Below are 115,343 nucleotides of genomic sequence, written 5' to 3'. Positions count from 1 at the left end.
GCGGCGGCATATCTGCAATGGTACGCCGAGGAGGCCAATCGGATTTACGGCGAGACGATCTCGGCGCCGTCGACGGACCGCCGCATGCTGGTGATCAAGCAGCCGATCGGCGTTGTCGGCACGATCACGCCGTGGAATTTCCCCGCCTCGATGGTGGCGCGCAAGATCTCGCCGGCGCTGGCGGCGGGCTGTGCCATCGTGCTGAAGCCGGCCGAGCAGACGCCGCTTGTCGCAGGCGCCATGTTCGCGCTCGCCGCCGAGGCCGGCTTTCCCGACGGTGTCGTGAACCTCATCTATGCCTCGGAGGGCGCGGCGGTGGGGCGCGAACTCTGCCACAATCCCAAAGTGCGCAAGATCAGCTTTACCGGTTCGACCGAGGTCGGACGCGTGCTCATGCGCCAGTGTTCGGACCAGATCAAGAAGGTCAGCCTTGAGCTGGGCGGCAATGCGCCTTTCATCGTCTTCGACGATGCCGACATCGATGCCGCCGTAGACGGGGCGATCCAGGCGAAGTTCCGCAATGCCGGCCAGACCTGCGTTTCGGCGAACCGCCTTTACGTGCAATCGGGCGTCCATGACGAGTTCGTCGACAAGTTCGTCGAGCGGGTTCGCGAGCTTCAGGTCGGTGACGGTTTCGATCCGGGCGTCGCCATCGGCCCGCTGATCGACACGCATGCGCTCGCCAAGATCGAATCCCACATCGCCGATGCCGTGGGGAAAGGCGGCGCGATCCGGTGCGGCGGAGGCCGGATTGGGGCGGACGGCACGTTTTTCCAGCCGACGGTCCTTACCGACATCTCCAGCGCGATGACGGTGGCGCAGGAGGAGACATTTGGGCCATTGGCTCCGGTCATCCGCTTCGAGGATGCCGATCAGGTCGTGCGTGAGGCCAACGACACGATCTATGGCCTCGCCGCCTATTTCTATGCCTCCAACCTGAAGCGTGTCTGGCGCGTGGCCGAGGCCCTGGAATACGGCATGGTCGGCATCAATACCGGACGCATGTCGTCGGAAGCCGCGCCGTTCGGCGGGGTCAAGCAGTCCGGCATCGGGCGGGAGGGTTCCCGCCATGGTCTCGAGGATTACCTTGAGATGAAGTATCTCTGCATGGGCGGCATCTGAGGCATAAAGACCGGGGCCGCCTTTGCGGTAGGTACTCCGGCCGGAATTATCGCTCAAGCAGGTTGTTGGGTCCTGCTGGCGCCCGCTCAATTATTGAAATGGGACAACTGAAAGCCGGTATCGTCCTGCAACTCGGACAGCCCTTCCTCGGCCGAGCGGAACATGTCTTCGAAAGCCAGCTCGTGCTCGAAGACGACGCCGCCGACGCGGATGGCAAGCACGTCCTTATCGCCTTTCGGCGCGAAATAGATTTGCCCAACCGCCTGGCGGATGCGCTTACCGACCTCCTTGGCGTCCTGTTCGCTCGCGCCGGGAAGGAAGACGCCGAACAGCGCGGTTCCGATGCGGCCGATTAGATCCTCCTTGCGCACCGAGGACCGGATGGCCGAGGCGATGAGCCGCAAGGCTTCGTCGCCCCATTCGAGACCGAAGCGCAGGTTGATTGCTGAAAGATGTTCCGGGTGGATGACGAGAAAGGCGCCCGAACGCGGGCCAGACGGCCTCGCCGCCCGCCTGTCGACCATTGAGGTGAACACCGCCCCGTTGAGGCAGCCGGTCAGCTGGTCGTAGGTGCCGGACCTGGTGAGTTCCTGCCGGTAGCGGCGGATCTCGACCTGTCTCCAGCCGAGCAGGGCAAAAAGCGGCAGGCCGATGATGATGGGCAGAAGCGTCGCTGTGATGACGCTACGGCCGTACGGTGTCAGCCCGTCGATGAACAGGAGCAGATAGTTCAGGCCGAGCGACAGGGCCAGGCAGCAGGCGGTGCCCAGCAGGGACAGCCAGACGACATGCTTCCATGCCTCTGTCGGTGCGGTCTGTGTTTCCATGCTCACTGGCCAATCTCCTATCTGGACGCATTGGCATAAAGGACTTCGGTTACGATTTCGGTTTCAGGGAAGCTTACAATTTGATGGAAGTCGGCATCTTTCTCCGTGGGCAGCGCCGGAAATGCTGCGGCCTGCTACTCGCTTCAATGATCTGATTCGGTCGCTGAAACAGGTCGGCATTTGGTAGTATCGCTGAGCTTTTTAAACCATTCCGTTTTTACGCAATGCCGAACGGAAAGCCGTTACGCGCTTCTCCCTGGAATGCTCTATTGCGGTGGGCCGAAGATGCCCATTTCGGCGCCCCTGGCGGCAGCCTCGGCCTTGCCGTAGATGCCCGAGGGCGATGCCATTGCCCAGCCGTTGCCAACAAGCCAGGCGCCGACATCCTGCTTGCCGAGCATGCAGGGCGCGGCGACGCCGAAACGGTCGACATCGGGCGGCAGCACGCATTTGAGCGCCCGGCCGCGCAGCCAGGCGTTGAAGGCGGCGCGGGCACGCTGCCCGCAGGGCCAGACGGCATCGCCGAACGCGCAGGTTCTGTCGGGATCGACGTCGATGGTCCCGCTGATGACGACCCGGCGCCCCATGGCTTCGAAGATCGCCGACGAGGTGGCGACCGGGCGATAAAGCAGCGTCTCGCGCCAGTCCTGCGGCATCGGCGTCTGCGGCGGCGATGCCAGCCCAAGCTCGCCGAGCGGAGGGCGGGGCTCGATGCGCTCGACCCCCGCCACGTCGAGCGGCGGCGGCGCGATTAGGTCCTCGGCGATCCGGCGCGCCGGCTGGCCTGGCCGCGCGTCATGAATGGCGAGGCTAGCGGCGGGCCGTGCTTCCGCCGCGTTCTGGGCCGGCGGATAGGAGGGGAGCTCTCCCGGCAGCCAGCGACTGGACGCGGCAATCAGCAGCGCGCCGGCGACCAGCCCGAGGCTGCCCAGCGCCATGGCAAGCCGGCCGGTCGATCTCACCTCGCCCAAAGCGCGCCTCGTCGTTTACCGGATCATACATTAGGCGCTGGCGACATTGCTTGAAAAGCAAGGCGTTGCGTTAAGTCTCGCGCAACCAATGCGGCCTACAGTCAAGCATCGGATGTCGAGGGGATGACATGACGCGCAAGCCGACACTGCTCTTTGCCTTCCCGGCTCTCATGCTGTTCCTGCTGGCGGCGGAGCGAATAGCGACGTTCCTGCTCGGATTCTATCCGGCAAGCCCCGCCATGTGGCGCGTCTGGCTGGAGCTGCGCCCCTTCTCGACGATGTTCTGGCAGCAGGTGGACTTCTATCTCAGCGGCTCGATGGTGCTGAACGCCGCCGTCATCCTCGTCGCGGCGGCCGCCTGCTGGATGGCCTGCCAGGCGAAGAGATCCGCCGGCTTCTTCCTCGCCAATCACGCCGCCCTGCTGTTCGCCGGGCTGATGATCGCGGCAGGCAGCCATTCGGAAACGGCAAGCACGATCGCCTCGTTCACCGCGCCGCGCGGCCTGCAGTTCTCGCTGATGATCGACTTCAGCTGGAAGAACTGCCTGGTGCTGTGCCTCGGCCTGGCGGCCTGCGCCTACTGCCACGTGGCTTTCCTGCGCGACGCAAAGCTGCGCGCGCAAGCTCGCGCCGTCCGCATCCTGGCGCTGCAGCGCGATCTTTAGGCTTTCGGCTTCCTGAAGGAATTTCCGTCCGCCGTCGCCCTGTGCGGCGTCAGTTGATCTTCTTGTAATACACCTTGCCGTCGGCCTGCTGGATGCGCTGATAGGACGGATTGGGTCCAGGCGGCGCGGCCTTCCCCTTGAACGCCGGCGAGGCGCCGGCCGAGTCCGCCTCCGCCACGGTCGTGCCGGCGAAATCGGGCTCGGGCGCGCGAGGCGTCTCGACGTCGGCGGCGACGGGCTGGCCCTGCTCCAGCCGGGCAATATTGCCGTTGATATGGCCGAAGCTTGCCTGCAGCTGCCGGTCCAGCGTCTCGAACCGGCTCTGGAAGCCGTTGTTGACGGTATCGATGCGGGCGCCGATCCGCTGCTCGAACTGGCCGAGCTGGGAGAGCCGCGCCTCCAATGCCCGCAGGTCGTTGACGCCGCGATAGAGATAGACGGCGGCGGTGACGTTGACGACGGTGACGAGCACCGCGCCGACGGCGACGAAGGCGATCGTTCTCGCCCGGCTCGGCTTGCCCGGCGCCTTTTCCTGTTCGCCAAGCTCGATTGCCGGAACGTCCGGCTCGCTGATCATCGTCATTCGACCACCACCTTTGCGCCCACCGCGACGCGTTTGAAAAGATCGATCACATCTGTGTTCGTCAGTCTGAAGCATCCGGACGTGCCGTCGAAGCCGACACCCTTGGGATCGTTGGTGCCATGGATGCGATAGAGCGTGTCGCGGCCGTCGCGCGACAGATAGAGCGCCCTGGCGCCGAGCGGATTATAGGGGCCGGCGGGCACCATCGCCGGCAGTTCAGGCTGGCGCACGCGCATCTCGCTGGGCGGGCGCCATTCCGGCCATTCGGTCTTGGCCGCTATCCTGACCGTGCCGGTCCAGCCGAAGCCGTCGCGGCCGACGCTGATCTGGTAGCGCAGCGCCTGGCCCTTGTTGGTGACCAGATAGAGCGCCTTCTCGTTTTTGCGGATGATGATCGTTCCGGGCTGCTCGCCGGTCTGGAAGGCGACCACCTTGCGCAGGCTGGGGCCCATGGGGGGAAGCGGCGGCAGCCCCGACCCGGCTTCGGCGGAACCGCAGGCCAACGCCAGCACGATGCCAGCCAGGCAGGCGCCGGCAAAGCGCGCAGCAGTCAGGCGCCTAGCGCTGGGCATTGTCCAGCCGCTCCTTGAGCATGCGCTTCAGGTCCTTGTTGAAGCGGGCCCGGCCGTCCACCTCGGAAGGTAGGATGGCGCGATTCAGCGCGTCGGCCAGCAGCGCATTGTCGAGCGCCAGCGACTTGATATGCGGCGCCTTGAAGATCTTCTCCAACTCGCTGCGCGAGAAGTGGTTGCCGAACCATTTGCGCTTGTGCTTGTTGGCGACCAGCGTGATGGAGACGGCGTTCCCGCGCAGCTCGCGGATCTTCTTGTAGAGCCGCTTGCCTTGCCTGAGCGACGCGACGTTGAGCTCGAAGACGATGAAGATCTCGTCGCTCGTCTGCAGCACCGAATTGTGCCACGGCGTCTCAATGTTCGGCAGGTCGATGACGATGTCGTCGAAGCGGTAGGCGACGAGGTCGAGCAGCCGGAAGACGAAATCGGCGCCGTGCGGCTCGAACGGCAGTTGCGGCCGCTCGAAGGAATAGAGCGTCAGGCCGGAAGGCCGCGAAAGCTTGATGACGTCCATCAGCTCGACATCGAGCCGCTCCGGCTGGCCGATGATGCCGGAAAGATCGAACTGGTTGAACTGGTTGAGATAGGCGCCGCAATTGGCGCTCTGGAAGTCGAGATCGACGAGGCAGGTCGAGGCCGCCCGCTCGGAAGACTTCGAGGCCAGATGCTCCGCCGCCGAGATCGCCAGCGTGGTCGCGCCGGCGCCGCCGCTGGCGGCAATGAAGGTGATGATGCGGCTCTTCGTGCCCTGGCTACCGGTGTCGTGGAAGGTGACGGCGTTGAGCAGCTCCTTGGGGTCGAGCGGCTTGTGCAGCCAGTCCGACGCATTCAAGCGCACCAGCACGCGCGTCTGCTCGGATGTCAGCTCGCCCGAGACCGCGATCAGCGGCACGGAAGCCCACTTGGAACGCGCCTCGACGACGCCGGGCTGGCCGAGCAGCTCGCCATTGCCGAGGTCGAGGATGATGATGCCGGGCCGCGTATCGACCGGCGGCCCCTTCAGGAACTCGACCGCCTCCGAAACCCTGACGTCATAGATCGCCAGCGCATCGAGCCGGGTGGTCACATCGTGCCTGAAGTTCGGATCGGAGGAAAACAGGGCAACCTGCTTTCTTTTCGTGGGCAGCACTCTGGTGTCGATGGCGTTCATGGCGATGTACTCTTTAAATCTTCACCCGTTACTGTACTCAGCATGGAAGGCATGGTCATATTGCCGAACCCGAGCAGACCGCCCAGGAAGAAGAACTGGTAGGTCATGTTCTGCAGACTGACGGTGATCGTAGGTATCGGCCCGGCGGCTCGTGTCTGATAGCCAAGCCCGGTGGCGGTATAGCTGATGACCACATTGACCGGTAGCAGAAATGGGTCGAAGTCACACATACCGGGACGACTGCCGGCCACCGGCCCGCATATCCCATCGTCGCCGGCGTAGATTGTGTTGAAATTCGCTGCTGACCACACACCAGCGACACAATACGCGCCTGTGCAGGTACAAGTCGACGTGGCACCGTTGCAAACATAGGCGAAGGAGCCTGCGGCCACTGGCGCTCCTGGTGTAGCCGTTGGGCCAGCCGTCGCAATCTGCGGAGCAATTGGAGTGGAAATAGAGGCCAGCCGCGCGCCGACCTGAACAGCCTTAGTCGCGGCATTCCATTGATAGAGGGCGAACCCGAAATCGACGAAGCCAAGCACCAGCATAAACAGTAGCGTCGAGACGATGGCCATTTCCACCATCGTTGCTCCGTCCTCTGATCTTGCGAAGCGCCTGAACATGGTCAGAACCGGATCAACCGCTCCTCATGGAAACCGCTAAGAGTGATCGTGCCGATATCGATGATAGAGAGCATTCCGACGCCGCTATAGGCAAAGGTCCCCGCTGCCCTTACGATACAGACCTGCGCGGTAGTGGAACGATATTGGACGACACCGGCGACAACAGCATCGTGGCAAGAGCCGCCGTTGGCGATAGTCACCGTCACATTTGCCTTCTGCCAACCAGCAATACGCGGTTTATCAATCAATACATTGACAGCGGCCTTGCCATATACTGCGATGTTTGTAGCGATGTCGGAGCAATTTATCGCTGCAAGGCCCGCGTCGGTATAAAGCTGGCTGTTGCAACGTGCCCCGAATCGGGCCGCGTCGCTAAGGCCAGCCTCCATCAGCAGCTTATCATGGATCAGATTGCCGAATTCGAACACGCCAGCCGACAGAAACAGCATGAAGGGGGCAATAATTGCCATCTCGACGAGCGCAGTGCCGCGCTCATCGCGACGAAAACGGCTGAGGGTGCGGGACAGCAGGTTCGCCATGGCCGTCACCGGTAAAGTTGCGCTTCGTCGCGCAAGAAATTGTCGAGCGTTCCCTGGCCGGCGCCACCGGTTACGTCGACCAGTTCAACCATAACCGATGCATCATCTGACGCTGATGCAACCGGTTCGGTGAGAAAGAAGCTGCCGAAGGCCTCAACCGGCAGATTGGTGCTGTGACCGGACAGGTCGTTGCCCGCCGCTTCGAGTGCGTTGCAATTCAGGATGGCGCCATAGAGAAGACGGCGGTCCACGGACGTGACCGGCGGCTGACATGCGCTAGCCGGCGTGCCGACTTCGCCCCCGGTTGAGGCCGTCCCGACCAGACCTTGTGCTATCTCGTATTTGTAAACGTCATAGCGGGTCGGCTTGGTCGTATCCCAGGAAGACGGATGGCTGGTGGAACCGAAGTTGGTGCTCCAATAGCTCGACAGGTTCCAATCGCCATCGCCCATTCTGCCGCCCATGTAAGGAGTTGTCGCATCGCGCGGCAGTCCCATTGTCCCAGGCTCGGTGAATGAAAGCTGGTTCATGGCAGGACATTGGTTGGCACTGCCTTTGGTCTGCAACGCCCCTTTTCGGACATTCGCCGCCGGCCCGTATTCCGCACTATTAAAATGGCCGTTGGCTCCAATCCCAAACCGGACATTGAAGGCGTCTTGCACCGGGCCGGCGTTCTGCCCGGTCTTCGTTGAAACACTGCCCGATTCATAGCAGCCAATAGGCCTTGACGTGGCGATGGTCTCCGCGAGAGCCTGCGCCCCGTTTCCCACACCCGGGGGAGGCTCCAGGAAACCGAAATTGCCTGGGCCGGCAGCTGCGCCATTTCCGACCTTCCGCAGTTCAATCAAGCGACGGCGAACTGCAGGGTTGGAAACAGCCTGCTGCAGTGTGTAGTTGCCGGCATTGTTCGTGCCATTCGCATCCATCTCATAGGGATTACAGATGAAGACAGGCGTAAAGTTGCAGACACCAGAGGTGAATCCTGCCACGGCGACCGCTCCGACACTGAAGTTGCCGTTCGCTCCGGCCGATATGTAGGAGACCGGGAATATCGCGGCAAAGCCGGTGGGCGCCACCGTCACCTGAATGAAGCGCGTTTCCGCTTCACCAACGGCTCGAGTGGAGTTGGCGAGATAAGTTGCAAGGTTCGCCGCCGTTATCTGGGTGCTGTCCGACGCAGGAATCGCTTTTAGAAAGCACCATGAAATGTTCCCGGCGCTGTTGCAGTTGAGTGTGCCGCCAGGTTCGCCGGACCTCAGCGTGAATCTGCCGTTCGTCCCGGTTGTCGAAAAATTGCTCTCGTTGCTGACCAGCGTCGCCATGGCGCGTTCGGCGCGCACCCACGAGCCACTGGTGCCGTCCAGTTCAGCTGCTCCAGCAAGCGCAAATGCGTCTGCCGCTTTCTGAAGATCGTTATGGAGATTGTTGACTCGGCTCGCATCAATGGCCAGCAAAGAAAAACCGATGATCGCCGGCAACGTGATGCTGACGAGGATAAGCGCTATTCCCCTTTGATCGTGCCAGAACGCGCGAATAATTCGCAACATGGCCCTACCCTTTACCCCTTGGTGCCAGGCTCCTCGTATGCCCGATACAACCGCATCCTTTCGTTCAGTTCACTGCGTGCTCGCACCCGCCGGCCCGACGTTGACCGTCATGTTCGTTGTTGGCGGCGGGGGCGGCGGAACTCTGTATTGTTGGACGACGGCGACGGACCGTGCCCCGTCGCCTTCGATCTTCGTGTTGTTCGAAGCTGGATTGTACGGGTCGACCGTCTGCAGTAGCTGGTTGGCTTTCTGCGAATCGCCCGACGCCAACGTCATGGTGTCGTAATTGTTCAGATAGTCGGCCGCGCAGCCCCCAAGCAGGCTGGAGCTGAGAAGGACGAGCAAGAGCTTATTTCTTGACATAGACCAGCTTGTCCTTCGATTTCACATCCAGCATGTGGCCATAGGGGCCGGTGACGCCGTCGCCGTGCTCATACTTGCGGATCATGTCCTTGTTCACTTCGAGCTGGCCGAGCAGCATAAGTTCCGGGTCGTTGGCGGGCCTCGTCTTGTCGAACGGCGTTGCAAGCTGCTCGCCGGGCTTCACCGGCCGCACGAGATGCGGCGTGACGATGACGACCAGTTCCGTTTCTTCTTTCTGCGTGCTCGAATTGTGGAACAGCGCGCCGATGATTGGCACCTGACCCAGCCAAGGCACCTGCTCCTGCAGCCTGGTATTCTTGCTGGAGAGCAGGCCGCCGACCGCGAAGCTTTGGCCGTCGCGCAGGTCGACCACGGTGGCCAGCTTGCGGTTGGTGAAGATCGGATCGCCGGCGGGCGTGAAGCCGGTCAAGTCGCTGACTTCCGGCGCAAGCTTCATGTGGATCTTGCCGTCGTCGAGCACCACCGGCGTGAAATTGAGGTTGACGCCGAACTGCTTGAATTGGATCTGGACCTCGCCTTGGCTGGTGATGCTCCGGATTGGCACTTCGCCACCGGCATTGAAGCTGGCGGTCTCGCCGGAAACTGTGGTGAGGTTGGGTTCGGCCAGCAGCCGCACCAAGCCCTTCGACTCGAGCGCCTCGATGTACAAATCGACTTTGATGTTGCTGTCGATGACGCGCGTGAGCAGCGCTCCAAAGGGAGAGGCGTTGGACAGGAGACCGCTGAGCAAAGTGCCCGACCCGAGCACTGCACCATCTTTATCAACTGCGGCAATACCGGTTCCGACTTTTGTCGTGCCATCTCTGTTCGTGCTCTTGAATGACACGCCGAGATCGCGGTCGGCGTTGCGCTTAGCTTCCAGGATACGCACCGACAGATTGACCTGCTCGCTATCATCGATGGTCACAGCGTTGATGATGGCGTCGGGGCCATATTGCTGGGTGACTTCCACGATCTGCGCCAGCGTGGCGGCGTCCTTGACGTGGCCGCTCAGTCGAACCTTGCCGTTGATCGAACCGATTTCGATGCGCGCCTTCGGCGCGACCTGGCGGATCGCGGCCGCCATGTCGCTGACATCCTGGCCGACCTCGATCTGGATGGCGCCCAGCGAGCGCTTGTCCTCGGAAAACAGATTGACGGTGGTGGTGCCGAGGCTCTTGCCGATGATATAGAGCGTCTTGTCGGTCATCGGCTGGGCATCGGCGATCTTCTCGTCGCCAACGACGATATCGCCGAGTGTGGAACTGACCTGGATCGTGACGGACTGCGACACCGGCACGAACACGCGGTGTAGGGACGGGCTCGACACGTCGATGAAGCGGTCAGCCGCTGTAGCCGAATGGCTAGAGATCGCCGATACACCAAACAAGGACAGCGCGGCCGCCGCTATTCTGACCCAGAATCCCATCATCACTCGTCTCCCACTGCTGCCAATTGGCAGCCCCTCGTTTGCCGGGCGGTTCTAACGTTGACGCGGCACGTCATACGTTTCGAGCTTTACGCCCCGGAAGACTCCGATTGTAGCGCGGGCCGGCGGCTCCGGCTGCACATATTTGACCACTTCCTTTACGACTTCTTGCACCTGTGGTGCGGGTGCCACAGCAGGCTTCACCTTGCTCAACTGATCGAGCTTGCTCCCCACCTGCTCAACCGCTTGGGCGAGCCCGTTGATCTTGTCGTCGGCGCGCTTTCGCTCTTCGGCGGCGGCAGCCTCAGCGGCCTTCTGCCTGTCAAGTTCCGCCTGCCTTTTGGCGACATCTTCAGGCGTGTCGCCAGTTAGATCAGAGAGCGTGACACGTTCGGTCATTTCACCCTTGCTAGCCGCGGCTTGCCGAAGCGCCAGCGAAAGCTGGCCCGCGCCGGCGGCGAGCGTCAACTTCTGCGCATCCTTGGTGCTGACCTCTACAGTCACCGCCTTCACCACAGTCGGACTGTCCTTGCTCTCGTCGGCAACCTGGTCGATCGCAAGCACCTTCACGCTCTGCAAGAGCACGTCGACGAAGCTCTTATCCGCGCCCTCATTGCTGCGAACATTGCGGGTCAACAATATGTCGACGCGATCTCCCGGAAATACAAAGCCAGCGACACCGAGAACGTCATTGACCCTGATGGAAACGGCTTTCATGCCTTCGCCGAGCACGGCGGAAAGCGTGGCACGCTGACCAGGGCCTGTGATCTTGGTCGCCAGAACCGGTTCGTTGGCGCTGATTGCTTGAAGCGCCTGCCTTGCGCCATTGCCAGCCAGCGCCTCTTTCGTCGTCTTGAATGCTCCGGCCGGTACGGCACCTACCGGCCATGCCATCTCGCGCAGCTTGTCCTCGCTCAAAGTGTCACCGAATTTCAGCGGCACTGCAGCCACTACAATCGTGTCACGAGGAATGTTGCCTGCCTGGGCCATCGCGCTACGCTGGTTGGCGAGCCAAATATTGGCGAGCACAACCGCAAGCACGCCGAACACACCGGCAAGAATGATCATTATGACTGTATTCGCGCGCATGAGCCCAACCCCAAAAAGGCTACAAATCAGCCCCGCCTGTCCGGCAATTGATTCAGGCCCGGCCCCCAAGACCGGGCCTGAAAAGACTGCAAGCGATTAGCTACCGGTGCCGGAGCCGCACGAGCCAGGAACGTTGGCGCTGTTCAGGGCGGTGCAAAGGCCGGTGAAACGACCCGTCACCCACAGGCCGATGCCGATGATGAACAGAATCGCCGATACGGCGATCAGGCCGATCAGAATGGAATATTCGACCATAGCAGCGCCGTTTTCATCGTCGCGGAACTGCCGGGCCATCGTCATGAGCTTCTTCATGCCAATTTCTCCCTTTGGAGGTTTGAACCCGACGAGACGAGCCTAAGGATGAACCCCATACCCAAGCATCCCCCGTCGAATTCAATCCTTGCCCCGCAAAAAAGCCGAGTCAAACGGATTAACAGTCCCTTAACCCTTCAATACTCGAATCGAAGCTCCTTCAATTTTGACAAGAGCTTGATTCGCTTCGTTTTTCAAGTGATCTTAACCATTCATTCACAATTCGGCCACATCCGCGTCCAGAGAGCTGCACATTAGGGGTAGAACATATACGTTTATATCAAATGGGTTATAGGGGCTCTTGCCGGGGGGTGTCGCCAAAGGTCCTAGGACTTTGGTCTGCGAACCAGAGCAGCGCAAAAATAAAACGATTTTTTGAATCTCTATTTTTTAACTATGTCGCAAGTAATATGTCCAGTGTGTCCTCTACGCCGCTTGTGCCCCTCGTGGTTAACGCTTAGTTTCGACGCCAGGGGAAAATTACAAGGGGTTTGCGGCATGTTGGGTCGCTTCATCAAAGGGCCGGGTGACCAGCGCACGCCGCAATCAACGCAGGCGCCCGTGGTGGCCAATGGCGCGGCGGCCGTGCAGCCGGTCCAGACCGAGCAGGCGAGCGACGATTTCCTCTCGCTCAAGGTCGACCTGCATCGTCATCTCATAGACAGGTTCAATCTGACCGCCCTTGAAAATGCTTCCAAGGACGAGATCCTGAATGAAATCCGGCCGATCGTGCGCGAATTCGTGCGCGTCAAAAATATTCCCTTGAACGCGCGCGAGCTCGATCAACTGACCAGCGACACGGCCGATGAGATGCTGGGCCTCGGGCCGATCGAGCCCTTGCTCAAGGATGATTCGATCGCTGATATCCTGATCAACACCCATAAACGGGTGTTTATTGAGCGGCGTGGCGTGATCGAGGAAACCGCGATCCGTTTTCGTGATGAGGCGCATCTGCTGCGCATCGTCAACAAGATCGTGTCGGCTATTGGCCGGCGTGTCGATGAATCCTCGCCGATGGTGGATGCACGGTTGGAGGATGGCTCGCGCGTCAACATCGCGGTAAGGCCGATCTCTGTGGATGGACCACTGGTGTCGATCCGCAAATTCTCCAAGAATCCCTATTCGCTCGAACGCCTGATGGCATTCAACTCGATCCGCCAGCCGATGGTCGAGTTGCTGAGGATCGCGGTGCAGACACGCAAGTCGATCCTGGTTTCGGGCGGCACCGGCAGCGGCAAGACGACTTTGCTCAACGCGCTGTCGAGCTACATCCCGAGCGCGGAGCGCCTGATCACCATCGAGGACGCGGCGGAGCTGCAGTTGCAGCAGCCGCATGTTGGCCGGTTGGAGACCCGTCCGCCAAATGTCGAGGGCAAGGGCGAAGTCCGCCAGCGCGAATTGGTCAAGAACGCGCTGCGCATGCGGCCTGACCGCATCATCGTCGGCGAGGTGCGCGGCGAGGAAGCCTTCGACATGCTGCAGGCCATGAATACCGGCCATGAAGGTTCGATGACGACCATTCACGCCAACACGCCGCGCGATGCCATATCGCGTATGGAGCAGATGGTTGGCATGGCGGGCATGCCGATGACCCATGAATCCATCCGGGCGCAAATCGCCTCGGCCCTCGACATCATCGTGCAGACGCAGCGCCTTTCTGACGGCGGCCGGCGCGTTGTCTCGATCTCGGAGCTTACCGGTATGGAAGGCAATGTCGTCCAGCTCCAGGAAATCTATCATTTCGTTCGGCGCGAAGTTGCTGCTGACGGCACTATAATAGGCGAGTTCCGAGCTACGGGAGTCCGTCCTCGCTTCGCCCAGGAGGCGGCCACTCAGGGGCATCATTTTGCCAAGGACGCCTTCAATCCGCAGGTAGCACTATAATGCTGACCGGACAGACGTTGCTTTATTTCATCTACGTGCTGGCGGCGGCCGCGGTCATCCTTGCGGTCGAGTCGTTCTACGTGTCGTATTCCGCGCGGCGTGTAAGGCTCAACGTTATCAATCGCCGGCTCCAGCGGCTCGGCGAGGAGGGACCGGCGGAACAGACGCTGCAAGGTCTTCTGCGCGAGCGCGGCCTGACCAGCACCGGCGACTACCTTTTCGGAGCGGTAGGCCTGAACAGGCTTTACACGCAATCGGGCACCACTGGGAACCCGATCCTCTTTGCAACGATCTTTCTGCTTGCGGGATTGGTTGTAGGGCTTCTTTTGACACTGCTGTTCGGTCTGCCGATGCTCTTGGGGATCATAGCCTTTTTCGTCATCGGCTTCGTATTGCCCTTGCTGGTTCTGCGGCGAGCCCGCAACAGACGAATCCTCAAATTCGCCCGGCAACTTCCCGACGCCTTGGACATGATCGTGCGCTCGCTGAGGGCCGGCCATCCTGCGTCGGTCGCAATCGGCCTAGTCGCCCGTGAAATGCCTGACCCTTTAGGGACCGAATTCGGCATCGTATCCGACGAGATTACTTTCGGTCTCAGCCTGGAACAGGCAGTGCGAAAGCTGTCGGAGCGGGTCGGCTTCGAGGGATTGCATTTGCTGTCGGTGTCACTATCCATCCAATCCAAAACCGGCGGCAATCTCACCGAAATCCTGGCCAATCTTTCGCGGGTTCTGCGCGAACGGCAGAAACTTAAAATGAAGATCAGAGCGCTGTCGGCTGAAGGTCGAGTATCGGCCTGGATCATATCGATGTTTCCGGTTGTGATGTTCCTGCTCCTTCTGATCACTGCACCCGCCTACTATGGCTCTGTCTGGCACAATCCGCTGATATTGCCTGCGTTCACGATTTTCGGGGTTTGGGCGCTGCTGGGTGACTACATCATGTATCGAATGGTTACCTTCGATATCTAAGAGGGGCGAGCGCAGAATTGTTTGCGAGTGGACTAGATCTGAGTTTGTTGGTTTCCGTTGCGGTCTTTGTGGCCGCGGTCGCCCTTTTCCTTTTCGGGGGGCTGATCCTTCTGCCGGCATTGCAGACACGAAAACTGGTGGCGCAAAGCCTTATTGCCGAGGGCATTGGCGACCGCCGGTCTTTGCTGGGACAGGAGAAACTTGCGAAGATCGCTGCCCAGCGCCCGATCGATGCCTATTTCCGGTCTGTAGAGAAGGAGCGCGGGGAACCAAATGCGCTCGAGGCCAAGCTGTTCCGAGCGGGCTTTTACCAGTCCAGCGCGCCGATAATCTACACCTTGGGTCGCCTAGGCGTCGTATGCCTGGGCTTCCTAGGCTCCTACATGATCTTGTCGTCGATATTGCCGCCGCAATGGCCGCCTTTCATCCCTTACGCCGCTTCCGCTCTATTCGGTCTCGCCTGCCTTGTGATCCCGAGCGTTATGCTCGATCGCTTCGAGAACGCGCAAAAGCAGATCTACCGACGCGGCTTTCCCGATTTCATGGACATGATGATCACTTGCGCCGATGCCGGGATGAGTCTGGAAGCGGCGGTAGAGCGGGTCAGCAACGAACTGGCTGGGACGCATAAATGGCTGGGCATCCAGCTTGCGATCATGAATCTGCAAATGCGCGCCGGCAAGCCGTTGCGGGAGGCATTGCGTGAACTTGCCGACCGCTTGGGGCTAGACGAGGCACGAGCCTTGGCAGTGCTGTTCCGACAGTCGGAAGAACTTGGTACCAGTCTGACCGACGCCTTGAGGGTTTACAGTGACGAGATGCGAAGCCAGCGGATCCTTCACGCCGAGGAACGGGCCAACGCCTTGCCCGTCAAAATGATGATCCCGTTGGGGCTTTGCGTGTTTCCAGTTGTGCTGATGGTGATACTGTTGCCAGTGATCATTCGCATGAAGGGCATTTTCTTCTAAGACGTCATATGATTAGGTTCTGAAACTGAGTCGGAGGGCTCCTTGGGGCATAAGATGACAAGGCCAGTGCGCCTCGCCGCCGCAGCTAGTGTGCTGCTGCTCCTGCTCGCCGGTTGCCAATCGACCGACAGCACGGGCGTCGTGCGCACCAACGAGCCCGCCAAAGGCGACTACACCGCCTTCGGCGATACCTTCGACGGACTGAAGACGGTCAGCGATGTCGACTACTATGCTTCGGACCAGGCGGTCACCGAGGCCAAGACCCAGTTCCGCTCCGAAAATTACGGCAATGCCGGCGCCCTTTTCTACAAGGCCACCCGTCTGGCGCCGAATGACGGCGTCGCCTGGCTGGGCCTTGCCGCTTCCTGCGACCGCATCCGGCGCTTCGACCTTTCCGACCTTGCCTATAGTCGCGCCTACCGGCTGCTCGGCGCGACGCCGGAATATTACAACAATGTCGGCTACTCCTATCTGCTGCGCGGCAAGCTGCAGGAGGCGCGGTCGAATTTCCTCAAGGCCTATGAGCTCGCGCCCAACGATCCGACAGTGGCCAACAATTTGAAGCTGCTATCGTCCAGCGTGCGGAACATAGAGCGGTCATGAGCGTGTTGCTTGCCGCGTCACTGTTGCTCAGGGCGCTGGCTATCCCGGTTCTTGGCAGGATCGCCTGGACCGATTTCACGACGCAGAAGATTGCCAATCGTGACGTGCTGCTGCTGGTATGCCTCGGCCTCGGTTCGCTCCAGCTTGTGTCCGTGCAGACCGGGTCGTGGTGGGATATGGGTCTGAGCGCGATCGGCTGTGTCCTGCTGTTCGTGGCGCTGTTTCCATTTTGGGCTCTGCGGAAGCTCGGCGCCGGCGATGTGAAGCTGATGGCAGCTATGCCGCTTTTGATTGGCGGAAACGGTCTGGTCGTGTTCACGATTTTCCTGCTGGTCTTCGCCCTGGCGACCGCAGCGTTGGTCAAGAACCCTTTTCTCCTGCCGGCGGGCGCATTCCGTGTCTACATTCAGCACATGGACAGGAAAGGCGTCGTGCCGTTCGGCGTGCCGATCTCGGCTGCCGCGATCTGCGCAATCCTGTTCCAGATCTATGGCGGTGTGATGCTGGCCAGCCGCAGCGGAATCCTGCAGCAGCTAGGCTAAATCTGACACTTCTTCATCGGCTCTTTGGCCTCTTCGATATCCGACAACAGCGCCATATCACCATGGTCGCGATGATCGAGAAGTAGCCATCTATGGCATAGTGCCAGCCGAAGTACACTGATCCGAAGAGGATCACGCCTGCATAGGTCCACGCTACGGCACCGACCCATCGATTCAAGCTCGAAAGGAAAAGGGCGTTCAGCACGGCAATAGCGACGTGGAAGCTAGGCATCGCTGAAATGCCTGTCCCTATCGAGGCCGTATGGGTCGTATACGACAAATAAAGATAGTCGGCGATGAGAAGGGTGTCTGGTCCGGCATCGCTCGCCTTAAGCGATCGGATAAGATCTTCGAACATATCCGGATCGAACAGGCGGTCGTAAAAGATCGGCCCGGCCGATGACGCAGCCAATCTTGCTGCCACGCCCAGAACGACCGCACAGGTGATTAGCGACAGGAAATAACCTTGGCGCTTTGATGCGTCGTCGAGCCAGGCCGCGACGACGACGACGGTGGCAAGCACAACGAACCAAAGCTGCGAATACAGGATGTAGAGTGCCCGATCCGCGACGTGTGGAATAGGCAGGGCACGCGCCCACTTCCAGGGATCGCCGAAATGCAAGGCGGCGTCGATCCTTGCCAGGATTTGATCGGCAAAAAACGGCACCATCTGCGAGAATTCGTGCTTGAACGCGGTGAATGCAGCCAGGCAAAGTATGAAAATTCCAAGCGTGATTGTCGCTCCCGGTCCCCGCGACGCCAGTTTGTGCCACAGCCAGCTTGCCGGAGCTCGTGGTTGGCTGATGATTGCAGCTACAACCAGCCCGATCAGTATCAGGAAGGGCAGCAAGAGATAAAGCAGCCTCAACCTGGACGTGCCAAGCGCGGCGAAATAGGTGTCGGGAAACAGGTAGGCCGCTAGCCCGGCATAGCACAGGCAAAAGACCGCGAGCTTCGCGGAGGCTGAAAGCCGGGATCGTTCGGCAGCTATGTCAGGCGCCATTTCCATCGCCGCACCGGCTTCTTCTTGATGACAGGGAGAGGTGGCTGCTCGCCGGACACGGCCGGCCTCGGCGGCTCAAAGACCATGCGTTCGATGAGCGCGACGGCACCAGCTCCCACTGCGCCGACAACAGCCAAGATCAGAAGCTTTCTAAGAAAGTCCAACGAATCCCGCCCGCCCCAGTGAAATTCAAAACCCCGAGGTCTGCTTCTCCACCAGTTTCAGTCTACCCTTTTCCACCTTGAAAAACGGCATCGATCTTTGGCTCGAGCCGTCGGCGCGGAAGCGGAACAGGCCGGTCGAGCCGCGGAAGCCGCTCGCATTTTCCAGCACCTGTTTGGAGAAGCCGCCCGGGCCGACCGAGCTCGCTATTCCCGCCGACAGCGCAACCATGTCATAGGCGTAGGCGACGTTGACGTCCGCCTGGTAATTGTAGGTCGCCTTGAAACGATCGGCGATCGGTCCGGTCTCGCTCTGGTCGAGCGTCGCGATATAGGCGCCCTCATAGAGCGGATCGATCGGACGCTCGAGCCAGCGGTCGGTGCCGATCAGGCTCACGGCCTTGCCCGGAATGCCTTTCGCCTTCAGCGCGCCAAGCACGGCGATCGGGCTGCCGTCGCCGCTGGCGACGACGACGGCGTCGGGCGCCTCGACCAGCGAGCCCATGTCCGACACCACCTTGGCGCCGTCCGACGCCGAATAGGGAAGCGTCACGGCAAGCGTCGCGCCATAGATGCTGAGCGCGTTGGTGACACGCGCCTCGATGGCGTTGGCGCTCGTGCCCGCCGGCACCAGCAGCACGAATTTCTTGGCGCCCTTGCTGGCGCCCGCTGCCGCGCCCGCCGCCGCGCTGTCGGCCTCGCTGAGCCGCACCGAATAGACGCCCGGGCCGCCGGCGAAATTGTCGGCCAGCGCCAGCACCGGCGGCCGCTGCGTGCCGGAAAGCTTGGCAAGCTGCTGCGCGGCGGGAAGCTCGGCCGGCCCGATGACGACCTTCACGCCGCCCGAGGTGATCGCCTTCACCGCCAGGTCCTTGGCGGTGCCGCTGTCGCCGCGCGTGTCCTCGATCGTCAGCGTCACCAGCTTGTCGCCGAGATCGGCCATCGCCAGCCGCGCGGCGTCATACATCTTCCTGCCGTTCTCGCCAGCACTGCCGGGGGCGGAGAGCGGCAGCAGCATGGTGATCTTGGTCGAGCCCGTGCCGAGCGTCTGGCTAGCCTTGGCGGCGGTGCTTGCGGCGGGGCTGGCGGTCTGCTGCGAAGGCGCGGCGGCGGGGCCGCCGGCCTGGCCTGCGGGAGCGGCGATCGCCGAGGGATCGAGCATATCCGACGCGCCGTTCTTCGACTGGCAGCCGGAAACGGCCGCCACAACGACAAATGCGAGCGCCAAGGCTGGCGAGCACCGGCGCCGGAAATGCCACGCGGCGCCAGCATGCGAGGCAACCGACGCAGAGCGCGCGGAGGCGGGCGCCTCCGCCCAGGCTTTCATGGCCATCGTCACAGCCGATCGGCGTTCGCCCGTCAGCTCAGTGCATGTACTCGACCATGCGGTCGTGGAAGCACTCGCACTTGTTGAGGTAGTCCTCGTCCTTGTAGTTGGTCTTGAGATAGCCATAGGCCTTGCCGCAGGCGACCTTGGCTTCCGAAGCCCAGACGAAGGCGGGGCGCGACGAGTTGATCCATTCCGGGCTGTTGGCGACGGCGATGGACTCGTCCATCAGCGTCACCACCCTGTCCTTGAGCTCGACCATGTTGTCGGTCAGCACCAGGTCCGACGTGCCGACGGTGCGGCAATAGCTCACCGCCGGCTCGCCGATGATATCGGCGGCAAAGCCCGTCGATCCGGCGAGCAGCAGCGCTGTGGCCGAAGCCAGAAGTCTTGCGGAATGCTTCATGTTAACCCCTCTCCAAATTCCCCAGTTCATGTTCGCGAATGCATAGCATAGTTCTGCAACCGCGCGCTACGCAGCTGAGCCCACCAAGTTTGCTCCATCGACGCATCGATCACACAGTTTCCGTATGAGTCGGCTGGTTGTGATCATAAAGAATGGTGATCGCAGAACCGACACCAACTCCCGTCAGCGATGCCACCTCGACCATGTTCCCGCCAGCGGCAGTACCATTGTCGTCGACCATCACGTGAGCGGCGCCACCCGAGACGGTAACGTTGACCGAGTCACCTACCTGCGCATCCGTAGTGGGTGCGTTGCCTCCGAGGGATTTGAGCAGGTCTGACAGGTCGATAACATCCTGGCCGGGTGTGTAGTCTGCGATGACGTCGGCCACGTGGACCGTAAGCTTGGACGGATCGATCACAAACGTGTCGTTGCCGGTACCACCGGTCATGTGGTTAAGCCCCAACCCGCCGATCAGGATGTCGTTGCCGGCACCGCCGTCGAGTGTGTCGGCTCCGGCAAATCCTTGCAGGATATCGTTGCCGCCGTTGCCGTTCAGCGTGTCGTCATTGGCCGTGCCCTGCATGGTCTCGGCATCCGCTGTGCCAGTATAGGTAACGCCGTTGACAACGTGAACGTCCAGTTGCTGTGCCGGCGACGTATCGCCGTCAGCGTCCTTCACGATGACATTGAAGGTCAGATCGGCATTTTGGGCCGTCGTCGTGGTGCTGACCAGCCCAATATCGGAGATCTTGAACCCGAGGTCATTGCTGTCGGAACTCAGGTTTTGGAATGTGGTGCTCGCCCCGCCGGCACCGATGGCGCCATTGAGATTGATGGCTGTTCCGGTGATGCCTTCATCGGTCGGAGTGATCTGTGCTCCAACCAGCACGTAATGCTGACCGGCAGCATTGTAGTCATTCGATTCGATGATCAACAGGCCGTCATTGTTGTCGAGCGTTACGCCGGAGTAGATACCGGGACCAGTCCCCGCGCCCTTAAAGATGTCGGAATTCTCGACATACATGGCCTTCGTTGTGTAGGTACCGGCGACCGTGTCATAGAGCTTCAGGATGACGATGAAGTCTTCGGAGTTCCCGATGCCGTCGAACTTCAAGAACATCGAGCTCACCTGGGCATCGGGTGTCAGACCCGTAAATCCAGTCGGGTTCGTGGTGAAGAAGTCCATATCCATGACTTCTCCCTTGCCCATTGTATCGCCGGCAACGCCGTTTGCTGTGCCCGAGATCGACACGTATGACGAACTCTGGGTGAGCAATTCTCCATTCACATAAGTAAGCGAATTGCCGTCAAGCGAACCCGATTGCAGGTTGTCGGGCCCAGTACCAGACCCCGGTTCCGCATAGCCGGTAAACTGGATGAACAGGTTTGGATTGACCTGGGCTACCGCCACATCCGGTTGAGTGTTGTCGACAGTCGAGCTTCCCGGCACGTATCCAACGATAGAAGACGAATTGCTCACCGTGCTGATCGTCACCGCGGAAATCGGATCGGCCAGATCAACAGTATAAGTACCCGCCACCTTGTCGAAGGTGAGGGTGCCTGTTTCCTGGGTGGACACCCCACCCGTGAGATAGCTGAAGCTGACGTTGAAGACAGCCGTCGTCGAGGTCTCCGAAGTCCAAGTCACGGTCGGCGCGGTGATTGCACTCCCCGCCACAGTTCCGGCCAATGTGATGGCAGCAAAATCGGAATTGAGGCTGCTGTACGTCGTATGTCCGTCAGCTCCGATGGAGTAGTCGAACACGCCGGTTCCGCTGACGGTCCCGCTGTTGGCAAAATAGAGATCCGTCTTGTCGAGAACAGTCGGCCCGTCGTCGTCGAAGGTGATCTGGCTCGACACATCGGCCGTGTTGCTGGTCGCCGTGTCGTTGTCGCCGTCCTTGACCGTGACGGTCACGCCGAGGCTGCCGTTGGCCAGGGTCAGGGTCTCGTCGTAGCTGTTGAAGCCGTTGCCGGCCGTCGCTTCGGCCGGATGGTCGAGCGACAGATACTGCTCGACCGTCACAGCGCCGGTTGTCGCATTGATCGAGATCGCAAACGCCGCCTGGCCATTGAACGTGCCGCCGGACACGACGCCGACGACCGCGCCATTGACCAGCTGCAGGCTGATCGCCGAGCCGTCCGTCAGCGTCAGGCCCGAGTTGGCGTTCGTAACCGTCAGCACGTAGACAGTGCTGCCCGAGGCAGCGGCGCCATCCGCGCCGAACAGCGCGTTGACCGTCACCAGCGCTCCGGCGCTCGTTGCCGTGGAGATGTAGCCCGAGCCCGACACATCGGGATCGTTGCCTTTTACGATTGCGCCGGTGTCGATCGTGGCGACACCGCTCGAGGTCGCGGTCTCGTCAAGCGCGACTTTGGTCGCCGGAGCCGCAGTCACCGTCAGCGACGGCACGTCATCGTCGAAGCCGATGTTGCCGCCGAGATCGGTGCTCACCGTCGACGTCGCCGTGTCGTGGTCGCCATCCGTCACCGTCGCTGTCGCCGACAGCGTCACCTTGCCGGCGGCAAGGTCGATGTGGAAGTTGTCGTTGGTGGCATCGACATCCTCGGGCAGGTGGTCGATCTGCTGGGACTGCGTCAGCGTCACCGTGCCGGACGCATCGACGGCGATCCTGAAGATCTCGCCATGCGAGGCCGTCGAGCCGACGATGTCGTTGCCGACCTTGGTCAGCGTGATCGCCTCACCCTGGCTGGTCAGGCCCGAAGTCGCGTCGGCGACGGTCAGCGTGTAGCCGCTGATCACCGTCGTGCCGGCGCCGTCGGCTCCGTAGCTCGGCGTCACCGCCGCCAGGAAGGCGGCCGCGAAGCTCGCGCTCGCCGTGTCGGAGGCGCCGCCGATCGTCTGGGCATCCTGCGTCACCAGCGTCAGGCCGCCGTCCGCGACCGTGCCGACCGTCAGCGACGGCACGTCATCGTCGAAGCCGATGTTGCCGCCGAGATCGGCGCTCACCGTCGACGTCGCCGTGTCGTGGTCGCCATCCGTCACCGTCGCTGTCGCCGACAGCGTCACCTTGCCGGCGGCAAGGTCGATGTGGAAGTTGTCGTTGGTGGCATCGACATCCTCGGGCAGGTGGTCGATCTGCTGGGACTGCGTCAGCGTCACCGTGCCGGACGCATCGACGGCGATCCTGAAGATCTCGCCATGCGAGGCCGTCGAGCCGACGATGTCGTTGCCGACCTTGGTCAGCGTGATCGCCTCACCCTGGCTGGTCAGGCCCGAAGCCGCGTCGGCGACGGTCAGCGTGTAGCCGCTGATCACCGTCGTGCCGGCGCCGTCGGCTCCGTAGCTCGGCGTCACCGCCGCCAGGAAGGCAGCCGCGAAGCTCGCGCTCGCCGTGTCGGAGGCGCCGCCGATCGTCTGGGCATCCTGCGTCACCAGCGTCAGGCCGCCGTCCGCGACCGTGCCGACCGAAGCCGTCGGCGCGTCGTCATTGAAGGTGATGGTCAGCGTGCCCGGTGCCGTCGAGCCGTCGGCATCGGTGATCAGATAGCCGAGGTTGACCGTCGCGTTGTTCTCGTTGTTGGGACCTTGGGCCTGCAGCACGTTGTCGAGCAGCGTCACTGTATAGGCGCCGGTCGCCGGGTTCGTCACATGCACCGAGAACAGATCGCCGCGCGGGCCTGTCGCCGTCAGCGTGTTGGTGCCGGAATCCCAGCTGTAGGTCACGTTCTCCTGGCCGACCGTGCCGTTGGTTCCGTCCAGCGTCGCGAACGAGAAGCCGTTGGCGCCGGCGCCGTCGCCGCCGAGGCTGCCGCCCAGCGTGCCGTTGAAGATCGCTTCGCTGGCGCTCAGCGGAACCTCGCCTGCATTGGCGTCGATGTCGCCTGTCGTGCTCGTCGGATTGCCGCCGGCAAGCCCGTCGTCGTCGACCGCGGCCGAGGCCGTGCCGCTCGTTGGGGTATTTGCGTCCGTCACGACGAAACTGATGCCGGCCGTCGCCGTGTCGCCGTCGCCATCTGTCACCGTGTAGGTTGCGGATGCGGCGCCCGTGCCGACAACAGGAGCGTCGGCGGTGAACGAGTAGCTGCCGTCGGCTTTGACCTTGATGAGGCCGTCGCCGATGTCGACAGTCTGCGAGTAGCCGTCTTGGCCAAAGACCAGCAGCGTGCCGTCGACATGCGTCACCGTGGCGCCGTCGGCGCCGGCGACGAAGTCCAGCGTGCCGGTGATCGTACCGCCTTCGGCGACGTTCTGCGAGGCTTCCGTGCTTGCGGTGGGAGCATCGTCATTGAAGGTGACGGTCAGCGTGCCTGGCGCCGTCGAGCCGTCGGCGTCGGTGATGACATAGCCGAGATCAACCGTGGCGTTGTTCTCATTGTTGGGTCCCTGCGCCTGCAGCACGTTGTCGAGCAGCGTCACCGTATAGGCGCCGGTCGCCGGATCCGTCACATGAACCGTGAACAGGTCCCCGCGCGGGCCTGTTGCCGTCAGTGTGTTGGTGCCGGCGTTCCAGTTGTAGGTGACGTTCTCCTGGCCAACCGTGCCGGAGGTGCCGTTGAGGGTCGCGAACGAGAAACCATTGGCGCCGGCGCCGTCGCCGCCGACGCTACCGCCGAGCGTGCCCGAGAACGTCGTTTCGTTGTTGTCGCCATCGGTATTCGGGACCGCGATGTCGCCCGTCGTGCTCGCCGTATTGCCGCCGGCCAGCCCGTCGTCGTCGACCGCGGCCGACGCCGAGCCTGTGGTCGGATGATTTGCGTCCGTCACCACAAAACTGATGCCGGCCGTTGACGTGTCGCCGTCGCCGTCAGTCACGGTGTAGGTCGCTGATGCCGCGCCCGTGCCGATCACTGGATTCTCGGCGGTGAAGGAGTAGCTGCCGTCGGCCTTGACCTTGATGGAGCCGTCGCCGATGTCGATCGCCTGCGAGTAGCCGTCTTGGCCAAAGACCAGCAGCGTGCCGTCGATATGCGTCACCGTGGCACCGTCGGCGCCGGCGACGAAGTCCAGCGTGCCGGTGATCGTCGCGCCTTCAGCGATGTTCTGCGGGTCTTCCGTGGTTGCCGTCGGTACGTCGTCGACGATTTTGACCGAGAGCGTGCTGTTGGCGCTCTGGCCGTCCAGGTCGGTCAACGTAACGTCGAAATTCTCGAACAGGCTGTTGGTGCCCTGAACAGCGGCATGCGCTTCGTTGTCGACAAGCGTGTAGGTGTAGCTCACCTCGCCGGTGGCGGCGTTGTAGCCGGTCACCGTCAGCGTGTTGCCGAGTGGCGTCGTGATGGAACCGGCAGTGAACGTGCCATTGGTGATGAAGTCGTGTCCGCCGATGTTCAGCGAGGCGATGCCGTCGGGCGAAGAGATAGTGAAGGTGCCGCCCTGGGCGGTGCTTTCCTTCGAAATGTCCGACCCGTCCGATTCGCCAGCGCCGCGGCTGGCCAGCAGGTCGTCCTCATTGACGACGACATCGCCGCCATTGGCTTCCGGGGTCAGGTCGGTGATCACAGGCGTCGAGTTGCCGATCGAGATGGTCAGCGTGGTGTGCGAGGTGTCGCCGTCGCCGTCCTTGATCGTATAGGTGAAGACGTCGTTGACGCCGCCGGGCGTGCCGGCGTCGCGCACATAACTGTAGGTGCCATCCGCGGCCAGCGTCAGCTTGCCGTAGGTGCCCTGGATCTGCACGCCGAGCGTGGCGGCATTGTCGACATCGACATTGGTGTCGCCGGCCGCGACGCCAACCACTGTGGCGCCGTCGGCGCCCTTGGTGTCGGCAACGCCGTCCGTCGTATTGGCGTCGGCGCCATCCGTGCCGCCAACCAGCACATTGCCCGTCGCCGGGCCGAACTGGCCGGCCGCGATGCTGTCGGTATCGGCCACCGCCGTCGGCACGTCGTCGATGATGGCGACGGCAAAAGTGGCGCTAGCCGTATCGCCGTCGGAATCCGTAACCGTGACGCTGAAATTGTCCGGAACCGTATCGTTGGGGTCGAATCCGTTCGTTTGTTCAGGATGGGTGACCGACTCGGTCACCGTGTAATTGTATTCGATAGCACCAGTGATCGGATCGAATGACACGATCGTTATGTAGCCGAACTGGCCCTGGATCTGCTGCCCGACGCCGGTCACGGTGTCGCCGTTGATGACGATCGAGCCGATACCGTCCGGCGCGTCGATGGTGATCGCTCCGATGCTGGACGTTTCCGCGTCGCTCGGCGCGTCACTGCCCGGCGATTGTGAAGGACCGCCGTCGAGGCCGGTTTCGCTGGCCGCCTCGTCCGGGGTCAGCAATGACGTGGCCACCACTGAAACCTGCCTGTCGATTATCGAGGGAAACAGCTCACGGTTCTCCGGCTGGCCGAACTGCAATGCCGTCGGCGGCAGGAGCGACGTCAGGCCGAAGCCGTCGCCGATCCCGCCTGCGGGATGTTCGAAATTTCCGCCGGCGCTGGGCGAGGCATTTCCACCCGCCGAGATCGAGCCATCGGCGCCGAAGGCGACATCGACATGGCTGGCTTCAAGAGCCGCGATCAGGGCAACGCGCGGCACCTCGACATCGCCGATGATGAAGGTAGGCACATTCAGCGCGCCGTCCTTGATGACGATCTCGGATCCGTCGGGCTGCACCAGCACCAGGTTGTGGCCGTCGACCTTGATGTTGTCGATCGAGACATTGGCCGGAAGCTTCACGACATTGCCGGCATCGGCGTGATATTCATGCGGAACATTCGAGGCCGCCGCGTTCGCCGCCGGTGCGGCAGGAGCATTGGAGGCAGGAGCGTTGGCGTCCGCCGCCGGCTTGTCTGCCCCTTGTGCGTTCTGTGCGTTGGCCGCGCCCTGCGCCGGCGCTCCGCTGCCCACATCGACCGGTACAGGTTCGCCTGCCGCGGGTGCCGCCTGGCCACCGGAGGCCTGGGCGACTTGGACACCCGAAATCGGGTGTTCGCCAACAGACGCGTGCTCGTGCCAGGAATTGGAAACGGTGTCGAATTCGATACTGGTTGTCATAGCTCAAGCCCCCTTCGGCGTTTCCCGGAAAGAGACATGCCAGCCTCGAGCTTTGCAACACACCTTCAATCTTTTTCATATACTGGAATATGTAGAGATTTGCATTTTTTACACTTGGTAAATCGCCATGATATACCCGGATATGCATTCCCGGAGGCGGCGTCGGGCTGGTTGGGAAACGCGGCACCGGTCCGATAAACGAAAGTATAAATTTGAATAAAATTTGACACAAAGCAGCATAGATTGATTCGCGTAACTTTACCCACCTTCCTTTCCGATAATTTGAGACAAGATCGGTAGCGTCCACAGTCAAAGGTGGGCGTTATGAAAATACAAAAAGCTGCTTCGGGGACGTCGGGGATCAAGGTTCTGCTGCTGGCAATCGGCCTCGCCGGTCTGCCGAATGCGTCATCCGCCAGCGCGATATCCGTTGGAAATCCCGCCCCCCAGACGGTATCTGCGCCCATCCTTCTCGGCGGTGTTTCGCTGGCCAGATTGCAGCCCTGGCAGCCCATCGCCGCCTACCGGATCACCGGTGTCGTCAGCGCCTATGGAGCCCTCGATGCCCACCCGGCGGCAGGTTCTTCGAACGGAGGGGCCGCCCCCGGCATCGATCCGATCCAGGTTGACCCGATCCAGACTGGGGCGATCATTCCGGGCGTGTTCGGGTCGGTCGCCTTGTCCATGCACAACTTCCCGGTCGCCGCGCGCTGGGCCCCCATTTACAAGGCGATCCTCGACTGCACGCCAGGCAGCGCCTGCGATCGTGAGAACGCGGCTTTTGCCGGGATTGTCGACATCGCCGGCAACAAGGGCTTCCGCGACAAGCTGGCCTTCGTCAACAGCAGCATCAACCGCCTGATCGCCTATCGCAAGGACAGCGTCGTCTACGGCAAGCTCGACTACTGGGCGAAGCCGTCGGAGATCCTCGCGCATCGCGCCGGCGACTGCGAGGATTTCGCCATACTGAAGATGGCGGCGCTGTTGCGCGCCGGGATCCCGGCGCAGAGCATGTCGCTCGTCGTGCTGCAGGATCGCCGCCGGAAATTTTTCCACGCCGTCCTGTCCGTGAGCACGGGAAGCGGCGCCTTCATCCTGGACAGCCTCAGCAACAATGTGGCGATGGACAGCGATCTTCCCGATTACGTCCCGCTCTATTCCTTCAGCACCGATCGCGCCTGGATCCACGGATCGAGGTCCGGCGCGCAGATCGCAGACACCGCCGGCGGTTTCACGACAGTGGCGCCCGGCGAAGGCTCTTCGCCTGGAACGACGATCGCTCCCGCGGGTACCGGCGTCGGTCCGAAATAGGCTGCCTGTCGGTCAGAGCAATTCAAGGAAAGCGCATCGCAGCCGTCCGAAATTGACCGATGCCTTCGTGTCTTCGTCATCCTTGGGCGAAGCGAGCGAAGACCCGAGGATCCATACCGTTACCTCGGCCGAGGACCGCAGCGGAGCAGAATTCTGCACCGTGGCAACACCTTAACGTCACGGCACAGGATCCTGGGGTCTGCGCTGCGTCGCTTCGCTCCTTGCTTCGCCCAGGATTGACCGAAGCGATGGGCATTTCGGCCAATCTCCAAGGCATGCGATCTGCCAACGCAAGCACTATCCGACAGTAAAAATTTTCCGCGCTGGGGAACTACCCGTTGAAGACGAACGCCATCAAGAGTTCCGGCTCTGTAACCGGCGCGCGCACGGCGCTGAGCTGGCCCCGGTAGCGGCGCTCGCCGGCGCCGATGACGAAGCCGGTGGTGACGGGCGTCTCGCCATTGGCGTCGAGCCGGGCGAAAACGTCGGTGACGTTGAGGTCCAGCGCCAGCTTGAGGTCCTGCCTGCCGTCGTCGCCCGGTGCGTTCGGCAGTTGGCGCCTAACCAATTGCTGGAATGGCGCATTGAACGCCAGGATCTTTTTCGACGACGACAGCGCGAAGGCGGGCGAGGGGCAGGCGACCAGGATCGCGGTGATCGTCCGGATCGAGGCGAGCTTGCGCAACTCCATGCTTTCCTCGGCGAGGCTCCGCATGCACGCCACCCGGATCGCCGATGTCAGGTTACCCAGGTCGGGGTGATTCTCGGCGATCTCCTCGACCAGCATGCCGATCGTGCACTTGCGGGTTTCGGCCATCTGCTTCAGCGATGCCCAGAAGGCGCGCTCCAGCCGGATGCCGCGGCGCACGCCGCCGCGCGCCACAACGCGGAACTCCGGGCCGAAATCCTCGGCCGCGAGCGACGGCAGCAGCCGGTCGCGCGCAGTGTCGGGGCGTGCGGCGCTATCGCTCACTCATCGCCTCCTGACGCGCCTTGTTGATGGGCTTCAAAAGATAGTTGAGGATCGTCTTGCGCCCGGTCTTGATATCGACCGAGCAGATCATGCCGGGGATGATGGAATAAGCCTTGCCGTCCCTTGTGAGGGTCGACTTCTCGGTTGCAACCCGCACCTGGTAGTAAGGCTCGCCCGTCTTTTGGTCGACCAGGCTGTCGGCGGTGATGTTCGAGACCTTGCCCTCGATGCCGCCGAAGATCGAGAAATCATAGGCCGTGACCTTGATCAGCGCGTCCTGGTCCGGCTGGATGAAGGCGACGTCGCGCGGCGAGACCCGCGCCTCGACCAGCAGCGTCTCCGATGTCGGCACGATTCCGGCCACGACCGCGCCCGGCTGAACGAAGGCGCCAAGTGTGTTGACGTCGAGCGTGTTGACGATGCCGTCGACGGGCGAGCGGATATCGGTCCGCGCCACCTTGTCGGTGGCGCCGCGGATGGTTTCGTCCACCACCGAGAGGTCCGCCAGCGCCTGCGTCAAGTCGCTCAATGCTTCCTGCTGCAATTGCAGGCCGAGCTCGTCGACCTGAAGCTGCGCCTCGGTGATGGCCGACTTGCTCTTCTTGATCGTCTCGCCGGCAAGGTTGAGCTGTCCGCGAAGGTCGGTCTGCTCCCGCTCGACGCGGATCTGCTCGGTCCTGGCCATCAGGCCCTTCTTGACCATGGGTTCGATCAGCGCCGTTTCCTGGTCGCTGACGGCCAGGCTCTTGGACAGGCGGTCGGAATTGGCGGTTGCCTCGTCCAGCTCGTTCTCGCGCTGATCGAGACGCGACTTCAGCACCGACAGCTTCACCTGGAAGTTGTCCCGGCGCGCAACGAGCAGCTTCTGCTCGTTGTCGCAGATTGCCGGGGCGATCTTCAGGATATCGGCCGGACAGGGGAACGCGCCCTCGAGGGTGCCGCTCTGCTCGAATTTGAGCCTGGCGATGCGCGCCTGCAGCGCCCGCGCCTTGGCCTGCTCCTCGCCCAGGCTCGAGGTGTTGCCTGTGTTGTCGAGGCGGATGATCAGGTCGTTCTTCCTGACGATCTGGCCGATCTTGACCGCGATTTCCTGGACGACGCCGGCTTCGCTCGCTTGGATGATCTGCGTCTTGGAGGCGGGTATGACCTTGCCGTCGCCGCGCGCGATCTCATCGACCTCGGCAAAGGATGCCCAGGCGGTGAAGGCCACGAACAGCGCCCCTATGATATAGACGGACGCCGACGCGAAAAACGGCGGTCGGTCTTCTTTTGCAAACATTCCCCAACGTACCCCGGTCAGGCATTCGCCTTTTGCAATGCCTGGATGACTTGTTCCTTTGCTCCGTCCGCGACCACACGGCCCTGCTCGATGACGATGAGGCGGTCGACGAGCTCCAGCATGCTGTAGCGATGGGTCGACACGATCAGCGTCGTGTTGCGGTCGAACGCCACTTTGAGCTGCCTGATCAACTGCCGTTCCGAGGCGAGGTCCATCGAGCCCGACGGCTCGTCCAGGAAGACGATCTTCGGCTTGGTCAGAAGCAGCCGCGCGATCGCCACCGCCTGCCTCTGGCCGCCCGAGAGATTGGTGCCCCGCTCGCCGACATTCATGTCGTAGCCGCGCGGATGGCGCGAGACGAAGTCATCGACGCCGGCGGCCTTCGCGGCGTCTATGATCTCCTCGTCGGTCGCTTCGGGAGCGGCCATCAAAAGGTTTTCCTTGATAGTGCCCGAAAACAGATCGCCGGCCTGCGCGACGATGCCGACCGCGGTGCGGACTTCCGACGGGTGGTATTGGCGGATGTCGATGCCGTCGAGCAGCAGCTCTCCGGAGGTCGGCAGGTAGAGCCGGCCGATCAGCCGCCCCATCGTGGTCTTGCCGGAACCGATGCGACCGATGATGCCGACACGCTCGCCGGGCCTGACGGCAATGTTGAGCCCGTTCAGAACCTCGTTTTCGGTGCCCGGATAGGCAAAGCCGACATTCTTGAAGAGCATCGCGCCGCTGCGGATCGGCCGGTTGACGAAGCCGACCGTGTCGGGTCGGTCCTCCGGCTGCGACATGATCGTGTTGACGATCCTGAGCGACAGCATGGCTTGCCGGAAGCGGGCAAGCGTGATGGCGATCTGGCCGAGCGGCGCGACCGCCCGGCCCGCCAGCATGACGGTGCCGATGATCGCGCCTGTCGAGACCTGGCCTTCCGAGAAGGCGTAGGCGCCGGCAACCACCAGGGCGACGGTCACGAATTGCTGGATGGCGCCGGTGATGTTGCCGGCGGCGGCCGAAAGCTCCTTGATCTTCTCCGACGTGTTGGCCGCGTTCTTCGAGTGCTCGCCCCATTTGCGCAGCAGATAGGCCTCGGCGCGCAGCGACTTGATCGTCTCCAGCGTGGAGATGGATTCGACCAGAAGGGCCTGGCGCTGGGCCGATTCGTTCATCGAAGCGGCGACCCGCTTGCCGATGCGCCGCTGCGTCACCAGCCCGACGAGGACGGCGATCACGAAGGCCAGAGCCGGTATGACCACCAGCCAGCCGCCAATGGCGTAGATGACCAGCAGGAAAACGAAGACGAAAACGGTGTCGATGAAGACGCTGATGGTGTTCGAGGTGAAGAACTCGCGCACGAACTCATATTGCGTGACGCGATTCGCGTATTCGCCGGTCGACCCCGGCCGCGCCGACAGCGACGAGTTGAGCACTTTCTCGAACAGCAGATAGGAAATCCTCAGATCCGCCTTGCGCCCGGCATAGTCGATGAGCGAGGCGCGGGCCGTTTTCAGCAACAGGTCGAACAGGATGGCCGCGCCGATCCCGAGCGCCAGCACCCAGAGCGTCGATATCGCCTTGTTCGGCAGGATGCGGTCGTAGACGTTCATGGTGAATATCGGCGAGGCGATCGCCAAGAGGTTGATGAAGACGGCCGACAACACGACCTTCGAATATGTGCGCCAGAAAGCCCCCATCGTTCCGGTCAGCCAATGGCGCCTTTCGATCCTCGGCGCCGCGCCGACCGTCATCTCCTCGGCGGTGTTGGCATAGGTGATCGAAAATGAAGCGCCGCCGCTGATGTAGCTCTCGGCAAGCTCAGATTTGCCGATCGTGGTGCGGCCGTTTTCCTGCGGCGCCGTCAGATATTGCCCGGCCTCGATCTCGGCGAGCAGCGCAACCGGCAATTGGCTGACGCGGAACACGATGGCCGGAAGATCGACGCGGCCACGCACGAAATCGCGATGGCTGAACGCCTGGACCTCGAGGCCGATGCGTTCGGCCAGGTGCCTGATGTCGTCCGGCTCGATACGCGTGTCCGAAATCGGCACCCCGGCAAACAGCACGGTCTCCGCGCTCGGCCGGCCGAGATAGGCTGCAATCGCCGAGAAGCAGGCTTTGAAAGCCTCCTTGGGCGAGACGATGTTGGGCTGCTGATTCACGATCCGCCCCGAAGGACCAGAGATCGATGCTTACATCGGCTACTTTTTCCTGACCGGCGCGAGGATGTCGAACGGCAGATCATTCTTCTGCTCCGACGGCGTGCGTGCATAGGTTTCGGTATCGGCGGTCGCCGGCACACCGAATTCCGTTCGCGCGTAGGCCGCGGCTTGCTTGGCCGGCTGGATGTTCAGCGTCTTCAGCAATTCCCCGGTCGCGGCCAGCAGCCGGTATTCGGCAAACAGCGACGCATAGGACGAGGTGTCGGCAAGCGTTGCGGTGTTGAAGCGCGTGTTCTGCGCGTCGAGCACGTCGAGCAGCGAACGCTGTCCGACCTTGAACTGCTCGCGGTAGGACGCAACCAGCTTTTCGCTGGTGGCCGCCTGCAGCCGCAGCGTTTGCGCCAGTTCCGCCTGGCGGAAGCGACGGTCCCACGATGTGCGGACGGCTTCCTCGATCTCGCGCAGCACCTGATGCAGCGCAAGGCGCTGCTCGCTGGTGCGACGGATCTGCTCCTGCTCGTTGGCCTTGTCGATGCCGCCGCGATAGAGGTTCCAGCGCAGCACGACCCGAGCCTGCAGGTCGCTGGTATCGCCGTCGTCGCCGTCGATGTCATATCCGCCCCGGGCGACACCCTCGGCGGTAATCGTGGGGCCGTATTTCGCCCGCGCCGCGTCGACCAGCGACGCTGCGGCGTCGATGTCGCTGTTGGCCATATGGACGCGCGGATTGTTCTGCCTGGCAAGGCCGATCGCGTCATCGAGCGAGCGCGGCAGCGCGCCGGCCACATCGGCTGGCCGCGACGGACTGGTCAGCGGCTTGCCGACATTCTTGAAGAAGCGGATCTTGGCCGCCTCCAGTTCTTCGGTGGCCTCCTGCATCCGCGCCTTGGCGGCATAGAGCCGCTCCTCGGCCTGCTGCCGATCGGCATCGTTGAGCGCGCCGCCCGCGATGCCTTGCTTGATGTCGCCGAGAATCGACTGATGGAAGGCGAGGTTCTTCTTCGCTTCGACGACGATCGAAGCCTGCAGCATATATTCGAGATAGTCCTGGACGACGGAAAGCCCGATGAATTCGGACCGTTCCAGCACCCTGAAGGAAGCTCCGTCGACACGAGAGGCCTGGCGGCTCATTTCGGCCCGCCTTGCCCCGCTGTCATAAAGCGTCTGCGTGACGGTGAGGTCGGCCTCGTTCGGATAGAGGGCGTCGTCCTTCTCGCCGAGCGCGCGCCGGGAAGAATTGTCCAGGCGGCGAACGCCGGTCGATCCTTCCAGGTCTATGCTGGGAAGATAAAGGCCCTTTGCCTGGCGCAGCTCGAATTCGATGGCTTCGCGGTTTTCGATCGCCTGCCCAATCTCAGGATTGGACTCGACGGCGACTGCAATAGCTTCCTTGAGTGTGAGTCCACTGGCGCTTCCGCAAGCCAGCATCGACACCGTGACGGCAAGCGCAACGCGCCAGCCGACGGTCACTTTACCCGTCCTGGTCATTTCTACCCCGTAACTATCCCCGCGCCTCTTTTGTTTTTGTCAGCGCTTATTTGCCCAAGCCTGCCACCAGAGCTTGCAGCGAGTATCTATCAGATTTCTCGGAGATGTGAGCACTTATTGATTTGGAGTGCTCTAAAAGCGAGGATTCCCGGTATTAGGCCCGCGGATGTAGCAAAAATGGCACAGAAACGACGCCTGGTTGGTCCTGGCTGGAGGGCCGTTTGAGTTGCAACCGGCCGCGATCACCATTTTCCTTAGCAAGTCTGCATAAAGGAATCGCCCGAGGCGCCGGTAGCCAACACCACTTTCGCGGTCAGATCGATTCTTGGCGTGAACTGCAGCATCCGCCAGTTCCCCGACACGGTCGCGCCGCGAACACCTGAAAGCTGCCGAACCGCTGCGCGAGATCTGCTCCAGTTCTGCGAGGCACGCGCCGGAAATTGCCGCACTTGGCTGGTTTTGTTGGCAAACGGGGATCGATCCCTGTATTGCGGGCTGAAGCAAAGCATGGACGTTCTTGTATGACAAATGTCGCCCTGACCGGGCTTGCCCGCGATCTCGCCCGGCGCGCCGCCGAGGGCCGTCCCGTGCGCATCGGCGTCATCGGCTCCGGCGAGATGGGCACAGATCTGGTCACACAGGGCATGCTGATGCCGGGCATTTCGGTTGCCGCCATCGCCACGCGCCGCCCGCACACGGCTCGCGATGCGGTCCGCATCGCTTATGGCGACGATGCAATGGCTGCCGAAGCCGAGACCGCCTCCAAGGTCAGCCGGGCGATCGAGGCCGGCAAGATCGCAATCACCTCGAACGAGATGCTGGTCACCAATCCGCTGATCGACGTCGTCATCGATGCGACGGGCAAGCCCGGCGTCGCCGCCGATTTCGACCTGATGGCCATGCAGCATGGCAAGCATCTGGTGATGATGAATGTCGAGGCCGACGTCACCATCGGCTGTTATCTCAAGCAGCAGGCCGATCGGCTCGGCGTCGTCTATTCGGTCGGCGCCGGCGACGAGCCGTCGAGCTGCATGGAACTGATCGAGTTCGCCTCGGCGCTCGGCTACACCATCGTTTCGGCCGGCAAGGGCAAGAACAACCCGCTCAATCACGATGCCGTTCCCGACGACTATCACGAGGAAGCGCTGCGCCGGAACATGAACCCGCGCATGCTGGTCGAGTTCGTCGACGGCTCCAAGACCATGGTCGAGATGTGCGCCATCGCCAACGCCACCGGCCTGGTGCCCGATGTTCCAGGCATGCATGGCCCGAAGGCCGATCGCGACCAGCTCGCCAAGGTGCTCATCCCGCGCGAGCATGGCGGCATCCTGTCGAAGAAGGGTGTCGTCGACTACACGGTGGGCAAGGGCGTGGCACCCGGCGTCTTCGTCATCGTCGAGGCGACGCATCCGCGCGTTATCGAGCGCATGGACGACCTCCATGTCGGCCAAGGCCCGTACTACAGCTTCTTCAGGCCATACCACTTGACGTCACTGGAGGTGCCGCTGACCGCGGCCCGGATCATGCTCTACGGCAGGCCCGACATGGTGCCGCTGCCGAAGCCGGTGGCCGAGGTCTGCGCGGTTGCCAAGCGCGATCTCGCGGCCGGCGAGATCTTCGACGCCATCGGCGAGACCTGCTATCGCTCCTGGACCATGACGGTCGCCGAGGCGCGCGCCAGCCGTACCGTGCCGGTCGGGCTGCTCGAGGGCGGCAAGGTGCTGAAGCCGGTCAGGAAGGGCGAACTGCTGACCGCCGACAACGCCTTGCCTGATCAGACGACCAGGCTGTACGCGTTGCGATGCCTGCAGGACGAAATGTTGTACGGCGCCTCACTCTTCGGGTCATCGAGACCCTAGCCATCTCGTTTCTGGCGAGCGAAAATGCACTTTGGCCTTGGCATGAGAAAATCGGGAACGGCGAGATGGACCTTCGGATCAGCAATCCGCGCGCACGCGAACTGGCGAGACAACTCGCGGAAAAGCGCAAGATTTCGATAGCCGAGGCGGTCATCGAAGCCCTTCAATCCGAATTGCAGCGGGAGAGCGAGAGCTTCCCTCTCGCTAAACGTCTCGCTGCAATCGCCGATGGCTTAGGGGCCAGGGCAGCCAAGAACGGCCGGGCCATGGGTAAGGACGAGATCGACGAAATGTGGGGCATCCGGCCGATTCCGTCTAATCTGGCTTCCCCAGCTCTATCGATCTGAGCCGCGCCGCTTCCACCGCATCGGTCAAAAGCTTGGTCAGCCGGTCTTCGCCCATCAGCACGGCAAGTGCTGCGGCTGTCGTGCCGTTGGGGCTGGTGACCTGCTGGCGCAGGACACCCGGCTCTTCTTCGCTTTCAGCGGCGAGCGAGGCCGCACCATAGACGGTCTGCATGGCGAGCAGCTTGGCGGTCTCGGCAGGCAGGCCGGCCTTCTCGGCAGCAGCTGTCAGCGCCTCGATGAAATGGAAGATATAGGCCGGGCCGGAACCGGAGACGGCAGTCACCGCGTCCATAAGGCTCTCGTCCTCGATCGTCGTCACGACACCGCTCGCCGAGAGCAGCTCGGCGACGAAACGCCTGACGTCGTCGGAGACGAGCGGGTTGGAAAACACCACCATCATGCCCTTGCCGATCGCAGCCGGCGTGTTCGGCATGCAGCGGACAATCGGCGCGAGATCGCCGAGAACGTCTTCGAAGGTGGAGACCGGCGTGCCGGCGGCGATGCTGACGAAGGTGGTCCTGCCGTCGCCGAAGCGCTTATAGCTTGCCGTCACATCGCGGATGACCTGCGGCTTTACGGCGAGGACGACGAGATCGGGCACGGCATCGGCCGGAATGGCGGAAGCGTCGGCGGCGGCGCCGCAGCCCAGCGCTTCGGCGCGCTTGCGCAGCTCGGCATTGGGCTCGACCACGAACACCGCCGATGGCTCGAGCTTGCCGGATTTCAGCCAGCCAGAAAGCATGGCGTAACCCATATTGCCGCAACCGGCGAGAACGAGCCTGATGGTCATCAAAACCTCCGCAAAGACGGCTTTCCTTAAACGGTTGCGCGGTTAGGGAAAAGTCTAGTCTGCGGGAGATCGATCAGCCAGATCAGGCGGGACGGCGAACCGCGAGGGGCCGCAGTACACTTGCCGCAGGCCAAGCAGGCTGAGCACGAAGAGCAGCCAGACGGGGTCGGCGCGGCGGAAGAAGAAGCTTTCGAGAAATCCGTTCAGCGCCGCGAACAGCAATCGCCGAGTAGGTCAGCAGCATCGAAGCGAGATTGAGCAGCAGGAAGTCTATGTTGAGCGACAGCACCAGATCGGGTGTGTCGGGGATCGTGGCCAGCACATAGGTGAGCAGCACTGCCTTCAAGCCAGCGAGCAACCCGAATTGACCGCCCGCACCGCGGTCTGGCCGCGGGCGAACAGATGCTCGGCCTGGTATTCGACCAGATTGCGCAGGCCCGGCACGCAGACCGCCAGCGCTACCAGGGCGCGGCCTCTGCGACATTCTTGCCGAGCGCATTGGGGAAGAAATGCAGCACGATGCCGAGCGACAAGAGCGCCAGCGTCGAGACAAGGAACACGCCGCCTTCGATGCCGCTCTTGATGGCCAGCCGAGACAGGAGTTCGGGTGCCCGCATCATGCGCTGCACCAGCATCATCGAGAAGGTGCGGATCGGGATTGCGTTGAGGTCAACCAGCCGCATGATGATGGCATAAATGCCGGCGAGGTGCGGTCCGCCGATCGACAGCACCAGGAGCTTGTCGAACTCCGTCTGCAGATAGAACAGCACCTCCGACCCCGCCACATAGACGGAATCGGCGAGCCGTCAGAAATAGAGCTCGGTTCGTAGACGCAGCCGCTGGCGCGGGTAGAAAAAGGCGAAGGCGACGATCGGCGAAACGGCATTGGCGCCGATATAGAACCACGACCAGACACCGATGGTGTGTTGCGCGGCCAGTATGAACAGCACTGCGCCGATTGCCCGGAGCGCCGTCGCCAGGATTGCGAGCACGGCGGCGCGCCCAAACTTGCCAAGGCCGTTGTTGACGATCAGCACCACCTCGACCGGCCGCCACAGGAGCGCTTCGGCGAAGACGACCGCGCCAAAGACCGACAGCGGCACCGTGCCGGCGAAGAAGATGAGGTAGATCCCGTAAGAAGCGGCGGCGAGGACCGGCAGCGAGATCACGCCGAGCAGCAGGAAGCCGGCGGTGAAGGTGCCGATCAGGTTCGGGCGGATCGTCGCCGTGCGGTAGAGCGCCGAGATGAAGCCGAAGGCAAGCACGCGCGACAGCATCACGCCCGCCGCCGAGGCCGTGGCGAACATGCCGTATTCGGCGATGGAAAGCGTGTTGGCCAACGCCACGAAATAGGCAAGCGAGAACACCAGCCGCCCGCCGGCGCCGCTGATTGCCGAGAAATAGTCGAAAACCAGCTTCCGGCGCGCGGCCGTGAAATGGCCGATCCGCGCGAGCGTCCGCCTTTGCGGTATGTCGCTGGTCTGGGTCATGTCTTCTGTCAACTTAAGACGGAAAGTTTAACGCGCTGTTCTGGCGGCGGCGCCGGTGCCCGGACGGGATACTGCAATCAGGGCGAGAAACTCTGCTTTTCGAAGCCCAAAATTAACGTTTTATTTTCCATGCCTGTTTAGCGTGATTTAACGATTGGCCGACCGCCGCTCCCAAGCCGTCAAAGAGTAAGTTCTAGGACATGGTCGACAGGGAAAACCGTGACGATTGGAGGCGCGAGCGCTCTTTGCTTGAGCTTGGCCGGGCCGTTCGCGGCGAGGACAGCCCGGACGCATCGCTGGTTTCCATCGGCGACAAGGCCAACCCGTCATGGCGCGAGGACGCCGCGGCGCGCCACCGCGCCGCGCGCTTCGAGCGCGAAGGGCGGTTGAGCCCGCAACCCGCGAACATGGACGAATCCGACCGACCTGAGGTCGCCCCGCTTTCACAAACCGTCCCGGCCGAGCATTACCGGGCCGAGCGCGAAGTCTATCCGCAAATCGAAGAGAGCCGTCCCCCGGACCACTCTTCGCCGGCCGCGTTCGAACCGCGCTATGCCGAACCTCGTCACGCAAGCCGGCCGCCGGCCGGCAACGATCCGGACGCACAGGAATGGAAGCCGCTGATCGACCCGATGCAGGTCATGCGCGGCATCACCCGCTCCAAGGCGCTGATTCTTTCGACAACGATCCTGGGCGCCGCGCTCGTCATCGCCATCGCGCTGTCGACGCCGAAGAAATTTGAGGCCACCACCGAGGTCATCATCGACCCGCGCGACCTCAAGCTTACCGATCGCGACCTGACGCAGAACGTGATTGCCTCGGATGCGACGCTCGCCATAGTCGAGAACCAGGCCCGCATCCTGACCTCGGGCACGGTGCTCAACAAGGTCGTCACGGACCTCAACCTCACCAATGATCCCGAATTCAACGGCCAGGGGCAGGGCGGCTTCGGCCTGATGTCGATGCTCCGCTCGATCCTGTCGCGGCAGGATGCGCAAGGCGGCCCTGCCGACGAGGCGCGCCGGCGTGGGCTGGCGGTCGGCAATCTGGCGGAGGCCCTCGACGTCGAGCGCGGCGGCAAGACCTTCGTTGTTTCGGTTTCCGCCACCACCCAAAATCCCGACAAGTCCGCCTTGATCGCTAACACCATGATCAAGGCCTTCCAGAAGATATCCAGCGAAATCCAATCGAACACCGCGGGCCGCGCCACCGACGAGCTCACGGCAAGGCTCGACGAATTGCGCAAGGGCGTCGAGACGGCCGAGCGCAAGGTGGAGGATTTCAGGGCCACGCATGACCTCGTCGATGCGCAGGGTCATCTGATCAGCGACGACCAGATGCTGAAGCTCAATGAGCAGCTTTCCGTCGCCCGCGCCCGCACGCTGGATCTCAACGCCCGCGCCGCCTCGGCACGCGCGCTGAACGTCAACGCGGTTCTCAACGGCACCTTGCCGGAAGAGATCAACTCCAACACGATGGGCGAGCTGCGCTCGCAATACGCGGCGCTGAAACAGGAAGCGGATCGGGCCGCGATCAAGTTCGGGCCGCGCCATCCGGAGCTGCAGGCGCTCAACGCCCAGCTTTCCGGCGCGCGCGAGCGCATCGGCGCCGAATTGCAGCGCATCGCGTCCTCGCTGCAGGTCGACCTGAAGCGATCCGTGCAGCTCGAGCAGGACCTTGCGTCGCGTCTGGCGCAGGCCAAGGTGCAGAGCGGCGACGTCAACAACGATCTGGTCTCGCTGCGCGAGCTCGAGCGCGAGGCTGCCGCCAAGCGCTCGGTCTACGAGCAGTTCCTGCTGCGCGCCAAGGAGACCGGCGAGCAGAAGGACATCAACACCGCCAACGTCAGCTTGATTTCGGAGGCCTACCCGCCGCTCGAAGCCAAAGGGCCGTCGCGCGCCGTGACGGCGCTGGCCGGCCTGCTTGCCGGCTTTTTCGCCGGCATCGGCCTTGGCGCGCTGCGCGGCGCCTATGCCAGCCTGCGCGAGACGGCGGACACCCGCTCGCACCGCAGGCCCGAAGAGCGTGCACCAGCCTTCGAGGACAGGGCATATCGCGCGCCGCCGAGCCCTCCGCCACCCGCATCCGCGCCGGTTGCAGCGTTCACACCATCGCCTGCCCCCGCCAATGATGCCGGCCGGCCAGGGTTCTTCGGATCACTGGCTTCGTCGTTGCGCAACTTCATGCTGCGCAGGTCGGACGAGCCGATCGATGCCGGCTCGGACCGGTCTGCAAGCGCCAGGAACGCGCCGGTATTGGAGCGTGACTTCGAGACGCAGCCCGCACAAGGTCAGTCCTATTCCTATCGGCTGGACTACCCGCAGCCTCCCGGATCATCCGAGGATGCGTACGCCCCGCCGTCGACCTCTTCCCGCTCGGAACCGCCGGTCGCCGAAGCAGGCCAGTCCTCAGTCGACCAGCAGGGCCAGATCGACGAGATCAGGGCCAGCCTGCGCGAATTCCGCGAGGCGGTGCGCGACCTGACCGAAAGCCGCTCGCGCCGCCGCTATTTCTAAAACGCCCCCTCTTCGATAAAAGCAGCCTTCGATAAAAGCAGCCGGTTTCGGGTTTACGGCATCCGACGACGTTTTGACGGGATTGCCCTGTCGAATTTTCGTGAAAATGCCGCGCTGCATTCGACCGCGCGCGCTCGGCGCCTGGCGGGTCGCGATGCTGGATCGAGGAAATGGGGACCGTGCCTGAGCGCGGCCGCCGAACAGTGTTGAAGGTGATTGATGGCCGAAGTGATCGACGGAAAAAGTGTCGCCGAAGACGTGGTTCAAAAGGTCAAGGCGCTGACCGCCGAGCTGTCGGCCAAGGGCGCGACCCGGCCAGGCCTTGCCGTGGTGATCGTCGGCGAGGATCCGGCAAGCCAGGTCTATGTCGCCTCGAAATCGCGCACGGCCAAGGAATGCGGCTTCCACTCGCTGCAGCACACGCTGCCGGCCGAGACGACTGAAGAAGAATTGCTGAAGATCATCGGCGACCTTAATGCCGATCCGACCGTTCACGGCATCCTGGTGCAGCTGCCGCTTCCGGGTCATGTCAATGCCGGCAAGGTCATCCAGACGATCGCGCCGGAGAAGGACGTCGACGGCTTTCACTTCATCAATGTCGGCAAGCTCGGCACCGGCGAGATGGAGACTGCCTTCGTGCCTTGCACGCCGGCGGGCTCGATGCTGCTGATCGAGCGCGTGCGCGGCAAGGACCTGTCCGGCCTCAACGCCGTCGTCGTCGGCCGCTCCAACATCGTCGGCAAGCCGATGGCCAATCTGCTGCTCGCCGCCAACTGCACGGTCACCATCGCCCATAGCCGCACGAAAGACCTGCCGGCGCTGGCCCGCAGCGCCGATATCCTGGTCGCCGCTGTCGGCCGCCCGGAAATGGTCAAGGGCGATTGGGTCAAGCCCGGCGCGACCGTGATCGATGTCGGCATCAACCGCATCCCCGCCCCGGAGAAGGGCGAAGGCAAGTCGCGGCTGGTCGGCGACGTCGCCTATGCCGAGGCGGCCAAGCTCGCGGGCGCCATCACGCCGGTCCCCGGCGGCGTCGGACCGATGACCATTGCCATGCTGATGGCCAACACTGTAGCTTCCGCCTACCTCGCGGCCGGATTGCAGCGGCCGTCCTTCTGATCAGAAAGCAGCATCCTTGCCGAATCTTACCGCTCCTGTTGAACGGCCGGTCATGGGCGATCCCGTTCAGGGCGGTCGGCAGTTCGGCTTCCTGCTGGTCGACAAATTCTCGATGTTCTCGCTGGCCGCCGCGATCGACTGCTTCCGCTCGGCCAACCGTCTGCTTGGCCGCGACTTTTACGGCTGGACGACGATATCGGCGGATGGCGATGCGGTCATGGCCTCGAACGGCCTGCCGCTCAAGATCGACTATTCCGTCGCCGACATGCCGCCTGTCGACATCCTGTTCGTCTCGGTCGGGCTGACCACCGAATTCCCGGGCAAGAGCAAGGTGCTGGCGGCGCTGCGCAGCTGGGGCCGGCGCGGCAACGCGCTCGGCGCTTTATCGGTCGGCTCCTACCTGCTTGCGGAAGCCGGACAGCTCGACGGCTACCGCTGCACCATCCATTGGGAAAACCGCGCCGGCTTCATGGAGCGCTTCCCTGATATCACCTGCACCGGCAATGTCTTCGAGATCGACCGCAAGCGCTACACCTGCGCCGGCGGCACCACCTCGATCGACCTGATGCTGGAGATTGTGCGCGGCGACTTCGGCTCCAACCTCGCTAATGGCGTCGCCAACCAGTTCCAGCACGAGCGCATCCGCTCGGCCGGCGACCGCCAGCGCGTCGGCCCTGAGCGCGATCTCACGGGCAAGTCCGAGAAGCTCAGACGCATCGTCGAACTGATGGCCGACCATCTCGATGAGCCGCTGTCGGCGGTGCAGCTTGCCAAGTCGGCGGGCCTGTCGGTGCGCCAGGTCGAACGGCTGTTCCTGCGCCACCTCAACGTGACGCCAGGCCGCTACTATATGCGGCTGAGGCTCGAACGGGCGCGCGAATTGCTGCGCCAGACCAACATGCCGATCCTCGACGTGGCCATCGCCACGGGCTTCACCTCGCACTCCTATTTCGCGCAAAGCTACCGGCTGCAATTCGGCCGCCCGCCCTCGGAAGAGCGTCGCACCACCTATTGAGCGGTCCTCGATGTGGCCGCCGCCGGGCTTGTATCCAAAGGCCGCCTCAAATAGCTTTCCCGGCGCGGACAGGGGGCACACTCAGGAGATTTTCATGGCGGGACTGGCACGGAGCGTCGCTGCGGCGATCCTCCTTTTGTCGATGACCACGTTTGGCTTTGCCGCCAACAAGGTCATCATCATTCTCGATGCATCGGGCTCCATGTGGGCCCAGATCGACGGCAAGCCGAAGCTCGAGATCGCGCGCGAATCGCTGCGCACCGTGCTGCAGTCGGTGCCGGCCGACGACGAGATCGGCTTCATGGCCTATGGCCATCGTACCAAGGGCAGTTGCGAGGATATCGAGCTGATCGTGCCGCCGCAGCCGGGTTCGGCAAGCGCGATCTCCACCGCCGCCGACAGCATGAAATTCCTCGGCAAGACGCCGCTTACCGCTGCCGTCAAGCAGGCGGCCGAGGCGCTGAAGTACACCGAGGACAAAGCCACCGTCGTCCTCATCACCGATGGGCTCGAGACCTGCGGCGGCGATCCTTGCGCGCTTGGCAAGGAGCTGAAGGAAACCGGCGTCGACTTCACCGCCGACGTGGTCGGCTTCGGCCTGACCGCCGACGAAGGCAAGCAGATCGCCTGCCTCGCCGAGAACACCGGCGGCAAATACATCCAGGCCTCTGACGAGAAGGCGCTGCAGCAAGCGCTGGTCGAGACCGTGGCGGCGCCGACCCCCGCGCCTGAGCCCGCTCCGGCCCCTGCGCCGGCGCCCGAACCCGCCAAGCCGGAATTCAATTTCATGCCGAGCGTGGTCGTGGCCGAGGGCGGCGATCCGATCACCGATGGCAATGCCTGGGAGATTTATAAAGCCGCGGCCGACGGGACGCGCGGCGATCAGGTCATGACCGAGTATGGCGAGCTCAAGACCAATCTCGAGTCGGGCGACTATGTCGTCGTCGCGCGCGACGACGAGGCAAGGAGCGAGCAGAAGATCAAAATAGAGGCTGGTCAGGTCTCCAAGCCGCTGTTCACGCTGAACGCCGGCACCTTGGTCATCCATCCGCATGCGAGCCAGGGCTCGGAGATCAGCGGCGAGGCGCGCGTCGACTTCGCCTATCCCGGCGGCAGCACCACCCATTATGGCGAAGCCAAAGCCACTGTGCCCGCCGGCCAGCAGAAGGTGACGGTGCAGATCGGCGCCGGCACGGTGACCGAGACCATCCAGCTTGCCGCCGGGCAGACCGTCGAGAAGGACGTCGTCGTCGGCGTCGGCCATGCTGTGCTCAACGCCTACTACACCGCGGGCGGCGACAAAGCCGACAATTCCGGCATCGGCTTCGAGATCGTCAAGGCCAAGAAGAAGATAGACGGCTCGCGCGAGAGCGTCGAGCACTCCTACGGTCCGGATAGCAAGTTCTGGCTGCCGCCGGACGACTATGTGGCGCTCACCACGCTCGATCTCGCTCTCGTCGAGCATCCCTTCAGCATCAAGGCCGGCGACAGCCAGGAGGTGAAGGTGCCGCTCGATGCCGGCGTGCTGGCAATGTCGGCGCCCGGTGCCTATTCGATCGAGGTGTTCTCATCGAAAAAGGACATCGAGGGCAAGAGTAAGTCGCTCGGCCTGAGCTATGGCGACAGCTGGCAACAGACGGTCCCCGCCGGCGACTACGTCGTCGTGCGCCACGCCTCCGACCAGGGCCAGGACAAGGAAATGCCTGTGACGATCAAGGCAGGCGAGAGGACCGAAGTCACCGTGCAATAGGCATCGCAGCGCGCGAACGAACGAAAAAGGGCGGCTCCGGGCCGCCCTTTTTCTCTTTTTCTTGCCCATTGGGGAAGAAGTCAGGCGATTCCGAACGCGGCGGCACCGTGGTCGGCGCGCCCGACCAGTTGCCGGAAGCCGGCAAACAGCTCGCGGCCGAAGCCGAACTCGTTGCCGATGAGATCGGCATCAGCCGTGCGGCGCAGCGCTAATTCCGTGCCCGGCACCAGCACCTCCAGCGTGCCGGCGTCGGCGTCGAGGCGGATGATGTCGCCGTCATGGATCCTGGCGAGCGGTCCGTCCTCGACCGCTTCCGGCGTCACATGGATCGCCGCCGGCACCTTGCCGGAGGCGCCGGACATGCGCCCGTCGGTCACCAGGGCGACGCGCTGGCCGCGGTCCTGCAGGATGCCGAGCACCGTGGTCAGCTTGTGCAGCTCCGGCATGCCGTTGGCCTTCGGCCCCTGGAAGCGGATGACGGCGACGAAGTCGCCGGTGAGCGTGCCGGCCTTGAAGGCGTCGTTCAGCCCCTGCTGGCTGTCGAACACCTTGGCTGGGGCCTCGATGATGCGCCGCTCGGGCTTGACGGCCGAGGTCTTGATGACGGCATGGCCGAGATTGCCGGCAAGCACCTTCAGGCCGCCGGTCGGCTGGAACGCCTTCTTGAACGGCGCCAGCACCTTCTCGTCGCCGCTTTCCAGTGGTGCCGCTTCACGCACGACGCTGCCGTCGGCGCCGAGCCTGGCCTCGACCGCATAGGGCCGCAGGCCTTCGCCCCACACCGTCTGCACGTCCTCATGCAGGATGCCTTCGTCGAGCAGCTCGCGGATCAGGAAGCCAAGCCCGCCGGCTGCGTGGAAATGGTTCACGTCGGCGAGCCCGTTCGGGTAAACGCGCGCCAGCAGCGGCACGGCTTCCGACAGGTCGGAAATATCCTGCCAGGTGAGCGCGATGCCTGCTGCCGCGGCCATCGCGATCAGATGGATGGTGTGGTTGGTCGAGCCGCCGGTGGCGTGCAGGCCGACCACGCCGTTGACGATCGAGCGCTCGTCGATCATGCGCCCGACCGGCGTGTAGGCGTTGCCGAGCGCGGTGATCGCCAGCGCGCGCTTGGCCGCTTCCCTGGTCAGCGCCTCGCGCAATGGCGTGCCGGGGTTGACGAAGGAGGCGCCGGGCGTGTGCAAGCCCATGATCTCCATCAGCATCTGGTTGGAATTGGCGGTGCCGTAGAAGGTGCAGGTGCCCGGGCCGTGATAGGATTTGGACTCGGCCTCCAATAGTTCGGCCCGCCCCACCTTGCCCTCGGCATAGAGTTGGCGAATCTTGGCCTTCTCGTCGTTCGGGATGCCCGTGGTCATCGGTCCTGCCGGGATGAAGACCGCCGGCAGGTGTCCGAAGGTGAGCGCGGCGATCACCAGCCCCGGCACGATCTTGTCGCAGACGCCGAGGAAGACGGCTGCGTCGAACATGTTGTGCGAGAGGCCGATCGCGGCCGCCATGGCGATCACGTCGCGCGAGAACAGCGACAGCTCCATGCCGGGCTGGCCTTGCGTGACGCCGTCGCACATCGCCGGCACCCCGCCGGCGACTTGCGCGATGCCGCCGGCCTCGCGCGCCGCTTCCTTGATCAGCGCCGGAAACGTCTCGAAGGGCTGATGCGCCGACAGCATGTCGTTGTAGGAGGTGATGATGCCGAGGTTCGGCACACGGTCGCCGCCGAGCGCGACCTTCTCCGACGGGCTACAGACGGCAAAGCCGTGCGCGAGATTGCCGCAGGACAGCACCGCGCGGTTGGCGGTGCGGCCGGATGCCTCCGCGATGCGGCCGAGATAGGCTTCGCGGCCGGCTTTCGAGCGCTGGCGGATGCGTTCCGTGATGGCTTCGATGTCGCGTCTGGCTGTCATGGTCGGTCCTTTCGAGCCCCGGAAAATGTCCTCCCACAGCCTCCGGGGCTGTTCCTTGGTGAAATCAGGGTGCCCAGAACACCTCTACCGGTATCGGTGCTGCCTCGAGCACTCTGCGGATGGGCTTCTTGACGCCCGCTCCCATCGCGCCGTCGAAGGCGATGCGCTTGTCGTCTCCTTCGATGTGGAGCGCGATGCACCCGGCGGCAATAATCCGCGCCATCGACAGCGTCAGCCGCGGCTCGCCGCCGCTCGGCGCATGCACCGGCAGCACGATCCGCTGAGAGGACGGGTCGAGCAAAACGGCAAGATTGTCGGCATCGGGAAAAAAGGAGGCCGTGTGGCCGTCGGCGCCCATGCCGAGCACCACCACATCCAGCGGCCAGGCCAATGACTGCAGAGCCTCGCTGTCCGAAGCGGCTGCGCTCTCGATGCTGGCCGCCTCATGGTAAAGCGGCACGAAGCGCGCTGCCGCGGCCTTGTTCTGGAGCAGGTTGGCCGCCACCAGCCCGGCATTCGAGCGCGGCGAGGTGGGTGGCACGAAACGCTCGTCGACCAGCGTTACCGAGACCTTGTCCCAGGCGATTGGGATCAAGGAGAGCGCGGCGAAGAATCTTGCCGGCGTCGTCCCGCCGGATACCGCGAGCAGCGCCGTGCCGCGCTCGGCGATCGCTTTGGTCAACCGGGCGGCGACGTGGCCGGCAAGTGCGGCCGCCAGCTGCTGGCGGTCGGCAAAGCCGTTCCAGGCGTAAGCGGCGTCGCTCAGTTGCTCTCGTGCCATGTCCGTCCGTCACGTTCGATGAGCGCGATGGAGGCCGAAGGCCCCCAGGTGCCGGCCGTGTAGCCCTGCGCTTCCTGCCTGGCGCTTTCCCAGGCGTTCTGGATCGGATCGATCCACTTCCAGGCCGCTTCGACCTCGTCGCGGCGCATGAACAGCGTCTGGTTGCCGCGCACCACATCCATGATCAGCCGCTCATAGGCGTCCGGCGCGCGGCTGTTGAAGGACTGTGCGAAGCTCATGTCGAGCGAGATCTGGCGCAGCCGCATGCCGCCCGGCCCTGGATCCTTGATCATGATGTATTGCTTGACGCCTTCGTCGGGCTGCAGCCGGATGACCAGTTGGTTGGCGAAGATCGGCCCGGCGCTATCGCCGAAGATCGAATAGGGGATCGGCTTGAACTCGATGACTATTTCAGAGACGCGCGTTGCCAGCCGCTTGCCGGTCCGAAGATAGAAGGGAACGCCGGCCCAACGCCAGTTGCCGATCTCGGCCTTGACGGCGACGAAGGTTTCCGTGTCGCTGCTCTTGCCCAACTCCTCGACATAGCCTTTGACGGCTCCGCCGGCGGAAGCACCAGCGCGATACTGGCCGCGCACCGTGTGCTTGGGCGCCTCGTTGCCGTTGATGCGCTTCAATGCCCTCAGCACCTTCAGCTTCTCGTCGCGCACGGCGTCCGCGTCCATCGAAGACGGCGTTTCCATGGCAACCAGGCAAAGCAGCTGCAGGATGTGGTTCTGCACCATGTCGCGCAGCGCGCCTGCCTTGTCATAGTAGGTGACGCGGTCCTCTAGACCCACGGTCTCGGCCACAGTGATCTGCACATGATCGATTTGGGCGGAGTTCCACAACGGCTCGTAGAGCGCATTGGCAAAGCGCAGCGCCATCAGGTTCTGCACCGTTTCCTTGCCGAGATAGTGATCGATGCGGAAGATCTGGCTTTCGTGGAAATCATCGCCCACCGCGTCGTTGAGCGCCTGCGCCGAGGTGAGATCCCGCCCGATCGGCTTCTCCAGCACGATGCGCGAGTTCGGCGTGATCAGCTTGTGCTCTTTGAGCTGGTGCGAGATGTCGCCGAACAGCGCCGGTGCCACTGCGAGGTAGAAGGCGCGGATGCGGTCGCTGTCGCCGACCGCCTTCTTGAGCTTGTCGAAACCCGCGCCGCTGGTCGCATCGGCCGAAACGTAGGAAAGGCGAGCAAGAAACGTGTCCAGCTCCTTGGCGTCGATATCGGCCGGCTTCACATGCCGCGATATCGCCTGCTTGGCGAAGGTCTGGAACTCGGTGTCGGTCATCTTCGCGCGTGACGTGCCGATGATGCGCGTCGGCTCGGAGAACTGGTGGTCGCACTGGCGATAGTAGAGGGAGGGCAGAAGCTTGCGTTCCGACAGGTCGCCGGTGCCGCCGAAGATGATGAAGTCGAATGGGTCGACGGGGATGATCTGGCTGGTCATGGTCAGTCCGGTTTGGTGCCGCTCGCCGGTAGCGGGGCTGATATATTCTAATCGATTTAAATCGTCCAGTGCCATGGTGTCACATCAAAGGACCCAATCGCTGGGAATTGATTGGGTCCTTTGATGTGCCCTTGACACTGGCGCCACCCGGAGGCTTGTCGGCAAGCGATGGCTTCCGGCAGCGTTCGCATCTGCAACATAGAACGTGAATGTGACGAAAGCTAAGGGAAATGGCGGCCGGTGCGGCGGCTGTTCACCTCAAAAAGTCCGGGATGGTCGCAATGAGTGGGAAAACAATGCGTCTTCAAAACAAGGTCGCCATCATCACCGGCGCGGCGTCGGGCTTCGGCGAGGGCATTGCGAAGCGCTTCGCTGAAGAGGGCGCGCGCGTCGTCGTCGCCGACCTCAACGCCAAGGGCGCCGAGCGCGTGGCGGAGCAAATCGGCGGCAGCGCGATCTGGACCCAGACCGACGTCTCGCTGCGCTCCGAATTTGACGAGATGGTCTATGCCGCCAAGAGCGCCTTCGGCCGCGTCGACATCATGGTCAACAATGCCGGTTTCACCCACCGCAACGGCGACATGCTCGGCGTCGACGAGGAAACATTCGACCTGATCACCGCCGTCAACATGAAGGCGATCTATCATGCCGCACTTGCGGTCGTGCCGATCATGGACCGGCAGGGCGGCGGCGTCATCCTGACCACGGCCTCGACGGCCGGCATCAGGCCGCGGCCGGGCCTGACCTGGTACAATGCCTCCAAGGGATGGGCGATCACCGCCACCAAGTCGATGGCGGTCGAGCTCGCGCCAAAAAACATCCGCGTCAATTGCCTCTGCCCGGTCGCGGGCGAAACCGGCATGCTGGAGAAGTTCATGGGCGCCGACACGCCGGAGATCCGCGAGAAGTTCCGCGCCTCGATCCCGCTCGGCCGCCTCTCGACGCCGCTCGACATCGCCAATGCGGCGCTCTGGCTCGCATCGGACGAAGCCGCCTTCATCACCGGCGTGGCGCTAGAGGTCGACGGCGGGCGCTGCATCTGAATTGACGGGCGCGGCGGCTGCGGGGCGCCAACAAAATCGCCTGTATCAGGCGCCGGTCTTGACGTAGCTCTTGTAGACCCAGCCGTGCTTGCCGTTATAGACGATCTCGCACCATTTCTTACAGCTCATCACCTGCACGGATGACTTGGCGGGCAAGGTGATGATGGCAGCGGCGCCCTTCTTCGGGCCGGTGCGCATGGTCACTGCCCTCAGGATGCGTCCATTGGCGCCGGCGCTGACCTTCTGAGGCTTCGGCTTGTCCTGGGCCGCGTCCCCCGTTGCCGCCGGCTGGTCCTCGGGAACCTGCGGCTTCGCGTCCGGTATGGCGGCGGTCTGGGCGCCATCCATCTTGTCGTCCGGCTTTTTCGCATTTGCCGATTGGCCGGCTGCCGGCGGGGGAGCCGCGACCTCGGACAAGGCGGCCGAAGCATCGTTCCCCGACACGGATTCGGCGAAGGCGGCAGCGGCTGGCTTGTCGTTCTGCGTCGGCGGCTTCTCCGCAGCCTGAGTGGATGACGCCTCTGCCGCGGCAGGCGCAGGCTCATCACCCGTGCCGTTCCAACGCGGGTTGTTGGACGCCAGCGCCGGGATGGCGGCTTCGCGGGTGGCGGTGACGGGCGAAACCGCGTCGGCCTTGCGCGCGGCCAGCGGCGCGGCGGCGACACTGACAGCGCTCGCCGCTGCCTGGGCGATTTTCTTCGTCTTGACTGGGATCGCGGGCACGGTCTGCTCCGATTTCGCGATCGCCTGCCGCTCGTTGGCCGGCAGGGCCAGCCAAAGCGCCACCGCCGCCACGCCAAGCAGCGCCGCGGTACCGACGGCCGCGATCACCAGATGCGCGTTCGACCGCAAGCCCTGCCAGAACGAGGGCCGCATGTCATAGCCGAACTGCACTGCAAAGCGCCGTCGTTCCGGCGCACCGAAACTGAAGGGCTCGTACACTCTCACCACCTCCAATAGGTGGGCCGACGTTCTTTCGATCGGTGCCGGAAGTCCGGCGGTGATCGGCATCGGTCCCAAAACATTAGGCGGGCAGGCCCGCAGAAGTCCCCGTTGACAGCCCAGAACCGGCATCTTTTGCCGCTGATTATGGCATCACTGCGCCTTTTTTCGAAATTCTGCGCGTTCGTTAAGGATTCTGCAACGTGACGTAGGGGAACCGGACTTGTCGTATCAACAGCTTCTGCAGAGGTCCGGTTTCAGATCCTGTCACGCAGCGCGAACCAGTTGAGCGCCAGAAAGAGCAGCGGCGTGCGAAGGCGCCGGCCACCGGGGAAGGGCGGAATCTTCAGGTCCTCGATCAGCTTCAGCCGGTCGCGGTTGCCGGCGACCGTCTCGGCATAAAGCTTGCCGAAGAAGTTGGACAGCATGACGCCATGGCCGGAATAGCCGCCTATCGAAATCACCTTCGGCATCACCTCGCGCACGAACGGTTTCCTCGGCACGGTAATGCCGACATAGCCGCCCCAGCCATGCGTGATCTCGACATCCTTGAGGTCCGGATAGAGCTCGGCGATCTGCCGGCGGATGTGGATATGGATGTCCTTCGGATCGTTGACGGCGTAGATCTCGCGGCCGCCGAACAAAAGCCGGCCGTCCTTCGACTTGCGGAAGTAGCGCACGACGAAGCGGGAATCGTCCACCGCCTCGCCGCCAGGCAAAACTTTCGAATCAGGGCCCAGCGGCACGGTAGCGCCGATAAAGGAGCCGATCGGCATGATATGCGCCGCGCTCACCGGCTCCAGATTCCCACCATAGGCATTGACGGCGATGAGACATTTCTCGGCCGATATCGTGCCTTTGGGGGTAGTGACCCTGACCTTGCCGCCGCCGCAAGTGATGCCGGTCGAGGGCGTCCGCTCGAACAGATGCGCGCCGGCCGCGGCAGCCACTTTTGCCGTGCCGATCACCAGCTTCAACGGGTGGATATGCCCGGTGCCGGTGTCGCGCGTGCCGACGAAATAGCGCGTCGAGCCTATCCGTTCGGCGGTCTCGTTGGCATCCATGAACGAGATGTGCGGATAGCCGAAGCGGCTCGCCATGATCTCGGCATGGGCCTTGTAGTCGTCGACATACCGCCTTTTATGCGCCACCGACAGCTGGCCCGGCATGTAGTCGATCTCGATCCGGTTGGCGGCCGCGAAATCGAGAAGATGCGTCTTGGCCTCCTCCGCCAGATCGAACAGCGCCTTGGCGCGAGAGATACCATATTCGGCCTCCAGTTCTTCGGCCCAGGCGCGCTGGCCTGTGCCGAGCTGGCCGCCATTGCGCCCGGATGCGCCGTCGCCAAAACGGTGCGCGTCGATCAGCACGACATTCGTGCCGGCCTTGGCGAGATGCGCCGCCGCCGAAAGGCCGGTGAAGCCACCGCCTATAATGACGACATCGCATTGGCGATCGCCGTCGAGTGCCGGGTACTCAGGCCGAGGGCCGACCGTATCCTCATACCAGGAACGGCCGGGGGAGATGGGGGATTGGTAGGGCATAGGAACGCCAGTGAATGGTGAATAGTGAATGGCTTTGCGAAAGCGCGCTAGCTGCGTTCACCCGTCCAGTATGAAACTACTCCCATTCACCATTCACCATTCACGCGACGAAGTCGCCACTCACACATTCAACAACAAATACTCCCGCTCCCACGGGCTGATCACTTCCATGAAGGTCTCGAACTCGGCCCGTTTGATCGCGGCATAAGTGGCGGCGAAGGACTTGCCGAGGATAGCGCACAGTTCCTTGTCCGCCTCGAACAGGTCGACGGCCTCGAGCAGGCTGCGCGGCAGGTCGATCTCGTCTTCGTTGGCGCTCGTCAGCACCGGCGGCTCCGCCTTGATCTTGTTGTTCATGCCGATCAGCCCGCAGGCAAGTGAGGCGGCGAGCGCCAGATACGGGTTGGCGTCGGAAGACGGGATGCGGTTTTCGACACGCCGCGCCGCCGGATCGGATCGCGGCACGCGGAAGGCCGTCGTGCGGTTGTCATAGCCCCATTTGTTGTTGACCGGCGCCGAGGCCGCCTGGGTCAGCCGGCGGTAGGAATTGACATAGGGCGCCAGCATCACCAGGGCGTTCGGCACATGTTTCTGCATGCCGCCGATGAAATGGAAGAAGTTTTCGGTCTCCGAGCCGTCCTCGGCGGAAAAGATGTTCCTGCCGGTCCTCTTGTTGATGACCGACTGGTGGATATGCATGGCCGAGCCGGGCTGGCCCTGGATGGGCTTGGCCATGAAGGTCGCATAGATTTCGTGCTTCAGCGCCGCTTCGCGGATCGTGCGCTTGAACATGAAGACCTGGTCGGCGAGCTCGATCGGATCGCCGTGGCGCAGGTTGATCTCGAGCTGGCCGGCGCCCTCTTCGTGGATCAGCGTGTCGATCTCCAGGCCCTGCCGCTCCGAGAAATGGTAGATGTCGTCGATCAGCTCGTCGAACTCATTGACGCCGGCGATCGAATAGCCGGCGCCGCCGCCGATCGGCCGCCCCGAGCGTCCGACGGGCGGCGTCAGCGGATAGTCCGGATCGGGGTTCTTGCGCACCAGATAGAATTCGATCTCGGGCGCCACCACGGGCCTCAAGCCGCGGTCGTCATAGGCGGCCAGCACGCGCTTCAGCACATTGCGCGGCGTGAATTCCACCGAGCGGCCGTCCTGGTGGACGAGGTCGCAGATCACCGCGGCCGTCGGGTCTTCTTCCCAGGGCACGACGGTCAGCGTCGAGAGATCGGGCAAAAGCTTCAGGTCGCCGTCGTCCTCCGGATAGTGGAAGCCGTTGCCGTCTTCCGGGTAGCCGCCGGAGATCGTCGTCATGAACACTGCCGAAGGCAGCGCCAGCGATGTGTTGGACGTGAATTTCTTCGACGGCATCATCTTGCCGCGGGCGACGCCGGCCTGGTCCGGCGTGATGCATTCGATGTCCTCGATGCCGCGCCACTCCAGCCAGGCGCTGGCTTCCTTCCAGTTCTTCACACCGCGCTCGTTCTTCAAGAAGGCAGGCTTTCGTGCTCGTCCCCCCCGGCTGGACGGACGGACTTCCTTTTTTTCAGGCGGCATCATTCACCAGATTGTGTTGCGGATTTCGAAGTATAGCCGGGCGCTGCAGGGGAAGGGAAGGGGAGGCCATCTGGCTTCCCCTTTGTGGTCAAGCGGGAACCGTTTCGGCCGCTCGGCCTTCGCCATGCTCACCGGTCGCATCGAGCCAGCGCAAGAGCGCCGCGGCATAGATCTTGCGCCATCCTGTTTGCGGCGTCGTCAAGAACCACGATTGGCGCAGGTCCCAGCTGTCGCCGCACAGATCCCTCAGCCTGGTGTTGATGATGCCTTTGCCGGACAGCGGATAGACCGAAAACTCGGAGAAAAGGATCTCGCCGTTGATTTCATAGAAATCGCAACGCATGTGATCGAAGGGCGCCGTCAGTCTCTCCGCAATCTCTCGCATACGCGCAAATGATTGCGGCAGTTCGATCCGCGCCCATTGCTCCCCGCTGCCGGGCGGCGGCGGCGCATAGTCGCCATCGCGGTCGAAATGACATTTCAGCTCGTTGCCCTGCCCATCACGCCTCGCGGCGTAGACATAGGCCGTCGTGCCGTTCGACACGTGGAATTTGTACTCCAGCGGAACCGGCACGCCGTCCTGGATAAGCATCTCCTCGACGAAGATCATCTTCCGCGCGCCTTTGTAGCCCCATTCGCCGAACTTCCTGCCGTAGCGGCGGCGCATCCAGCGCGAGGTTCGTCTGCGCAATTTCGCCATGTCCACCGCGCCATCGCGGATCATCATATTCCACCGGCATCCGTGATTGGCTTTGACCACGACATTTCCGGACAGCAATGCGGCGGGAATTTGCGTGGCGTCACGCCCGGACCACAGCACTCTTGCGGTTTTCAGTTCCGGGCAGGCCGACAGAGCGTTTTCTTTCGAGGCAAGCTTGTCGCAAGCGGGGCCGAAGGCCGGATTGTGATCGAAAATCTTCCGCCACAGGAACTTGTCGGCGTAGGATGCCGGTCTTGCCGGGTTCGGCAGGAACTTGGCGTGGCTGTAGGTGCGGGCGCTGATCACCGGATGCCGGACCAGGCACCAGGCTCTCGCCAACGCAAGAATGGCCTGGTCGCGCATCCTCAGGGCGGCTACGGTCAGCTTGCTCTCTCCCGCCCGGCGACGTCTCGAAACCGGACAAACACGTCGCGGGTCATGTTTCGCGATACTTTTGTGCAGCCAACGACTTCGAGGCGCGGATCGAGCGTGTCTTCCGCACGCTCCGCCCAAAGCCGCCCCAGCGAATAGGGTTCCCACAGAACCACCTGGACGTCGCGAGGCGCGGTGTCGGCGATGCGCGAAACCACCGCCGCCTTGGGCGAAACCATGCTGGCGACATAAACCACCTGCGCATCGCGATAATCATAGTCGCGTCCGTTGCAAAGCTCGGCATGCATGCGCGAGTAACCGAGCTTGGCTGCCAGCGTGTTCGCCGTCTTGACCGCATCAGGCACGACGTCGAGGCCGATGATTTCGGTAACATTCGTCTGATCGTGAATGCGGAACATGGTGAAGGGCCGGCCGCCGCAGCCGACCATCACGGCGCGCCGGCACCGGCCGAAGTCGGCATGCTCGAACACTTCGTCCAGACGCTTGTAGGCGTCCTTCGACGACATGACGCCGATGCTCGTTCTGTCATCGGCGACCTGATCAAACGAAGTTGGCTCTTTCAGTTCCCGATCCAGCATTTGCCTGATTTCGGCGACATCTTGCGCGTGCACCATTTCGACGAACGCTTGCGTGAGCGTGGCGCGGTGGGCAAACAACTCGGGATGCGTGTCGAGCAGCGCCTCGCCGGCGTCGTGCCCCATGGCGACGCCGATGTCGCGAATGCTGTTTATGAGTTCCGTTGGCGAGCGATCCCGCGAGTTGTCCAGGATGCGCTCGAGATCGTCTTTCCATGATTTCAGCATGCACCCCCGCGCTTTGCCGTCCTTTAGTGCTAGCAGCACAGCGGGAACGCGTCTACATCATCTGTCCACGAGGAAGGACGACGATATGGCGCGTCTGACGACGATCGGCTTCGATGCCGACGACACGCTGTGGCAGAACGAGCAGTTCTTCCGCACGACCGAGAAGCGCTTCGCCGCCTTGCTGGCCGAACACGGAGATCATGAGCATATCGCGGCAAGGCTGCTCGAGGCGGAAAGGCGCAACCTCGCCCTCTACGGCTTCGGCATCAAAGGCTTTACCCTGTCGATGATCGAGACGGCGGTCGCGATCACAAACGGTGAGGTGCCAGGTTCGGTCATCGGCGAAATCCTGGCTGCCGGCCGCGAGATGCTCAGCCACCCGATCGAGCCGCTGCCGCATGCGCGTGAGACGGTCGAAAAGCTCGCGGGTTCCTACCATCTGGTGCTGATCACCAAGGGCGACCTCTTCGACCAGGAGCGCAAGCTGGCGCAGTCGGGAATGGGCGATCTCTTCGATGCCGTCGAGATCGTCAGCGACAAGAGCGCCGCCACCTATGCCCGCATCTTCAGACGCCATGGCGACGGTCCGCAGAACAGCATGATGGTCGGCAACTCGCTCAAGTCGGATGTGGTGCCGGCCATCGAGGCCGGCGGCTGGGGCATCCATGTGCCGCACGAATTGACCTGGGCTGTCGAACATGCCGAGGTGCCTGTTGAGGCGCCGCGTTTCCGGCAGATTGCCGACCTTGGCGAGCTGCCGACCCTGGTCGAGGCGATCGCAAAAACTGGCTGATCGCTGTTTTGGTGTAGCTGCTTTGGTTCAGCCGCGGCCGACCAGGCGTTCGATCACCGGTTGCAGCTTTTCAGGCGTGATCGGCTTGGCGACCACGGCGTCCACCACGCTTGACAGGTCGAGGCTGCCCGGCGTGCCATTCCTGGTTGAGAGCAGGATCACGGAAGGCCGCGCCTTGCCGGAAGCGCGCCGTAGCGCGTCGATGCCGGACAACAGCCTGTCGCAATCCTTGTCGTCCGCTCCGCCGTCCAGGATCACCACGCCGGGGATCAGGCTGGCCAAGGCTTTCTCGCCCGTCTCGGGTGACTCCGAAATCGGCTTCAGCCCGGACTTTTCCACGATCTTCGACACCACGACCCGGTTGATCGACGATTTGCCGACCACAAGCACCCTGGAGAAGTCCGTCGACAGCCGCGCTGCTGCGCCACGCTCCGCCGGTTTTATTGGTTTTCGAGGGTCGTCACGATCGGCGGGGCACATGCTGGGCGGGCGCTCTGGTTCAATGCAGGGTTGAAACCTGAGAGCGCAATTGGCGCGAGATCGCCAGCGGTGTCAAGCAGAAATAGTGGAAAATGAGAATATAGCAAGAATTTCTAAAAACGGCGCAAGTTCTCCCTGTTACCACAGGCGGCATCCGAAAAAATCGAAAGTCTCCCGAACGTATAGCGCACGGGAGACACTCGCGGGAGATTGTTGACGTTACGTCAACTTTGGTTCTGGTGGGTGACGATCACTGGGATCAAAAGATCACCCCAGTTGCCGTCTCCGCCATGGTGCCTGGCGGAGCGCACCAGTTCCACGGACACACCTGCCTCGACCGCCTTCATCACAGACTGGTTGAGCCTGTGCAGGTCGTTGGCAAGCATGCGGATCGTCGCCTGCTGATCGACGCTCATCGCGCTGGACTGTTCTTCGGCCCGTTCCTTGACGCGGCTTATCGATGCCATTGCTCTTCTCCCTGATGTAAGTGCCCTTCGGGCGTTTCCTCTTAATGTTGTCGTCACTCGGCCGCGGGCCTGAACTGGGCGTGCTCGGTCGATTCATGCATGGCGGTGGTGGAGGACCGGCCACCGGTGATCGCCATCGAGACGGCATCGAAATAGCCGGTGCCGACCTCGCGCTGGTGCTTGGTCGCGGTGTAGCCGCGGGCCTCTGCCGCGAACTCGGCTTCCTGCAGTTCCGAATAGGCCGCCATCTGGCGGTCCTTGTAGCCGCGGGCCAGCTCGAACATGCCGAAGTTCAACTGGTGGAAGCCGGCCAGCGTGATGAACTGGAACTTGTAGCCCATGGCGCCGAGTTCCCTCTGGAACTTCGCGATGGTCGCGTCGTCCAGGTTCTTCTTCCAGTTGAACGACGGCGAGCAATTGTAGGCGAGCAGCTTGCCGGGATGATGCTTGCGCACCCCTTCGGCGAACTTCCTTGCCTGCTGAAGATCCGGCTTCGAGGTCTCGCACCAGATCAGGTCCGCATGCGGCGCGTAGGCGACGGCGCGCGCTATGCAGGGCTCGATGCCGTTCCTCACTTGGTAGAAACCTTCGACCGTGCGGCCGGCGTCGTAATCGACGAAAGGCCGGTCGCGCTCGTCGATGTCGGAGGTGAGCAGCTTTGCCGCCTCCGCGTCGGTGCGCGCCACCACCAGCGTCGGCGTGCCCATCACGTCCGCCGCAAGCCGCGCGGCGTTGAGATTGCGGATATGCGCCGCGGTCGGGATCAGCACCTTGCCGCCGAGATGGCCGCACTTCTTCTCCGACGCCAGCTGGTCCTCGTAGTGGACGCCGGCGGCGCCGGCCTCGATGAAGGCCTTCATGATCTCGAAAGCGTTGAGCGGCCCGCCGAAGCCGGCTTCGGCGTCGGCCACGATCGGCGCGAACCATGTCTCGACCGAAAGTCCTTTGCCTTCGGACGTCTCGATCTGGTCGGCGCGCTGCAGCGTGCGGTTGATGCGCTTGACCAGCTCCGGCGCCGCATTGGCCGGATAAAGCGACTGGTCCGGATACATGGCCGACGCGGTGTTCGCGTCGGCCGCGACCTGCCAGCCCGACAGATAGATCGCCTTCAGGCCCGCCCTGACCTGCTGCATGGCCTGGTTGCCGGACATGGCGCCGAGCGCATTGACGAATTCTTCCTCGTGGATGAGCTTCCACAGCCTGCTCGCGCCCATCTCGGCAAGCGTGTGGCGAATCTGGACCGAGCCGCGCAACCGCTTCACATCCTCCGGCGAATAGGGCCGTTCGATGCCGTCGAAACGGCCTTCCGGCGCGGACGGGACGAGGTTGTAAAAATCAGTCATCGGTTGCTCCAGATCGGTTCTGCTTCTTCGGATGGCGCCTTCATGGGTCATTTCGGCGCCGCTGATGTGTGACATCATTTACATTGCGGCGCAAATAGAGCCAGGGAAACCAAGGATTTTCGCAAGAAATAAGAGAAAATCTGTGTTGTGTTTGACAGGCCGACGCTGTAAATTTGTCACGATTGTAAAAGACGGCTGAGCTGCGGCCGCTCGGCTTGGTGTAAAATTTTGTCAAGGATTGCCGATTTGGCCGACCAGAAAATCTTCGCCGGGCCGCGCATCCGCCGGCTTCGCAACGTCAAGGGCCTGACCCAGACGGCGATGGCCGAAGGGCTGGGCATCTCGCCGTCCTACCTCAACCTCATCGAGCGCAACCAGCGGCCGCTGACCGTGCAGCTGATCCTCAGGCTGGCCTCCGTCTACAAGATCGATCCGCATGAGTTGCAGGGCGAGACGAAGGGATCGATCGCGGCGCTGAAGGAAGTGTTCGGCGACCCGCTGCTGTCTGGCGAACTGCCGGGCGACCAGGAGCTGATCGATCTCGCCGAGATTGCTCCGAACGCTTCCGCCGCGATGGTGAAATTGTTCCGCGCCTATCGCGAGCAGGCAGAGCGGCTGTCGGATCTCAATGAGCTCCTGGCGCGGGAGGGCAGGGCGACCGCATTGTCCGGCACGCGCCTGCCGGTCGACGAGGTGCACGAGACCTTCGAGCGTCGGCCGAACCATTTCGCTGCCCTGGAGGAGGAAGCCGAAGCCTTCATCTCGCTGCTCGATCCAGGCGACGACCTGTTCGGCGCGCTGAAGGCCTGGCTGAGGCGTGAGCACGGCATCGTGGCCAAGGTGCTGCCGGTCGCCACCATGCCGAACTGGCGCAGGCGCTACGATCGCCATTCGCAACGCCTGTTCCTGTCCGAGCGGCTCTCCCCCTTCGATCAGCTGCGCGAGGTCGCCATGGAGGCCAGCCTGATGCGCATGACGGTGGCCGTGGCGAGCGAGATCCAGGCGTTGAAGCTAGGCACCGACGAAGCCCGCCGGCTCGCCCGCTTCGAGCTCGGCCGCTACGCAGCGCACGCGCTGATGATGCCCTATCAGGCCTTTCATGCCGCGGCGATCCGCGCCCGCTATGATATCGATGTCTTGCGTTCCCGTTTCGGCGTCTCCTTCGAGCAGGCGGCGAACCGCCTGACCATGCTGCAGCGGCCTGGCGCCTCTGGCGTGCCGTTCTTCATGCTTGAGGTCGACAATGCCGGCAACCGTTTCCGCAAGGCGGGCAGCCTGGGCTATCCTCAAAGCCGTTTCGGCGGCGCCTGCCCGAAGCTTCCTGTGCATGCGGCCTTTTCGCAGCCGGGCCGGATCCTGGTCGAGGCGGTGGAAATGCCCGACGGCGCCGAGTTCCTCTGTATCGCCCGCACGCTCGAAGGGCCGCAAGGCGCCTTCTCCGAGCGGCCGCGGCGCACAGCACTTCTGCTTGGCTGCGACATCGGCTTTCGCGACGAGGTCGTCTACGGCGCGGCGCTGCCCGGACCGTTCGCCGGCAAGGCCGCGCAAGGTACGGCATTCGCAACGCCGGTCGGCCCGGCCTGCAGGCTCTGCGAGCGCGTCGGCTGCCTGGCGCGCGCCGAGCCGCCGGTGACCCGCCCGCTCGGCCTCGACGAGATGGTGACGGGCCTCAGCGCTTTCGATTTCCAGGGATAGTCCCTGCCGCCAGAGCCTGCAGCGTCTCGGCAGGGTGCAAGTCGGCATTGTCCTACATTTCAGCGGATGCTGGATCACGCCTCGCTCCAGCGTTTGCGCTACGCGAATGGGATATAGTCTTGTCGTCCCCGGTGCACCGTGCCGCCCGCAAATCGCTGACAGTCCCGTCCATGACCGATACCGCTTCGCCTCGCGTTGCCTTGCCTGCCGTCTCGCCGCGCGAGGAGCGGATCGGCATGCTGCTGGTCTTCCTGTCGGCGCTGATGTGGAGCTTCGGCGGCACCATCGCCCGCTTCATTCATGCCGGCGATAGCTGGACTGTCGTGTTCTGGCGCTCGCTCTGGGCGGTGGCGTTCCTTATCGCCTTCATGCTCTGGCGCGACGGTTGGCGCGGCACCTTGAAACTCTTCCGCGACATGGGCCTGCCTGGCCTTGGCGTTGCATTCTGCTTTGCCACCGCCTCGACATGCTTCGTCGTGGCGCTCGCCTACACGACGGTCGCCAACATCCTGTTGATGCAGGCCGGCGTTCCGCTGCTGGCGGCCCTGCTCGCCTGGCTGTTGTTTCGCGAACGCGTGAGCCCGGCCACCTGGATCGCCATTGCCGCCGTCATCACGGGCGTCGCCGTCATGGTCTCGGAATCCCTCGGCGGCGTCGTCTCACCGATCGGCGACGGCCTGGCCTTGCTGATCGCCGTGATGTTCTCCTTCGCCACGGTCGTCACCCGGCGCTTCGCCCACGTGCGCATGGTGCCGGCCACCTGCCTCGGTGCCTTGCTTGCCGGCGCGTTCGCCGCCTCGCAGACTTCGGAGTTCGCCGTTTCCGGACGCGACATGGCCTTCCTCTTCGCCTTCGGCGTCCTCAATCTCGGCGTAGGCCTCGCCTTTTTTGCCATGGGAGCGCGGCTCGTTCCGGCGGCCGTTGCGGCGCTGCTCGGCACGTTCGAGCCGATCCTCGGCCCGATCTGGGTCTGGCTGGTCCATGCCGAGGTGCCGTCGGTGCGCACCATCATCGGCGGTGCGGTCGTGGTCACCGCGCTGCTCGTCCATATCGGGTTCGAGTTCAAGCGGCAGACGCGCCCCGAGAGGCCGGGCGTCACCGGCCTGCCGTCCCCCAATTGAAGGCGCGCAAGCTTTGCCATTGACAACCGCGTTGTCGGCCGGGCAGGCTGCGATTACGGCAACAACAAGACAGGCGTATCTTGCCAATTGTTTCTGCCGGCCTGACCGAGGCCGGACCACATCGTCGTATCTCTGCCTACGCCACGGCGAACGCCGTTGACGCCGCTCCGATACCTTACAAGGGTGCGCCGAGGGAGGTCTCTGACCACAACCCGGCAATCGAGCACAGCGCCGGCAGTCGGCGCTTGGCGCCCTCCGGAAAGCTTAATAGCCTGAACAAAACGCCGCCCCGCGCTCACGCCGCGACGGGCCGGCACGGGAACACTCACCAAAGGAGAACATCATGATCCGCAAAGCGCTTTTGCTTTCGGCGACCTCGGCATTGCTGACGCTCTTCACCGCCGGCGGCCACGCCGACGACCGCGTCGTCAACGTCTACAACTGGTCGGATTATATCGACAGCTCGATCATCGACGACTTCACCAAGAAGACCGGCATCAAGGTCGTCTACGACACCTTCGATTCCAACGAGATCCTCGAGACGAAGCTGCTGGCCGGCGGCAGCGGCTACGACGTTGTCGTGCCCAGCGCCAACTTCCTGGCGCGCCAGATCCAGGCCGGCGTGTTCCAGAAGCTCGACAAGTCGAAGCTGCCCAACATCTCCAACATGTGGGATGTCGTTTCCGAGCGCACCGCCAAATACGATCCGAGCAACGAGTACTCGGTCAACTATATGTGGGGCACGGTCGGCCTCGGCTACAACATGAAGAAGGTGCAGGCAGCGCTCGGCACTGACAAGATCGACAGCTGGGATGTGTTCTTCAATCCGGAGAGCCTCGCCAAGTTGAAGGATTGCGGCGTCTATGTGCTGGATTCGCCTGCCGACATCATCCCGGCAGCGCTGAAATATCTCGGGCTCGATCCGAACAGCACCTCGCCCGACGACATCGCCAAGGCCCAGGAGGCGCTGCTGAAGGTCCGGCCCTACATCCGCAAATTCCATTCTTCGGAATACATCAATGCTTTAGCCAACGGCGATATCTGCCTGGCGGTCGGCTGGTCGGGCGACGTCTTCCAGGCGCGCAACCGCGCCGAGGAAGCCAAGCAGGGCGTGGAGATCGGCTATTCGGTGCCGAAGGAAGGCGCCCAGATGTGGTTCGATCAGATGGCGATTCCTGCCGATGCGCCGCATGCCGCCGAAGCGCATGAGTTCATCAACTACATGATGACGCCGGAAGTCATCGCCAAGTCGTCGAACTACGTGCTCTACGCCAACGGCAACAAGGCCTCGCAGCAGTTCGTCGACAAGGCGCTGCTGGAGGACACCGCCGTCTATCCGGACGAGGAGACGACAAAGAAGCTTTATACCGTGCAGCCCTACGATCCCAAGACACAGCGCATCATCACGCGCACCTGGACCAAGATCGTCACCGGCCAATAAGCATCGAGAGGCGAACCCCGGCAGCCAACTGCCGGGGTCGCTTTCTTTTGGTTATCAAGAAGAACCGGAGTGGGGACATGAAATCGCTTGGCAGCATCCGCAGGGATTTCGCGCCATGGACTGATCCGAACGCCAAGCCATATATCCAGTTCGACAAGGTGACCAAGAAGTTCGGCGACTTCACCGCTGTCAACAATCTGTCGCTGACCATTTTCGAGCGCGAGTTCTTCGCGCTGCTTGGCGCCTCGGGCTGCGGCAAGTCGACCTTGCTCAGGATGCTCGCCGGCTTCGAGGAGCCCACCGCGGGGCGCATCCTGCTCGACGGCCAGGATCTGCGCGGCATCCCGCCCTACAGGCGGCCGGTGAACATGATGTTCCAGTCCTACGCGCTGTTCCCGCACATGACGGTGGAGAAGAACATCGCCTTCGGCCTCAAGCAGGAAGGCATGCCCGCGCCCGACATCGAAAAGCGCGTCGCCGAGATGCTGAGGCTGGTCAAGCTCGAGCAGTTCGCCAAGCGCAAGCCGCATCAACTTTCCGGCGGCCAGCGCCAGCGTGTGGCGCTTGCCCGCTCGGTCGCCAAGCGGCCAAAGGTTCTTCTGCTCGACGAGCCGCTCGGCGCGCTCGACAAGAAGCTGCGCGAGGAGACGCAGTTCGAGCTGATGGACCTGCAGCAGGAACTCGGCCTCACTTTCGTGGTCGTCACCCACGACCAGGAGGAAGCCATGACCATGGCCGACCGCATCGCCATCATGGACAAGGGCGAGGTGATGCAGGTGGCGACGCCGGCGGAAATCTATGAGGCTCCGACCTCGCGCTTTGTCGCGCATTTCGTCGGCAATGTGAACCTGTTCGAAGGCAAGGTCGCGGAGCGTTCTGCAAACACGACGCGCATCACCGGCGCGACCGGCGCTGAGATCGTCGTCGACAATGCCGCCAACACCGCCACTGGCGCCGAGATCGTCTTCGCGATCCGGCCGGAGAAGATCAAGGTCTCGTCGAAGAAGCCGGCGGACGCCGTCAACGCGCTGCAAGGGGAGGTCTACGATGTCGCTTATCTCGGCGACATGACTGTCTATCACATCAGGCTGGACGACGGGCAGATGGTGCGGGCAAGCGCGTTGAACGCCTCCCGCGTCACCGAAGACCCACTGACCTGGAACGACCGCGCCTGGGTTTCCTTCCGGCCCGACGCCGGCGTCATTCTGGCAAGGTAGGAGCGGGCTATGACCGACATCGCCGCCGCCGTGTCCCCGTCAGCCGAAACCACCGCATTGCCAAGCAGATTGGCGCAGGGTTTCATCAGCCGCCTCGTCATCATCATTCCCTATCTCTGGCTGCTGTTCTTCTTTCTCGTCCCGTTCATCATCGTCTTCAAGATCTCGCTGTCGCAGACGGCGATCTCGATGCCGCCCTATACGCCCGTGCTCGATTTCGCCGATGGCATTTCCGGGTTCCTCGCGGGATTCCGGGAATTGAACTTCGACAACTACACCTGGCTGACCCAGGACGCGCTCTACTTCAACGCCTATGTGACGAGCGTGATCATCGCGGGCATCTCGACGGTGCTGACGCTGATCGTCGGCTATCCGATCGCCTACGGCATGGCGCGCGCGCCGGCGTCGGTGCGCCCGACCTTGCTGATGCTGGTGATCCTGCCGTTCTGGACCTCGTTCCTGATCCGCGTCTATGCCTGGATCGGTATCCTCAAGCCCGAGGGTCTGCTCAATCAGGTGCTGCTCGCCACCGGCATCATCAGCCAGCCGCTGATCATCCTCAACACCTACACGGCGATCTTCATCGGCATCGTCTATTCCTACCTGCCCTTCATGGTGCTGCCGCTCTATTCGTCGCTCGAGAAGATGGACTATTCGCTGATCGAGGCGGCAAAGGATCTCGGCTGCCCGCCGACCAGCGCTTTCTGGAAGATCACCTTCCCGCTGTCGCTGCCGGGCGTGATCGCCGGCTGCCTGCTGGTGTTCATCCCCGCGGTCGGCGAGTTCGTCATTCCCGACCTGCTCGGCGGCTCGCAGACGCTGATGATCGGCAAGACGTTGTGGAATGAGTTCTTCGCCAATCGCGACTGGCCGGTGTCGTCGGCCGTGGCCGTCATTCTTTTGCTGCTGCTGATCGTGCCGATCATGTTCTTCCAGCGGGCCCAGGCGCGCGCCCAGGAGCAGGACAAATGAACGCCACCTGGAGCCGCTTTAACATCACCTCGATCGTGCTGGGCTTTGCCTTCCTCTATCTGCCGATCGTGCTGCTCATCGTCTTTTCCTTCAACGAATCGAAGCTGGTCACCGTCTGGGGCGGCTTCTCGACCAAATGGTACGTGTCGCTGTTCCACAACCAGGGCTTGATGGACGCCACCTGGGTGACGGCCCGCGTCGGCGTCATCTCGGCCACCGTGGCGACCGTGCTCGGCACGCTGGCGGCGATCACCTTGACCCGCTACACGCGCTTTAAGGGGCGGGTGCTGTTTTCCGGCATGGTCTTTGCGCCGCTGGTCATGCCGGAAGTCATCACCGGCCTGTCGCTGCTGCTGCTCTTCGTTGCCGTCGGGCTCGACCGCGGCTTCTTCACGGTCACGCTCGCCCACATCACCTTCACCATGTGCTTCGTGGCCGTCGTCGTGCAGTCGCGCCTGGTCTCCTTCGACCGCTCGCTGGAGGAAGCCGCCATGGACCTCGGCGCGCCGCCGGTGAAGACTTTCTTCCAGATCACCCTGCCGGTCATCATGCCGGCCATCATCTCCGGCTGGATGCTGGCATTCACGCTCTCGCTCGACGATCTGGTCATCGCCAGCTTCACCTCCGGCCCGGGCGCCACGACGCTGCCGATGAAGATCTACAGCCAGGTGCGCCTCGGCGTGACGCCGGAGATCAACGCCGCCTGCACCATCCTGATCGCCGTGGTCGCGATCGGCGTCATCATTGCCTCGATCGCCAACAAGCGCCGCGAGGTGCAGCGCCAGCGCGACGAGCAGGCGGCGCAGCGCGGATAAGGAACAAAGGACGGGCGCTGCTTGCGCCTCGTTCTTCTTGTGCAATCCCTGTCGGAAAGCCGCTGCGCGCTTTTTGCAGGAAATTGCTTTATTGGCCCGAAACGCCGCGGCTGATCGGCGAGATGAACGGCGTGCTCCAATTGCCGCCGACGAAGAACAACGACTGGTTCGGTGCTGGGGGTGCAGGGTTGGCGGCCTGGCCGTTGTTGGCCAGCTGCTGTTGCGGAGGCTGTCCGTTCGGGATGATGCCGCCGGAGAGCGCCAGCCCGCGCCCGGTATAGGAGGCGATGCCGGAAAGCCAGATCTTGTACTTCTGTGCATTGACCTCGGCCTTGTCCAGCCGCGCCACGCCTTTCGAGATGCTCGCCTTGATCTCGGCGCCGTCGATCGGCAGCGAACCGTCGGCGACGTCGTCGAGGGCGAAGAATCCGCCCTGTTCGTTGCGCTTGAGAAAGGCAGGCAGGTTGAGCCCGTTGAGCGAGCCCGGCCCGAACGTTGCCGAGAAGGATCCGTCGGCGTTCTCGAAGATCGAGTCCCAGGCCTTGCCCGGCCCCTTGAGGATGACCGAGACGGTTCCGGTGCCGGCCGGCACCAGCCGCGTCATCCCCGCCGCGGTGGCGAAGGCGCCGGTGTCGACGTCCGACGCCAAAAGCCGCAATTCGACCTGGGTGCCATCCGGCTTGCGGTCGAAACGCAGGCTGCTCTGGATGTTGCCGTTAAAGGCCGAGGCGTCGGAGATGTCGAAGACGGCAAGCCCGTTCTTGACCTGCGCGGTCGCGGCGACGTCGGCGAGCTGTATCGGGCCGACGCTGGCGTGCGCGGCCGACAACCTAAGATCGAGGTTGATCTTGTCGGCGAAGCTGGTGTCGATCTCGCCGGGGCCTGCTTCGCCGGCGGGAGCGATCGGCGTGAAGGCGGAAAGGAACGATCGCAGATCGAGCGTGTCGAAGGCAAGCGTGCCGGAAATGACGGGCAGGGCCTCGCTGAACGAAAAGTCCAGCGCTCCCATGCCGGGGTTGTTGTCCAGCGCCACTGTCGTGTTCTCGAATTTCGCTCGTCCCGCCGACGCCGTCACCTTGCTCGCGACCGAGACAGATCCGATCGCGGCGCCAGGCGCGATGCCGGCCTGCGACCATTCAAGCAGGCGCCGCAGCGAAGGAGCGGCGAATTTGGCCTGCCCATCCAAATAGGCGTTCTCCGACATGGATGCCACGCCGTCGAAGGAGAGCGTCCCGGGCGCAGCCTTGAAGGCAAGCGTGACGGGCGCGGTGCCTCCGGCAAACAGCACAAGCGGTCTCGCCGAGGAAAAATCGATCTGCACGCTCTCGCCGCGCCAGATACCGGTCGCCGTGAGCGTGGCTTCGCTGTTCATGGCCGCCCAGTTGACCTGGCCGCTGAGGCTGCTCAGGATCTCGATGTCCTTGCCGCCCGCCGTGGTCACGACGCGGCCGTCGCGGAACTCGACGGTGCCGAACGGATCGGAAGGCAGTCTGCCGAGATCGGGCTTTTGCGGGTTCGCGGTGACCACACCGCGCGCCGTGTCGATCGAGCGCGTGATGCGGCCGCCGGTCGGCCGCGGCGGCAGATAGAGGCCGCTCGCCGTGCGCTCGACCCTGATGGTCGGCCGCACCAGCCTTGCCGTCGAGAATTGGACGTCGCCCTGCAAGGCGGCCATGGCGGAGAGGTCTACTTCGACGCGCTCGGCTTCGACCACCGGCGGCGTGTCGGTTTCTGTCCATTGCGACAGCGTCACATCGCTGAGGATTGCCCGGAAGTTCGGCCACACCTCGATGCGCGGCGAACCGTCTATCGTGACCCGGAAGCCGCTCCAGGCGCTCAACTCCCAGGCGATGCGGTCGCGCACGATGCGGGTCGAGGCAATCAGCGGCAGCGCGGCGAGGGCAAGCGCGATGATCAACACTGCGACGCCGATCACCCATACCCCTCGCCGGATCAAAGATGATCGCATTTCGCCCCGTATGTTCCCATTGCCGACAAATCGTCCGACGGGTGTAACCGAGCGCTGACGCTTTTCAAGTCTTTATGGCCCTGCGATGGCGTTTGGGGCGCGTCTTTGCCGGCCATTCCAACAAAATCTTGCTCTGCTGCGTTGCGGTATGCATAAGCGATAGACCCGTCCGGCCCGCAAACGCCACGCCGGTTTTGGGACAACGACGTAGGCGACATCAGGCTTAACTGCCGCAATCGCGACGCGCTTTGGGAGGAACGATGATGGCCGCCGACACCCCCTTATGGACGCCGACGCAGGACCAGATCGCCTCCGCGCCGATGACCGCCTTCATGAAGGCTGCCGCTGCGAAGTCAGGCGAGGCTTTCTCCAGCTACGCCGAGCTCCACCGCTGGTCGATCGACGATCGCGGGGCGTTCTGGAGCCTGGTCTGGGATTTTTGCGGGCTTGTCGGCGACAAGGGCGAGCGGGCTCTGGTCGATGGCGACAAGATGCCGGGCGCGGCCTTCTTTCCGGACGCGAAACTCAATTTCGCCGAGAACCTCCTGAAGAAGACCGGCGGCGGGCTTGCAATCGTCTTTCGCGGCGAGGACAAGGTCGAGCGCCGGCTGTCGTGGAATGAGCTTCATGCGCTCACCTCGCGCCTGCAGCAGCTCTTCCTGTCGCTTGGGGTCAAGCAGGGCGACCGCATCGCCGCCATGATGCCCAACATGCCCGAGACCGTCGCCGCGATGCTTGCTGCGGCCTCGATCGGCGCGGTCTGGTCCTCCTGCTCGCCCGATTTCGGCGAACAGGGCGTGCTCGACCGCTTTGGCCAGATCGAGCCGGTCGTCTTCATCGCGCCCGACGGTTACTGGTACAACGGCAAGGCCATCGAGGTCGCCGACAAGGTCCGGGCGGCGGCCCAGAAGCTCGCGACCGTGCGCAAGGTTCTGATCGTCGATTATTTGGGTACGTCCTCCGATGTCGCCGCCACCATCGACAAGGCAGTGGCGCTGGAAGAAGCACTTTCGCCCTTCGCCGCCAGGACGCTCGCCTTCGAGCGGCTGCCGTTCTCGCACCCGCTCTACATCCTGTTCTCCTCCGGCACGACCGGAATCCCGAAATGCATCGTGCACTCGGCCGGCGGCACGCTGATCCAGCACGTCAAGGAACAGCGGCTGCACGCCGGCCTGCTCGACGGCGACCGCTTCTTCTACTTCACCACCTGCGGCTGGATGATGTGGAACTGGCTAGTCTCGGGCCTCGCCTCGGGGGCGACGCTTCTGCTTTATGACGGCTCGCCCTTCTATCCCGACGGCAATGCGCTGTTCGATTTCGCCGATGCCGAGAAGATGACCTATTTCGGCACCTCGGCGAAATTCATCGATTCCGTGCGCAAGGCAGGGCTGAAGCCCATCAAGAGCCATGACCTCGAAAGCGTGCGCACCATCTCGTCCACCGGTTCGCCGCTGTCGCCGGAGGATTTCCGCTTTGTCTATGACGGCATCAAGAAGGACGTGCATCTGGCCTCGATCTCCGGCGGCACCGATATCGTTTCCTGCTTCGTGCTGGGTGTGCCGACGGAGCCGGTCTGGACGGGAGAGATCCAGGGACCCGGCCTCGGCCTGGCGGTCGATGTCTGGGACGACGACGGCAAGCCGGTGTGGCAGGAGAAGGGCGAGCTCGTCTGCACGAAAGCCTTCCCGTCGATGCCGATCGGCTTCTGGAACGACCCGGAAGGCAAGAAGTATCACGCGGCCTATTTCGAGCGTTTCGACAATATCTGGTGCCATGGCGACTTCGCCGAATGGACGGTCCGTGGCGGCATGATCATCCACGGCCGCTCCGACGCCACGCTCAATCCGGGCGGGGTGAGGATAGGCACGGCCGAGATCTACAACCAGGTCGAGCAGATGCCGGAGATCCTGGAGGCGCTCTGCATCGGCCAGGATTTCGACAATGACGTGCGTGTCGTGCTGTTCGTGCGGCTGGCCGCCGGGGTGAGCCTCGACGAGGATCTGGAAAAGCGCATCCGCGCCCGGATCCGCAGCGGCGCCAGCCCCCGCCATGTGCCGGCCAAGATCGTTGCCGTCACCGACATTCCAAGGACAAAATCCGGCAAGATCACCGAGCTTGCCGTGCGCGACGTGGTCCACGGCCGCGCCGTCAAGAACAAGGAAGCGCTCGCCAATCCCGAGGCGCTGGAGCTGTTCAGGAACCTGCCGGAACTGGCGGATTAGGCCAACCCGGCATGGTTAAGGAATAGTTTCGGCCGAATTTACCTAGATTTCACGAGTGGTACACATTCGTAAATTTTTTCAGGCGCCGGTAAGGACTTGTTAAGGGACGGCGCCGATAGTCGCGTCTAACTTGAGGGAGAAATCCCGTTCCTCGTCCCCTGAGGATCAGATTCGCTCAAGTCCCCGTTGTGACAGCAATCCCATCTTTCAAGGCGTCCACTGGACGCCTTTTTTCTTTTCCGAAGCCGCGAGCGCCGGCCGGAATTATTCGGCCAGCACCCGCGTCGAGGGGAAGGCGATCTCGACCAGCGTGCCTTCGCCGGGCGTCGAGGCGATGGTGAAGCGGGCACGATTGGCCTCCACCATCGCCTTGGTCAGCGGCAGCCCGAGGCCGGTGCCGTCGCCGCGCCCGCGTTTCAGCGCATTGATCTGCTTGAACGGCTTCAGCGCCTGCTCGACCTCAGCCGGGGTCATGCCGATGCCGGTGTCGCGCACGCGCATGACGACGTCGCCGGAGGCCTCGTAGGCGGTGGACACGATCACCTGTCCGCCGGCCTGCGTGTAGCGGATGGCATTGGACAGGATGTTCAGCGCGATCTGGCGCACGCTTCTCAAGTCCGCCACCACTTCCGGCAGCCGTGAGGCGAAGCTCGAGCGGATGATGACGCGCTCACGGTTGGCCTGCGGCTGCATCATCGCCACCGTTTCGGCCAGCGTGTCGTTGAGCGACACGGCCTCGTAGGCCATCTCCTGCTGGCCGGCTTCGATCTTGGAGATGTCGAGCAGGTCGTTGACGAGGTCGAGCACGTGATTGCCGGAGCGGTTGATGTCGCGCAGGTAGTCGCGGTAGCGGTCGTTGGCGACCGGGCCGAACTTCTCGTCCACCATCAGTTCGGAAAAACCGATGATGGCGTTGAGCGGCGTACGGATCTCATGGCTGATGCGGGCGAGGAAATCCGTCTTCTGCGAGGAGGCGCGCTCGGCCACGGCGCGGGCCTGGGTAAGGTCTTCCTCGGCCCGTTTCCACTGCGTGATGTCGCGCACGACGGCACAGAAGCCGCTTTCGTTGGGCAGGCTGCCGATGGTCATGAACAGCGGGATGAAGCGCCCCTGCGCCTCGCGGCCGATGACCTCGCGCCCGTCGTTGAGGACGCTCGCCACACCTGGTTCGGAAAGGCCGGCGAGATAGTCGCGCGCCGCGCGCTGGCTCTCTATGGCGAACAGCGAGGCAAAGGGCTTGCCTGCGATCTCGTCGCTGTCGAAGCCGAACAGCGCCTCCGCCGGCCGGCTGATCGAACGGATATTGCCGTCGCGGCCGATCAGCACCACGCCGTCGGTGGCGGTGTCGATGATGGTGCGCATTTCGGCGATGCGCGACTTCAGCTCGGAAACATCCGGCTGCTGGCTCGGCTCGTCATTCGCGGCGCTGAAATGCGCCGCGGGCGCCTCGTCCTCGCCCGAGCGGCGCACCACCAGCATCAGCGCCTTGCCGCCGCGCCACGGCACGGAACGCAGGAGCGCATCGATCGGGAATTCCTGGCCCTGGCGAGTCTGAAGCTTCAAGGAACGGTCGCTTTCGTCGGCCTCGCCACCGTCGGCGTAATGGTCGGCGAACAGCGCGCCGAGCCCGCCGGCATCGGCGAGGTCTTTCAGCGCGTCGTAGCCGGTGAGCTCGAGGAACGCCTCATTGGCATAATGCAGCACATCGCCGGAATGGATGAGCAGCGGCACAGGCAGCCTGGCGAGGATGGAGGTATCGGGCGCCCTGCCTTCCTCCCCGGTGGAGAAAGCCGACGGCACGAAGCCTTCAAGCTTGAGCGTCGGCGCCTTGAGGCGCGGCCGTTCCGGCGGCGCCGCTTTCGGCTCGGCGGGCTGTCCAGCTTCGGGCAGGGCGCTGTCGGAGCCGGCCCAGTCCTCGCTGTCTTGCGCATCGCGAAAATCGTCGGCGGTCATGCTGTCGTCATCTGCGCCTGCGTCAGCGGCAGGCGCCTCGGCCGGCCGTTCATCCTTCGGCTCGGCCCCCTTATCCGTCGCTTTGGTTTGGCGGGTCTCTGGATGCGGCGCTTGGCTCGCGGCATAGTTGAGCAGCGAACCGGACGCGGGTGGCGTCTCGTCTTCCCCAACGGCCGCCTCGGAAGCGTCGTCGATGCCGTCGAGCCGAGCCAGGTCCTTCTGATCTTCCGCCTCGGTCTCCGCCTCCGCCGTTTCGATGGCCTCGGCCCGCGTTTCGTTATCGTCGCGCGCGGTGGGCCCCTGCCCGGTCCGTTGAGGCGCCGTCAGATCGGATTCGCCGGCCGTCCTCTCGCTGGCCTTCGGTTGCTCGGCTCCGGCACCGGCCTTGTCGGCGGCTGAAGTCGCATCGGCTTGCTTTTCCGTGCTGCCGGCCGGCGGCTCGGCCGGGCTGGAACTGTCCTTCCGCAGCCGCTCGCCGATCTCGCGAAAGGCGCTGCGCTCGAGGATCGACAGGCCCCTCTCGCTTCCTGGCTTATCGCTTCCCGGCTTGCCGGTTCCCGGCTGCTTGTCATTGGCTGGCTGCCTGTGCTCGGCCAGCCGGATCACCTTGTCGGCATAGCGCCGCTCCGGCTTCGGCACGATCGTCAGCGCCGGCACTTCGCCCAGGAACGGGTCGGCAGGCTTCGGTGGCTCGGTCGCCGGTTGCTCGGCTGCAGGTTCGGATTCGGTCGGTGCGGCGCCGTTGGGCACAAGCGCCTTGCCGAGCGCTTCCGGGTCGACAACCGCGTCGGCGCTGCGCGCGACGCCGAAGCCGCGAAATCCCTCGAAGGCGCGGCTGCGGCCATAGACCGGCAGCGCCGCAAGATCGACCGGGATCTTCAGGTCCGTGCCGGCCACCGGCCAAAGCACCGAGCGCCCGGACCAGGTATCGCGCCGTTCGAGCAGGGTGGCGATCTCGCCCGATGCGTCGAGACCGAAAGTGGTGGCGACGTCCCTGAAGCGGCGGCCGATCACATCGGCGGCCGCCTTGCCGACAATGTCGGCGAATTCCGGCGACAGCGCGCTGAACCTGCCTTCGGCATCAGTGCGCCAGACGAAACGCAGCGGCGGCGCCGAACGGTCGATGTTGCGGGCCGCGGTCGGCTCTGCCGCCGCCGTTTCGGCGATATCCTGCCGGCTTTCGGCCGCGGCGTCCGTCGGTTTGGCCTGTGCCGGCGTCTCCGGCCGTCTCACATCGTCGCCGCCGGCGTTGAAATACCAATGGTCATGCTGAGCGGGGCCGGCATCGGCTGCCTGCCTGCCTGCCTCGGCAGCATCCGGTGGATGGTCGGCCCTGGGCGCGGTTTTTTCCGTCGGCTGGGCGCCGTCCGCAGCCGTCGCCGGGACCGTGTCCGCCTTTTCACGCGCTGTCACCGCCGGGGCCCGGGTATCGTTCTCCCGGGCCGGCTCGGCTTCAGCGGCGGTACTCTTGTCTTCGGAGATGGTGGGCGCGCTTTCCGGCGCTGCCGCGCGATCGCCGTCAGGCTGGTCGTCCTGCTGGCCGTCGAGCTGGTCTTCGTCGATCACCACCAGGAGATGGCGCGCGTCGGTCAATCGTGCAAAGCCGGCCGGGTAGGAGGTGCTTGCGCCCGGAACAAGCCGCTTGACGATACGGTCCTCCGCGCTCGCCACGTCCGCGACCAAGGCAGCCAACGTCTCCGGCCTGATGCCGAGCGCCGCAAAACCCTCCGAAGCGGCCTCGACATGGCCTTGGGCGTCGACGAAGGCGATGAAATGTCCGGCCTCGGTGAGGCCGCCGATGGCGCGGCTGGCGATTTCGGCAGCGCTGCGCGAGCCGGTCTGCGCCGCAGGCATCGCCAGCATGATCGCCCTTTCGCCGTCCGGCATCGTCACCGCGCTGGCGAGCAACCCGACGGCGCGGCTCACCATGCCGGTCGCCAGCCTAACAGTGACGGCGCGGTCGGTGCCGATTTCCGGAAAGCCGCTGGTCGCCATGATCTGCCGCCTGGCGATCAGCGGCAGCCGCGCCGAGGCGCCGATGATGGCCTCGATATCCGGATAGCCGAACACCGCAGCACCTGGCCCGTTGGCCCAGATCACCTGCTCGAGGTCGGCCGACAATATGGCCAGCGCGTCGCCGGCGGCGAAGCGCTGGCGCACCGCGTCGAGCACGGCGACGTCGAGGAAGGAGTAGTTTTCAGGCGGCATGCGCTGGCGAACCCTCCGGAATCGGGCGTTTCTGTTAACGCTTTGTTAATAAAAGCGTACGGGGCGAAGGTCCACAAGCCATGCCGTGCAACGACCGAAATCTCTGGGCTCGTGGTTAATGGCAGGGCGATTTTTATGGTGCAGTGCAACAAAGATATTGCAATGCACAAAAAATGCCTTTATATTGCCATCATACATGAACGAGACGGCTTTCTGTCAAAGCCGCTGCCGCTGAAAGGTTGGAAAATGTCTAAGACGACCACCAAGACTTCTGAGACCATCGAGAACGTGGAATTCCCGAGCTTCGACGCCTCCAAGGCCACCGACCAGATCCGCGCCTTCGCCGAAAAGGGCGTTGAGCAGTCGAAAGAGGCCTATGCCAAGCTGAAGACCGGCGCCGAGGAGACCCAGAAGGTTCTGGAGTCGACCTACGAGACCGCCAAGACCGTTTCCGGCGATGTCTCGCTGAAGACCATCGCCATCCTGCGCGCCAATGCCGAGGCCAACTTCTCGCATCTCGAAGCCCTGGTCGGCGCCAAGACGCTGTCGGAAGTCGTCGAGCTGCAGACCGCCTTCCTGCGCAAGGGCGCCGAGATGGCCGTCGAGCAGGCCAAGGACTTTCAGGCCGTCGCTTCCAAGGCGGTCGAGGACGTCTCGAAGCCGGTGAAGACCGCTTTCGAAAAGGCGTTCAAGGACATCAAGGCGGCCTGATATTCAGGCGCAACTCAACGATGCATCAAAACGTCGCATTTCATCAGACAAATAGATGTGCGACGAATTGATCAAACGAATACCCGGAGTGTGAAACCTCCTCCCTTTGCTCTCCGGGGTGACCAGCCAGCTCCTCCTCCCGCTGGCTCGTAACAGGAAAAGGCCGGCACCTCCTCCCGCCGGCCTTTTCTTTTGCCCACTCGGAATTGAGCGGGCTCGCTCATCCGATCTTTGCCTAATCAAAGGCCTTGAATTAGACTCCGATAGCCCGTATTGGACGCATCGCCGATGACAGAGCGGACGCGGAGAATGATTTCTCCTCGGTTTGCGCTCAGGCGGATGTGCCGTTGTAGCTCAGCTGGTTAGAGCGCCGGATTGTGGATCCGGAGGTCGCTGGTTCGATCCCAGCCAACGGTACCATCGGCCGCCAGCGCCTTCCGCCCCGAAACGAGGTTGGTGCCGTGGAGCATTGTTGATCCCTTCCGTCGTGGCGTGTCTGTGGAGACCACACCAAAAGCAGTTGATGCGATCAGTTGGTGAGACAAGCCGTTTGGCGGCTTTCGAGCAACCTCGACAGGCTGCGTTCCATCTATGAATGAGGCGCCGGGACCGACTACTCGCCAGGGTCGAACTCACCTTTGAATAAGACTGTCTCCACTGGCCCATGCGGATTGGCGATCCGGCTCTCCAGGATCTCGATAAGTTTGCGTCCGACACCCGCCATGTCCACGGAATGAACTCCAATCTTCGCCGGCAGGAAGCGTGCCAGCCGCGTGCTGTCACGAGTGACAATGTGGACGTCGCTCCCCGCCTTAAGACCTCTTCTGCCAAGAGCGTGTAACGCCCCTAGAAGGCCCAGTTCGTTGGCGCATGCCAAGCCTGTAGGGGGATCTGACCAAGCCAGTAAGCGATCAAACCAGGCCGCGCTCGATTCCATGGTGAACATGCCATGACCGATCAGCGATTGGTCGATCGGAATACCGGCCTCGGCCATTGCCCTTCCATACCCGGAAAGACGCATGGCACTCGCCTGATCCTCCGGAACGAGAAGTTGCAGCGCAATGCGTCGACAGCCCTTATCCATGAGCCGTCGGGTCGCCTCGTAGGCAATCTGTTCATTGTCGACATCAACATAAGGATACGCGACATCCAGGTCGGTTCTTCCAAACGCGACGAATGGCATGCGTTCATCCAGCAGCAGCTTGACGCGCGGATCAGCCGACACCAGGCGCGTGATGATCAGTCCGTCTGTGCTACGCGCCTGAAGCTGCCGCTGCACACTCTCGATGGGATCGTCATCGGGCGTGGTGGAATAGATCGACAGACTATAACCGGCTTGCCGCGCCGCCAGCGTCATGCCTTCGATTAAAGGGAGCTTCAAAAGATCGGACACATGGTCTCGTGTCTCCATCGGCAGCACTGCCGTCAGCGTCAGCGTTCGACCGGTTTTGAGCGCACGACCATGATGGTTTGGTAAATAGCCGACCCGCTTCGCGGCCTCCTTGACGCGCGCTATGGTCGACGGATGCACTTCCGGCCCATCCTTCAGAGCGCGGGATACCGTGGTCACCGAGAGGGAAAGTTCCGCCGCGATCTGCTTTAGATTGGCCATTGTCGCCCGACTTCATTTGCTAAAGCGCCGGCTGATTTTGCTGAGCGTCATAACCGTTACCGGATTCGACATCACGGTCAATCCAAGCTCCCGCTGGAAGCAGCTTGACTCTAAAGGCATTTGGATGCAATCGTAACGTTACGATTTGAAAAAAATGGCTCGTTTGAGCGATATTTTGATGAATCTTGGGAGGAGAACCTATGTCCTGGCTACGCATTTCCTTAGCAGCATTTGCAATCTCTGCTGCCTTGCCCGTTCATGCTCAAACAGTCACCATCACGACAGCGGGTGGCGATTATGGCAACGCCATGAAGGAAGCCATGTGGGGCCCGGCTGCAAAAGAGCTCGGCTATGATATCCGCGAGGAGACCCTGAGCGACGGCCTGGCTGCCCTGAAGATGCAGGTCACTTCGGGTGCAGTCACGACCGACGTCATTCACCTGGGCTCACCGGAAGGCGCCCAGGCGGCCGCACAATCGCTGCTGGAGCCCCTCGACTACAAGATCATCGATCCCAAATCCGTGCCGGACGGCGCAAAGTCCGACTACTGCTATCCGTTCGATTCCTATGGCACCGTCATGTCGTGGAACACCAAGACCTATGGCGAGAACCCGCCGAAGACCTGGGCGGAATTCTGGGACGTTGCCAAATTCTCGGGCCGTCGCGCGTTGCGCGCCAATGCGCAAGACTCGATCGAGATCGCGCTTCTCTCCGATGGCGTGGCACCGGCGGACGTCTATTCCGTGCTCAGCACGCCGGAAGGGCTAGAGCGCGCCATCAAGCGGCTTGAAGCAATCAAACCAAATGTCGCCGTGTGGTGGACCTCGGGAGCTCAGTCCGCGCAGTTGCTGAAGGACGGCGAGGCGGATTTGGTCATTACCTGGAACGGACGGGCCCAAACCGTGAAAGCAGATGGCGGCGCGGCTGACTACACGTTCAAGGGTTCGGTCATCGGCACGGACTGCCTTGGGGTGCCGAAGGGAGCGCCGAACAAGGAAGCCGCCATGAAGCTCATCGCAGCGATGACGCAGCCCGCGCGCGTTGCGAAGCTGACCGATTTCATTGCCTACGGCCCGGTCAATCCTGCGGCATATGAGGGTGGCCTTATTCCTGAGGACCGTCTGAAGACGCTTGCGACCGCGCCTGAAAATGCTGGCACTTCGGTGTTTTCGAATTCAGAATGGTGGGTCAAAAACGGCGAGGCTGCCCAAAAAGCCTTCGATGAGATGATGGCCCGCTGAGTCTCAGCTGTAAGGCTGGAGCAGATGATGAAGTCGCTCCCGATCACCATCGACAGCGTCAGCAAGGCTTACGGGACCTACGTCGCACTGGATGATGTTTCGCTCGACATTCAAGCTGGCGAATTCCTCACGCTGCTAGGGCCATCGGGATCGGGCAAGACCACGTTACTCATGGCTCTGGCCGGATTTGTCCGGCCGGATTCCGGTAAACTCTTATTGGGCAATCGGGACATCACTCGCCTGGCGCCCAACAAACGGGACATCGGCATAGTATTCCAGAATTACGCCTTGTTTCCCCACATGAATGTCCTGGCCAATGTCACGTATCCGCTGGCGCTGCGCAAGACGCCGAGAGCGGAGGCGCGTCAGCGGGCGCTTGCCACCCTGGCCCGCGTGAAGCTGGATGGTCTGGCGGAGCGCAATGTTGCCGCACTATCCGGCGGCCAGCGCCAACGGGTGGCATTGGCCCGGGCGATCGTCTTCGAACCACGCGTGATGCTGATGGACGAGCCGCTGTCGGCGCTCGACAAGAATCTGCGCGAAACCATGCAGTACGAGATCCGGCGTCTGCACGATGATCTGGGGATCACCACAATCTACGTGACCCATGACCAGCGCGAAGCGCTGATTATGTCTGACCGGATTGCAGTGATGAACTCCGGCCGCATCCAACAGATCGATACGCCGCAGCGGATTTATGATCGTCCATCGACCCGCTTCGTCGCGGAGTTCATGGGCGAGGCTAACATTGTGGCCCCAGGCTCGGCGCGCAGGATCGATGGCGCCGAAGCGTCACGCGAAACTCTGATGATTCGCGCCGAAAGCTTCCATCTTGATGCAAAGCTTGTCGGGCGAGACGGTGTGGCTCTCGAAGGAATGCTACGCGCCAAGGCGTTTCGCGGCGAAAACTGGCTTTTGACGCTGGCGCTTGACAGTGGGCAAGAGGTTCTTGTCTGCATTCCGTCAGCGCTGGCCGGCGGCTGTGCCGAGCTTGCCACCGGTCAGCGGGTGACCGCATATGCACCAGCAGCGAAGGTTCACGCGATACCGGGAGCGACAGCGTGACCGTCACTGTGGATACTGCGCTCGCCGCAGATGCGCGACGCGAGCGGCGGTTCTTCCTTTCGCTTTCGCTCCCGGCGCTTTTCATCGTTGGGCTGGCGGCGATACTGCCCATCCTTTGGATCATCCGGCAATCCTTCCTGACCACCGGGGGTGAGTACACCGTCGGCAATTACCAGAAGGTCCTTTCGAGCGGACTGACATGGTCGGCGCTCGTCACAACCCTTGAACTGTCCCTCGGCACGCTGGCGATCTGCATTCTTCTCGGCACCCCGCTGGCACTCGCTTTGGCCAGCGCCAGACCAAGGGTGGCCAACGTACTGATGGCCTTCGTCATGCTGCCATTGTGGACCGCTATCCTGGTGCGCACTTATGGCTGGCTCGTGCTCTTGCGGCGTGATGGCCTGATCAACGCGGCTTTGACTGGTTCGGGCCTGACAGCGGAGCCTTTGCCGCTGGTCTATAACTTCACGGGAACGCTCATCGGCATGGTTCACTACATGCTGCCGCTCTTTCTGCTGCCCGTTTATGCCGCGATGCGCGATATCGACCCAAACCTCATTCGCGCGGGAGCGAGCATGGGAGCCACACTCGGGCAGGTCATCCGCACCGTCATAATGCCACTTTCGGCGGGCGGCATCTTCTCGGGTTCGATCATCGTTCTCATCTACACGATAGGTTTCTTCATCACGCCGGCGGTGCTTGGCGGCGGCAGGGTAAATCCTCTCTCTACCCGGATCGAGCGTACGCTAACGACCTTTCAGGATTGGGGGTCGGCGAGCGTCTTGGGCATTCTGCTCCTCGTTCTGATGGCGCTGATAGGTGTGATGTTGCTGGCGGCTCGGCGCCTGCTGGCCCAGAACACAGTTGATGCCCCCCATGCTTGAGGCCTATCCGCACAACACACTAGCCCGCATTCTCCTCTGGAGCTTTGCTGCTCTTGCAATGGCATTTCTGATGTTGCCGACGCTCGTGGTGGTGCCGCTGTCCTTCTCGGCGTCGAATCTCCTCGAGTTTCCGCCGAACGCGTACTCGTTGCGTTGGTACGAGAACTTCTTCGGCTCGGCAACGTGGATGGCTGCACTCAGGACGAGCCTGATCCTTGGGACATTGACGGCGCTGATCGCGGTGCCTTTTGCGCTCCTTGCCTGCATCTCAATGAATCGGCTAGGCGGGAAGACCGCAACGACTATCCAGAGCATCTTGCTCACCCCCTCGATCACCCCAGGAATCCTACTTGCGATCGGCCTCTTTTTTGTGCTGGCGGCACAACGTTTAGTCGGAACTTTGTTCGGTGTGCTGGTCGGACATGTAGTGCTGGCCGTTCCGGTGGCGTGCATTGTGTTGTTGCCCGCCTTGGCTCGCTTTGACTGGAACCAGGTTCAGGCGGCTCGTAGCCTCGGTGCGAACTGGGCCAGAGCTATTGGCGGAATAATTGTTCCGCAACTTCAGCTCAGTTTGTTGTCGGCGACATTGATGGCGTTCCTGACGTCGCTCGATGAGTCTGTGATTTCGATCTTCATCTCAAGTGGTCGCAACAGCACGATGCCGAAGCTCATGTTCCTGTCACTGCGCGATCAGATCGATCCGACCATTGCGGCGATCTCGACATTGTGGACCGCTATTGTTGTGGTCGTCGTCTTAATCGTGACCTTACGCCAAAAATCCTGACCGAGACTGGAAACATGCCTACAAATCGTCACGCAGCCGGTGCTCCGGCGGTTCCATCAACGGACATACCTCAGGTAGGATTGGCCATCATCACCGGGTCAGCAAACTGGGGGCTTGCCTTCCCGGAAGATGTCGGATTCGACGGTGTGCGCACGTTGCGGCGCGACATGAGTTTTGAAACGCCTTTCGGTCGCACCGACAACTGGAAGCTGCTCGAGTTCGATGCGTCGATTACCGCCGAAGGTAGAACGAAACGTGCGTTGTGCATGTATTCGCACGGCAATCCCCGCGACCGTATCGACCATTCCTGCCACCGCCGCGCGTTCTGGGTATTGATGAAGGCGGGTGTAAGACAAGTCCTCGCCTGCTCGACCGTTGGCGCCGTCAACAAGGCGATCCAGCCCGGAGACATGGTGGTGACCGCCGATATCATCGAACTCACGCAGACCCCTTTTTCACTGCTTCCCGACCGCCAGAGCTTTGATTGCTCGGGCAAGCAGATCGTATGTCCAAGATGTGCGGCGGTTCTGGTCGAAACGGCCCGCCGTCATTGGCCGGCCGAATGCCGCGTTCATGGCATCGAACAGCAGTTGGTGGCTGCCCATTGTTATGGGCCGCGACTGACAACCCCAGCCGAAGCCTTGGCGTATCGGGGCATGGGGGCAGATGTACTCAACCATTCGATAGCCCCTGAGGCTACCTTGTCGCGCGAAATTGGCGCATGTTTCGTGCCATGCGCGTTCGTAACGGCAGGCTTCAACGACTATATGGACCGAAACCGCCAGAAATTGTTGCAGGAGGACATCTTGCCGACGCTCTCCATGACGGCCTCACTGGTCGCGCTGAAGACCGCCGCACGACTTCCTGCCGACCCCGAATGCTCTTGCCACGGTCTGAAGTCGCCTCAACCTGAAGAGCGTTCCAGCCGGTTCTGAGGCTGCGACTGAGCTTCGTCGCTGCAGCTGGCAGGGAGGTTATGCAACGGGTTTGTGGCGATTCAAATGCGCTGTCGGGACAGAAAAATCAAACAAAAACAAGACAAAAGCCCAGCGAACGGTACCGTCGATTTCCTGGACGGTCACGTCGCTTTGCCGGCCGCGGCGTCCATTCCCATCTCCTCCTCGGAAATGTCGTCGAACGAGGCGTAGTTCATGTTGTAGAGGCGGGCGTAGAGGCCTTTTCGTTGCATCAATTGCTCGTGGTTGCCGCTTTCGACGATCTCGCCGTTCTGCAGCACGATGATGCGGTCGGCGCCGCGGATGGTGGCCAGCCGGTGGGCGATGACCAGGCCGGTCCGGCCTTCCAGCAGTTTTACCAGCGCCTTCTGGATCAGCATCTCGGTGTAGGAATCGATGCTGGCCGTGGCCTCGTCGAGCACAAGGATCCTGGCGTCGGCCACCAGCGCCCGCGCGAAGCTGATCAACTGCCGCTGGCCGAGCGAGAGATTGCCGCCGCGCTGCTCGAGCTCGGTGTCATAGCCGTCAGGCAACTGTTCGATGAAGTCGTGCGCGCCGACAGCCTTCGCGGCGCGGACCACCTGCTCGCGGGTTGCTCCGGTCTTGTGGTAGCGGATGTTCTCCAGCACCGTTCCGGAAAACAGGAACGGCTCCTGCAGGACCATCGCCATCTGTTCGCCGAGCGAATCCTGCGTCAGGTCGCGCACATCGTGCCCGCCGACCAGCACCTGACCCGCCCAAACGTCGTAGAAGCGGTGCGCCAGCGCCATGGAGCTCGACTTGCCCGAGCCGGTCGGGCCGACAAGCGCTACCGTTTCGCCCGGATTGACGCGGAAGCTGACATTCTTCAGCACCGGCTGGTTCTGCCGGTAGCCGAAGGTGACGTTCCTGAACTCGACCGAGCCGTCCATGTCGCGCGACAGCGCCACCGCGCCTTGCCTGTCGGCAACGTCCACCGGCACGTCGAGCACTTCGGAGATGCGCTGTCCCGAGGCCATGGCGCGCTGCATGACGCTGTACTGCATGGTGAGCGAGCGGATCGGATCGAAGAAGCGCTGGATGTAGAACAGGAACGCCACCATGACGCCGACGTCGAGGCCGTGCGACAGCACCATCGAACCGCCGACGACGATGACGGTCGCCATGGCGATACCGGTCAGCGTGTCGACGATCGGCACCATCACCTGCGCGTATTTGGCCGACCTCAGATGGGCATTGAGATTGGCCAGCACCTTCTCGTCATAGAGCTCAAAATTGACGTGCTGGCGCTCGAGGCTTTGCACGGTGCGCACGCCGTGAATGCCTTCGGCCAGCGCCCCGTTGGCGATCGAGTTGGTTTCATGCGCGGCCATGAAGGCGACCTTGGCGCGCGGCAGCCAGAACAGGCGAACGATGAACAGCATAGGCATGGTCGACAGCGTCAGCAGGCCGAGCCGGAAATCGAGCCAGAGCAGCACGCTGACGATGCCCAACAGCAAGACGATGTCGCCCACCGACATGACCGAGGTTTCGAGGAATTCCTGCATCGAATTGACGTCGCCCTGCAGGCGCGACATCAGCCGGCCGACCTCGGTCTTGTCCATGAAGCTCAACGAGACCCGCTGCAGATGGCCGAACATGGCGCGGCGCAGGTCGGAGAGCACATTCTCGGCCACCTTGCCGACGACTCTCTCCTGAACATAGCTGGCCGCGTAGTTCACAAGGATGACTGCCGCGAAAGCAACGGTCGCCCAGGCCATCACCGACCGGTCCAGCCTGCCCGTCGCCATGCCGTGGTCGATGGCATAGCGGATGATCAGCGGGATCGCCAATTGCGTCAGCGTGAACGCCAGCACCGCGGCGACCGAGATGAAAATCCGGGTCCGGTATGGCCGCACGAAACTCCAGATGCGCCGCACGATGCGCCGATCGTAGGCCTTGCCGAAAACCTCTTCCTCATCGCGATGCGAGCCGACGACCGCCTTTGCCGGTCGCCCGCTGGTGTCTTCCTTCTCGTCGTCGCGCGGGTCAGACATCACGCGGCTCCAAGTGCGGCGGGCCTGTCATCGTCGGGCCGCAGCTGCAGGTCGTAGAGCGCGCGGTAGCGTCCGCCCAAGGCCAGCAGCTCCTCATGCGTGCCGCGCTCGACAATCCTGCCGCCCTCCATGAACAGGATCTGGTCGGCATGCATCAGCGAGCTCAGCCGGTGCGAGATAATGAGCGTCACGCGATCCTTGGCGAAGCGCTTCATCGCCGCCCGGATGCGCTGTTCGGTGCCGGCATCGATGGCCGCGGTGGAATCGTCGAAGACCAGCACCGAAGGCCGCAGCATCAGGGTGCGGGCGATGGTCAGGCGCTGCCGCTGGCCGCCGGAGAGCGACGCGCCGCGTTCGCCGACGATCGTGATGTAGCCGGCTGGAAGTCCGATGATGTAGTTGTGCAGCTGGGCATACTCGGCGGCCTGGCCGATGCGGGTCTCGCGCGCCCAGGGGTTGCCGTAGGCAATGTTGTTCTCGATCGAGGTCGTGAACAGGAACGCGTCCTGCTGCACGACGCCCACCGCCTTGCGCAACGATTGCAGCGTGACTTCCCGGATGTCCTGGCCGTCGATGTCGATAGTGCCCGAGCTCACATCGTAGAAACGCGGGATCAAATGCGCGATGGTCGATTTGCCGCTGCCCGGCGCGCCGACAATGCCGATCGTCTGGCCAGGCCTTGCTTCGAAGGAAATGCCGGAAAGCGTTGGCCGGCCGCCTGAACCCGCATAATGGAAGCCGACATTCTCGAAGCGCAGCACGCCTTCGGTGACGACGAGTTCCCTGGCGCCCGGCGCGTCCTTGATGTCGAGCTCGGTGTCGAGCAGCTCGAACAGCCGCGTGCCGCAGGTCGAGGCGCGTGCGAACGAGTTGACCATCAGGCCGAGCTGGCGCACCGGCATCTGCAGGATGGTCATGAAAGTGAGGAACTGTGCCAGGGTTCCGACACTGATTTGACCCGACATCACCTTCTGGCCGCCGAACCAGAGCACGAGGCCCATGGCCGCCAGGAACGAGAAGTTCATGGCGCTGGTGTTGCTGACGCGGATATCGACGCGCTCCTTGGCGAGGTCCAGCGCATCGCGTTTGGCGCGGTCGAATTTCTCCAGCTCATGGCGTTGCGCCGCGAAAGCGCGCACGACGCGGATGCCGCCGAGGTTCTCGTCCATGACCCGGCTCAGCACCGATAGTCGCTGTTGCAGGGTCAGCCAGGTGCTGCGCAGTCTCAACTGGGTGACGGAGGATCGCCAGGCGACGAACGGCACGAAGCTCAGGCTGAGCAGCCCGAGCGCGAGATCCGTGCTGATCAGCAGATAGGCGCCGACGCCGATCAGCACGCCGAGCAGGACCACGCGCAAGACGCCGGTGGAAAAGAACATGCGCACGCCGTCGAGATCGAGCAGTCCGAGCGTGATCAGATCGCCGGTGTGGACCCGGTCGTGGAAGGCAAAGCTCAGGCGCTGGATCTTCTCGTAGAAAGCCAGGCGCAGCTCATAGCCGGTCTGATGGCCGACGGCCTCGCCATAGTAGTTCTGCGCCATGGTGAAGAGGCCGCGCAGCACGCTGACGACCAGCAGCGTCAGGGCGGTGTTCCAAAGCGCGTGCTGCGCGGCAGTGCCGGCACTCTCAGCCATCACGCCTTGCGCCTGATCGATGGCGCGCCCCAGCAAGCGTGGAATGAGAAGCTGCAGCGTCGCGGCAATGAAGGTCGAAACGATGGTGATCGCCACCTGCCAGGGATGGCGCAGTGTCATGCGCATGATACGGAGCAGGGTGCTGAGACCCTTTCCCCAAGAGGCTTCCGCCACGTGGGCAAAGGATTTGCCGCGCTCCGGCGCGCTGCTGTTTGCATCCGTATGCAAAGGGAAATATCCAAACAGATCCGGACATTAGCCCGGACGAATGAAACAGACTCAAGTGTGAGCGGTGCGATGTTACGCGTCTCCCGCTTGAGCGTTCAAGGGCCAATGACGCCATCGCGTCTGTGCCTGACGACGCGACGATGTGTTTGTTGTCCGACGGTTGCCTGCTCCGGCTGACGCGGCGGAAAGTAGCAGGACGGCGAGCGGAGTCGACATTGCGTGGGGATATCACTATATACCGGCGGCTTTCGGTTTCTCGCCCCTATGGCGCGCCTGCGAGATCGCCGTGAATGCGTTGCGTGTTGTGACGGAAATCGGTCTGAAAAGCCGGGAAAAAGCAAGCAGAAACAACAGAGCGGATCTTTGACGGTCCTGGCCAAGCATCATCATCCCCAACGATCTGAACGTGCTCCTCGAACCTTTCCACTCCTTCGGCTGTGCGGACCTGGGCAAGGCATCTTGCCCGTCGAGGCCGACTCGGCTCGAATGGAGCATGCATCCTTTAGCGGGATGGGGGCGTTCATGACTACCAACCGGCATTGCCGCTAGGGAAGAAGCAGTATGAGCGAACACGCGATCGAGTTCTTGCGCGGATGGATCGGCGAGAAGGTCCAATGCCAGCATTCGCCGGCCAAGATCGAGAAGCAGGCCGAAACCCTCGCCAAGGAGTGCTGCGCCAAGGCCGCCGAGGAAGGCATCCTTCTGGAAGACATTCAGGAAGAAGTCGGCGACATCCAGGAGCTGATCGCCTCGCGGCTTGAGGAAGTCGCCGAAGAGAGCGAGCGCGAAACGAAGGCCGACAAGTCGTAGAATATCTGCGCTGGCCGGGCGCGTCTTTTCCCAACTTCGCCCAAGGATGACGATGGTGGGGACGTTTCGGCTAATCGCCAAGGGATGCGACCCACATTCGACCTATCAGAACTTCTGCGCCTCCGAATTAGCCGAACCTATTCTTCAGCCATTCCTTTGGCAGCGCCGGCACGAAATTGCCGTCGCGCCCGGTCATGTCCTCATTGGCGACCAGCGCGTTGAGGATCGCCTCCTCCACTCCTTGCACGACAGCATCGAAGAACGGATCGATATCGACATCCGGGATGAACTCCGCGCGCGCGACACGACCTGAAGCCCCCAGCGCGGCCTCGGGATTGGCGGTCGAGAAGGCGAGAAAAATGTCGCCCGAGCTGTGGTAGCCGTAGCCGCCGGTTATGGCGATGCCGAGCGGCACCCGCCTGGCCAGCCGCTTCATCTGGTGCGGCAGGAACGGCGCGTCGGTGGCGACCACGGCGATGATCGAGCCCTTTTCGGCGCGCGGCGTGGCTTCGCAGATCGCCGGCTCAACCAGCTCCGGTCCGACGCGACGGCCGCGAACGGTGAAATTATGCCGCCTGCCGAAATTGGCCTGCACGAACACGCCGAGCGTGTAGCGGCTGTCCTGCCAATCGACGATGCGCGAGGCGGTGCCGGACCCGGCCTTGAAGCCGAACGAGATCATGCCGGTGCCGCCGCCGACGCTGCCTTCCTCCATGGCGCCGCCGACAGCACTGTCGAGCGCGGCGACGACATGGTCGAAGCTCACATGATGGCCGTTGATGTCGTTGAGGAAGCCGTCATAGGTCTCCGCCGCCACCGGCAGGCCCCAGGCGCTGTCGAGCGCCGCCGGCAGCACTTGGCTCATCCAGCGCAGCGTGCCGTCGCGGGTGAGGCCGCAGGAATGCGTGTTGGTGATGGTGACCGGCAGGTTGAAGGCGCCGGTCTCCTCGATGATGTGCGCGCCGGTCAACTCGCCATTGCCGTTCTGGCTGAACATGCCGGCAAACACCGGCGTTGCAAGCTCGCCTCGCGGCCTGGGCAAGATAGCGGTCACGCCGGTGCGCACCGGGCCGGTGCCGACCTGGAGCGGGCCGTCGCCGGCAATCAGCGTCGTGTAGCCGACCGCAACACCCGGCACGTCGGTGATGGCGTTGAAGCGGCCGGGCGTGCCGTCCAATGCGATGTTGAACGAGCGCAGGCGCGGCTTGCCCGATAGCGTGCGAAGATGTGGGTTGTCGGTGCTCATCCCGTCCTCAGAATAGCGAGCCCTGGTTGCCAGGCTCCTTGGTCTTGGCCGGGTGCTTGGCGGCGAGCTTCGGCCGCGCCCCGCCGCTGGTGGCGATGGCCTCGGCATTGCCGTCGGCGAATTCCAGCTGCAGCGCGGCACCCGGCGCCAGCTCAGCCACCCGCTTGATGACGGCGCCGTCGGCATCCTTGACCAGCGCGAAGCCGCGCGCCAGCACTGCCTTATGCGACAGCGTGGCGAGCAGCCGGTCGGCCTGGGTCAGCGCCGCACGCAGCCTGTCGATCTGCCGCGCCAGCGCCTGGTCCTGCCTTCGTGTCAATCCGGCCAGCGCATCGGCCTGAGCTTTCTGCCGCCTGGCGATCGGTGCCGGCGACAGTCTCGCCGACGTACGCTGAAAGCGCGCTCGCCGCTCACGCACGATGGCGAAGAAGGCGGCGCGTGCGCGGGCAATGTCGCGGCCCGTCAGGGTGCGCGTCTCGTTGAGGCGGCGCGACAAGGTCGCCGGCGTCAGCCGCTGCCCGCCCAGCCTCGCGCGCTTGCGCTCGATGCTCACTGTCAGGCCACGGCTGAGCCGGCTCGTCGCCTCGTCGAAGCGGCGGCGCGGCAGCGCCAGCAACTGGTCGGGCGAGGGGAGCGCGCGCGCCGCGGCGCGCACCGCCTGGCGCTTGCGATCGAGATGCCGCGAGGCGCAGGCATTGAGCCGCGCGCCGAGACTTGCCAGCGTGGCCTCGAGCTCGGCCTTGACCGGCACCGCGATCTCGGCGGCGCCCGTCGGCGTCGGCGCGCGCATGTCGGCGACGAAGTCGATCAGCGTCCAGTCCGTTTCATGGCCGACGGCCGAGATCACCGGAATGCGCGAGGCCGCGACGGCGCGCGCCAGCCCTTCGTCGTTGAAGCCCCAAAGGTCCTCGAGGCTGCCGCCGCCGCGCGCCACAATCAGAAGATCGGGCTGGCGGATGGCGCCGTCCCAGGTAAGCGCGTTGAAGCCGTTGACGGCTGCGGTCACTTCCCTGGCCGTCGTCTCGCCCTGGACCCTCACCGGCCAGACCAGCACAGTGAGCGGAAACCGGTCCTTGATGCGATGGATGATGTCGCGGATCACCGAGCCTGTCGGCGACGTCACGACGCCGATGACCTTCGGCATGAACGGCAGGCGCCGCTTGCGGCCGGAATCGAACAGGCCTTCCGCTTGCAGCCGGCGCTTGCGTTCCTCCAGCAGCGCCATCAGCGCGCCGGCGCCCGCCGGCTCCAGATTGTCGATGACGATCTGGTAGTTGGATTTTCCCGGATAGGTCGTCAGCCTGCCGGTGGCGATTACCTCCATCCCTTCCTCGGGGCGGAATTTCAGGCGGCTCATCGTGGTCTTCCAGACCACGGCGTCGAGCCGCGCGCGGTCGTCCTTCAGGGCGAAATAGGCGTGGCCGGAGGAGTGCGGACCGCGATAGCCGGAAATCTCGCCGCGCACCCGCACATTGCCGAAGGCGTCCTCGACCGTGCGCTTCAGCGCGCCGGAAATCTCGCTCACCGTATATTCGGTGGCGTTGCTGCGTGATTCGGTTCCTGCTTCGCTCATCGCCCGATTGGGGAACGCTTATCGGGCCGCGTCAAGGCAGCAGGTAATCTCGCTAATATTATAACGCGATCTTAAGCCGGATTTGCTTTGAGTTGGCGGCAGTAAATCCGGCCGGGGACGTATGAGCCAACGCACCAACAGCAGCCCATTGACGCACCAGGTCACGCTGACCGTGCTGACGCTTGCCGTCTTCGCGCTGGCCATGGTCGTCGGCTTCGGCTTCTTCGCGGCGGCCCAGACCGACAATGCCTCGCTCGAACGCCAGAAGTTGTTCATCGCCGACGGTCTGAAGGATCGGATTGCGTCTGTTCAACGTGAACAGGAAAGCATTACGGTCTGGGATGACGCGATCATCAATGTGAAGGCCGGTAACCGGACCTGGATTGAGGAGAACCTCAGCGTCTGGATGTACACCTATTATGGTCACAACCGGGTCTACATTCTCGACGCCGCCAATCACCCCATCCACGCCATGAAGGAAGGCAAGGTGGGCGATCCGTCCGCCTATGGCGAGGACGAGCCGGTGGTGCTTCCCGCCATCGAGAAACTGCGCGGCATGCTGGCCCAGCCGCCGAAGGACGATGCTTCGGGCCAGCCGGCCAAGATGGTCGCGCAGGACCTGGTGTCGCTTGGCGGCCAGCCGGCGATCCTGAGCGTCATGCCGCTGTTGCCCAGTTCGGACCGGGTCACCCAGGCGCCCGGCACCGAATATCTGCATGTTTCGGTGGAGTTCATCACCAACGCTGTGATCAACAAGATTGCCGAAAAATACCTGCTCGAGGGCGCGCGCCTTGTGCCGCTGTCGCAGCCGGTCGGCGCCGCGGCGGTTCCGCTGGTCGATTCCCGCGGCGTCATCCTCGGCTATGTCGGCTGGGATCAGGAGCGGCCCGGTCTCACCCTGGTGCGCAAGATGACGCCGGCGCTGGCGATCGCGCTGCTTGTGGCGGCCGGCGTTCTGGCCTTCCTGCTGCGCAGGCTCCGCCGCGCCTCGTCCGCGCTGCAGACCAGCCAGGATGAGGCGCAATATCTCGCCTTCCACGACACGCTCACCGGCCTGCCCAACAGGGCTCTGTTCGAGGACCGTTTGCGGCGCACGCTGTTGTTCGCCAGCCACGACGCGGCGAGGGTGGCGCTGCTTTATCTCGATCTCGACCGGTTCAAGCATGTCAACGACACGCTCGGCCATCCGGCCGGCGACGAGCTTGTCAGGCAGACGGCGGCGCGGCTGAGAAAAACCATCCGCGAGGTCGACACCGTGGCGCGGCTTGGCGGCGACGAATTCGCCGTCATCCTGCTGGACGTCCCAGACATCAGAAGCGCGGAGGATGTCGCCGACCGGCTGCTGCAGAGGCTGTGCGAGCCATTCAAGCTGATCGACGACCAGGTCTTCGTCAGCGCCAGCATCGGCATCGCGCTGTCGGCCGGGCCGGAGACGGACGCGGATGACCTGCTGCGCAAGGCCGACATCGCGCTTTACGAAGCCAAGAAGAACGGCCGCGGCCGTTATCAGGTCTTTGCCGGCGACATGGACGACCTTTTGCTGCGCAAGCGCAAGGTCGAGGCCGAGCTGCGCAAGGCGCTGACCGGGGGCGGCGGCATAAAGCTCGCCTATCAGCCTGTCTTCGCGACCGACGGCCGCAGGATTCTCGGCGCCGAGGCCCTGATCCGCTGGAGCCACGAGGTGCATGGCGCCTTGCCAGCGGCGCAATTCATCGCCATCGCCGAAGAGCGCGGCCTGATCGGCGAGCTCGGCAAATGGGCGCTGTCGGAGGCGTGCCGCTTTGCCGTCGGGACCGAGCTGCCCTGGATCGCCGTCAACATCTCGCCGATGCAGTTGCGCGATGCCGGTTTTGCCGAACAGATCGCGTCTATCCTGAAGGAAACCGGGCTCGATCCGGCCCGCCTGCAGCTCGAGACCACCGAAAGCGTGCTTCTCGAACACAACGAAACGATCGGCGCGGTGATCACCGCCCTGCGCCAATCCGGCGTCCGCATCGTGCTCGACGATTTCGGCACCGGCTATTCCTCGCTGAGCTATCTGCGCCGCCAGGCCATCGACAAGTTGAAGATCGATCGCTCCTTCATCCGACTGCTCGATGAGGACAGAAGCGCCGCCGCGATCGTCAAGGCGCTGATCGAGCTTGCGCTGGCGCTGAAGGTGGAAGTGACGGCCGAGGGCGTCGAAACCGACGAGCAGAAAACCCTGCTGGTCGGCATGGGCTGCAACCAATTGCAGGGCTATCTTCTGTCGCCGCCTTTGGAACCGGGCCAACTGCTGGCGTTGCCGGGTCTGCCCTCCGCCGTTCCGGAGCGCTCCGCCGCGCGCGCCTGACCCCTACCAGCCAGGCAGGATCTGGTTTGCCTTGGTCCGCTTCATCTTGGTGAAGGCGAGTGCGGCGAAATCGAAGCTTCCCGTCTCTTCGCTGACCGGCACGGAAATGTTGTCCAGGCTTTCCGCGATGTGGCGTGCGAGCGCGTCGACGATCTCCGGCTGCGAGGTCTGGCCGCGCATGATGCCGATGCGGCAATCCGGCAGCGCGCCGAACCCGTCGGCTTCGCCAAGCACGCGCATGCCGGGCCTGAGCGCGCATTCCGGCAGCACCGAGATAGCGAGGCCGGAAAGCACGGCGGCGGTGATCACGGTTGCCGAGAAGCTGGAGAAGAGCACACGATACTCGCGGTTCTGCCGGTCGAGCACATCGACGGCTGCGCGCCGCCAGATGCAGTTCGGCCGGCCGAACGCCATCGGCAGGATTTCCTGCTCATGCGTGGCATGGTTGGCCGAGGTGACCCACAAAAGCGGCTCGCGCCGCACCACTTCCGACTGACCGCGCGTGTCGTTGTGCGTCACCAGCGCAATGTCGAGATTGCCGCGCTTGATGTGCTCGACCAGCCCCGGCGTCGGCTCGCAGATCACGGTTAGCTCGACGCGCGGGTTGGAGCGCGAGAAGCGCGCCATGATCTCGGGCAGGAAGCGGTCGGCATAGTCGTCCGGCGTGCCGATGCGGATCGTGCCTTCGAGCCGCTGGTCGTCGAAGGCGGCGAGCGTCTCGCGGTTGAGGAAAATGAGCCGCCTTGCATAAGAGAGCAGCCTGTCGCCTTCCTCGGTCAGCTTGTTGGTGCGCCCGTCCTTCTCGAACAGCGGCTTGCCGATCCGCTCCTCCAGCCGGCGCATCTGCATCGACACCGCCGACTGTGTCCGGTGCACTTCCTCCGCAGCGCGAGTGAAGCTTCCGGTATCGGCGATCGAGATGAAGGTCTGCAAATGATCGAGATCGAGCGGCGCTTTCATCGGTCCAATCCATCATTGATGTTGATGCTAAAGATTAGAAACATTCGTTGGATTAATCAATCGCGCGATGGCATATTCGCATCATCCACATGAAGGCATGTGTATCGGAACCGGAACGGCGCTTGCTCCCAGGCGCCGGTCGACTGGTTTCGTCCGCTCTGTCCCGAAGGAGAGACTGACATGGCCGCGATCGAATTCGCCACCGAGACCCCGCGCATCACCACGCGTCCGGCCGTTGCGACGCGTGTGGTCAATGCTCTCGCCAACGCCTATCGCGCCTGGAAAAACCGCCGCGCCTTCTATCGCCTCGGCGAGATGTCGGATGCCGAGCTTGCCGACATCGGCCTGACGCGCGCGGACCTTCATGTCGCCATCGGCTTGCCCTTTGGCCGCGATCCGACGGCGAAGCTGCGTGCGATTGCCGACGAGCGCGCCGACACGATCGAGGATATTGCCCGCAAGGTAGCCTGACCGGCTTCGGCGCTCGCACCTTTCGGTCGCCTTGAACCTTTTCAAGGTTAAGCGCGACCAAGCTTCATGCAGGCTCCCACACTCCCTGCCGGTTCCCCGCCGGCCTGCCTGCACATTGCCCGGTTCCCTTAAAGGACCGGGCATTTTTTTTCAGCTTCGTCATCCTTGGGCGTAGCGAAGCGAAGACCCAAGGATCCTGTGACCTCAGCCAAGGAATGCAGCGGGGCAGAATCTGCGCCGCGGCGACGCTTCGACGTCACAGGATCCCAGGGTCTGCACCGCGTCGCTTCGCTACTTGCTACGCCCAGGATGACGATCGCATTGTCGGCGAGGGGACCTTACCGCCGGTCCATGCCACGTTTGAACTGGTCGAAGATGGTCTCCATACCTTTCTGATAGTCGTCGCGCTGCTGCGCGCCGGTCTCGAACATCTGGCCGAAAATATCGTCGAACGGGTTCCTCGGCCGGCCGCTTGGATTGGTCTGCGGCGGCTCACTCTGTTGCGGTTGGCGTTGTTGCGGCTGCTGCTGCGGCGCCGGCTGTCCGCCGGGCAGTCCGAACCCGCCGCCGCCCTGGCGCAGCATCTCCTCGAAGACCTTGCCGAGCGGGCTGTCGCCATAGGGGCTTTGCGTCTGCTGCGGCTGGGTTTGCTGCGGCCGGCCCTGTGGCTGCTGCGCGGCGCCGCCAAACATGTCTTGCAGCACTTTGCCAAGCGGGTTGTCGCCATATGGATTGGGCGCCTGCTGCGGCTGGCTCTGCGGCTGCTGCGCGCCGCCGCCGAACATATCCTGCAGCACCTTGCCGAGCGGATTGTCGCCATAGGGATTGGGTGCCGGTTGCGGCGCCGGCGAACCACCGCCGGCCTGCCGCATCATCTCCCCGATGATCTCGCCGAGGGGGTTGCCGCCGCCGAAGCCGCCGGCGGCCTGCATTTGATTGTTGGTTTGCTTGAACAATCCGCCCATCATCATCGAGGCCATGGCAGGCAGCATCTGCTGCAGCACCTGCTGGCTGAGTCCGGTCGCCTGCGCGGCTTGGGCAGCGACGGCCCGCGACAGGTCCTTCGAACCGAACAGGTGACCGAGAATGCCGTTGCCTTCATTGATGCCTTGCGGCGAGAAGGCTCGGGTCGCGTCCTCGAAATATTTGGCATGCTGGCCGCTCGCCATCGCCGTCATGAAGGCGCCCATCCCGTAAGGATCGGCCGTATTGCGCTGCAGCCCTTGCGAGAAGGCCGGCAGCAACGCTTCAACGGCGGCTTGCGCCTGCTGCTGTGAGAGGCCGAATTGCTGGGCGAGCGCCTGCATGCCACTGCCGTTCTGGGCCTGCGCAAAGATGTCGAATAGGGAAGGCATGGGTTTTCCTCCACAAGACGGTTGCGGAGAGCCTAGTTCGTTTCGATCACCGATAGAAGCGGCATTTGCCGCGCCACCGTCAAGCGGAAGTCGGTCGGTTAATAGGCATATTCCATGAACACCGGCTCGATCGAACCGCCCCAGCGCGTGTGGTAGGCCGACAGCATCTCCTCCGCGCTGGTGGTGCCGCGCGCCACGACCTCGTCGAGCGTGTTGAGGAAAGAGGTTTCGTCATAGCCGTCGCGGTTCTTGCGGGCGCGGTTCTTCAGCCCCATGCGCGCGATGGCAAGCACGTCGCGGGAGACGTCGCGCAAGGTGGCGTTGCGGAACGGCGCCGCAATGCCGTGCTCCGGCACCGCGTTGCGCATGGCCAGCGCCTCCTGGTAGGTCCAGCTCGAGGTTAGCGCCTCGGCGGCGTCCAGCGCCTGCGCGTCATAGAGCAGCCCGACCCAGAAAGCCGGCAGGGCGCAGATGCGCCGCCACGGCCCGCCATCGGCGCCGCGCATTTCGAGGAAGCGCTTCAGCCGCACATCCGGGAACAGCGTCGACAGGTGGTTTGCCCAGTCGCCCATGGTCGGCAGCCCCTCGGGAACCTCGTTGCGGGCGGCGCCCGCCATGAACTGACGAAAGGTGAAGCGCGTCATGTCGTGATAATGCCCGTCGCGGATGACGAAATACATCGGCACGTCGAGCGCCCATTCGACATAGTCGGCGAAGCCGAAATCCGGCGCAAAGCAGAATTCCAGCATGCCGGAGCGCTGGTTGTCGGTGTCGCGCCAGATATCGCCGCGCCAGCTCTGCAGTCCGTTCGGCCGGCTCTCGGTGAAGGGCGAGTTGGCGAACAGCGCCGTCGACAGCGGCTGCAGCTTCAGCGACACCTGCATCTTGCGGCGCATGTCTGTCTCGCTCTCGAAGTCGAGATTCACCTGGATCGTGCAGGTGCGGTACATCATGTCGAGGCCCTTGGAGCCGACCTTCGGCATGTAGCGGGTCATGATCTCATAGCGCGACTTCGGCATTTTCGGCGTCTCGGCCAGCGACCATTTCGGGCTGCCGCCGAGGCCGAGGAAGCGGATGCCGAGCGGCTCGGCGATCTCGCGCACCTGCGCCAGATGCGCGTTGCCCTCGCGGCAGGTCTGATGGATCGTCTCCAACGGCGCGCCGGAGAGCTCGAACTGCCCGCCGGGCTCCAGCGAGATCGCGCCCTGGCCGGTCGGCTCGACCAGGCCGATGATGCGGCCCGCATCCATGATCGGATCCCAGCCGAGCTTCTCCTGCATGCCCTCCAAGATGGCGCGGATGCCGCGCTCGCCGCCATAGGGCACTGGCGCGTTGCCGTCGACATAGAAGGGGAATTTCTCGTGCTCGGTGCCGATCCGCCATTTGTCGCGCGGCTTGTTGCCCGCAGCCAGGTAGCCGACGAGTTCGTCGATGCCCTCGATAGGCTGGAAATCGGTTGTGTCGCGCGCCATGGTTCAGCCCTCCGCAGCAGCCTTCTCGCCGCCGGGCGCTAGATGGACGAAATGTCAGTAGCCGATCAAGCGAAAAATCCTGAGCCAGAGGTCAAGTGGAATTGATCTGGTGCGGGTTCTCCCCGTCTCCCCCTGCGGGGTCCGGAGGATGGGCGAGCCACAAGGGGAAAAGGAAAGAGCCCTCACCAATCGCCGATCGTCGCCTGCATCACCGCAAGTGCCGCGACCGCCGCCGTATCGGCGCGCAGGATGCGCGGTCCGAGCGGGATGGCGGTGACGAAGGGCAATGCCCTCAGCATCTTGCGCTCGTCGTCGGAAAATCCGCCCTCCGGCCCGACCAGCAGCGCGAGTTTTTTCTCACTTACCTTCTGCAAGCCCGGCAGCGGATTGTTGGTCGAGGCATCCTCGTCGCAGAAGATCAGCCGCCGTTCCTTGTCCCAGCCGCCGAGCAGCCGCTCCAGCTTCTCCACCTCGCGCACGTCCGGCACGGCCAGGATGCCGCATTGCTCAGCCGCTTCGACGACATTTGCGCGCAGCCGCTCGATGCTGGGCTTGGCCACTTGCGTGTGCTGGGTGATAACCGGTTGCAGGATGCCGGCGCCCATCTCCACCGCCTTCTGCACCAGATAGTCGAGCCGGCCCTGCTTCAGTGGCGCGAAGCAATAGACGAGATCGGGCAACGGCGGCTGCGGCCGCTGCAGGGAAAGCACCTTGAGGCCGACGGCCTTCTTGGTTTTGGCGGCGATCGCCGCCGACCATTCGCCGTCGCGGCCGTTGAAAAGAAGAACTTCGGCGCCCTCGCCGAGCCGCAGCACATGCGCGAGGTAATGGCTTTGCTGCTGACCGGCATCGAATTCGAAGCCCGGCCCGAGATCATCCGGCACGAACAGCCGCTGCATCTTGTAATTGGGGCGCATGGCCGAGCAATGGGCGAGGGCAGCGTTGCCGTCAAGTATCGGCGGATGGGTGCCAGACCGGCGCGTAGCCTTGCCTCAGCACCCAAACACTTGTGGCTGGCGTGAGTAGCCGCAGCGGTCGTCCGGCGAGGCGATTGAATGGAATAGGATCGGCATAGCCCCCGAACGACCATTCGAGCGCCTTGCCGGCGCGGAGCGCATAGGCGGTGTCACCGTCAGCGATCATCACCCCCTCCGGCAAGCCGCCAAGCTCGGCGACCGTGACGGCCGGCGGCCGCCCACCCGAGGCCAGTCGTTCCCTGTGCAATCGCTTGTCGACCATCGGCGCGCGCGGCTCGGCGACGTTGAACGCCTCGCCGAAGCGGCGCACGAAATCGGTCGCCCGCTCGCGCCGGCAGAAGAAGCAGGGCCGGTGGCCGGCGGCCAGGGCCGTCACCTCGTCGAGGAAGAACAGCTCGGTCCAGCCGGCCTTGCCACCGGTACGATTGCGGCCCATCGGCTCGCGTCGCACGTCGCGGAACCCGCAGACGCAGATGATCCAGGCCGGCAAGGCCCAGCGCTTCCTCAGAAGCGTTTTTGTCTCGGGGTCATGGATGATGCCGCGATTGCCGGTGAACAGGCCGCGCTCGGGCACGGCATGGATGGCGCCGAACGGATCGACCCGGTTCTGCAGTGGCATAGCTTTCTCTCCGGCACGCAGCTTGGCTGAAATGCAGGCGGCATGATATCGCTCGCCCCAGCATTTTCATGTCAGCAGGATTTCTAGATGCGGGTGCTGGTGGTCCAGAACTACGACAATACCGGCCTCGGCCAGGTCGGCGCCGCTCTCGGCGAGGCCGGCGCCGAGCTCGACCTGCGCCGCCCCTATCTGGGCGATCCGCTGCCGCGGGACGCGAACGGGCACGACGCCATGGTGGTGCTGGGCGGCGGTCAGAATGCGCTGGCCGACGACGACTATCCCTATTTTCCCGCCTTGCTCGAATTGACGCGCGATTTCGCCGGCAAGGACCGGTCGGTGCTCGGCATCTGCCTCGGCGGCCAGCTCGTCGCCCGCGCCTTCGGCGCCGAGAACCACATCGGCGCTGCGGTTGAATTCGGCTGGCGCGGCGTGTCGCTGACGGCTGCAGCCAAGGCCGATCCGGTGCTCGGCGCCCTGCCGGAAGACTTTCCGATCTTCCAGTGGCACGACGACACGTTCGACCTGCCTGAGAAAGCAGTGCGGCTCGCCGGCAATGATGTCGCGGCGAACCAGGCCTTTCGCATCGGCCGCGCCGTCTATGGGTTCCAGTTCCATTTCGAGGCGGATCGCCCGCTGGTGCGCGACTGGAGCACCTCCTTCGCATCGCTGATCGCCGACCGCCATCCCGACTGGGCCGGCAAGCTCGATGACGAGATAGCCCGCAACGGGCCGGACGCCGACACCGCCGGCCTGGCGATTGCCCGCGCCTGGGTGGCGACGATCTGATCATCGCACCGCTCGTGCGTCAGGCGTGACATAATTGGCACGCCGCGGCAGTTCCGCCTGGGGAAAACCCCTGTTCATTCTTGGCTTGTGCGCGCCCGCCATCCTAGAAGGCGCCCGCCCTGTATCGTCCGTGCAACCGCCATGAACCTTCTGTGTGATCCAGGCGACACACCGGCGATACAGAATCTGCCTAGAAGCGCGAAATCGTCGAAACATTGAGACGCATTTTATCGTTTCAACGCATTGGTAACCGCCTCGTGCACAGATGCAGAAAGCTTAACCAGAGATGACGTCCGTGAAAGCAGCGCTTTTGTCCTTTGTAATGCTGTCTGCCATCGTCGTGTGCGGCCTCGGCATTTATTCCGCCGACGCGGCCAACAATCATCAGGCCGTCGACGGCTACGGCGTCACCGCCGCGCTTCGCTAAAGCCTGATCCTTCCCGACAAACGGAAAGCTGGTCCCACAGTCGGATCATGGCTAGAACGCCTTTCCCTCGACCATCAGGATACGCTTTTCAGCGCCGTTCACGGCGAGCGCGCTCAGCATTCCCGACTGCCAGGCGAGCGTGTCGACATTGACGCGGTTGGCCATCACCTCGGCCTCCGGCACCGGTGTGTGCCCGTGCACGATCACCTTCGGATAAAGGCCGGGGTAGTCGTGGAAGGCGTCGCGAATCCAGATCAGGTCCAGCGGACTCTGGCTTTCCAGCGGAATGCCGGGCCTGATGCCGGCATGACAGAAGAAGAAGTCGCCGAAGGTCACCGAAAAGGACAGCGAGCGCAGGAAGTCGATATGGGTTTGCGGCACCGCTTCGACCAATGCTGCGTTGCCGTGCGCCAGCGCCTCGTCCGACCTGCCGAACCAGCTGCTGCCGGTCGAGAGCTTCACCCCATATGACGCCGCGGTCTGGACGCCGCCATAGCGCATGAACAAGCCATCCGGATCGGGTTTGGCAAGGAAATCGAGCATGCCGATGTCGTGGTTGCCGGCAAGCATGATGTTGCGGGGATCACGCCTCCGCGCCTCGATCAGGAATTCGATGACGCTTTTCGAGTCCGGCCCGCGGTCGACATAGTCGCCGAGATGGATGATGCGCCAATCGGACTTTGGCGCGTGTTCCAGCTCGCTCTCGATACGGCGGTGCATGGCGGCGAGAAGGTCGTGACGGCCATGCACGTCGCCGATCGCATAGAGCCGCATGCCGTCAGGCCCGCGCGCGTCGAGAAAATGGATGCCGGTCTCAGTCAAGGCTGGCGTCTTCCCGTGTCGGTCATCACGGGAAACTAGGGCGGATCGATGAATAAGGCCCTAGCGCCGCAACTGGTCTTTGCCCATGTCGGTCACCAGCCGCTTGCCGCACAGTGCCAGTGTGATGTCCATTTCCTTGCGGATGATCTCCAGCGCCTTGGTGACGCCCGCCTTGCCCATCGCGCCGAGCCCGTAAAGGAAGGGCCGGCCGATATAGGTGCCCTTGGCGCCGAGGCAGAGTGCCTTGAGCACGTCCTGGCCCGAGCGGATGCCGCCGTCCATATGCACCTCGATCCTGTCGCCGACCGCATCGGCGATCTCTTCCAGCACCGAGATCGAAGAAGGGGCGCCGTCGAGCTGCCGCCCGCCATGGTTCGACACGACAATGGCGTCGGCGCCGGTCTCGGCCGCCATCAGCGCGTCCTCCTTGTCGAGGATGCCCTTCAGGATCAGCTTGCCGCCCCAGCGCTCCTTGATCCAGGCGACGTCCTTCCACGAAAGCTTCGGATCGAATTGCTCCGTCGTCCAGGACGACAGTGAAGAGACGTCGCCGACGCCCTTGGCGTGGCCGACGATGTTGCGAAAGGTTCGGCGCGGCGTGCCGGCGATGCCCAGGCACCAGCGCGGCTTGATGGCCAGGTCGATGATGTTGGCGAGCGTCATCTTGGGCGGCGCCGATAGTCCGTTGCGCACATCCTTGTGGCGCTGGCCGAGGACCTGAAGGTCGAGCGTCAGCACCAGCGCCGAGCACTTCGCCGCCTTGGCACGGTCGATGAGGTTGAGCACGAAATCCTTGTCGCGCAGCACGTAAAGCTGGAACCAGAACGGCTTCTTGGTCACCGAAGCCACGTCTTCGATAGAGCAGATGCTCATGGTCGACAGCGTGAACGGCACGCCGAACTCCTCCGCCGCCTGCGCCGCCAGCATCTCGCCGTCGGCATGCTGCATGCCGGTCAGCCCGGTCGGGGCGAGCGCCACCGGCATCGACACCTTCTGGCCGATCATGGTCGATTCCAGCGAGCGGTTGCTCATGTCGACCAGCACGCGCTGGCGGAATTTTATCTTGCCGAAATCCTCTTCGTTGGCGCGGTAGGTGCTCTCGGTCCAGGCGCCGGAATCGGCGTAGTCGAAGAACATCTTCGGCACCTTGCGGCGCGCCAGGTCCTTGAGGTCGGCTATGGTGAGGATGTCGCTCATGGTGGTCCCCGCTTGATCGATGCTTAGGAGCGTTTGCGTGTGGGTTCGATGTCGCCGGCTTCCGAGCGCTGCCTGAGCCTCAGCCGCGAGACGCGCTGCCAGTCGCCGCTGCGCTCGGCTTCCGCCATGGAGCGCTCGACATAGGTGATGTGGTCCATCGCAGCCTTGCGCGCCGCGATCGGATCTGCCGCCTTGATCGCGGCATGGATCGCCCGGTGCTGCTGGAGCAGCGCGTCTCGCGCGCCGGGCACGGTGAACACCAGGAGCCGGTTTTGGAACACCCCCTCGGAGAGCAGCCGGTAGCAGGATCGCAAGGTGTGCAAAAGGATGATGTTGTGCGCGCATTCGCAGACCGCGTGATGGAATTCGACGTCGATTTCCGCCTCGTCGTCGAAGTCGCCGGTCCGGTGCGCTTCGTCCATGCGCGCCATGATGCGGTCGAGCAGCGCCAGGTCCTCCGGCGTCGCGCGCCGCGCCGCATATTCGGCCGCCACCGCCTCGATCTCGCGGCGGTATTCCAGATAGTCGGTCACCGCCTTGCGGTGCGTCGAGATGAGGTCGGTCACCGGCCTGGTGAACAGCTGGCCGATGACGTCGGCGACATGGGTGCCGCCGCCCGGCCTGGTGGTCAGCAGCCCGCGCCCCTCCAGCGCCTTCAACGCATCGCGCAGGATCGGCCGCGAAACGTCGAACTGGCGCGCCAGCTCGCGCTCGCCCGGCAACCGGTCGCCCGTGCGCAGCACGCCCTCCAGGATCAGGCTTTCGATCTGCTGCACCACCTCGTCGGCGGTGCGCGAATGCTCGATCCTGGAGAAGATATCGCTCAACGCAGGCGCCTGGGAACGGGATGGATGTCGCGCAGATTAAAGCCTCTGTCGCCAACTGGTCAAATTATTTATCCAATTCACTGGATCCGGTCGGTTCCGTCACCGCGCCGTTGCACCGGCGGCTGCTAAAATTTGCTGTTTACGTGCCTTGCCGATTGCCGCAAGACAACGCGATTGCACGAACGGTCGAAACCAGGGGGACCAGCCGTGTCGGACGCCAATCTCGAATTCCAGCCGCGCGCCCAGGGCAGCGTCATGGGCTTTCCGGCGCATGAGGGACGCCCCGGCGCCTTGGGCGAGGTCCATGCCCGCCCGCATCCGCTGGTGGAGAAGCCGCGCGTGCTTATCCAGCTGTCCTTCATGACCGAAGGCGGCTCGGCCGTCGATCTTGCGGTGCTGTCGGACCTGTCGCGCCGGCTCGGCATCGCGGCGCCCGAACGGCATGCCCGCCACCACGCCATGAAATGGGGCAAGGGCACGCTGCGCTGGGAGCGGCACACGGAATTCTCGACCTATCTATGGGAAGGGCCGCTGGCCGAAAACAACCGGGTCCAGGAGGATTCGCCTTTCGGCAACGGCTTCTCGCCGCCAGGAACGGTGATTTCCGGCATTCGGCTCGAGATCCGCAAATGGACGCAGGCGAGCGAGAAGCAGATCGCCGGCTTCGACCCGACCAGCCTCTGCTATTCGCTGGTCGAGCGGGGTGCCGCCGCCATCGTCACCGATTTCCGCCAGGACGGCGATGGCCTTACCCGCATGCTGGTGCTCGACCGCGGTCTGACGCCGGCAAGCACCGGCGCCTTGTCGCAGCGGCTGATCGACATCGAAACCTATAGGACGCTCGCCATGCTCGGCCTGCCGCTGGCGCTGACCCTGTCGGGCCGCGCCCGCCGCATCGAGGATCGGCTGGCGCAGACCACGCTGGAGATGAAGGCAGTCGAAACCCGCGACAACCAGACCCTGCTCGCCGATCTCACCGAGCTTGCCGCCGAGCTGGAGGCCGATGCAGCCTCCAGCCTTTACCGTTTCGGCGCCAGCCGCGCCTATGACGGCATCGTCACCGAGAGACTGGAGGCGCTGGATGAAGAACCGGTGCAGGGCTACGACACCTGGGCGGGCTTCCTGCAGCGGCGCATGGCGCCGGCCATGCGCACGTGCCGCTCCGTCGAGGAGCGCCAGGCCAACCTGTCGCGCAAGCTCACCCGCGCCACCACGCTGCTGCGCACCTGGGTCGATGTCGAGGTCGAGAAGCAGAACCGCGATCTTCTGGCCTCGATGAACAACCGCGCCCGGCTGCAGCTGCGCCTGCAGCAGACCGTCGAAGGCCTCTCTGTCGCCGCCGTCTCCTACTATGTCGTCGGCCTCATCGGCTATGTCGCCAAGGGCGCCTCGATCTTCGGCCATGCCTTCGCGCCGGAGGTTATCACGGCGGCCTCCGTGCCGGTCGCGATCCTGCTCGTCTGGTGGGGCGTGCGCCGCGTCCGGCGCATGCACTCCGAGCCGGCGAAACATCCCGGCGAATAGCCTTTCGGACAACATTGTGAGACAGGTAAGCGTCGCGGCAGATTGCCGCTGCGGAAACTTCGCTCGCGTTCGCGATCGCATTCCGACCAAAGCGGCGTTTGCAACGAATGGTCCTAGCTGGTAAAAGATTTTGACCAGTCGAGTGGAGGAAGTGCCGATGTCCGGCCTTGCCATGCCGAAGCCAGAAGCCGGGACGCTTGGCCGGCGCGCCGAGATCGTTGCCGACATGCGCATCATCGTGCCGGGCGAGGGCGTCGTCGACGCGGCCAACGAAATGCGCGCTTTCGAGAGCGATGGCCTCACCGCCTACCGGCAACTGCCGCTGGTGGTGGTGTTGCCGGAAACGGTGGCGCAGGTCTCGCGTGTCTTGAAATACTGCAATGAGCGCAACATTCGCGTCGTGCCGCGCGGCTCCGGCACCTCGCTCTCCGGCGGCGCGCTGCCGCTCGAGGATGCGGTGCTTCTGGTGATGAGCCGCTTCAACCGCATCCTCGCGATCGACTATCCCAACCGCGTCGTCGTCGCCCAGCCGGGCGTCACCAATCTCGGCATCACCACCGCCGTTGAGCAGGAGGGCTTCTACTACGCCCCCGATCCATCCTCCCAGATCGCATGCTCGATCGGCGGCAACGTCGCGGAGAATTCCGGCGGTGTGCACTGCCTGAAATACGGGCTCACCGCCAACAACGTGCTGGGCATCGAGATGGTGCTGATGAATGGCGAGGTGGTGCGGCTCGGCGGCAGCCATCTCGACCAGGAAGGTTATGATTTGCTTGGCGTCATGACCGGCTCCGAAGGCCTGCTCGGCGTCGTCACCGAAGTCACGGTGCGCATCCTAAAGAAGCCGGAGACGGCGCGCGCGCTGCTGATCGGCTTCCCGACCAGCGAAGAGAGCGGCCAATGCGTCGCCGACATCATCGGCGCCGGCATCATCCCCGGCGGCATGGAGATGATGGACCGCCCGGCGATCCACGCGGCGGAAGATTTCGTCCATGCCGGCTATCCGCTCGATGTCGAGGCGCTCTTGATCGTCGAACTCGACGGACCGAGCGTCGAGGTCGATCACCTCATCGGCCTGGTCGAGGCGATCGCCTATCGCAACGGCTCGACCACTTGCCGCATCTCGCAGTCGGAGCAGGAGCGGCTGAGTTTTTGGGCCGGCCGCAAGGCTGCCTTCCCGGCGGTCGGCCGCATCTCGCCCGATTACTACTGCATGGACGGCACCATCCCGCGCAAGGAGCTGCCGCGGGTGCTCGCCGGCATGCGCGACCTTTCCGAGAAATACGGGCTCGGCGTCGCCAATGTCTTCCATGCCGGCGACGGCAATCTGCACCCGCTGATCCTCTACGACGCCAACGTGCCGGGCGAGCTCGACAAGGCCGAGAGCTTCGGCGCCGACATCCTGCGGCTGTGTGTCGAGGTCGGCGGCGTGCTGACCGGCGAGCATGGCGTCGGCGTCGAGAAGCGCGACCTGATGCCCGAAATGTTCAACCAGATCGACCTCGACCAGCAGATGCGCGTCAAATGCGCCTTCGACCCCAACCATCTGCTCAACCCCGGCAAGGTCTTCCCGCAACTGCGGCGCTGCGCCGAGTTGGGGCGCATGCATGTGCATCGCGGCCAAGTGGCGTTTCCGGATATTCCGAGGTTTTGAATGGCTACATTGGCGCTTGAACACCCCCCTTTGTCCTGCCGGACATCTCCCCCTCAAGGGGGGAGATCAGATGTCGCGTCGGGTTTCGCCAATCTCAACCGTTGGCGGGAAGGCGAGGCGCCGAAACTGCCAATCTCCCCGCTTGCGGGGGAGATGTCCGGCAGGACAGAGGGGGGTGCGAAGGAACGCGGCCTATCTCCTCTCCCCCGCTTCGCGGGGGCGAAGAAGGAGGTGCGCCCATGACCACCTTCACCCCCGCCACGTCAGCCGAAGTCCTCTCCACCATCCAATGGGCAGCCGCCGAAGAAACACCCGTTGAAATCCTCGGCCACGGCTCCAAACGCGGCATCGGCCGCCCGCAACAGACCGAGCACACGCTCGAGCTCTCCAAACTCACCGGCGTCACCCTCTACGAGCCGGCCGAGTTGGTGCTTTCGGCACGGGCGGGCACGCCGCTCGCCGAAGTCGAAAAGCTGCTTGCCGAGAACGGCCAGCAGTTCGCTTTCGAACCCATGGACTATGGCCCGCTGCTCGGCGGCGAGCCGGGCAGGGGCACCATCGGCGGCGTGCTGGCTTCGAACCTCTCCGGCCCGCGGCGGCTGAAGGCCGGTGCGGCGCGCGACCACATCCTCGGCATATCGGCGGTTTCGGGCCGCGGCGAGGCCTTCAAGTCGGGCGGCCGCGTCGTCAAGAACGTCACCGGCTACGATCTCTCCAAGCTGATGGCAGGCAGCTGGGGCACGCTCGCGGTGCTGACTGACGTCACCTTCAAGGTCCTGCCCGCGGCAGAGACCGAGGTGACGCTCGCTATCCGCGGCCTGCTCGACGATGCCGCGGCGGCGGCCATGGCGCTGGCGCTGGGTTCCAGCGCCGAAGTGTCGAGCGCGGCGCATCTGCCGGAGCGGATCGCCGCGCGCGTCGCCGCCGGCCATCTGGGAAGCAACGCCGCGACGCTGCTGCGCGTCGAAGGCTTTGGTCCTTCGGTCGTCTATCGCATCGAGGCGTTGAAACAACTGCTCGGCAAGGCCGGCCCGCTGCAAGAGATCGCGGGCGAGGCGTCGAAAACCATTTGGCGCGATGTCCGCGACTGCGCGCCCTTCGCCGACGGCGGCGCGAGGCCGGTCTGGCGCGTCTCGATGGCGCCATCGCAGGCGCTCCACATGGTGATGGCGCTGCGCATGCAGGCTGCGGCCGACGCCTTCTACGACTGGCAAGGTGGGCTGGTATGGCTCTCGATGCGCGAGGACGACCCGGAAGCCGAGCTATTGCGCGGGCTGATCAGAAAATTCGGCGGCGGCCATGCGACGCTGGTGCGCGCGTCGGCCCCGCACCGCGCGGCACTGCCGGTGTTCGAGCCGCAGCCGCCGCATCTTGCGGCGCTCTCGGCGCGGCTCAAGGCCGAGTTCGATCCGAAGCATATTCTCAACCCCGGCCGCATGGCGCCCGGTTCCAGCTCTGCTACTCTTCCCCGGTCAACGGAGGGAAGAGCACCATGAGCAATGCCAATCCAGGCCCGGACACGGGGTCGCGCCAGACCGACCGCTGGCTTGAGCCAGGTCAGACCAACGCGCTGGTCATCTACATTCTTTACCTGACCAGCCTTGCCATAGGCGTGACCGGCATCATCGGTATCGTTCTCGCCTATATCAATCGCGGCAAGGCGGGCGGCTTTGTCGAAAGCCACTACACGTTCCTGATCAGGACTTTCTGGATAGGCCTTCTCTACGCGCTGATCTCGGTGGTCCTGATGATGCTCGTGATCGGCTTCGTGCTGATGTTCGCGGTCGCCGTCTGGTTCATCGTCCGCTGCATTCTGGGCATCCAGGCGCTGCAGCGCGGCGAGCCGATTAAAAACCCCGAAAGCTGGTTTCTCGGACAATAGGACATTTTCGTGCAGACCAATTTCACATCCGCGCAGCTTGCCGATCCGCATGTCGCGGAATCGGAAAAGATCCTGCGCAAATGCGTGCATTGCGGCTTCTGCACGGCCACCTGTCCGACCTATGTGACGTTGGGCAACGAGCTCGATTCCCCGCGCGGCCGCATCTATCTCATCAAGGACATGCTGGAGAACGGCCGGCCGGCCGACAAGGAGATCGTCACCCATATCGACCGCTGCTTGTCCTGCCTTGCCTGCATGACCACATGCCCCTCGGGCGTCAACTACATGCATCTGGTCGATCATGCCCGTGCCCACATCGAGGAAACCTACAAACGGCCGCTGCTCGACCGGATGACGCGCGCCATGCTGGCCTTCGTGCTGCCTTATCCGAACCGCTTCCGCGCCGCGCTGAAACTGGCTGGGTTCGGCAGGCCGTTCATCGGCTTGTTCGAAAAACTGCCGGCGCTGAAGCCGGTCGCGGCGATGCTCAAACTTGCGCCTTTGTCGATCCCGCCGGCATCGCCGACGGCCTCACCCGGCGTGCATGCGGGACAGGGGGCAAAGCGCGGCCGCGTCGCCATCCTAACCGGATGCGCGCAGTCCGTGCTCGATCCCGCCATCAACGAAACGACCATCTCGCTGCTGACACGGCTCGGTGTCGAGGTCGTGGTGCCGGAAGGCGAGGGCTGTTGCGGCGCGCTCGTCCATCACATGGGCCGCGAGGATCAGGCCCTTGCCTCGGCAAGGCGGAATGTCGACGCTTGGATGCGGGCGATTGAGCAGGGCGGGCTCGACGCCATCATCATCACGGCGTCCGGCTGCGGCACGACGATCAAGGACTACGGTTTCATGCTGCGCCTAGATTCCGCCTATTCGGAAAAGGCCGAGCGTGTCTCGGCGCTGGCCAAGGACGTCACCGAATATCTCGCCAGCCTCGACCTGCCCGAGCCGGTGCGCAAGCCGGGCACGATCGTCGCCTATCATTCCGCCTGCTCGATGCAGCACGGCCAGAAGATCACCCGCCAGCCGAAGGAGCTTTTGACCAAAGCGGGTTTCGTCGTGCGCGAGCCGCGCGAGGGGCATCTCTGCTGCGGCTCGGCCGGCACCTACAACATCCTGCAGTCCGAGATTTCGGCAAAACTGCGCGACCGCAAGGTGAGCAACATCGAGGCGACCGGCGCCTCAGTTGTCGCCACCGGCAATATCGGCTGCATCACACAGATCGCGTCCGCCGCGAAGCTGCCGGTGGTGCACACGATCAAGCTGCTCGACTGGGCCTATGGCGGCCCGCAGCCGGAAGGTGTTGCCGACAGCGGTTTGATCGCTGCCGAATAGCTATTCCGCCGCGAGCTTGTCCGCCACGCCGTAGGTCGCGCGATAGAGCGCCCGCTGGCGGTTGAGCGCCACCATCGTGTTGCGCAGCAGGATCGCCACGGTGAGCGGGCCGACGCCGCCCGGCACCGGCGTGATCCAGGAGGCGACCTCCTTGACGCTCTCGGTATCGACGTCGCCGACGATGCGGCTTTCGCCGTCGGGTCCGGTTTCCGAATTGATGCCGATGTCGATGACGCAGGCGCCCGGCTTCACCATGTCGGCCTTAATCAGTCGCGGCTTGCCGACGGCGACGAACAGCGCATCGGCGCGCCGCGCATGCGCCGCCACAGAGCGCGTCATATGATGGCAGACCGTCACCGTCGCGCCCTCGCTCATCAACAGGAAGGCGATCGGCTTGCCGACGATCTCGGAATGGCCCACGACCACCACCTCGAGCCCCTTGAGCTCGAGGCCGGTCTCCTTGAGCAGCTCGACGGAGGCCGCCGCCGTGCAGGGCGCCAGATCGAGCTGGTTGTAGACGATGTTGCCGATCGAGGCCGGATGCATGCCCTCGACATCCTTCAGCGGGTGCACGGCCGCCTGCAGTATCTTGATCGGGACATGCGCCGGCACCGGCCGCTGGATGATGATGCCAGTGACGCGCGGGTCGGCGTTGAGGCCGTGGATCGCGGCTTCCAATTCGCCGGCGGTGATGTCGGCGGCAAAGCGCCGTTCCTCGAAGCCGATGCCGGCAAGCCCGGCCTTGGCGCGCTGGTTGCGCACGTAGACATCGACTGCGTCGGTATCGCCGACGGTGATCGAGACCAGCTTCGGCGGAAAGCCTTCGGCCGCGGCGATGGCTGCATCTTCGCGCACGGCAGCGATGATGCGCTGGGCGACCGGACCACCCTTGAGATAGCGGCTGTCGTCGGGCCGGGACATGGCAGTGACCTTTGGGGCTGTGACCTTCGGCATGGGGAATTGTGCGCTGCAATAGCAGACGACGGCTGGAAAATCAGCCCCCGAAAACGAAACGGCCTGCTTTCGGGGCGACCTGTCGCAGTCGAGCGAAAGCGAAAAGGGCAGCGCGGTTGCCCGTGCTGCCCTTTCGTGACTGACCGTATCCCCACACGGCCCGTCCCCCGTTAACTCGATGCCAGTGTAAGCACGTCTCCCGAAAGCGCGCTATGGCTTGAGGGCAACAGTACGCGCCAAAAAACACTCAGCGCTGCCTAACGGCTGATCCGCAGTCACTATATTACCTCGACCGTCGTTCCGACATTCACACGCTCGTAAAGGTCGACGACGTCCTCGTTGCGCATGCGGATGCAACCGGATGACACCGCGCCGCCGATCGTCCAGGGCTGATTGGTGCCGTGGATGCGATACTCTGTCGTGCCGATATAGAGAGCGCGCGCGCCGAGCGGGTTCTCGATGCCGCCGGCAAGATAGGTCGGCAGGTAGCGGCCCTTGGCCGCCTCGCGCTTGATCATCACCGCCGGCGGGCGCCAGTCCGGCCACACCTTCTTGTCGGTGATCTTGTGCGTGCCGGACCATTCGAAGCCGGGCTTGCCTGTGCCGACGCCGTAGCGCCGCGCCTTGCCGTTCTTCTCGATCAGGAACAGGAAGTTCTGCTTGGTATCGATGACGATGGTGCCGGGCGTCTGCGGGCCGTCATAGGCGACTTCCTGCGGCAGGTAGATCGGGTTGATCTGCGGCCGCATCGCCATGCGCCTGGCAGGCGCCTGCACGGCCGCCGTGCGCTGCTGGTCGGGCTGCGCCTGGAAAAGCCGCCGCTGCGGCTGCTGCGTCGCCTGCCGAGCCGGGCGCACGATGCCCGGCGCATGGCCGAGTTGCAGCACCCAGGGCGCCGAAAGGTCGGGGCTCACCATCACCGGCGGCATGTCGGCATAACGGTCATTGGCGAAAGAGGCCGTCGCGCCGGCGGCAAGAACCGCCACCGCGCCAAGCAGGGAACAAAACGCTGTCTTCATCGGAACGCACCTTGATCGTCGAACTCGTGCCGAGAGCAGGCCCTCGGTTTCGCGATCCTTGGCGTGGAGCGGCAACCGAAACATGAATCGGAATGCGTAAAATGCCGACTTGTCAGTAAACCTTTTGGTGTGGTTACCGGCCGGTTCAGGAATCTGGTAAAGGCGGCGTAAAATGGACGCTCAAGCGCATTAACGAATGGATTTGGTGGCGATGGGAAATGAAAATGCCGGCCTGCTCGACGGCCCCGACGGTATCGCGCGCTGCTTCTGGCACGGCAATCTGCCGGATTATCTCCACTATCACGACCATGAATGGGGCCGGCCGGTGGCGGACGATCGCCGGCTGTTCGAGAAGATCTGCCTCGAAGGCTTCCAGTCAGGCCTGTCGTGGCTCACCATCTTGCGCAAGCGCGACAATTTCCGCGAGGCCTTTGCCAACTTCGACTTCGACAATGTGGCGCGCTTCACCGAACAGGATGTCGAGCGCCTGCTCGGCAATGCCGGGATCATCCGCCATCGCGGCAAGATCGTTTCAACCATCAACAACGCCAAGCGCGCCCGTGAAATGGCCGATGAGGCCGGATCGCTAGCCGCCTGGTTCTGGAAGTTCGAGCCGGCACCCGAGCAACGGCCCGAAATCATCGACCTCGCGCATCTGCGCGCCAATCCGACGACGGCGGTCTCGGTCCGGATATCGAAGGAATTGAAGAAGCGCGGCTGGAGCTTTGTAGGCCCGACCACCGTCTATGCCTTCATGCAGGCGATGGGGCTGGTCAACGACCACCTCGAAGGCTGTGTCTGCAGGGCAGAGGTGGAGACGGAACGCAAGAGATTCAAAAGGCCGACGTGATCAGCAGCCTCACAGCAGCCTCACTTCTCATACCGTCCCTTGTGGCCGCTGCCGTTGATGTCCCAGACCAGGCTGGATCCCGACATCGTCAGCACCAGCCCGCTGAAGCCGCGGTCGTCTGGCGTGTGATGCGTCGAGGCCGAGCCGCGTCCCGCCGGAATGACCTCAACGGTGGAGCCCTTCTTCACCCAGCACCCCTTGCCGTACTGGTCGTTGGCGCCGTAGGCGAGCATGAATTCGAAGCTGCCGTCTTTTTTCAGTAGCAGTTCGGAGCCGACTTCCATGACGCCGTTGAGATAATAGCGCCCGGCAAGGCGGGCGTCGCCGGGTTGGCAGGCATTCGCAGCGCCGGTCGCAGCAAGAAGCGCGCCGGCAAGCGCGCACGCAATTCGCATCCGCATGATGATCCCCCGATCGATAAGCGAAAAATCAGACGCTGGAGGCGCCGGTCAAAAACAACCCGGCAATGATAGCCGCCATCGCGGCGAAGGCTGGATAAATCACCAGGAGGCCGGTCAGCAGAGCATCGCGTGCCGTCGGCTTATGCGCCTCCGCCGCAACTTCGAACGGCCCAGCCGGCTGCTGCGCCGGCTTGGGCGTGAGGCTGCCGGCCGGCCGCAGCTTGGTGGCTGGCTGACCACTCTCGATGTTGTCACGCGCCGTCGTCATGGCCAGAACCCCTTGTTTCGCCGCGTTTTATCGTCTTCGATTGTGTCGGCAGCATGCCGCGCCGATGGCGGAATTGTTTCGTTTCTGGCGTGGTCTGTTTCAGGCGGTGCGGGCCCGTGAAACTTTCAAAGTGACGATTTGGCGTTAACTTGTTCGTCCGTTGGCGCTGCCGCTCATCGCCCTGCCGGGCACTTCTTCCCGTATGGTGACGGGAGAAGGGCGCTGCCACCGCCGGTTTCGCCAATCGCCAACGTTGGAGCTGTGGCGCCAGCGCCGAAGTCTTCCTCCTTCTCCCCGTCACTATACGGGGAGAAGGTGTGCGGTAGGCGGATGAGGGGCGGCGCGGCGTTCGCAATTACCCGAACGCTCCACGGCCTCCCTGCGTATTAAGCCGCAAACCCTTGCCGCACCAAGCAGCATCGGTTAGGACACGCGCGCCTTGGAAATAGGAAATTTCCCATCCATGGCACACCACGAAACACTGAGTACCCACCTCATGGCCGACAAACCGGAAAAGACGAAAGCGCGGCTGCCGCGCGGTTTTGCCGACCGCGGCGCCGAAGACATCCGCGCCGTCGAGAAGATGATGGCGACCATCCGCTCGGTCTATGAGCTTTACGGCTTCGAGCCGGTCGACCAGCCAATGATCGAATACACCGATGCGCTGGGAAAATTCCTGCCCGACCAGGACCGGCCGAATGAAGGCGTCTTCTCCTTCCAGGACGATGACGACCAGTGGCTGTCGCTGCGCTACGACCTGACCGCCCCGACGGCGCGTTTCGTCGCCGAGAACTACGACCGGCTACCGAAGCCTTATCGCAGCTATCGCTCCGGCTGGGTATTCCGCAACGAGAAGCCCGGCCCCGGCCGCTTCCGTCAGTTCATGCAGTTCGACGCCGACACGATCGGCACGCCCGGCGTAGCGGCGGATGCCGAGATGGCGATGATGATGGCCGACGTCATGGAGGCGCTTGGCATCAAGCGCGGCGACTACATCATTCGCGTCAATAACCGCAAGGTGCTCGACGGCGTTCTGGAGGCGATCGGCCTTGGCGGTGATCACAACGCCGGTCGCCGGCTGACGGTGTTGCGAGCGATCGACAAGCTGGACAAACTTGGATCTGAGGGTGTTCGTCTTCTTTTGGGTGCAGGGCGCAAGGACGAGAGTGGAGATTTCACGAAGGGTGCGGGCCTGGACGACAATAAGATCGCAGCTATCTTCGCGATCGTGTCGCTTAGCTACTCCGATTTGGAAGGGGGCATTCCCGACATTAAGGGCATCCCAGCAGTCGCTCGTGACGCTGGCGAATTGCACGATGGATTTCACGAGCTGAGCACAATCAATCAGTTGGTTCGTGCAAGTGGCTACGGTGCTGATCGGATCAAGATCGATCCCTCCGTCGTGCGTGGCCTCGAATATTACACCGGTCCAGTCTTTGAGGCCGAGCTTCTGGCCGAGATCCCCAACGAGGACGGCCAGATCGTGCGTTTCGGCTCGGTCGGCGGCGGCGGCCGTTATGACGGGCTGGTCTCGCGCTTCCGCGGCGAGCCGGTGCCGGCGACCGGCTTCTCCATCGGCGTCTCACGGCTGATGACGGCGCTGAAGAACCTTGGCAAGCTCGACACATCCGACGTCATCGCCCCGGTCGTCGTGCTGGTCATGGACAAGGATGTTGAAAGCCTCGGCCGCTACCAGAAGATGGTCGCCGACCTGCGAGCCGCCGGCATCCGCTCTGAAATGTATCTCGGCGGCGCCGGCATGAAGGCGCAGCTCAAATATGCCGACCGCCGTGGCAGCCCGGTCGCCGTCATCCAGGGCGGCGACGAGCGCGCCAAGGGTGAGGTGCAGATCAAGGACTTGATCGAAGGCGCACGCCTGTCGGCCGAGATCACTGACAATGCCGAATGGCGCGCCGCCCGCCCCGCACAGGTGACGGTGGCGGAAGGCGATCTGGTCGCCGAGGTGAAGAAGATTCTGGCGGCGCAGGCGGCCGACCGCGCGAAGGGTGGTGCCTCGCGCCCGGCCTATCAATGACCTCCCGCCCCGCCATCGCCGCCGACATCACCAAGCTCTTCGCCGCGCGCGACACCCACGCCGTCGAAGTCGCCGTGCTGCAGCCGGCCGATCCGTTCCTCGACATGGCGGGCGAGGATCTGCGCCGCCGCATCTTCCTCACCGAGAGCGAGACCGGCAAGACGCTGTGCCTCAGGCCGGAATTCACCATTCCCGTTTGCCTCGACCACATTGCAAGCCAGGCCGGCACGCCGCGCCGCTATTCCTATCTCGGCGAGGTGTTCCGCCAGCGCCGTGAAGGAGGCAATGAGTTCTTCCAGGCCGGCATCGAGGATCTCGGCGATCGCGACACGGCTGCGGCCGACGCCCGCTCGCTGGCCGACGCGCATGCGCTGCTGTCGCTGGTGCTGCCCGGCCAGGCACTCGCCGTCACGCTTGGCGACCAGACCCTGTTCGAGGCTGTGCTGGCGGCGCTCGGCCTGCCGCGCGGCTGGCGCATGCGGCTTGCGCGCGCCTTCGGCTCGGCGCCGATGCTGGAAGCAGCGCTTGCCGATCTCGCCAACCCGCCGCGCAACAGCCAGCTCTCCGGTCCGGTGTCGCTGCTAGTGCTCGATGGCGATGCGGAAGGTCTTGCCGCGCATATCGCCGCCGGCATGGAGGAGGCCGGGCTCTCGGCATCGTCCGGCCGCGCGCCGGCCGATATAGCGCGGCGGCTGATTGAGAAGGCGCAATTGCGTAGTGTGCGGCTATCCGACGAGGCGTTCTCGGCGCTGAAGGGTTTTCTCGCGATCCACGTCGCGCTTGGCGGCGCGACCGAGGCGCTGGAAAAATTCGCCGCCGATGCGGGCTTGTCGCTTGGTGTCGCGGTGGAAAATTTCGCTGCCCGCGCCGAGGCGATCGAAGCGCATGGCCTGCCGATGGCGGAAATCCGCTACGACGCAGCCTTCGGCCGCCCGCTCGACTATTATACCGGGCTCGTCTTCGAGATCGCGGCCGAGGGTGGCGACCGGCCGCTGGTCGGCGGCGGCCGTTACGACCGGCTGCTGACGTTGCTCGGCGCGAAGAAGCCGATCCCCGGCGTCGGCTTCTCGGTCTGGCTCGATCGCATCGAAGCACTGCGGGAGACCGCATGATGATTACGCTGGCGATCCCGTCAAAAGGCCGTCTCAAGGAACAGTCGCTCGCTGTGCTGGCGAAAGCCGGACTGGCCGTCGCCCTGCCGCAGGACGACCGCAAATACCGCGCCCGCATCGACGGCTTCGACAATGTCGAGGTGGCATTCCTCTCCGCCTCCGAGATCGCTGGCGAGATCGGCCAGGGCGCGGTCGATCTCGGCATCACCGGTGAGGACCTGATGCGCGAGAACCTCGCCGACTGGGAAGCGAGTGCCGAGATCGTCGCTCGGCTTGGCTTCGGCCACGCCGATGTCGTGGTCGCGGTGCCCGACATCTGGCTCGATGTCGAGACGATGGCCGATCTCGACGATGTCGCCGCCGATTTCCGCCAGCGCCACGGCAGGCGGTTGCGGATCGCCACCAAATACTGGCGGCTCACCCAGCAGTTCTTCTCGCTGAAGCACGGCATTCAGGTCTACCGCATCGTCGAGAGCCTCGGCGCCACAGAAGGCGCGCCGGCGGCCGGGCTGGCGGACGTCATCGTCGACATCACCACCACCGGCTCGACGCTGCGCGCCAACCATCTCAAGGTGCTGGGCGACGGGGTGATCCTGAAGTCGCAGGCCTGTCTCGTGGCGTCGAAGAAACCACGCGATGCGGCAGACGAGGCGCAGTTGCGCGAGATCGCCGCGAAAATGTCGGCTGTAGGCAATTAATCGTCCTGCGGCGCCCCCCTCATCCGGCCGCTTCGCGGCCACCTTCTCCCCGTGGGGGAGAAGAGATGGCGCCAACGCTGGCAAT

The 115,343-nt window shown here is 63.4% G+C and carries 94 protein-coding genes, 1 tRNA gene and 1 pseudogene (1 of these 96 running past the window's edge); 44 read left to right on the top strand and 52 right to left on the bottom strand.

All coding sequences use genetic code 11. The annotated features are described in order from the left end of the window. Window positions 1–1,122, top strand: the 3' portion of a protein-coding gene (locus EH240_RS10985; protein ID WP_425374786.1) for an NAD-dependent succinate-semialdehyde dehydrogenase. Its footprint begins 348 nt before the window's first position; 1,122 of the gene's 1,470 nt are visible here — the last part of the coding sequence; the start codon falls outside the window, past its left edge; it ends in the stop codon at window positions 1,120–1,122. Between the two features lie 86 nt (window positions 1,123–1,208). Here EH240_RS10985 and EH240_RS10980 read toward each other — a convergent pair whose 3' ends face one another. Together EH240_RS10980 and EH240_RS10975 are read right to left on the bottom strand one after the other, a co-directional pair. Beyond that, entirely contained in the window at window positions 1,209–1,949 is a 741-nt protein-coding gene (locus EH240_RS10980) for a GGDEF domain-containing protein (protein ID WP_124998158.1), read from the bottom strand. 266 nt (window positions 1,950–2,215) lie between these two features. Beyond that, complete coding sequence (locus EH240_RS10975) at window positions 2,216–2,911, bottom strand: thermonuclease family protein (protein ID WP_245435938.1); 696 nt, start codon at window positions 2,909–2,911, stop codon at window positions 2,216–2,218. Window positions 2,912–3,048: 137 nt separating this feature from the next. On the opposite strand from EH240_RS10975, the gene EH240_RS10970 reads away from it, so the two are divergent. After that, window positions 3,049–3,585, top strand: a complete 537-nt coding sequence (locus tag EH240_RS10970) for a hypothetical protein (RefSeq protein WP_124998029.1) — start codon at window positions 3,049–3,051, stop codon at window positions 3,583–3,585. Between the two features lie 49 nt (window positions 3,586–3,634). On the opposite strand, the gene EH240_RS10965 is transcribed toward EH240_RS10970, so the two are convergent. The 10 genes from EH240_RS10965 to EH240_RS10920 form a co-directional block, all read right to left on the bottom strand. Continuing rightward, window positions 3,635–4,168: a hypothetical protein gene (locus EH240_RS10965; protein ID WP_124998027.1), complete on the bottom strand. Its 534-nt coding sequence runs from the start codon at window positions 4,166–4,168 to the stop codon at window positions 3,635–3,637. Then, the gene (locus EH240_RS10960; protein ID WP_124998025.1) at window positions 4,165–4,740 is read right to left on the bottom strand and encodes a L,D-transpeptidase; all 576 of its coding nucleotides are present in this window, start codon (window positions 4,738–4,740) and stop codon (window positions 4,165–4,167) included. Before EH240_RS10960 ends, EH240_RS10965 begins: the two co-directional genes overlap by 4 nt. Next, the gene (locus EH240_RS10955) at window positions 4,727–5,890 is read right to left on the bottom strand and encodes a CpaE/TadZ family protein (RefSeq protein ID WP_124998023.1); all 1,164 of its coding nucleotides are present in this window, start codon (window positions 5,888–5,890) and stop codon (window positions 4,727–4,729) included. Before EH240_RS10955 ends, EH240_RS10960 begins: the two co-directional genes overlap by 14 nt. After that, window positions 5,887–6,513, bottom strand: coding sequence for a TadE/TadG family type IV pilus assembly protein (locus tag EH240_RS10950; RefSeq protein ID WP_124998020.1), 627 nt, complete (start codon window positions 6,511–6,513; stop codon window positions 5,887–5,889). Before EH240_RS10950 ends, EH240_RS10955 begins: the two co-directional genes overlap by 4 nt. A gap of 2 nt (window positions 6,514–6,515) precedes the next feature. Next, window positions 6,516–7,052, bottom strand: a complete 537-nt coding sequence (locus tag EH240_RS10945; protein ID WP_124998018.1) for a TadE/TadG family type IV pilus assembly protein — start codon at window positions 7,050–7,052, stop codon at window positions 6,516–6,518. 5 nt (window positions 7,053–7,057) lie between these two features. Then, window positions 7,058–8,599: a TadE/TadG family type IV pilus assembly protein gene (locus EH240_RS10940; RefSeq protein WP_124998016.1), complete on the bottom strand. Its 1,542-nt coding sequence runs from the start codon at window positions 8,597–8,599 to the stop codon at window positions 7,058–7,060. A 69-nt stretch (window positions 8,600–8,668) separates the two neighbouring features. Beyond that, window positions 8,669–8,944 (bottom strand): hypothetical protein, encoded by a 276-nt coding sequence (locus EH240_RS10935; protein ID WP_245435932.1) that lies wholly within the window; start codon window positions 8,942–8,944, stop codon window positions 8,669–8,671. Between the two features lie 4 nt (window positions 8,945–8,948). Next, window positions 8,949–10,394, bottom strand: a complete 1,446-nt coding sequence (locus EH240_RS10930) for a type II and III secretion system protein family protein (protein WP_124998013.1) — start codon at window positions 10,392–10,394, stop codon at window positions 8,949–8,951. 51 nt (window positions 10,395–10,445) lie between these two features. Further along, window positions 10,446–11,480: a Flp pilus assembly protein CpaB gene (cpaB, locus tag EH240_RS10925; RefSeq protein WP_124998011.1), complete on the bottom strand. Its 1,035-nt coding sequence runs from the start codon at window positions 11,478–11,480 to the stop codon at window positions 10,446–10,448. A 96-nt stretch (window positions 11,481–11,576) separates the two neighbouring features. Continuing rightward, window positions 11,577–11,792, bottom strand: coding sequence for a Flp family type IVb pilin (locus tag EH240_RS10920; protein WP_124998009.1), 216 nt, complete (start codon window positions 11,790–11,792; stop codon window positions 11,577–11,579). Between the two features lie 498 nt (window positions 11,793–12,290). Between EH240_RS10920 and EH240_RS10915 the strand changes: the two genes are divergently transcribed. The 5 genes from EH240_RS10915 to EH240_RS10895 are packed head-to-tail and all read left to right on the top strand — an operon-like array spanning window position 12,291 to window position 16,760. Then, a complete protein-coding gene (locus EH240_RS10915; protein ID WP_124998007.1) occupies window positions 12,291–13,676 on the top strand; it encodes a TadA family conjugal transfer-associated ATPase in 1,386 nt (461 codons plus the stop codon). Next, window positions 13,676–14,647, top strand: coding sequence for a type II secretion system F family protein (locus EH240_RS10910; protein WP_124998005.1), 972 nt, complete (start codon window positions 13,676–13,678; stop codon window positions 14,645–14,647). The genes EH240_RS10915 and EH240_RS10910 overlap by 1 nt, the downstream gene beginning before the upstream one ends. Window positions 14,648–14,691: 44 nt before the next feature. Beyond that, window positions 14,692–15,615 carry a type II secretion system F family protein gene (locus tag EH240_RS10905; RefSeq protein WP_425374783.1) on the top strand — a complete coding sequence of 308 codons (924 nt, stop codon included), beginning with the start codon at window positions 14,692–14,694 and terminating at the stop codon, window positions 15,613–15,615. Window positions 15,616–15,669: 54 nt separating this feature from the next. Then, window positions 15,670–16,218, top strand: a complete 549-nt coding sequence (locus EH240_RS10900; RefSeq protein ID WP_124998002.1) for a tetratricopeptide repeat protein — start codon at window positions 15,670–15,672, stop codon at window positions 16,216–16,218. Further along, window positions 16,215–16,760: a prepilin peptidase gene (locus tag EH240_RS10895; protein ID WP_342634076.1), complete on the top strand. Its 546-nt coding sequence runs from the start codon at window positions 16,215–16,217 to the stop codon at window positions 16,758–16,760. The genes EH240_RS10900 and EH240_RS10895 overlap by 4 nt, the downstream gene beginning before the upstream one ends. A gap of 13 nt (window positions 16,761–16,773) precedes the next feature. Here EH240_RS10895 and EH240_RS10890 read toward each other — a convergent pair whose 3' ends face one another. The 4 genes from EH240_RS10890 to EH240_RS10875 form a co-directional block, all read right to left on the bottom strand. Continuing rightward, complete coding sequence (locus tag EH240_RS10890) at window positions 16,774–17,763, bottom strand: phosphatase PAP2 family protein (protein WP_167483992.1); 990 nt, start codon at window positions 17,761–17,763, stop codon at window positions 16,774–16,776. A gap of 189 nt (window positions 17,764–17,952) precedes the next feature. Further along, complete coding sequence (locus tag EH240_RS10885) at window positions 17,953–19,152, bottom strand: ABC transporter substrate-binding protein (protein WP_245435926.1); 1,200 nt, start codon at window positions 19,150–19,152, stop codon at window positions 17,953–17,955. 136 nt (window positions 19,153–19,288) lie between these two features. Next, window positions 19,289–19,657: a hypothetical protein gene (locus tag EH240_RS10880; RefSeq protein WP_124997998.1), complete on the bottom strand. Its 369-nt coding sequence runs from the start codon at window positions 19,655–19,657 to the stop codon at window positions 19,289–19,291. A 109-nt stretch (window positions 19,658–19,766) separates the two neighbouring features. Next, the gene (locus tag EH240_RS10875) at window positions 19,767–26,624 is read right to left on the bottom strand and encodes a DUF5801 repeats-in-toxin domain-containing protein (protein ID WP_124997996.1); all 6,858 of its coding nucleotides are present in this window, start codon (window positions 26,622–26,624) and stop codon (window positions 19,767–19,769) included. A gap of 324 nt (window positions 26,625–26,948) precedes the next feature. Between EH240_RS10875 and EH240_RS10870 the strand changes: the two genes are divergently transcribed. Further along, window positions 26,949–27,935 carry a transglutaminase-like cysteine peptidase gene (locus EH240_RS10870; RefSeq protein WP_124997994.1) on the top strand — a complete coding sequence of 329 codons (987 nt, stop codon included), beginning with the start codon at window positions 26,949–26,951 and terminating at the stop codon, window positions 27,933–27,935. 331 nt (window positions 27,936–28,266) lie between these two features. Here EH240_RS10870 and EH240_RS10865 read toward each other — a convergent pair whose 3' ends face one another. The 4 genes from EH240_RS10865 to EH240_RS10850 are packed head-to-tail and all read right to left on the bottom strand — an operon-like array spanning window position 28,267 to window position 33,765. Beyond that, the gene (locus EH240_RS10865) at window positions 28,267–28,908 is read right to left on the bottom strand and encodes a ribbon-helix-helix domain-containing protein (protein WP_124997992.1); all 642 of its coding nucleotides are present in this window, start codon (window positions 28,906–28,908) and stop codon (window positions 28,267–28,269) included. Next, window positions 28,898–30,187: an HlyD family type I secretion periplasmic adaptor subunit gene (locus EH240_RS10860; protein WP_124997990.1), complete on the bottom strand. Its 1,290-nt coding sequence runs from the start codon at window positions 30,185–30,187 to the stop codon at window positions 28,898–28,900. The genes EH240_RS10865 and EH240_RS10860 overlap by 11 nt, the downstream gene beginning before the upstream one ends. A 17-nt stretch (window positions 30,188–30,204) precedes the next feature. After that, window positions 30,205–32,337 carry a type I secretion system permease/ATPase gene (locus EH240_RS10855; RefSeq protein WP_124997988.1) on the bottom strand — a complete coding sequence of 711 codons (2,133 nt, stop codon included), beginning with the start codon at window positions 32,335–32,337 and terminating at the stop codon, window positions 30,205–30,207. 39 nt (window positions 32,338–32,376) lie between these two features. After that, window positions 32,377–33,765, bottom strand: coding sequence for a TolC family protein (locus tag EH240_RS10850; protein ID WP_425374785.1), 1,389 nt, complete (start codon window positions 33,763–33,765; stop codon window positions 32,377–32,379). Between the two features lie 581 nt (window positions 33,766–34,346). Between EH240_RS10850 and EH240_RS10845 the strand changes: the two genes are divergently transcribed. Together EH240_RS10845 and EH240_RS10840 are read left to right on the top strand one after the other, a co-directional pair. Continuing rightward, complete coding sequence (locus EH240_RS10845; protein WP_124997984.1) at window positions 34,347–35,684, top strand: NAD(P)H-dependent oxidoreductase; 1,338 nt, start codon at window positions 34,347–34,349, stop codon at window positions 35,682–35,684. Between the two features lie 65 nt (window positions 35,685–35,749). Further along, the gene (locus EH240_RS10840; protein WP_124997982.1) at window positions 35,750–36,031 is read left to right on the top strand and encodes a type II toxin-antitoxin system VapB family antitoxin; all 282 of its coding nucleotides are present in this window, start codon (window positions 35,750–35,752) and stop codon (window positions 36,029–36,031) included. On the opposite strand, the gene proC is transcribed toward EH240_RS10840, so the two are convergent. Together proC and EH240_RS10825 are read right to left on the bottom strand one after the other, a co-directional pair. After that, the gene (gene proC, locus EH240_RS10835; RefSeq protein WP_124997980.1) at window positions 36,000–36,821 is read right to left on the bottom strand and encodes a pyrroline-5-carboxylate reductase; all 822 of its coding nucleotides are present in this window, start codon (window positions 36,819–36,821) and stop codon (window positions 36,000–36,002) included. The two genes, EH240_RS10840 and proC, sit on opposite strands and share 32 nt — an antisense overlap. 220 nt (window positions 36,822–37,041) lie before the next feature. After that, window positions 37,042–38,311: pseudogene (locus EH240_RS10825) on the bottom strand (lipopolysaccharide biosynthesis protein); the annotation flags it as partial. Between the two features lie 200 nt (window positions 38,312–38,511). On the opposite strand from EH240_RS10825, the gene EH240_RS10820 reads away from it, so the two are divergent. From EH240_RS10820 to EH240_RS10805, 4 genes are all read left to right on the top strand, one after another. Beyond that, on the top strand, window positions 38,512–40,827 hold the full coding sequence (locus EH240_RS10820; protein ID WP_124997978.1) for a GumC family protein: 2,316 nt from the start codon (window positions 38,512–38,514) through the stop codon (window positions 40,825–40,827). A 219-nt stretch (window positions 40,828–41,046) separates the two neighbouring features. Beyond that, window positions 41,047–41,946 (top strand): bifunctional methylenetetrahydrofolate dehydrogenase/methenyltetrahydrofolate cyclohydrolase FolD, encoded by a 900-nt coding sequence (gene folD / locus EH240_RS10815; protein WP_124997976.1) that lies wholly within the window; start codon window positions 41,047–41,049, stop codon window positions 41,944–41,946. A 52-nt stretch (window positions 41,947–41,998) separates the two neighbouring features. Further along, entirely contained in the window at window positions 41,999–42,961 is a 963-nt protein-coding gene (locus tag EH240_RS10810) for a GlxA family transcriptional regulator (RefSeq protein WP_124997974.1), read from the top strand. Between the two features lie 94 nt (window positions 42,962–43,055). Next, window positions 43,056–44,711, top strand: a complete 1,656-nt coding sequence (locus EH240_RS10805) for a vWA domain-containing protein (RefSeq protein ID WP_124997972.1) — start codon at window positions 43,056–43,058, stop codon at window positions 44,709–44,711. Window positions 44,712–44,791: 80 nt separating this feature from the next. Here the strand turns inward: EH240_RS10805 and edd are convergent, their stop codons facing one another. From edd to zwf, 3 genes are all read right to left on the bottom strand, one after another. Beyond that, on the bottom strand, window positions 44,792–46,615 hold the full coding sequence (gene edd, locus EH240_RS10800) for a phosphogluconate dehydratase (RefSeq protein WP_124997970.1): 1,824 nt from the start codon (window positions 46,613–46,615) through the stop codon (window positions 44,792–44,794). Between the two features lie 64 nt (window positions 46,616–46,679). Further along, the gene (gene pgl / locus EH240_RS10795; RefSeq protein ID WP_124997968.1) at window positions 46,680–47,396 is read right to left on the bottom strand and encodes a 6-phosphogluconolactonase; all 717 of its coding nucleotides are present in this window, start codon (window positions 47,394–47,396) and stop codon (window positions 46,680–46,682) included. Further along, window positions 47,378–48,847 carry a glucose-6-phosphate dehydrogenase gene (gene zwf / locus EH240_RS10790; protein WP_124997966.1) on the bottom strand — a complete coding sequence of 490 codons (1,470 nt, stop codon included), beginning with the start codon at window positions 48,845–48,847 and terminating at the stop codon, window positions 47,378–47,380. The genes pgl and zwf overlap by 19 nt, the downstream gene beginning before the upstream one ends. Before the next feature lie 296 nt (window positions 48,848–49,143). Between zwf and EH240_RS10785 the strand changes: the two genes are divergently transcribed. After that, on the top strand, window positions 49,144–49,890 hold the full coding sequence (locus tag EH240_RS10785; protein ID WP_124998150.1) for an SDR family oxidoreductase: 747 nt from the start codon (window positions 49,144–49,146) through the stop codon (window positions 49,888–49,890). 45 nt (window positions 49,891–49,935) lie between these two features. On the opposite strand, the gene EH240_RS10780 is transcribed toward EH240_RS10785, so the two are convergent. The 5 genes from EH240_RS10780 to EH240_RS10760 form a co-directional block, all read right to left on the bottom strand. After that, on the bottom strand, window positions 49,936–50,832 hold the full coding sequence (locus tag EH240_RS10780; RefSeq protein WP_124997964.1) for an SH3 domain-containing protein: 897 nt from the start codon (window positions 50,830–50,832) through the stop codon (window positions 49,936–49,938). Window positions 50,833–51,089: 257 nt separating this feature from the next. Then, window positions 51,090–52,376 carry an NAD(P)/FAD-dependent oxidoreductase gene (locus tag EH240_RS10775; RefSeq protein ID WP_124997962.1) on the bottom strand — a complete coding sequence of 429 codons (1,287 nt, stop codon included), beginning with the start codon at window positions 52,374–52,376 and terminating at the stop codon, window positions 51,090–51,092. A 120-nt stretch (window positions 52,377–52,496) separates the two neighbouring features. Continuing rightward, the gene (locus EH240_RS10770; protein ID WP_167483990.1) at window positions 52,497–53,933 is read right to left on the bottom strand and encodes a glutamine synthetase family protein; all 1,437 of its coding nucleotides are present in this window, start codon (window positions 53,931–53,933) and stop codon (window positions 52,497–52,499) included. Between the two features lie 85 nt (window positions 53,934–54,018). Then, window positions 54,019–54,993, bottom strand: coding sequence for an ATP-grasp fold amidoligase family protein (locus tag EH240_RS10765; RefSeq protein ID WP_124997957.1), 975 nt, complete (start codon window positions 54,991–54,993; stop codon window positions 54,019–54,021). 17 nt (window positions 54,994–55,010) lie between these two features. Next, window positions 55,011–55,826: a class I SAM-dependent methyltransferase gene (locus EH240_RS10760; RefSeq protein WP_124997955.1), complete on the bottom strand. Its 816-nt coding sequence runs from the start codon at window positions 55,824–55,826 to the stop codon at window positions 55,011–55,013. A gap of 85 nt (window positions 55,827–55,911) precedes the next feature. Here EH240_RS10760 and EH240_RS10755 point away from each other — a divergent pair, with 85 nt between their 5' ends. Continuing rightward, entirely contained in the window at window positions 55,912–56,619 is a 708-nt protein-coding gene (locus EH240_RS10755; RefSeq protein ID WP_124997953.1) for an HAD family hydrolase, read from the top strand. 27 nt (window positions 56,620–56,646) lie between these two features. On the opposite strand, the gene EH240_RS10750 is transcribed toward EH240_RS10755, so the two are convergent. The 3 genes from EH240_RS10750 to aceA form a co-directional block, all read right to left on the bottom strand. Continuing rightward, a complete protein-coding gene (locus EH240_RS10750; RefSeq protein ID WP_124997951.1) occupies window positions 56,647–57,099 on the bottom strand; it encodes an ANTAR domain-containing protein in 453 nt (150 codons plus the stop codon). A 224-nt stretch (window positions 57,100–57,323) separates the two neighbouring features. Beyond that, window positions 57,324–57,566, bottom strand: coding sequence for an SMc00767 family acetate metabolism repressor (locus EH240_RS10745; protein WP_124997949.1), 243 nt, complete (start codon window positions 57,564–57,566; stop codon window positions 57,324–57,326). A 53-nt stretch (window positions 57,567–57,619) separates the two neighbouring features. Beyond that, on the bottom strand, window positions 57,620–58,909 hold the full coding sequence (aceA, locus tag EH240_RS10740) for an isocitrate lyase (protein ID WP_124997947.1): 1,290 nt from the start codon (window positions 58,907–58,909) through the stop codon (window positions 57,620–57,622). Between the two features lie 246 nt (window positions 58,910–59,155). On the opposite strand from aceA, the gene EH240_RS10735 reads away from it, so the two are divergent. The 6 genes from EH240_RS10735 to EH240_RS10710 all read left to right on the top strand — a co-directional run bounded on the left by EH240_RS10735 (window position 59,156) and on the right by EH240_RS10710 (window position 66,170). Beyond that, window positions 59,156–60,604, top strand: a complete 1,449-nt coding sequence (locus EH240_RS10735; RefSeq protein ID WP_124997945.1) for a helix-turn-helix domain-containing protein — start codon at window positions 59,156–59,158, stop codon at window positions 60,602–60,604. Window positions 60,605–60,774: 170 nt separating this feature from the next. Further along, window positions 60,775–61,725 (top strand): DMT family transporter, encoded by a 951-nt coding sequence (locus EH240_RS10730; protein ID WP_124997943.1) that lies wholly within the window; start codon window positions 60,775–60,777, stop codon window positions 61,723–61,725. A 343-nt stretch (window positions 61,726–62,068) separates the two neighbouring features. Continuing rightward, entirely contained in the window at window positions 62,069–63,166 is a 1,098-nt protein-coding gene (locus EH240_RS10725) for a polyamine ABC transporter substrate-binding protein (protein ID WP_124997941.1), read from the top strand. A gap of 77 nt (window positions 63,167–63,243) precedes the next feature. After that, on the top strand, window positions 63,244–64,383 hold the full coding sequence (locus EH240_RS10720) for an ABC transporter ATP-binding protein (RefSeq protein ID WP_124997939.1): 1,140 nt from the start codon (window positions 63,244–63,246) through the stop codon (window positions 64,381–64,383). A gap of 9 nt (window positions 64,384–64,392) precedes the next feature. After that, window positions 64,393–65,355 carry an ABC transporter permease subunit gene (locus EH240_RS10715; RefSeq protein WP_124997937.1) on the top strand — a complete coding sequence of 321 codons (963 nt, stop codon included), beginning with the start codon at window positions 64,393–64,395 and terminating at the stop codon, window positions 65,353–65,355. Further along, on the top strand, window positions 65,352–66,170 hold the full coding sequence (locus EH240_RS10710) for an ABC transporter permease (protein ID WP_124997935.1): 819 nt from the start codon (window positions 65,352–65,354) through the stop codon (window positions 66,168–66,170). The genes EH240_RS10715 and EH240_RS10710 overlap by 4 nt, the downstream gene beginning before the upstream one ends. A gap of 88 nt (window positions 66,171–66,258) precedes the next feature. On the opposite strand, the gene EH240_RS10705 is transcribed toward EH240_RS10710, so the two are convergent. Then, window positions 66,259–68,139 carry an AsmA family protein gene (locus EH240_RS10705; RefSeq protein ID WP_124997933.1) on the bottom strand — a complete coding sequence of 627 codons (1,881 nt, stop codon included), beginning with the start codon at window positions 68,137–68,139 and terminating at the stop codon, window positions 66,259–66,261. A gap of 263 nt (window positions 68,140–68,402) precedes the next feature. Between EH240_RS10705 and EH240_RS10700 the strand changes: the two genes are divergently transcribed. Beyond that, window positions 68,403–70,361: an acetoacetate--CoA ligase gene (locus EH240_RS10700; RefSeq protein WP_124997931.1), complete on the top strand. Its 1,959-nt coding sequence runs from the start codon at window positions 68,403–68,405 to the stop codon at window positions 70,359–70,361. A 264-nt stretch (window positions 70,362–70,625) separates the two neighbouring features. Here EH240_RS10700 and EH240_RS10695 read toward each other — a convergent pair whose 3' ends face one another. Further along, window positions 70,626–74,522 carry a PAS domain S-box protein gene (locus EH240_RS10695; RefSeq protein WP_124997929.1) on the bottom strand — a complete coding sequence of 1,299 codons (3,897 nt, stop codon included), beginning with the start codon at window positions 74,520–74,522 and terminating at the stop codon, window positions 70,626–70,628. Window positions 74,523–74,768: 246 nt separating this feature from the next. Here EH240_RS10695 and EH240_RS10690 point away from each other — a divergent pair, with 246 nt between their 5' ends. Together EH240_RS10690 and EH240_RS10685 are read left to right on the top strand one after the other, a co-directional pair. Then, complete coding sequence (locus EH240_RS10690) at window positions 74,769–75,233, top strand: phasin (protein ID WP_124997926.1); 465 nt, start codon at window positions 74,769–74,771, stop codon at window positions 75,231–75,233. A gap of 343 nt (window positions 75,234–75,576) precedes the next feature. Then, window positions 75,577–75,653 (top strand) — tRNA-His (locus tag EH240_RS10685). A gap of 193 nt (window positions 75,654–75,846) precedes the next feature. Here EH240_RS10685 and EH240_RS10680 read toward each other — a convergent pair. Beyond that, a complete protein-coding gene (locus EH240_RS10680) occupies window positions 75,847–76,845 on the bottom strand; it encodes a LacI family DNA-binding transcriptional regulator (RefSeq protein ID WP_124997924.1) in 999 nt (332 codons plus the stop codon). Between the two features lie 200 nt (window positions 76,846–77,045). On the opposite strand from EH240_RS10680, the gene EH240_RS10675 reads away from it, so the two are divergent. From EH240_RS10675 to EH240_RS10655, 5 genes are all read left to right on the top strand, one after another. Beyond that, window positions 77,046–78,086 (top strand): ABC transporter substrate-binding protein, encoded by a 1,041-nt coding sequence (locus EH240_RS10675; RefSeq protein ID WP_124997922.1) that lies wholly within the window; start codon window positions 77,046–77,048, stop codon window positions 78,084–78,086. A 27-nt stretch (window positions 78,087–78,113) separates the two neighbouring features. Then, window positions 78,114–79,151 carry an ABC transporter ATP-binding protein gene (locus EH240_RS10670; protein ID WP_124998148.1) on the top strand — a complete coding sequence of 346 codons (1,038 nt, stop codon included), beginning with the start codon at window positions 78,114–78,116 and terminating at the stop codon, window positions 79,149–79,151. Further along, on the top strand, window positions 79,148–80,035 hold the full coding sequence (locus EH240_RS10665; protein ID WP_124997920.1) for an ABC transporter permease: 888 nt from the start codon (window positions 79,148–79,150) through the stop codon (window positions 80,033–80,035). Before EH240_RS10670 ends, EH240_RS10665 begins: the two co-directional genes overlap by 4 nt. After that, a complete protein-coding gene (locus EH240_RS10660; RefSeq protein ID WP_124997918.1) occupies window positions 80,028–80,819 on the top strand; it encodes an ABC transporter permease in 792 nt (263 codons plus the stop codon). The genes EH240_RS10665 and EH240_RS10660 overlap by 8 nt, the downstream gene beginning before the upstream one ends. Before the next feature lie 80 nt (window positions 80,820–80,899). Continuing rightward, a complete protein-coding gene (locus tag EH240_RS10655; protein WP_245435924.1) occupies window positions 80,900–81,754 on the top strand; it encodes a phosphorylase family protein in 855 nt (284 codons plus the stop codon). Window positions 81,755–81,897: 143 nt separating this feature from the next. Here EH240_RS10655 and EH240_RS10650 read toward each other — a convergent pair whose 3' ends face one another. Both EH240_RS10650 and EH240_RS10645 read right to left on the bottom strand, forming a co-directional pair. Beyond that, window positions 81,898–83,790 (bottom strand): ABC transporter ATP-binding protein, encoded by a 1,893-nt coding sequence (locus tag EH240_RS10650; RefSeq protein ID WP_124997915.1) that lies wholly within the window; start codon window positions 83,788–83,790, stop codon window positions 81,898–81,900. Next, the gene (locus tag EH240_RS10645) at window positions 83,790–85,652 is read right to left on the bottom strand and encodes an ABC transporter ATP-binding protein (protein ID WP_124997913.1); all 1,863 of its coding nucleotides are present in this window, start codon (window positions 85,650–85,652) and stop codon (window positions 83,790–83,792) included. Before EH240_RS10645 ends, EH240_RS10650 begins: the two co-directional genes overlap by 1 nt. Before the next feature lie 561 nt (window positions 85,653–86,213). Between EH240_RS10645 and EH240_RS10640 the strand changes: the two genes are divergently transcribed. Then, window positions 86,214–86,462: a DUF768 domain-containing protein gene (locus EH240_RS10640; protein WP_124997911.1), complete on the top strand. Its 249-nt coding sequence runs from the start codon at window positions 86,214–86,216 to the stop codon at window positions 86,460–86,462. 127 nt (window positions 86,463–86,589) lie between these two features. Here EH240_RS10640 and EH240_RS10635 read toward each other — a convergent pair whose 3' ends face one another. Beyond that, on the bottom strand, window positions 86,590–87,708 hold the full coding sequence (locus tag EH240_RS10635; RefSeq protein ID WP_124997909.1) for a DmpA family aminopeptidase: 1,119 nt from the start codon (window positions 87,706–87,708) through the stop codon (window positions 86,590–86,592). 7 nt (window positions 87,709–87,715) lie between these two features. Next, window positions 87,716–89,281 carry an exodeoxyribonuclease VII large subunit gene (gene xseA / locus EH240_RS10630; protein ID WP_124997907.1) on the bottom strand — a complete coding sequence of 522 codons (1,566 nt, stop codon included), beginning with the start codon at window positions 89,279–89,281 and terminating at the stop codon, window positions 87,716–87,718. A gap of 121 nt (window positions 89,282–89,402) precedes the next feature. Here xseA and EH240_RS10625 point away from each other — a divergent pair, with 121 nt between their 5' ends. Continuing rightward, window positions 89,403–91,613, top strand: coding sequence for a bifunctional diguanylate cyclase/phosphodiesterase (locus EH240_RS10625; RefSeq protein WP_124997905.1), 2,211 nt, complete (start codon window positions 89,403–89,405; stop codon window positions 91,611–91,613). A 3-nt stretch (window positions 91,614–91,616) separates the two neighbouring features. Here the strand turns inward: EH240_RS10625 and EH240_RS10620 are convergent, their stop codons facing one another. Continuing rightward, window positions 91,617–92,573: a LysR substrate-binding domain-containing protein gene (locus tag EH240_RS10620; RefSeq protein WP_124997904.1), complete on the bottom strand. Its 957-nt coding sequence runs from the start codon at window positions 92,571–92,573 to the stop codon at window positions 91,617–91,619. Window positions 92,574–92,753: 180 nt separating this feature from the next. Between EH240_RS10620 and EH240_RS10615 the strand changes: the two genes are divergently transcribed. After that, on the top strand, window positions 92,754–93,044 hold the full coding sequence (locus tag EH240_RS10615; protein WP_124997902.1) for a DUF1127 domain-containing protein: 291 nt from the start codon (window positions 92,754–92,756) through the stop codon (window positions 93,042–93,044). Window positions 93,045–93,382: 338 nt separating this feature from the next. On the opposite strand, the gene EH240_RS10610 is transcribed toward EH240_RS10615, so the two are convergent. The 4 genes from EH240_RS10610 to EH240_RS10595 all read right to left on the bottom strand — a co-directional run bounded on the left by EH240_RS10610 (window position 93,383) and on the right by EH240_RS10595 (window position 97,467). Next, complete coding sequence (locus EH240_RS10610) at window positions 93,383–94,399, bottom strand: DUF937 domain-containing protein (protein WP_124997900.1); 1,017 nt, start codon at window positions 94,397–94,399, stop codon at window positions 93,383–93,385. Window positions 94,400–94,497: 98 nt separating this feature from the next. Beyond that, the gene (locus EH240_RS10605; protein ID WP_124997898.1) at window positions 94,498–95,871 is read right to left on the bottom strand and encodes a glutamate--cysteine ligase; all 1,374 of its coding nucleotides are present in this window, start codon (window positions 95,869–95,871) and stop codon (window positions 94,498–94,500) included. Between the two features lie 182 nt (window positions 95,872–96,053). Beyond that, entirely contained in the window at window positions 96,054–96,788 is a 735-nt protein-coding gene (locus EH240_RS10600; RefSeq protein ID WP_124997896.1) for a 16S rRNA (uracil(1498)-N(3))-methyltransferase, read from the bottom strand. Window positions 96,789–96,819: 31 nt separating this feature from the next. Beyond that, on the bottom strand, window positions 96,820–97,467 hold the full coding sequence (locus EH240_RS10595) for a hypothetical protein (protein ID WP_124997894.1): 648 nt from the start codon (window positions 97,465–97,467) through the stop codon (window positions 96,820–96,822). An 87-nt stretch (window positions 97,468–97,554) separates the two neighbouring features. On the opposite strand from EH240_RS10595, the gene EH240_RS10590 reads away from it, so the two are divergent. Together EH240_RS10590 and EH240_RS39625 are read left to right on the top strand one after the other, a co-directional pair. Next, entirely contained in the window at window positions 97,555–98,253 is a 699-nt protein-coding gene (locus EH240_RS10590) for a type 1 glutamine amidotransferase (RefSeq protein WP_124997892.1), read from the top strand. A gap of 295 nt (window positions 98,254–98,548) precedes the next feature. Next, complete coding sequence (locus EH240_RS39625) at window positions 98,549–98,680, top strand: hypothetical protein (protein WP_275955501.1); 132 nt, start codon at window positions 98,549–98,551, stop codon at window positions 98,678–98,680. A gap of 51 nt (window positions 98,681–98,731) precedes the next feature. Here EH240_RS39625 and EH240_RS10580 read toward each other — a convergent pair whose 3' ends face one another. Genes EH240_RS10580 through EH240_RS10570 form a run of 3 tightly spaced genes read right to left on the bottom strand, consistent with a single transcriptional unit; the run spans window position 98,732 to window position 101,526 of the window. Next, the gene (locus EH240_RS10580) at window positions 98,732–99,502 is read right to left on the bottom strand and encodes a metallophosphoesterase (protein WP_124997888.1); all 771 of its coding nucleotides are present in this window, start codon (window positions 99,500–99,502) and stop codon (window positions 98,732–98,734) included. A gap of 60 nt (window positions 99,503–99,562) precedes the next feature. Further along, a complete protein-coding gene (locus EH240_RS10575) occupies window positions 99,563–100,699 on the bottom strand; it encodes an alpha-hydroxy acid oxidase (RefSeq protein ID WP_124997886.1) in 1,137 nt (378 codons plus the stop codon). 23 nt (window positions 100,700–100,722) lie between these two features. After that, window positions 100,723–101,526: a FadR/GntR family transcriptional regulator gene (locus EH240_RS10570; protein WP_124997884.1), complete on the bottom strand. Its 804-nt coding sequence runs from the start codon at window positions 101,524–101,526 to the stop codon at window positions 100,723–100,725. A gap of 255 nt (window positions 101,527–101,781) precedes the next feature. On the opposite strand from EH240_RS10570, the gene EH240_RS10565 reads away from it, so the two are divergent. From EH240_RS10565 to glcF, 5 genes are all read left to right on the top strand, one after another. After that, complete coding sequence (locus tag EH240_RS10565) at window positions 101,782–103,050, top strand: DUF3422 family protein (RefSeq protein WP_425374784.1); 1,269 nt, start codon at window positions 101,782–101,784, stop codon at window positions 103,048–103,050. 157 nt (window positions 103,051–103,207) lie between these two features. Next, a complete protein-coding gene (locus EH240_RS10560) occupies window positions 103,208–104,704 on the top strand; it encodes an FAD-linked oxidase C-terminal domain-containing protein (RefSeq protein ID WP_124997880.1) in 1,497 nt (498 codons plus the stop codon). Between the two features lie 239 nt (window positions 104,705–104,943). Then, window positions 104,944–106,200, top strand: a complete 1,257-nt coding sequence (gene glcE / locus EH240_RS10550; RefSeq protein WP_124997876.1) for a glycolate oxidase subunit GlcE — start codon at window positions 104,944–104,946, stop codon at window positions 106,198–106,200. After that, on the top strand, window positions 106,197–106,586 hold the full coding sequence (locus tag EH240_RS10545) for a DUF4870 family protein (RefSeq protein ID WP_124997874.1): 390 nt from the start codon (window positions 106,197–106,199) through the stop codon (window positions 106,584–106,586). Before glcE ends, EH240_RS10545 begins: the two co-directional genes overlap by 4 nt. A gap of 9 nt (window positions 106,587–106,595) precedes the next feature. Next, entirely contained in the window at window positions 106,596–107,921 is a 1,326-nt protein-coding gene (glcF, locus tag EH240_RS10540) for a glycolate oxidase subunit GlcF (RefSeq protein ID WP_124997872.1), read from the top strand. Here glcF and EH240_RS10535 read toward each other — a convergent pair whose 3' ends face one another. Together EH240_RS10535 and EH240_RS10530 are read right to left on the bottom strand one after the other, a co-directional pair. Next, window positions 107,922–108,842 carry a bifunctional 5,10-methylenetetrahydrofolate dehydrogenase/5,10-methenyltetrahydrofolate cyclohydrolase gene (locus tag EH240_RS10535; RefSeq protein ID WP_124997870.1) on the bottom strand — a complete coding sequence of 307 codons (921 nt, stop codon included), beginning with the start codon at window positions 108,840–108,842 and terminating at the stop codon, window positions 107,922–107,924. Between the two features lie 311 nt (window positions 108,843–109,153). Next, window positions 109,154–109,894 (bottom strand): L,D-transpeptidase, encoded by a 741-nt coding sequence (locus EH240_RS10530; protein ID WP_124997868.1) that lies wholly within the window; start codon window positions 109,892–109,894, stop codon window positions 109,154–109,156. 211 nt (window positions 109,895–110,105) lie between these two features. Here EH240_RS10530 and EH240_RS10525 point away from each other — a divergent pair, with 211 nt between their 5' ends. Further along, a complete protein-coding gene (locus tag EH240_RS10525) occupies window positions 110,106–110,744 on the top strand; it encodes a DNA-3-methyladenine glycosylase I (RefSeq protein WP_124997866.1) in 639 nt (212 codons plus the stop codon). 20 nt (window positions 110,745–110,764) lie between these two features. On the opposite strand, the gene EH240_RS10520 is transcribed toward EH240_RS10525, so the two are convergent. Both EH240_RS10520 and EH240_RS10515 read right to left on the bottom strand, forming a co-directional pair. Further along, window positions 110,765–111,145: a hypothetical protein gene (locus EH240_RS10520; RefSeq protein WP_124997864.1), complete on the bottom strand. Its 381-nt coding sequence runs from the start codon at window positions 111,143–111,145 to the stop codon at window positions 110,765–110,767. A gap of 28 nt (window positions 111,146–111,173) precedes the next feature. Further along, a complete protein-coding gene (locus EH240_RS10515; RefSeq protein ID WP_124997862.1) occupies window positions 111,174–111,413 on the bottom strand; it encodes a hypothetical protein in 240 nt (79 codons plus the stop codon). A gap of 496 nt (window positions 111,414–111,909) precedes the next feature. Here EH240_RS10515 and hisS point away from each other — a divergent pair, with 496 nt between their 5' ends. From hisS to hisG, 3 genes are read left to right on the top strand one after another with little or no spacing between them, the layout of a single operon-like run. Further along, window positions 111,910–113,448, top strand: a complete 1,539-nt coding sequence (gene hisS / locus EH240_RS10505; protein ID WP_124998146.1) for a histidine--tRNA ligase — start codon at window positions 111,910–111,912, stop codon at window positions 113,446–113,448. Then, the gene (locus EH240_RS10500; RefSeq protein ID WP_124997860.1) at window positions 113,445–114,560 is read left to right on the top strand and encodes an ATP phosphoribosyltransferase regulatory subunit; all 1,116 of its coding nucleotides are present in this window, start codon (window positions 113,445–113,447) and stop codon (window positions 114,558–114,560) included. The genes hisS and EH240_RS10500 overlap by 4 nt, the downstream gene beginning before the upstream one ends. After that, window positions 114,560–115,258: an ATP phosphoribosyltransferase gene (gene hisG, locus EH240_RS10495; protein ID WP_124998144.1), complete on the top strand. Its 699-nt coding sequence runs from the start codon at window positions 114,560–114,562 to the stop codon at window positions 115,256–115,258. Before EH240_RS10500 ends, hisG begins: the two co-directional genes overlap by 1 nt. Window positions 115,259–115,343 lie beyond the last annotated feature (85 nt).

The organism is Mesorhizobium tamadayense (genome assembly GCF_003863365.1).
GTDB classification, from domain to species: domain Bacteria; phylum Pseudomonadota; class Alphaproteobacteria; order Rhizobiales; family Rhizobiaceae; genus Mesorhizobium; species Mesorhizobium tamadayense.
Note: the sequence above shows the minus strand (reverse complement) of the source record. Positions and strands in the feature narration are given on the sequence as shown.

What these genes read in the sequence shown, in the direction of transcription:
- EH240_RS10605 (WP_124997898.1), bottom strand. Translation starts at nt 95,871, where the DNA reads ATGGCGCGCGACACAACCGATTTCCAGCCTATCGAGGGCATCGACGAA.
- EH240_RS10940 (WP_124998016.1), bottom strand. Translation starts at nt 8,599, where the DNA reads ATGTTGCGAATTATTCGCGCGTTCTGGCACGATCAAAGGGGAATAGCG.
- EH240_RS10860 (WP_124997990.1), bottom strand. Translation starts at nt 30,187, where the DNA reads ATGTTTGCAAAAGAAGACCGACCGCCGTTTTTCGCGTCGGCGTCCGTC.
- EH240_RS10920 (WP_124998009.1), bottom strand. Translation starts at nt 11,792, where the DNA reads ATGAAGAAGCTCATGACGATGGCCCGGCAGTTCCGCGACGATGAAAAC.
- hisG (WP_124998144.1), top strand. Translation starts at nt 114,560, where the DNA reads ATGATTACGCTGGCGATCCCGTCAAAAGGCCGTCTCAAGGAACAGTCG.
- EH240_RS10765 (WP_124997957.1), bottom strand. Translation starts at nt 54,993, where the DNA reads ATGCGCGACCAGGCCATTCTTGCGTTGGCGAGAGCCTGGTGCCTGGTC.
- EH240_RS10890 (WP_167483992.1), bottom strand. Translation starts at nt 17,763, where the DNA reads ATGGCGCCTGACATAGCTGCCGAACGATCCCGGCTTTCAGCCTCCGCG.
- EH240_RS10515 (WP_124997862.1), bottom strand. Translation starts at nt 111,413, where the DNA reads ATGACGACGGCGCGTGACAACATCGAGAGTGGTCAGCCAGCCACCAAG.
- proC (WP_124997980.1), bottom strand. Translation starts at nt 36,821, where the DNA reads ATGACCATCAGGCTCGTTCTCGCCGGTTGCGGCAATATGGGTTACGCC.
- edd (WP_124997970.1), bottom strand. Translation starts at nt 46,615, where the DNA reads ATGACAGCCAGACGCGACATCGAAGCCATCACGGAACGCATCCGCCAG.
- EH240_RS10720 (WP_124997939.1), top strand. Translation starts at nt 63,244, where the DNA reads ATGAAATCGCTTGGCAGCATCCGCAGGGATTTCGCGCCATGGACTGAT.
- EH240_RS10730 (WP_124997943.1), top strand. Translation starts at nt 60,775, where the DNA reads ATGACCGATACCGCTTCGCCTCGCGTTGCCTTGCCTGCCGTCTCGCCG.
- EH240_RS10770 (WP_167483990.1), bottom strand. Translation starts at nt 53,933, where the DNA reads ATGATGCCGCCTGAAAAAAAGGAAGTCCGTCCGTCCAGCCGGGGGGGA.
- EH240_RS10575 (WP_124997886.1), bottom strand. Translation starts at nt 100,699, where the DNA reads ATGAGCGACATCCTCACCATAGCCGACCTCAAGGACCTGGCGCGCCGC.
- EH240_RS10760 (WP_124997955.1), bottom strand. Translation starts at nt 55,826, where the DNA reads ATGCTGAAATCATGGAAAGACGATCTCGAGCGCATCCTGGACAACTCG.
- EH240_RS10610 (WP_124997900.1), bottom strand. Translation starts at nt 94,399, where the DNA reads ATGCCTTCCCTATTCGACATCTTTGCGCAGGCCCAGAACGGCAGTGGC.
- EH240_RS10530 (WP_124997868.1), bottom strand. Translation starts at nt 109,894, where the DNA reads ATGAAGACAGCGTTTTGTTCCCTGCTTGGCGCGGTGGCGGTTCTTGCC.
- EH240_RS10705 (WP_124997933.1), bottom strand. Translation starts at nt 68,139, where the DNA reads ATGCGATCATCTTTGATCCGGCGAGGGGTATGGGTGATCGGCGTCGCA.
- EH240_RS10560 (WP_124997880.1), top strand. Translation starts at nt 103,208, where the DNA reads ATGTCCGGCCTTGCCATGCCGAAGCCAGAAGCCGGGACGCTTGGCCGG.
- EH240_RS10620 (WP_124997904.1), bottom strand. Translation starts at nt 92,573, where the DNA reads ATGAAAGCGCCGCTCGATCTCGATCATTTGCAGACCTTCATCTCGATC.
- EH240_RS10695 (WP_124997929.1), bottom strand. Translation starts at nt 74,522, where the DNA reads ATGCCGCCTGAAAACTACTCCTTCCTCGACGTCGCCGTGCTCGACGCG.
- EH240_RS10900 (WP_124998002.1), top strand. Translation starts at nt 15,670, where the DNA reads ATGACAAGGCCAGTGCGCCTCGCCGCCGCAGCTAGTGTGCTGCTGCTC.
- xseA (WP_124997907.1), bottom strand. Translation starts at nt 89,281, where the DNA reads ATGAGCGAAGCAGGAACCGAATCACGCAGCAACGCCACCGAATATACG.
- pgl (WP_124997968.1), bottom strand. Translation starts at nt 47,396, where the DNA reads ATGGCACGAGAGCAACTGAGCGACGCCGCTTACGCCTGGAACGGCTTT.
- EH240_RS10595 (WP_124997894.1), bottom strand. Translation starts at nt 97,467, where the DNA reads ATGCCACTGCAGAACCGGGTCGATCCGTTCGGCGCCATCCATGCCGTG.
- EH240_RS10820 (WP_124997978.1), top strand. Translation starts at nt 38,512, where the DNA reads ATGGTCGACAGGGAAAACCGTGACGATTGGAGGCGCGAGCGCTCTTTG.
- EH240_RS10745 (WP_124997949.1), bottom strand. Translation starts at nt 57,566, where the DNA reads ATGGCATCGATAAGCCGCGTCAAGGAACGGGCCGAAGAACAGTCCAGC.
- EH240_RS10850 (WP_425374785.1), bottom strand. Translation starts at nt 33,765, where the DNA reads ATGCTGGCTTGCGGAAGCGCCAGTGGACTCACACTCAAGGAAGCTATT.
- EH240_RS10500 (WP_124997860.1), top strand. Translation starts at nt 113,445, where the DNA reads ATGACCTCCCGCCCCGCCATCGCCGCCGACATCACCAAGCTCTTCGCC.
- EH240_RS10945 (WP_124998018.1), bottom strand. Translation starts at nt 7,052, where the DNA reads ATGGCGAACCTGCTGTCCCGCACCCTCAGCCGTTTTCGTCGCGATGAG.
- EH240_RS10755 (WP_124997953.1), top strand. Translation starts at nt 55,912, where the DNA reads ATGGCGCGTCTGACGACGATCGGCTTCGATGCCGACGACACGCTGTGG.
- EH240_RS10955 (WP_124998023.1), bottom strand. Translation starts at nt 5,890, where the DNA reads ATGAACGCCATCGACACCAGAGTGCTGCCCACGAAAAGAAAGCAGGTT.
- folD (WP_124997976.1), top strand. Translation starts at nt 41,047, where the DNA reads ATGGCCGAAGTGATCGACGGAAAAAGTGTCGCCGAAGACGTGGTTCAA.
- EH240_RS10875 (WP_124997996.1), bottom strand. Translation starts at nt 26,624, where the DNA reads ATGACAACCAGTATCGAATTCGACACCGTTTCCAATTCCTGGCACGAG.
- EH240_RS10545 (WP_124997874.1), top strand. Translation starts at nt 106,197, where the DNA reads ATGAGCAATGCCAATCCAGGCCCGGACACGGGGTCGCGCCAGACCGAC.
- EH240_RS10980 (WP_124998158.1), bottom strand. Translation starts at nt 1,949, where the DNA reads ATGGAAACACAGACCGCACCGACAGAGGCATGGAAGCATGTCGTCTGG.
- EH240_RS10845 (WP_124997984.1), top strand. Translation starts at nt 34,347, where the DNA reads ATGACAAATGTCGCCCTGACCGGGCTTGCCCGCGATCTCGCCCGGCGC.
- aceA (WP_124997947.1), bottom strand. Translation starts at nt 58,909, where the DNA reads ATGACTGATTTTTACAACCTCGTCCCGTCCGCGCCGGAAGGCCGTTTC.
- EH240_RS10960 (WP_124998025.1), bottom strand. Translation starts at nt 4,740, where the DNA reads ATGCCCAGCGCTAGGCGCCTGACTGCTGCGCGCTTTGCCGGCGCCTGC.
- EH240_RS10710 (WP_124997935.1), top strand. Translation starts at nt 65,352, where the DNA reads ATGAACGCCACCTGGAGCCGCTTTAACATCACCTCGATCGTGCTGGGC.
- EH240_RS10750 (WP_124997951.1), bottom strand. Translation starts at nt 57,099, where the DNA reads ATGTGCCCCGCCGATCGTGACGACCCTCGAAAACCAATAAAACCGGCG.
- EH240_RS10625 (WP_124997905.1), top strand. Translation starts at nt 89,403, where the DNA reads ATGAGCCAACGCACCAACAGCAGCCCATTGACGCACCAGGTCACGCTG.
- glcE (WP_124997876.1), top strand. Translation starts at nt 104,944, where the DNA reads ATGACCACCTTCACCCCCGCCACGTCAGCCGAAGTCCTCTCCACCATC.
- EH240_RS10915 (WP_124998007.1), top strand. Translation starts at nt 12,291, where the DNA reads ATGTTGGGTCGCTTCATCAAAGGGCCGGGTGACCAGCGCACGCCGCAA.
- EH240_RS10590 (WP_124997892.1), top strand. Translation starts at nt 97,555, where the DNA reads ATGCGGGTGCTGGTGGTCCAGAACTACGACAATACCGGCCTCGGCCAG.
- EH240_RS10810 (WP_124997974.1), top strand. Translation starts at nt 41,999, where the DNA reads ATGGGCGATCCCGTTCAGGGCGGTCGGCAGTTCGGCTTCCTGCTGGTC.
- cpaB (WP_124998011.1), bottom strand. Translation starts at nt 11,480, where the DNA reads ATGCGCGCGAATACAGTCATAATGATCATTCTTGCCGGTGTGTTCGGC.
- EH240_RS10895 (WP_342634076.1), top strand. Translation starts at nt 16,215, where the DNA reads ATGAGCGTGTTGCTTGCCGCGTCACTGTTGCTCAGGGCGCTGGCTATC.
- zwf (WP_124997966.1), bottom strand. Translation starts at nt 48,847, where the DNA reads ATGACCAGCCAGATCATCCCCGTCGACCCATTCGACTTCATCATCTTC.
- EH240_RS10785 (WP_124998150.1), top strand. Translation starts at nt 49,144, where the DNA reads ATGCGTCTTCAAAACAAGGTCGCCATCATCACCGGCGCGGCGTCGGGC.
- EH240_RS10775 (WP_124997962.1), bottom strand. Translation starts at nt 52,376, where the DNA reads ATGCCCTACCAATCCCCCATCTCCCCCGGCCGTTCCTGGTATGAGGAT.
- EH240_RS10670 (WP_124998148.1), top strand. Translation starts at nt 78,114, where the DNA reads ATGAAGTCGCTCCCGATCACCATCGACAGCGTCAGCAAGGCTTACGGG.
- EH240_RS10600 (WP_124997896.1), bottom strand. Translation starts at nt 96,788, where the DNA reads ATGCGCCCCAATTACAAGATGCAGCGGCTGTTCGTGCCGGATGATCTC.
- EH240_RS10910 (WP_124998005.1), top strand. Translation starts at nt 13,676, where the DNA reads ATGCTGACCGGACAGACGTTGCTTTATTTCATCTACGTGCTGGCGGCG.
- EH240_RS10525 (WP_124997866.1), top strand. Translation starts at nt 110,106, where the DNA reads ATGGGAAATGAAAATGCCGGCCTGCTCGACGGCCCCGACGGTATCGCG.
- EH240_RS10680 (WP_124997924.1), bottom strand. Translation starts at nt 76,845, where the DNA reads ATGGCCAATCTAAAGCAGATCGCGGCGGAACTTTCCCTCTCGGTGACC.
- EH240_RS10805 (WP_124997972.1), top strand. Translation starts at nt 43,056, where the DNA reads ATGGCGGGACTGGCACGGAGCGTCGCTGCGGCGATCCTCCTTTTGTCG.
- EH240_RS10725 (WP_124997941.1), top strand. Translation starts at nt 62,069, where the DNA reads ATGATCCGCAAAGCGCTTTTGCTTTCGGCGACCTCGGCATTGCTGACG.
- EH240_RS10965 (WP_124998027.1), bottom strand. Translation starts at nt 4,168, where the DNA reads ATGACGATGATCAGCGAGCCGGACGTTCCGGCAATCGAGCTTGGCGAA.
- EH240_RS10635 (WP_124997909.1), bottom strand. Translation starts at nt 87,708, where the DNA reads ATGAGCACCGACAACCCACATCTTCGCACGCTATCGGGCAAGCCGCGC.
- EH240_RS10870 (WP_124997994.1), top strand. Translation starts at nt 26,949, where the DNA reads ATGAAAATACAAAAAGCTGCTTCGGGGACGTCGGGGATCAAGGTTCTG.
- EH240_RS10535 (WP_124997870.1), bottom strand. Translation starts at nt 108,842, where the DNA reads ATGTCCCGGCCCGACGACAGCCGCTATCTCAAGGGTGGTCCGGTCGCC.
- EH240_RS10700 (WP_124997931.1), top strand. Translation starts at nt 68,403, where the DNA reads ATGGCCGCCGACACCCCCTTATGGACGCCGACGCAGGACCAGATCGCC.
- EH240_RS10650 (WP_124997915.1), bottom strand. Translation starts at nt 83,790, where the DNA reads ATGTCTGACCCGCGCGACGACGAGAAGGAAGACACCAGCGGGCGACCG.
- hisS (WP_124998146.1), top strand. Translation starts at nt 111,910, where the DNA reads ATGGCCGACAAACCGGAAAAGACGAAAGCGCGGCTGCCGCGCGGTTTT.
- EH240_RS10565 (WP_425374784.1), top strand. Translation starts at nt 101,782, where the DNA reads ATGGGCTTTCCGGCGCATGAGGGACGCCCCGGCGCCTTGGGCGAGGTC.
- EH240_RS10640 (WP_124997911.1), top strand. Translation starts at nt 86,214, where the DNA reads ATGAGCGAACACGCGATCGAGTTCTTGCGCGGATGGATCGGCGAGAAG.
- EH240_RS10840 (WP_124997982.1), top strand. Translation starts at nt 35,750, where the DNA reads ATGGACCTTCGGATCAGCAATCCGCGCGCACGCGAACTGGCGAGACAA.
- EH240_RS10930 (WP_124998013.1), bottom strand. Translation starts at nt 10,394, where the DNA reads ATGATGGGATTCTGGGTCAGAATAGCGGCGGCCGCGCTGTCCTTGTTT.
- EH240_RS10520 (WP_124997864.1), bottom strand. Translation starts at nt 111,145, where the DNA reads ATGCGGATGCGAATTGCGTGCGCGCTTGCCGGCGCGCTTCTTGCTGCG.
- EH240_RS10690 (WP_124997926.1), top strand. Translation starts at nt 74,769, where the DNA reads ATGTCTAAGACGACCACCAAGACTTCTGAGACCATCGAGAACGTGGAA.
- EH240_RS10615 (WP_124997902.1), top strand. Translation starts at nt 92,754, where the DNA reads ATGGCCGCGATCGAATTCGCCACCGAGACCCCGCGCATCACCACGCGT.
- EH240_RS10715 (WP_124997937.1), top strand. Translation starts at nt 64,393, where the DNA reads ATGACCGACATCGCCGCCGCCGTGTCCCCGTCAGCCGAAACCACCGCA.
- EH240_RS10970 (WP_124998029.1), top strand. Translation starts at nt 3,049, where the DNA reads ATGACGCGCAAGCCGACACTGCTCTTTGCCTTCCCGGCTCTCATGCTG.
- EH240_RS10950 (WP_124998020.1), bottom strand. Translation starts at nt 6,513, where the DNA reads ATGTTCAGGCGCTTCGCAAGATCAGAGGACGGAGCAACGATGGTGGAA.
- EH240_RS10660 (WP_124997918.1), top strand. Translation starts at nt 80,028, where the DNA reads ATGCTTGAGGCCTATCCGCACAACACACTAGCCCGCATTCTCCTCTGG.
- EH240_RS10880 (WP_124997998.1), bottom strand. Translation starts at nt 19,657, where the DNA reads ATGAAGCATTCCGCAAGACTTCTGGCTTCGGCCACAGCGCTGCTGCTC.
- EH240_RS10675 (WP_124997922.1), top strand. Translation starts at nt 77,046, where the DNA reads ATGTCCTGGCTACGCATTTCCTTAGCAGCATTTGCAATCTCTGCTGCC.